The organism is Pseudoalteromonas sp. P1-7a (genome assembly GCF_001401855.1).
Classification (GTDB): Bacteria; Pseudomonadota; Gammaproteobacteria; order Enterobacterales; family Alteromonadaceae; genus Pseudoalteromonas.
In genome coordinates this window covers 1-106,032 of record NZ_LKDU01000013.1, presented here as the reverse complement: position 1 = coordinate 106,032, position 106,032 = coordinate 1, and the positions used below count along the sequence as shown (strand labels likewise).

The 106,032-nt window shown below is 40.3% G+C and carries 90 protein-coding genes and 1 tRNA gene; 63 read left to right on the top strand and 28 right to left on the bottom strand.

Going from position 1 to position 106,032, the window contains the following annotated elements:
* Positions 1 to 140 precede the first annotated feature (140 nt).
* From AN389_RS10440 to AN389_RS10335, 22 genes are all read left to right on the top strand, one after another.
* Positions 141 to 231, top strand: a tRNA-Ser gene (locus AN389_RS10440).
* 182 nt (positions 232 to 413) lie between these two features.
* Complete coding sequence (locus AN389_RS10435) at positions 414 to 1,259, top strand: LytTR family DNA-binding domain-containing protein (protein ID WP_055019762.1); 846 nt, start codon at positions 414 to 416, stop codon at positions 1,257 to 1,259.
* A 118-nt stretch (positions 1,260 to 1,377) separates the two neighbouring features.
* Entirely contained in the window at positions 1,378 to 2,205 is an 828-nt protein-coding gene (locus tag AN389_RS10430; RefSeq protein WP_055016016.1) for a CPBP family intramembrane glutamic endopeptidase, read from the top strand.
* A gap of 313 nt (positions 2,206 to 2,518) precedes the next feature.
* Positions 2,519 to 2,899 (top strand): hypothetical protein, encoded by a 381-nt coding sequence (locus AN389_RS10425; protein WP_055016015.1) that lies wholly within the window; start codon positions 2,519 to 2,521, stop codon positions 2,897 to 2,899.
* Between the two features lie 128 nt (positions 2,900 to 3,027).
* Complete coding sequence (locus tag AN389_RS10420; RefSeq protein ID WP_055016014.1) at positions 3,028 to 3,486, top strand: GAF domain-containing protein; 459 nt, start codon at positions 3,028 to 3,030, stop codon at positions 3,484 to 3,486.
* Positions 3,486 to 3,764, top strand: a complete 279-nt coding sequence (locus AN389_RS10415) for a hypothetical protein (RefSeq protein WP_055016013.1) — start codon at positions 3,486 to 3,488, stop codon at positions 3,762 to 3,764. The genes AN389_RS10420 and AN389_RS10415 overlap by 1 nt, the downstream gene beginning before the upstream one ends.
* Before the next feature lie 15 nt (positions 3,765 to 3,779).
* On the top strand, positions 3,780 to 4,418 hold the full coding sequence (gene proQ / locus AN389_RS10410; RefSeq protein ID WP_055016012.1) for an RNA chaperone ProQ: 639 nt from the start codon (positions 3,780 to 3,782) through the stop codon (positions 4,416 to 4,418).
* Positions 4,419 to 4,444: 26 nt separating this feature from the next.
* Positions 4,445 to 6,469 (top strand): carboxy terminal-processing peptidase, encoded by a 2,025-nt coding sequence (gene prc / locus AN389_RS10405; RefSeq protein ID WP_055016011.1) that lies wholly within the window; start codon positions 4,445 to 4,447, stop codon positions 6,467 to 6,469.
* Between the two features lie 183 nt (positions 6,470 to 6,652).
* Positions 6,653 to 8,113: a Na+/H+ antiporter NhaC gene (nhaC, locus tag AN389_RS10400; protein ID WP_171037636.1), complete on the top strand. Its 1,461-nt coding sequence runs from the start codon at positions 6,653 to 6,655 to the stop codon at positions 8,111 to 8,113.
* A gap of 43 nt (positions 8,114 to 8,156) precedes the next feature.
* Positions 8,157 to 10,751, top strand: a complete 2,595-nt coding sequence (pepN, locus tag AN389_RS10395) for an aminopeptidase N (RefSeq protein ID WP_055016009.1) — start codon at positions 8,157 to 8,159, stop codon at positions 10,749 to 10,751.
* Positions 10,752 to 10,973, top strand: coding sequence for a DUF2835 domain-containing protein (locus tag AN389_RS10390; protein WP_055017694.1), 222 nt, complete (start codon positions 10,752 to 10,754; stop codon positions 10,971 to 10,973).
* A gap of 250 nt (positions 10,974 to 11,223) precedes the next feature.
* Positions 11,224 to 13,317, top strand: a complete 2,094-nt coding sequence (locus AN389_RS10385) for a DUF1302 domain-containing protein (protein WP_055017693.1) — start codon at positions 11,224 to 11,226, stop codon at positions 13,315 to 13,317.
* A gap of 13 nt (positions 13,318 to 13,330) precedes the next feature.
* Entirely contained in the window at positions 13,331 to 14,695 is a 1,365-nt protein-coding gene (locus AN389_RS10380) for a DUF1329 domain-containing protein (RefSeq protein ID WP_055016006.1), read from the top strand.
* Positions 14,696 to 14,822: 127 nt separating this feature from the next.
* A complete protein-coding gene (locus AN389_RS10375; protein ID WP_055019761.1) occupies positions 14,823 to 15,818 on the top strand; it encodes a YCF48-related protein in 996 nt (331 codons plus the stop codon).
* Positions 15,818 to 18,139, top strand: a complete 2,322-nt coding sequence (locus tag AN389_RS10370) for an RND family transporter (RefSeq protein ID WP_055016004.1) — start codon at positions 15,818 to 15,820, stop codon at positions 18,137 to 18,139. The genes AN389_RS10375 and AN389_RS10370 overlap by 1 nt, the downstream gene beginning before the upstream one ends.
* A 213-nt stretch (positions 18,140 to 18,352) precedes the next feature.
* A complete protein-coding gene (locus AN389_RS10365; protein WP_055019760.1) occupies positions 18,353 to 23,194 on the top strand; it encodes an NAD-glutamate dehydrogenase in 4,842 nt (1,613 codons plus the stop codon).
* Between the two features lie 117 nt (positions 23,195 to 23,311).
* Positions 23,312 to 24,322, top strand: a complete 1,011-nt coding sequence (pyrD, locus tag AN389_RS10360; protein ID WP_055019759.1) for a quinone-dependent dihydroorotate dehydrogenase — start codon at positions 23,312 to 23,314, stop codon at positions 24,320 to 24,322.
* 130 nt (positions 24,323 to 24,452) lie between these two features.
* A complete protein-coding gene (locus AN389_RS10355; protein ID WP_055019758.1) occupies positions 24,453 to 24,983 on the top strand; it encodes a cell division protein ZapC in 531 nt (176 codons plus the stop codon).
* An 89-nt stretch (positions 24,984 to 25,072) separates the two neighbouring features.
* The gene (rlmKL, locus tag AN389_RS10350) at positions 25,073 to 27,190 is read left to right on the top strand and encodes a bifunctional 23S rRNA (guanine(2069)-N(7))-methyltransferase RlmK/23S rRNA (guanine(2445)-N(2))-methyltransferase RlmL (RefSeq protein ID WP_055019757.1); all 2,118 of its coding nucleotides are present in this window, start codon (positions 25,073 to 25,075) and stop codon (positions 27,188 to 27,190) included.
* Positions 27,183 to 27,419, top strand: coding sequence for a glutaredoxin family protein (locus AN389_RS10345; protein ID WP_055015999.1), 237 nt, complete (start codon positions 27,183 to 27,185; stop codon positions 27,417 to 27,419). The genes rlmKL and AN389_RS10345 overlap by 8 nt, the downstream gene beginning before the upstream one ends.
* A gap of 13 nt (positions 27,420 to 27,432) precedes the next feature.
* Positions 27,433 to 29,343, top strand: coding sequence for an ABC transporter ATP-binding protein (locus AN389_RS10340; protein ID WP_055017689.1), 1,911 nt, complete (start codon positions 27,433 to 27,435; stop codon positions 29,341 to 29,343).
* An 11-nt stretch (positions 29,344 to 29,354) separates the two neighbouring features.
* A complete protein-coding gene (locus AN389_RS10335) occupies positions 29,355 to 31,091 on the top strand; it encodes a DUF3466 family protein (RefSeq protein WP_055015997.1) in 1,737 nt (578 codons plus the stop codon).
* A 57-nt stretch (positions 31,092 to 31,148) separates the two neighbouring features.
* On the opposite strand, the gene AN389_RS10330 is transcribed toward AN389_RS10335, so the two are convergent.
* The gene (locus AN389_RS10330) at positions 31,149 to 31,655 is read right to left on the bottom strand and encodes a DUF2062 domain-containing protein (RefSeq protein WP_055016018.1); all 507 of its coding nucleotides are present in this window, start codon (positions 31,653 to 31,655) and stop codon (positions 31,149 to 31,151) included.
* On the opposite strand from AN389_RS10330, the gene AN389_RS10325 reads away from it, so the two are divergent.
* From AN389_RS10325 to tcdA, 7 genes are read left to right on the top strand one after another with little or no spacing between them, the layout of a single operon-like run.
* A complete protein-coding gene (locus AN389_RS10325) occupies positions 31,635 to 33,899 on the top strand; it encodes a DNA internalization-related competence protein ComEC/Rec2 (protein WP_055017688.1) in 2,265 nt (754 codons plus the stop codon). The genes AN389_RS10330 and AN389_RS10325 overlap by 21 nt on opposite strands.
* Before the next feature lie 60 nt (positions 33,900 to 33,959).
* Positions 33,960 to 35,705 (top strand): lipid A export permease/ATP-binding protein MsbA, encoded by a 1,746-nt coding sequence (gene msbA, locus AN389_RS10320; protein ID WP_055017687.1) that lies wholly within the window; start codon positions 33,960 to 33,962, stop codon positions 35,703 to 35,705.
* A complete protein-coding gene (lpxK, locus tag AN389_RS10315) occupies positions 35,702 to 36,682 on the top strand; it encodes a tetraacyldisaccharide 4'-kinase (RefSeq protein ID WP_055017686.1) in 981 nt (326 codons plus the stop codon). The genes msbA and lpxK overlap by 4 nt, the downstream gene beginning before the upstream one ends.
* Positions 36,672 to 36,869, top strand: coding sequence for a Trm112 family protein (locus tag AN389_RS10310; RefSeq protein WP_055015993.1), 198 nt, complete (start codon positions 36,672 to 36,674; stop codon positions 36,867 to 36,869). The genes lpxK and AN389_RS10310 overlap by 11 nt, the downstream gene beginning before the upstream one ends.
* Positions 36,857 to 37,618 carry a 3-deoxy-manno-octulosonate cytidylyltransferase gene (kdsB, locus tag AN389_RS10305; RefSeq protein ID WP_055017685.1) on the top strand — a complete coding sequence of 254 codons (762 nt, stop codon included), beginning with the start codon at positions 36,857 to 36,859 and terminating at the stop codon, positions 37,616 to 37,618. Before AN389_RS10310 ends, kdsB begins: the two co-directional genes overlap by 13 nt.
* 2 nt (positions 37,619 to 37,620) lie before the next feature.
* Complete coding sequence (locus tag AN389_RS10300; protein WP_055017684.1) at positions 37,621 to 38,292, top strand: TIGR01621 family pseudouridine synthase; 672 nt, start codon at positions 37,621 to 37,623, stop codon at positions 38,290 to 38,292.
* Positions 38,293 to 39,096, top strand: a complete 804-nt coding sequence (gene tcdA / locus AN389_RS10295) for a tRNA cyclic N6-threonylcarbamoyladenosine(37) synthase TcdA (RefSeq protein ID WP_055015990.1) — start codon at positions 38,293 to 38,295, stop codon at positions 39,094 to 39,096.
* A 1-nt stretch (position 39,097) separates the two neighbouring features.
* Here the strand turns inward: tcdA and AN389_RS10290 are convergent, their stop codons facing one another.
* The 3 genes from AN389_RS10290 to AN389_RS10280 form a co-directional block, all read right to left on the bottom strand.
* The gene (locus AN389_RS10290; protein ID WP_055019756.1) at positions 39,098 to 39,514 is read right to left on the bottom strand and encodes a SufE family protein; all 417 of its coding nucleotides are present in this window, start codon (positions 39,512 to 39,514) and stop codon (positions 39,098 to 39,100) included.
* Between the two features lie 13 nt (positions 39,515 to 39,527).
* Positions 39,528 to 40,754 (bottom strand): aminotransferase class V-fold PLP-dependent enzyme, encoded by a 1,227-nt coding sequence (locus AN389_RS10285; RefSeq protein ID WP_055019755.1) that lies wholly within the window; start codon positions 40,752 to 40,754, stop codon positions 39,528 to 39,530.
* 110 nt (positions 40,755 to 40,864) lie between these two features.
* Positions 40,865 to 42,151 carry a citrate synthase gene (locus tag AN389_RS10280; protein WP_055015987.1) on the bottom strand — a complete coding sequence of 429 codons (1,287 nt, stop codon included), beginning with the start codon at positions 42,149 to 42,151 and terminating at the stop codon, positions 40,865 to 40,867.
* A 416-nt stretch (positions 42,152 to 42,567) separates the two neighbouring features.
* On the opposite strand from AN389_RS10280, the gene sdhC reads away from it, so the two are divergent.
* The 8 genes from sdhC to sucD all read left to right on the top strand — a co-directional run bounded on the left by sdhC (position 42,568) and on the right by sucD (position 52,435).
* Positions 42,568 to 42,945 carry a succinate dehydrogenase, cytochrome b556 subunit gene (gene sdhC, locus AN389_RS10275; RefSeq protein ID WP_082429331.1) on the top strand — a complete coding sequence of 126 codons (378 nt, stop codon included), beginning with the start codon at positions 42,568 to 42,570 and terminating at the stop codon, positions 42,943 to 42,945.
* Complete coding sequence (gene sdhD / locus AN389_RS10270) at positions 42,936 to 43,283, top strand: succinate dehydrogenase, hydrophobic membrane anchor protein (protein WP_055015985.1); 348 nt, start codon at positions 42,936 to 42,938, stop codon at positions 43,281 to 43,283. Before sdhC ends, sdhD begins: the two co-directional genes overlap by 10 nt.
* Positions 43,284 to 45,056 carry a succinate dehydrogenase flavoprotein subunit gene (gene sdhA / locus AN389_RS10265; protein ID WP_055015984.1) on the top strand — a complete coding sequence of 591 codons (1,773 nt, stop codon included), beginning with the start codon at positions 43,284 to 43,286 and terminating at the stop codon, positions 45,054 to 45,056.
* Positions 45,057 to 45,066: 10 nt separating this feature from the next.
* Complete coding sequence (locus tag AN389_RS10260; protein ID WP_004586682.1) at positions 45,067 to 45,783, top strand: succinate dehydrogenase iron-sulfur subunit; 717 nt, start codon at positions 45,067 to 45,069, stop codon at positions 45,781 to 45,783.
* Between the two features lie 89 nt (positions 45,784 to 45,872).
* Positions 45,873 to 48,692: a 2-oxoglutarate dehydrogenase E1 component gene (sucA, locus tag AN389_RS10255; RefSeq protein WP_055015983.1), complete on the top strand. Its 2,820-nt coding sequence runs from the start codon at positions 45,873 to 45,875 to the stop codon at positions 48,690 to 48,692.
* Positions 48,693 to 48,695: 3 nt separating this feature from the next.
* The gene (gene odhB, locus AN389_RS10250; RefSeq protein ID WP_055015982.1) at positions 48,696 to 50,219 is read left to right on the top strand and encodes a 2-oxoglutarate dehydrogenase complex dihydrolipoyllysine-residue succinyltransferase; all 1,524 of its coding nucleotides are present in this window, start codon (positions 48,696 to 48,698) and stop codon (positions 50,217 to 50,219) included.
* Between the two features lie 177 nt (positions 50,220 to 50,396).
* Entirely contained in the window at positions 50,397 to 51,563 is a 1,167-nt protein-coding gene (gene sucC, locus AN389_RS10245; protein ID WP_004586679.1) for an ADP-forming succinate--CoA ligase subunit beta, read from the top strand.
* Positions 51,563 to 52,435 carry a succinate--CoA ligase subunit alpha gene (gene sucD, locus AN389_RS10240; protein WP_004586678.1) on the top strand — a complete coding sequence of 291 codons (873 nt, stop codon included), beginning with the start codon at positions 51,563 to 51,565 and terminating at the stop codon, positions 52,433 to 52,435. The genes sucC and sucD overlap by 1 nt, the downstream gene beginning before the upstream one ends.
* 63 nt (positions 52,436 to 52,498) lie before the next feature.
* Here the strand turns inward: sucD and AN389_RS10235 are convergent, their stop codons facing one another.
* Positions 52,499 to 53,569 carry a DUF3083 family protein gene (locus AN389_RS10235; RefSeq protein WP_055015981.1) on the bottom strand — a complete coding sequence of 357 codons (1,071 nt, stop codon included), beginning with the start codon at positions 53,567 to 53,569 and terminating at the stop codon, positions 52,499 to 52,501.
* A 208-nt stretch (positions 53,570 to 53,777) separates the two neighbouring features.
* On the opposite strand from AN389_RS10235, the gene glnS reads away from it, so the two are divergent.
* Positions 53,778 to 55,442: a glutamine--tRNA ligase gene (gene glnS, locus AN389_RS10230; RefSeq protein ID WP_055015980.1), complete on the top strand. Its 1,665-nt coding sequence runs from the start codon at positions 53,778 to 53,780 to the stop codon at positions 55,440 to 55,442.
* A gap of 130 nt (positions 55,443 to 55,572) precedes the next feature.
* On the opposite strand, the gene fur is transcribed toward glnS, so the two are convergent.
* From fur to AN389_RS10205, 5 genes are all read right to left on the bottom strand, one after another.
* Positions 55,573 to 56,016 (bottom strand): ferric iron uptake transcriptional regulator, encoded by a 444-nt coding sequence (gene fur / locus AN389_RS10225; RefSeq protein ID WP_055019754.1) that lies wholly within the window; start codon positions 56,014 to 56,016, stop codon positions 55,573 to 55,575.
* Positions 56,017 to 56,204: 188 nt separating this feature from the next.
* Positions 56,205 to 56,732, bottom strand: a complete 528-nt coding sequence (gene fldA / locus AN389_RS10220; protein WP_055015978.1) for a flavodoxin FldA — start codon at positions 56,730 to 56,732, stop codon at positions 56,205 to 56,207.
* A gap of 14 nt (positions 56,733 to 56,746) precedes the next feature.
* The gene (gene ybfE / locus AN389_RS10215; protein ID WP_004586673.1) at positions 56,747 to 57,025 is read right to left on the bottom strand and encodes a LexA regulated protein; all 279 of its coding nucleotides are present in this window, start codon (positions 57,023 to 57,025) and stop codon (positions 56,747 to 56,749) included.
* Between the two features lie 2 nt (positions 57,026 to 57,027).
* Entirely contained in the window at positions 57,028 to 57,249 is a 222-nt protein-coding gene (locus AN389_RS10210; RefSeq protein WP_004586672.1) for a DUF2788 domain-containing protein, read from the bottom strand.
* Positions 57,250 to 57,344: 95 nt separating this feature from the next.
* Entirely contained in the window at positions 57,345 to 58,112 is a 768-nt protein-coding gene (locus AN389_RS10205; protein WP_055015977.1) for an alpha/beta fold hydrolase, read from the bottom strand.
* A 352-nt stretch (positions 58,113 to 58,464) separates the two neighbouring features.
* On the opposite strand from AN389_RS10205, the gene seqA reads away from it, so the two are divergent.
* From seqA to AN389_RS10170, 7 genes are all read left to right on the top strand, one after another.
* Entirely contained in the window at positions 58,465 to 59,040 is a 576-nt protein-coding gene (seqA, locus tag AN389_RS10200) for a replication initiation negative regulator SeqA (RefSeq protein WP_055015976.1), read from the top strand.
* A 10-nt stretch (positions 59,041 to 59,050) separates the two neighbouring features.
* The gene (gene pgm, locus AN389_RS10195; protein WP_055019753.1) at positions 59,051 to 60,688 is read left to right on the top strand and encodes a phosphoglucomutase (alpha-D-glucose-1,6-bisphosphate-dependent); all 1,638 of its coding nucleotides are present in this window, start codon (positions 59,051 to 59,053) and stop codon (positions 60,686 to 60,688) included.
* Between the two features lie 79 nt (positions 60,689 to 60,767).
* Positions 60,768 to 61,820 (top strand): succinylglutamate desuccinylase, encoded by a 1,053-nt coding sequence (astE, locus tag AN389_RS10190; protein WP_055017678.1) that lies wholly within the window; start codon positions 60,768 to 60,770, stop codon positions 61,818 to 61,820.
* 265 nt (positions 61,821 to 62,085) lie between these two features.
* Positions 62,086 to 63,300 (top strand): thiamine pyrophosphate-dependent dehydrogenase E1 component subunit alpha, encoded by a 1,215-nt coding sequence (locus tag AN389_RS10185; protein WP_055017677.1) that lies wholly within the window; start codon positions 62,086 to 62,088, stop codon positions 63,298 to 63,300.
* The gene (locus tag AN389_RS10180; protein ID WP_055017676.1) at positions 63,300 to 64,277 is read left to right on the top strand and encodes an alpha-ketoacid dehydrogenase subunit beta; all 978 of its coding nucleotides are present in this window, start codon (positions 63,300 to 63,302) and stop codon (positions 64,275 to 64,277) included. The genes AN389_RS10185 and AN389_RS10180 overlap by 1 nt, the downstream gene beginning before the upstream one ends.
* A gap of 8 nt (positions 64,278 to 64,285) precedes the next feature.
* On the top strand, positions 64,286 to 65,872 hold the full coding sequence (locus tag AN389_RS10175; protein ID WP_055019752.1) for a dihydrolipoyllysine-residue acetyltransferase: 1,587 nt from the start codon (positions 64,286 to 64,288) through the stop codon (positions 65,870 to 65,872).
* A gap of 137 nt (positions 65,873 to 66,009) precedes the next feature.
* Positions 66,010 to 66,375: a DUF805 domain-containing protein gene (locus AN389_RS10170; RefSeq protein WP_055015970.1), complete on the top strand. Its 366-nt coding sequence runs from the start codon at positions 66,010 to 66,012 to the stop codon at positions 66,373 to 66,375.
* Between the two features lie 68 nt (positions 66,376 to 66,443).
* Here the strand turns inward: AN389_RS10170 and AN389_RS10165 are convergent, their stop codons facing one another.
* Together AN389_RS10165 and AN389_RS10160 are read right to left on the bottom strand one after the other, a co-directional pair.
* Positions 66,444 to 67,613, bottom strand: a complete 1,170-nt coding sequence (locus AN389_RS10165; protein ID WP_055017674.1) for a putative manganese transporter — start codon at positions 67,611 to 67,613, stop codon at positions 66,444 to 66,446.
* Positions 67,614 to 67,736: 123 nt separating this feature from the next.
* Positions 67,737 to 69,362: a M28 family metallopeptidase gene (locus AN389_RS10160; RefSeq protein ID WP_055019751.1), complete on the bottom strand. Its 1,626-nt coding sequence runs from the start codon at positions 69,360 to 69,362 to the stop codon at positions 67,737 to 67,739.
* Between the two features lie 113 nt (positions 69,363 to 69,475).
* On the opposite strand from AN389_RS10160, the gene AN389_RS10155 reads away from it, so the two are divergent.
* The 4 genes from AN389_RS10155 to AN389_RS10140 all read left to right on the top strand — a co-directional run bounded on the left by AN389_RS10155 (position 69,476) and on the right by AN389_RS10140 (position 75,616).
* On the top strand, positions 69,476 to 70,288 hold the full coding sequence (locus AN389_RS10155) for a DUF3025 domain-containing protein (protein WP_055017672.1): 813 nt from the start codon (positions 69,476 to 69,478) through the stop codon (positions 70,286 to 70,288).
* Entirely contained in the window at positions 70,285 to 71,073 is a 789-nt protein-coding gene (locus AN389_RS10150; RefSeq protein WP_055017671.1) for an ABC transporter ATP-binding protein, read from the top strand. Before AN389_RS10155 ends, AN389_RS10150 begins: the two co-directional genes overlap by 4 nt.
* Positions 71,066 to 72,274 carry an ABC transporter permease gene (locus AN389_RS10145; protein ID WP_055017670.1) on the top strand — a complete coding sequence of 403 codons (1,209 nt, stop codon included), beginning with the start codon at positions 71,066 to 71,068 and terminating at the stop codon, positions 72,272 to 72,274. The genes AN389_RS10150 and AN389_RS10145 overlap by 8 nt, the downstream gene beginning before the upstream one ends.
* A 288-nt stretch (positions 72,275 to 72,562) precedes the next feature.
* A complete protein-coding gene (locus AN389_RS10140) occupies positions 72,563 to 75,616 on the top strand; it encodes an ATP-binding protein (RefSeq protein WP_055019750.1) in 3,054 nt (1,017 codons plus the stop codon).
* 17 nt (positions 75,617 to 75,633) lie between these two features.
* Here the strand turns inward: AN389_RS10140 and AN389_RS10135 are convergent, their stop codons facing one another.
* From AN389_RS10135 to AN389_RS10110, 6 genes are all read right to left on the bottom strand, one after another.
* Positions 75,634 to 76,473: a UDP-2,3-diacylglucosamine diphosphatase gene (locus AN389_RS10135; protein WP_055019749.1), complete on the bottom strand. Its 840-nt coding sequence runs from the start codon at positions 76,471 to 76,473 to the stop codon at positions 75,634 to 75,636.
* Positions 76,474 to 76,704: 231 nt separating this feature from the next.
* Entirely contained in the window at positions 76,705 to 78,429 is a 1,725-nt protein-coding gene (locus tag AN389_RS10130; RefSeq protein WP_055019748.1) for a proline--tRNA ligase, read from the bottom strand.
* A gap of 90 nt (positions 78,430 to 78,519) precedes the next feature.
* A complete protein-coding gene (gene tsaA, locus AN389_RS10125) occupies positions 78,520 to 79,224 on the bottom strand; it encodes a tRNA (N6-threonylcarbamoyladenosine(37)-N6)-methyltransferase TrmO (RefSeq protein ID WP_055014851.1) in 705 nt (234 codons plus the stop codon).
* A gap of 191 nt (positions 79,225 to 79,415) precedes the next feature.
* Positions 79,416 to 79,985, bottom strand: a complete 570-nt coding sequence (locus tag AN389_RS10120; RefSeq protein WP_055019747.1) for an outer membrane beta-barrel protein — start codon at positions 79,983 to 79,985, stop codon at positions 79,416 to 79,418.
* A gap of 238 nt (positions 79,986 to 80,223) precedes the next feature.
* Positions 80,224 to 80,688 carry an acyl-CoA thioesterase gene (locus AN389_RS10115; RefSeq protein WP_055014849.1) on the bottom strand — a complete coding sequence of 155 codons (465 nt, stop codon included), beginning with the start codon at positions 80,686 to 80,688 and terminating at the stop codon, positions 80,224 to 80,226.
* Positions 80,689 to 80,821: 133 nt separating this feature from the next.
* Positions 80,822 to 82,468 carry an electron transfer flavoprotein-ubiquinone oxidoreductase gene (locus AN389_RS10110; protein WP_055019746.1) on the bottom strand — a complete coding sequence of 549 codons (1,647 nt, stop codon included), beginning with the start codon at positions 82,466 to 82,468 and terminating at the stop codon, positions 80,822 to 80,824.
* 206 nt (positions 82,469 to 82,674) lie between these two features.
* Here AN389_RS10110 and AN389_RS10105 point away from each other — a divergent pair, with 206 nt between their 5' ends.
* Together AN389_RS10105 and AN389_RS10100 are read left to right on the top strand one after the other, a co-directional pair.
* The gene (locus tag AN389_RS10105) at positions 82,675 to 83,424 is read left to right on the top strand and encodes an electron transfer flavoprotein subunit beta/FixA family protein (protein ID WP_055019745.1); all 750 of its coding nucleotides are present in this window, start codon (positions 82,675 to 82,677) and stop codon (positions 83,422 to 83,424) included.
* Positions 83,425 to 84,351, top strand: coding sequence for an electron transfer flavoprotein subunit alpha/FixB family protein (locus tag AN389_RS10100; protein ID WP_055014846.1), 927 nt, complete (start codon positions 83,425 to 83,427; stop codon positions 84,349 to 84,351).
* A 49-nt stretch (positions 84,352 to 84,400) separates the two neighbouring features.
* Here AN389_RS10100 and AN389_RS10095 read toward each other — a convergent pair whose 3' ends face one another.
* Positions 84,401 to 85,333, bottom strand: a complete 933-nt coding sequence (locus tag AN389_RS10095; protein ID WP_055014845.1) for a PstS family phosphate ABC transporter substrate-binding protein — start codon at positions 85,331 to 85,333, stop codon at positions 84,401 to 84,403.
* Between the two features lie 131 nt (positions 85,334 to 85,464).
* The gene (gene asnS, locus AN389_RS10090; RefSeq protein ID WP_055014844.1) at positions 85,465 to 86,862 is read right to left on the bottom strand and encodes an asparagine--tRNA ligase; all 1,398 of its coding nucleotides are present in this window, start codon (positions 86,860 to 86,862) and stop codon (positions 85,465 to 85,467) included.
* Positions 86,863 to 87,145: 283 nt separating this feature from the next.
* Here asnS and AN389_RS10085 point away from each other — a divergent pair, with 283 nt between their 5' ends.
* Complete coding sequence (locus tag AN389_RS10085; RefSeq protein ID WP_055014843.1) at positions 87,146 to 87,580, top strand: ATP-binding protein; 435 nt, start codon at positions 87,146 to 87,148, stop codon at positions 87,578 to 87,580.
* An 18-nt stretch (positions 87,581 to 87,598) separates the two neighbouring features.
* Here the strand turns inward: AN389_RS10085 and AN389_RS10080 are convergent, their stop codons facing one another.
* From AN389_RS10080 to bioA, 6 genes are all read right to left on the bottom strand, one after another.
* The gene (locus tag AN389_RS10080; protein WP_055019744.1) at positions 87,599 to 88,237 is read right to left on the bottom strand and encodes a Vat family streptogramin A O-acetyltransferase; all 639 of its coding nucleotides are present in this window, start codon (positions 88,235 to 88,237) and stop codon (positions 87,599 to 87,601) included.
* 18 nt (positions 88,238 to 88,255) lie between these two features.
* The gene (locus tag AN389_RS10075; protein ID WP_055014841.1) at positions 88,256 to 89,269 is read right to left on the bottom strand and encodes an ABC transporter ATP-binding protein; all 1,014 of its coding nucleotides are present in this window, start codon (positions 89,267 to 89,269) and stop codon (positions 88,256 to 88,258) included.
* A gap of 14 nt (positions 89,270 to 89,283) precedes the next feature.
* Positions 89,284 to 90,783, bottom strand: coding sequence for an iron ABC transporter permease (locus tag AN389_RS10070; protein WP_055017662.1), 1,500 nt, complete (start codon positions 90,781 to 90,783; stop codon positions 89,284 to 89,286).
* A complete protein-coding gene (locus tag AN389_RS10065) occupies positions 90,784 to 91,824 on the bottom strand; it encodes an extracellular solute-binding protein (RefSeq protein ID WP_055019743.1) in 1,041 nt (346 codons plus the stop codon).
* Positions 91,825 to 92,637, bottom strand: a complete 813-nt coding sequence (locus AN389_RS10060) for a hypothetical protein (RefSeq protein WP_055019742.1) — start codon at positions 92,635 to 92,637, stop codon at positions 91,825 to 91,827.
* 163 nt (positions 92,638 to 92,800) lie between these two features.
* Positions 92,801 to 94,102, bottom strand: a complete 1,302-nt coding sequence (bioA, locus tag AN389_RS10055; protein ID WP_055019741.1) for an adenosylmethionine--8-amino-7-oxononanoate transaminase — start codon at positions 94,100 to 94,102, stop codon at positions 92,801 to 92,803.
* Positions 94,103 to 94,194: 92 nt separating this feature from the next.
* Here bioA and bioB point away from each other — a divergent pair, with 92 nt between their 5' ends.
* The 6 genes from bioB (at position 94,195) to htpX (ending at position 100,789) form a co-directional block, all read left to right on the top strand.
* On the top strand, positions 94,195 to 95,235 hold the full coding sequence (bioB, locus tag AN389_RS10050) for a biotin synthase BioB (RefSeq protein WP_055017659.1): 1,041 nt from the start codon (positions 94,195 to 94,197) through the stop codon (positions 95,233 to 95,235).
* Between the two features lie 11 nt (positions 95,236 to 95,246).
* The gene (locus AN389_RS10045; protein WP_055019740.1) at positions 95,247 to 96,404 is read left to right on the top strand and encodes an 8-amino-7-oxononanoate synthase; all 1,158 of its coding nucleotides are present in this window, start codon (positions 95,247 to 95,249) and stop codon (positions 96,402 to 96,404) included.
* Complete coding sequence (locus AN389_RS10040; RefSeq protein WP_055019739.1) at positions 96,401 to 97,270, top strand: methyltransferase domain-containing protein; 870 nt, start codon at positions 96,401 to 96,403, stop codon at positions 97,268 to 97,270. The genes AN389_RS10045 and AN389_RS10040 overlap by 4 nt, the downstream gene beginning before the upstream one ends.
* 33 nt (positions 97,271 to 97,303) lie before the next feature.
* The gene (gene bioD, locus AN389_RS10035) at positions 97,304 to 97,987 is read left to right on the top strand and encodes a dethiobiotin synthase (protein WP_055019738.1); all 684 of its coding nucleotides are present in this window, start codon (positions 97,304 to 97,306) and stop codon (positions 97,985 to 97,987) included.
* A gap of 146 nt (positions 97,988 to 98,133) precedes the next feature.
* Complete coding sequence (locus tag AN389_RS10030) at positions 98,134 to 99,696, top strand: FAD-dependent oxidoreductase (protein ID WP_055019737.1); 1,563 nt, start codon at positions 98,134 to 98,136, stop codon at positions 99,694 to 99,696.
* 229 nt (positions 99,697 to 99,925) lie between these two features.
* Positions 99,926 to 100,789: a protease HtpX gene (gene htpX, locus AN389_RS10025; RefSeq protein WP_055019736.1), complete on the top strand. Its 864-nt coding sequence runs from the start codon at positions 99,926 to 99,928 to the stop codon at positions 100,787 to 100,789.
* Between the two features lie 80 nt (positions 100,790 to 100,869).
* Here the strand turns inward: htpX and gloA are convergent, their stop codons facing one another.
* Positions 100,870 to 101,397: a lactoylglutathione lyase gene (gene gloA / locus AN389_RS10020; protein WP_055019735.1), complete on the bottom strand. Its 528-nt coding sequence runs from the start codon at positions 101,395 to 101,397 to the stop codon at positions 100,870 to 100,872.
* Between the two features lie 108 nt (positions 101,398 to 101,505).
* Here gloA and AN389_RS10015 point away from each other — a divergent pair, with 108 nt between their 5' ends.
* Both AN389_RS10015 and AN389_RS10010 read left to right on the top strand, forming a co-directional pair.
* On the top strand, positions 101,506 to 101,946 hold the full coding sequence (locus AN389_RS10015) for a GNAT family N-acetyltransferase (protein ID WP_055019734.1): 441 nt from the start codon (positions 101,506 to 101,508) through the stop codon (positions 101,944 to 101,946).
* Positions 101,947 to 102,053: 107 nt separating this feature from the next.
* On the top strand, positions 102,054 to 102,563 hold the full coding sequence (locus AN389_RS10010) for a DUF421 domain-containing protein (protein WP_055019733.1): 510 nt from the start codon (positions 102,054 to 102,056) through the stop codon (positions 102,561 to 102,563).
* A gap of 71 nt (positions 102,564 to 102,634) precedes the next feature.
* On the opposite strand, the gene AN389_RS10005 is transcribed toward AN389_RS10010, so the two are convergent.
* Complete coding sequence (locus AN389_RS10005) at positions 102,635 to 103,255, bottom strand: trimeric intracellular cation channel family protein (protein ID WP_055019732.1); 621 nt, start codon at positions 103,253 to 103,255, stop codon at positions 102,635 to 102,637.
* A 416-nt stretch (positions 103,256 to 103,671) separates the two neighbouring features.
* Here AN389_RS10005 and AN389_RS10000 point away from each other — a divergent pair, with 416 nt between their 5' ends.
* The 3 genes from AN389_RS10000 to AN389_RS09985 all read left to right on the top strand — a co-directional run bounded on the left by AN389_RS10000 (position 103,672) and on the right by AN389_RS09985 (position 105,963).
* Entirely contained in the window at positions 103,672 to 104,280 is a 609-nt protein-coding gene (locus AN389_RS10000) for a cold shock domain-containing protein (RefSeq protein WP_055019731.1), read from the top strand.
* A 264-nt stretch (positions 104,281 to 104,544) separates the two neighbouring features.
* On the top strand, positions 104,545 to 105,267 hold the full coding sequence (locus AN389_RS09995; protein WP_055019730.1) for a hypothetical protein: 723 nt from the start codon (positions 104,545 to 104,547) through the stop codon (positions 105,265 to 105,267).
* 417 nt (positions 105,268 to 105,684) lie between these two features.
* Complete coding sequence (locus AN389_RS09985) at positions 105,685 to 105,963, top strand: IS3 family transposase (protein ID WP_055019728.1); 279 nt, start codon at positions 105,685 to 105,687, stop codon at positions 105,961 to 105,963.
* The last annotated feature ends 69 nt before the right edge of the window (positions 105,964 to 106,032 follow it).

The window sequence follows — 106,032 nt, the reverse complement described above, 5'->3', positions numbered from 1 at the left end:
GAGATGGCAGAGTGGTCGAATGCACCGGTCTTGAAAACCGGCATAGGTTTGTAGCCTATCTAGGGTTCAAATCCCTATCTCTCCACCACCTAATTACAATAACTATGAGTACACTCTTACTTGTAGTTTATAGCACTTTCGGAGAGATGGCAGAGTGGTCGAATGCACCGGTCTTGAAAACCGGCATGGGTTTGTAGCCCATCTAGGGTTCAAATCCCTATCTCTCCACCATTATATTAAAGCCCGCTTAAAGCGGGCTTTTTTGTATCTACGCTTTATTATCAGCTCACCTTTAGGTTTTCTCGCTTATTTCCCCGTTTCGGTTTGCTATTAGCGATTATTAATAGATCATTAATAGATTATTAACATATTAATATGCTACTTTTAGATTTTAAATTGGTAATTAAAATAGTATGTTGTGGCTCAAGGGTGATTTACATTCAAGAAAACTTATTGTTTATCGTGCAATGATGTTCTCGTTGGTAACGTTGTTTGTTTTATTCGTATTCCAACCTTTTGGTACAATTAACGATACATCGTCATATAAAATACTCAGGCTTTCAGGTTATGGTTTAGTCACTTTTGTTGCGTTACTATTATCGGGCTTTATCGAAATAGCGCTGTTACGTTATGATTTTTATAAGCTACTTCGTATTATGCTTATAAGCGGCTTTTATATTTTAATTTGTGCTTTATTTAACCACGCTTATTTTGTTGTGGCATTTTTAGGACAGTGGCATTGGCAAAATCAGATGCTGTTTATTGGCTATATATTTGCTATTGGCGTATTTCCGCTAATTTTTATGTATATGTTAAATCGCCATGTTAGTCAGCTTAATATTGATCAAACACCACAGCGGCAACAAATCAAGCAATGTGAAGCCCTTCCTTTAAAACTCGAGCAAATTACGTTAGTTGGCGATAATAAAAATGATGCAATCAGCATAGTTTTAGAGCGTGTTTTGTTTATAAAAGCGGCTGATAATTATTGCGAAATTAGTGTTTATGACGGACACGCAATACAGCAAACTCTACTGCGCATTTCTTTAACTCGCTTACTTAAACAGCTCTCTATTAATACTGCAATTATTAGGTGCCATCGCTCTTATGCAGTTAATGTTGCCTTTATTCACTCGTATAGTGGCAACGCTGGCGGCTTGCAATTAACGCTTAAAAACACACCCATGCCGGTTCCGGTATCGCGAAGCTACGTAGACAATATAAAAGCCGCTTTGTTACTCACCCCAAGTGCTTGTTAGTCAGCCCAAATACTTGTATTTGATACCTAAAAATGTTGTTAATCCCTAACAGTTCGTAGTTTTACGCTGGAGTAGGCATGCTTAAGTTGAACTAAAAATACAACTTAAGAAGGTTACTATGAACACTATTTTAAAATCACTGTTAGTGATAGCCACGTTTGTTTTTTGCCATTACATAATGAAAAGCTTTTGGGGTAGCGAATGGACGAAAATATTAACCCAGGCCGATGCGTCTACTGGGGTTTTATTTATCCCCGCTAAATACTTATTTTTATATGCTCCTTTATTAGTGATAACCACATTGCTATTTAAAAGAGATAACATGCTTGACGCAATTGGCCTTAACACCGAAGGCTTTAATAACTATACCTTTGCAGCTTTGCTCTGCTGTATACCTATGACACTTGGCTATGCATACTTGAGTAGTAATTTAAATTTATCTTTGTCTGGACTAATAACAGGCTCAATCTATGCTGGTTTTTTTGAAGAGCTAATATTTAGGGCGGCTTTATTTGGTGCTTTATACAGGTTTTGCCGCTGGGGGTTCATTCCCGCAGCGTTGACAAGCTCGGTAGTATTTGGAGTAGGGCACATGTACCAAGGTGGCGATGCCATTTCTGCACTAATGGCGGTAGCAGTAACCACTGTTGCAGGCACTTGGTTTGCGTGGCTTTATTGTGAGTGTGGTTATAAAATTTGGTTTCCTATGTGGATGCATATTTTTATGAATGCAGCTTATGGCATCTTTAGTATGTCGGGTGGTGCCGTGGGGGATTTGCACGGCAACGTTTATAAAGCCACTGCTATTGTATTAAGTATCGTGTACGTTGAAGCACTGATCCGCCGAGGGAAAAAACGTGAAGTCACTATGGCCTCATTATTTATTAATACATCAGCATCTACGCTTAATCCCCCGTTCAAACCGCAGATGACTGCCGAAGCCTAAATGCACAAATTAGCCATTCATTTAAGAACGCATTTATATTGCAACCTTAAGGCTATGTTTTTATTGAGGTTAGCGCCTGTAAGGTAGTGAGCTTTACGTTATGGGCGAATAAACAGCTAAAAGTAAGCGTGAGCTGCCAACAAAATAGGTGTCTGTTTTTAGTTAGCAAAACTATTCGTTAAAATGTCTAGTAACAGACGTTTAAAGAGTGCTTGTTTTCCCATCATAAATTACGACCATAGTCTCTGTTTCTAACCTTAAGAACTTGGTGCATGCTTAAGATAATGTTTGTAGTGTGTATTTAGGAACTTATATGAAACATCAACTAGCCAAAAGTGTCGCGCTTTCTTTATTATCCCCCGTTATAGTTGGTAGTACACTAGGTCTTTATTATGGACTTACTGTTAATGGTGATACCACTACCATTTTTCTGCAACTATTAATGAGCGCAATTGCGAACGCACATATTGTTGGTCTTACGATGGCTGCTTTTGTAGTGCCTGGTTATTTGCTTATGTTTAAGTATGCAAAAGTCAATTATTCAGGGGTACTAACCCTTGGGCTGCTGGGCGGCGCAATTTTTAGTTACTTACTAAGTGCGACATCAGGCGAGGTATTTTTAATTAATAGTATAATGGCTGCTTTTGCTGCGGGACTATTTTTATTTGGACTGCGTAAATCAGCAAAAAAATAATTGCAGAAATATTGACCAAGCGTGCTGAAAAACGGCGCTATTTCTGTTTTTTTACTTGTAAAAGGTTTCAATTTTTCACGACAAAGAGTACCTTTAGCTACTGTATGTTTAATAAGAAGTAGTTTGGTATGCAAAAGCACGATTTTTACCAGTCATTAGTTAAGCAAACTGAATCACTAATCGCTGGTGAATCTAATGTCATTGCTAATATGGCTAACGTAAGTGCGCTATTATTTACCTCTTTAGAAGATGTAAATTGGGCGGGCTTTTACTTTATGGATTCGCCGAGTGAATTAGTGCTTGGGCCTTTTCAAGGCAACCCTGCATGTATTCGTATTCCTGTTGGTAAAGGAGTGTGTGGTACGGCTGCAGCAACCCTAGAAACACAGTTAATTGAAGATGTGCATGCGTTTGAAGGTCATATAGCCTGTGACGCAGCGTCTAATTCTGAGATTGTTGTACCTATCATGAAAAATGATAAGATAGTTGCTGTTCTTGATATTGATAGCCCAACTATTGGTCGCTTTGATACTGATGACCAAGCTGGTTTAGAAGCATTAGTTAAATGCTTAGAGGCAAGCTTGTAATGAAAGATTTGCTAAATGTTCAAGACTACCTATTCGCAGTACAAGATGTAGGCGATTGGGAAGGGGATGAAGAACATGTAGCGGAAACGCTCAATGATTTGATTCACATAGCCTGGGATAAAATCCCAGATGATTTAGACTGTGAATCAATCGATGAAATAATAAATGGTATTTGGGAACACCTTCGAGGTGACTTGGCAGTACTAGAAGCTGACTTCGAAGAGTTAATTGACTGGGTAATACACTATGTTGATTCCTCCCTTGACGAAAAGATGTGAAAAATAGGTTCTAAAATGGAAACCACAAACAAGCTAAAAGATATTAATGAAGTGTTGGAATTTCTTTATCAAGAATTTCCACAATGTTTTAAACAAAAAGACGGTATTAAACCGCTTAAAGTCGGTATTTTTAAAGATATTGCCGAGCGTATCGAAGGGTCTGAAAAAGTAAGTAAGACACAAGTACGCCAAGCACTTAGAAAATACACGTCTAATTGGCGTTATTTAGAAGCTGTAACCAAGTCAGAGTTTCGTATTGACCTTGATGGTAATCAAGGTGAAAAAGTTGAGCAAGAGCACATTGACCACGCTCAAAAAGCACTAGAAGAAAGCCGTGCTAAAATGGCTAAACGCAAAAAACAACAGCGTCCACGCCAAGATTCAGACTCTAAATCTTTCAAGAAAAAGCCAGCCCACGCTAGCAAAAACAATGCTCCAGCTAACAAACCAGCTAAAGCAGCCCCTGCTAAACGTTCAGGAAAAGTTGAACCTTTACCTGCAAGTGAGGTCAAGGTTAATAACAAGGTTAAGGTAAAACTTGGCCAAGCACTTGTTAATGCAGTAATTACTGAAGTAAACAAAGACGAAGTTCATGTTGAATTAGTAACAGGCATGCAAGTTAAAACCAAAGCTGACAGCTTATACATTATTTAAGTTGTAAATAAATTAAGGAGTTGTGTATGAGTAAAAAGTTTACGCTCATTCCGTTAGTGGCTGCCCTGTTTTCGGGTTCTTTATTCGCTTCAGTTGAAGCGGCAAAACTTGAAGACTTGCCTGTACTTAAACAAGAAAGTCAACATGGCACTGCCAGCAAACGAGTGGCTAACTTATTTGCTCGTTCACACTATACACCGGTTCGATTTAACGATGCGCTTTCCAGTAAAGTGTATGATCGTTATATCGAATCCCTTGATTTCAACAAAAGCGTGTTTTTAGCAAGTGACATTGCAGCGTTTGAAAAATACCGCGACGATTTTGATAATGCGATTACCACGGGAAAACTTGGGTTTACGTTTGATATTTTTAACTTAAGCTTAAAACGCCGTTTTGAACGCTATGATTACTCTTTATCGTTACTAGATAAAGAAATGACGTTTGATAAAGACGATGAATACTTTTTCGATCGTGAAGATGCGGCATGGCCAGCATCGCAAGCAGAGCTTGATGAAATCTGGCGTGAACGTGTTAAATACGATGCCCTTCGTTTAAAAATGACAGGTAAAGATTGGGAAGGTATTAAGGACGTTCTTACCAAGCGTTACAAAAATGCACAAAAACGTTTAGTGCAAACAAATTCAGAAGATGCATTTCAAATTGTAATGAACTCGCTAGCGCGCAGTATCGAGGCACATACGTCGTACTTATCGCCGCGCCGCGCAGAACAATTTAAAATGGATATGGACTTAGAGCTTGAAGGCATTGGCGCCGTTTTAAGTCCGGATGAAGATTACACCGTTATTCGCAGCTTAGTACCGGGTGGTCCCGCCGATAAAACAGAGCAGCTAAAAGCTGACGACAAAATTATTGGTGTTGCTCAAGATCAAAAAGAGTTTGTTGATGTTATTGGTTGGCGTTTAGATGATGTCGTTGATCTAATCAAAGGCCCGAAAGGAACCAAGGTACGTTTACAGTATCTTAAAGGCTCTGATGCGCATGGCACGCCAAAAGTTGTTGAGATCACCCGTGATAAAATTCGCTTAGAAGACAGAGCGGCTAAATCTGAAGTATTTGAGGCCAGTTATTCAAATTTAACGTCAAAAATCGGTGTTATTGAGATCCCTGGTTTTTATAACAACCTTTCGAAAGACGTTAAAGTTGAATTAGCTAAACTCAAAGAAGAAAATGTAGACGGTATTATTATTGACTTGCGCCAAAATGGCGGTGGATCACTATATGAAGCTACGCAACTATCAGGCCTCTTTTTTGATCAAGGTCCGGTAGTACAAATTCATACGTTAAATAACCGTATTGAAGAGCAAAAAGATCGTGATGGCATTACCTATTACGATGGCCCACTAACTGTTTTAGTTGACCGCTACAGTGCTTCAGCCTCTGAAATTTTTGCCGCCGCAATGCAAGATTATGGCCGTGCAGTGATTATTGGCGAGCAAACCTTTGGTAAGGGAACGGTTCAACAACACAAAGGCTTAGGCCGTGCGTATGATTTATACGACAACGATTTAGGGAGTGTACAGTACACTATTGCTAAATTTTACCGTATAAATGGTGGCAGTACTCAGCACAAAGGAGTTATTCCTGATATTTCTTTCCCTTCGGCGATAGACCCAGCAGAATGGGGTGAGAGCAAGCAAGATAATGCATTACCTTGGGATAGCATAGTTCGAGCTAAGTACAAAAAGCAGGGTAATTTAACCCCTGTGATTAGTTATCTAGAGAAACAACACGAACTACGTATTAAAACAGAGCCCGAATTTGGTTATGTATTTGATGATATTGCTCGTTACAATGAAGAAAAAGACCGTAAAACTATTTCTTTAGTTGAAGCAGACCGTATTAAAGAAAAAGATGAAAATGAAGCACGTACTTTAGCGCGCACTAATGAGCGTTTAAAGCGTTTAGGTAAAGATCCGATTGAAAACCTAGATGATGTACCAGAGGTAATTGAAGAGTTAGACCCTTTCTTAGAAGAGGCAGCACTCATTACGCAAGACTATATTAACTTTGGCCGTATCGCTAAGAAATAAAATACGTGTATACCTCTTTTAAAAAGGCGCTTTTTGCGCCTTTTTTGTTACCTAAATTTTGCTAAATTGCTATAATCGCGAATCACTTAATTGAGTTACATTACTGTGGCTTAAAAAAAGCACTGATACGCTAAAAATAATAAATAAACACGCCCTTGTATGTGGTGTGCAGGAGTCACTATTTTGAAGCCTTTAGAAAAACCGATTAAACCCGCCTCGTTTTTTGATGCACTTATTCCTATCTCTGTTCTTATCTGCCTATTAGGCGCAGCGGTCTATTTATTTGGCGATAACTCGTCGTCAGGTCCCAACCAAATAGCGTTATTATTTGCCACTTTTGCGGCGGCACTAATAGGGCTTAAAAATGGCTATACGTGGAAAAAGCTTGAAGAAGCCATGATTGAAGGTATTACTTTATCATTGGGGGCAATTTTAATTTTATTGATGGTGGGTGCTTTAATTGGTACTTGGCTGTTGTCGGGCACCGTGCCAACTCTCATTTATTATGGCTTACAGGTTATTAACCCTAGTTGGTTTTATGCTGCCAGCTGTTTAATCTGTGGCATTGTTGCAATGAGTATTGGCAGCTCTTGGACTACAGCTGCCACCATAGGTGTTGCACTTTTAGGTGTTGCTACAGGCCTTGGATTAGACCAAACGGTGACGGCAGGGGCGGTTATTTCGGGAGCTTACTTTGGAGACAAACTTAGCCCACTTTCTGAAACGACTAATTTAGCGCCGGCTGTTGTAGGCGCTGATTTATTCGAACATATTCACCATATGCTATGGACGACTGTTCCTAGCTTTGTCATTGCACTGATCATTTTTATTTTTATGGGCTTTAATGCAACAGCTTCTAACGAAGCCGGCAGAATTGACGAAATTACGGTAATTTTAGAGCAAAGCTTTAATATTGGCTTTGAAATGTTAATTCCATTAATTGTGCTCCTAGTTTTAGCTATTAAAAAAATGCCGGCGTTTCCAGCTATTTCGATTGGCGCTGTAATTGGTGCTGTGTGGGCAATGCTGTTTCAGTCAGATTTAATCGCGACACAAATTGACCTGTCTCAAGGTGAGCTGGTTGGTTATTTTAAAATTATTTGGACGACTTTTTTCGATGGATTTAGTATCGATACGGGCGATGAAAAAATGGATTCATTGCTCAGTGGTGGTGGTATGGCAGGTATGTTAACCACAACTTGGTTGATCATGACGGCACTTATGTTTGGCGCCATAATGGAGAAAACCGGCTTACTGGATATTTTTGTTAAGAGTATTTTAAAAATAGCTAAAAGCACAGGTTCGCTTATTACATCAACCATCGCAACTTGTGTGGGTACAAACTTAATTGCAGCGGATCAATACATCGCTATTGTAGTCCCTGGTCGTATGTTTAAAGAAGAATATAAAAATCGAGGATTAAAACCGGTTAATTTATCGCGTACTTTAGAAGATGGCGGAACAATAACAAGCCCGTTAATTCCTTGGAATACGTGTGGTGCGTACATGCAAAGCGTTTTATTAATAAATCCATTTGACTATGCTTTGTATGCTTTCTTTAATTTAATTAACCCTTTCTTAGCTATTATTTATGCGTACGTAGGTATTAAAATTTTACGCATTGAACCTAAGCAACCTGCTTAAATCTTAATAGCCCCTTTTTTAAGGGGCTTTCGTGGGAGTAACTATGACTGTTTCGGCAAAGCCAAAAGCGCAATATCTAAAAGATTACACGGCGCCTAATTTTTCAATAGAACACACAGAACTCACTTTTGACTTACAACCCCTTAATACAAAAGTGACTGCGCTACTTACGCTTAAAAGAACAACTAATGAAAACTCTGCACTTGTTTTAGACGGTATAGACTTACAATTACTGGAACTACACGTAGACAATATTGCTTACACAAATTATAAGATTGAAGGTGAGCACTTAATCATTAATGATTTACCTCACACATGCCAGCTTAAAATAGTTACAGTAATTTCTCCTGAAACCAATACCTCTTTGGAAGGCTTGTATTTATCTGGTGGGGCGTATTGCACCCAATGTGAAGCGCAAGGTTTTAGAAAAATAACCTACTTTTTAGATCGCCCTGACGTGCTAAGTACCTATGATGTAACAATTATTGCAGATAAAAACTTTAGGCATTTACTATCAAATGGTAACCAAATTGACAGCGGCGAAACAGCTGATGGCCGCCATTTCGCTAAATGGCAAGACCCATTTAAAAAACCAAGTTACTTATTTGCATTAGTAGCGGGCGATTTTGATGTACTAAAAGACACCTACACTACAAAAAGCGGACGCGAAATTGAACTTGCGTTATTTGTTGATAAAGGCAATTTATCTAAAACGCCGCATGCAATTAGCTCATTAAAAAAAGCAATGCAATGGGATGAAGAGCGCTTTAACCTAGAATACGATTTAGACATATATATGATTGTAGCCGTGGATTTTTTCAATATGGGCGCAATGGAAAACAAAGGGCTAAATGTATTTAATAGTAAATGTGTATTGGCTAACCAAGAAACCGCAACGGATAAAGATTACCATACTATAGAGTCGATTGTTGGGCATGAGTATTTTCATAACTGGACAGGCAACCGCGTTACCTGCAGAGACTGGTTTCAATTATCGCTAAAAGAAGGGCTTACTGTATTTAGAGACCAAGAATTTAGTAGCGATTTAGGCTCACGTGCACTTAATCGCATTGATGCCGTTAAAGTAATGCGTACTCATCAATTTAGTGAAGATGCGGGGCCAATGGCGCACCCAATTCGCCCTGAAAAAGTTATCGAAATGAATAACTTTTATACCGTAACGGTATACGATAAAGGGGCTGAAGTTATCCGAATGATGCATACCCTGTTAGGTGAAGTTAACTTTCAAAAAGGGATGCAGCTTTACTTTGAGCGTCATGATGGCCAAGCGGTTACCTGTGATGACTTTGTTGCAGCAATGAGTGATGCTTCAGGCATAGACTTGACGCAATTTAAACGCTGGTATAGCCAATCAGGTACACCTCGTTTAAATGCCACACAGCACTATGATCACGATAAACAACTTTATACCCTAACAATTGAGCAATTAGCCCCGCTAAATCAGCCCGATAACAAGAGTTTACATATCCCGTTTGCTATCGAATTATTAGATGAAAACGGGCAAAGTATTGCGCTTACTTATCAAGGAGAAAAGCGCGGCCATGTGCTTAACGTTACGGCATCAACGCAAACATTTTACTTTGATCAGATCCCGACTCGCCCAGTGGCCGTTTTACTTGAAGATTTTTCTGCGCCGTGTATTTTAAGTCAGCAAAATTCAGAGCATGACTTACTGCACATAATGCGTTTTGCACGCAGCGACTTTTCGCGTTGGGACGCACAGCAACAGTTATTTATTAAGGCAGTTAAGCAGGGCGTTAATGCACCTGAACATGCCGCACTTAGTGATAACGTTATCAATGCATTACGTGTTTTAATTAGCGAGAAAAATGGTGATTTAGCATTAATTGCTGAACTGATTAAACTCCCAAGCTTTGACACGTTTGCTGCTGAGTTTGACACGATCCCTGTGGATGAAATTATCACTGTTACAAAACTGTTTGAACAGCAAATTGCTGAGCAATTATTTGATGAGCTTTTGGCATGTTACAGTTCGTTAGTTGATGATGGCAGTATTAATCCAGACGCGGTCGCTATAAGAGCACTCAAAGGCGTGTGTTTACATTATTTAGCTAAAATACCATCTGAGCAAGTCGACCACGTTATCAAAGAAGCCGCAGGCTCTTCGAATATGACCAACGTTTTAGCCTCACTGAGTGCGGTAGTAAAATCATCGCACCCATTAAGAAATGCGTTGTTAGATCATTTTGATAGCCAGTGGCGTCATGACGTTTTAGTAATGGATAAATGGTTTGCACTACAAGCTATGCAGTCTGGTGCTGATACTATTGAGAATATTAAAGCGCTCTATGAGCATCCTAGTTTTGACTTTTCAAACCCAAATAGAGTCCGTGCATTAGTAGGCAGCTTTAGTCATTTTAACACCGCGCAATTTCACCGAAAAGATGGTGAAGGTTACGCATTATTAGGGGACTTACTCATTAAGCTAAACGCGATTAATCCGCAAAATGCCTCTAGAATGTTAACGCCTTTCATGTCGTGGAAACGATTTGATCCAACACGTGCTCAAGCAATGAAAGCGCAATTGCAACGCTTAGCAAGCCTTGAAGGACTGAGTGCTGACTTATATGAGAAGGTTGAAAAAGCACTTAATTAAATGATTGAGTATTACTTTTACCTAAACTTGAGCTATAACAAATGCATGGATTACTATCATGGCCGTTATAGCTCTGTACAAGTGGTTGAGGACAATGGCAAAACGATACGTTTTGCCGCGTCACACCTACGCCCTTATATTTCATCTATTGGAATTAGAGGGCGCTTTAGACTTTTACTAACCTCTGAGAATAAATTTATTCGTCTCGAACGTATCGCCTAACCTACTGTTTTTATGTTATAGATACATAAAAATATTATCTTTTTGTTAATTTCAATTTGTTCTATTGTTAATTTACGTGTATAAAATATCTGGTATGACGTCTTACCAATACGTAAACGTCAGCTCAAAAAATATAATAATTGATTGAACGCGACCATTTGTAATTTTTTATAATCGCTTCTATCGTTAAGATTACACTAAAAACAATAACTTGATCACACATAATTACCCACGACAGGGGGGATACACAATGATAAGAAGATCGCTTTTTGTTAAAAACAAAATAGCTATAGGTTTAGCAGCCGCAAGCTTAGGTTTATCAGCAGCAGCGAATGCAGCAAATTTTGAGGTAGGGGGCTTTGATATCACCTTCGACTCAACTTTTTCCTATGGTCAAAGCGTCCGTGTTGAAGACAGAGATTTCGACATTATTGGCAAAAGCAATAATCCTGCATTTGATTGGACTGGGTATAATCCTTCATTAAATACAATTTATTCTTCTCAAGATGTTTGGGCTCAACCGGGCTCATACTCTAATAATGGCGATGCAGGTAATCTTAATTTTGATAGCGGTGATTCGTTTTCAAAATTGTTGAAAGGCACACACGACCTTTCAATTAATAAAGATAACTACGGCTTATTCACGCGTTTTATGTACTTTTACGATTTTGAGTTAATGGATGGTGATAGAGCCTACGTTAACCCAACCTCAGGACAAGGCGTAGATCCATGTGATGACGACGACACAAAAGAGCAAAGTTGTGCCGACATTCGTTTATTAGACGCTTACGTTTGGGCTAACTTTGATTTAAATGATGGCAATAATCCACTTTCAATTCGTTTAGGCCAACAAGTCGTTAACTGGGGTGAAAGTACGCTTATCTCTCATGGTATTAACGTAAACCCAGTTGACATTGACCGCTTAAAAGCACCGGGTGCTGAGCTTAAAGAAGCATTTATCCCAGTGGGTATGCTCTGGGCGTCATTAGGTATTACTGAAAATATTACCCTAGAAGGTTTTTACCAGTATCAATGGCATGAAACACGCCTGCCAGCTGCAGGTACTTATTTTTCTACCAATGACTTTGCGGCAGAAAACGGCTATCAACAAAATGTACAGTTAGGCTTTACCTCAAATCCTGATATTGATATGGCATTTTTAACTGATAGCCTTAACAACCTGTACTCTAACTTTGCACAGGTAGCGGCTGCACAGGGCATTGATCCTACAAGTGCTGAAGGTCAAGCTCTACTAGCAAATATGTATCTAGCGCATCCCACTAAAGTGGCGCTTAAAGGTAAAGGCGATAACGGTAAAACAGAGCCAGATGACGGCGGTCAATATGGTTTACGTTTAGGTGTATTTTTACCTGAGTGGAACGACACAGAGGTCGCTTTATATCATGTTAATTATCACAGTCGTCGTCCGCTTATTTCTGGTCGTGTATCGAACTTTTCACAAGCTGCAATTGCACAAGATTTAGCAATGATTGCAACAACCGAAATTACTGATGACAACGTAGCAGATCTCCTCGCGTTTTCTAAAGCCGAAAATGAATACCCAGAAGATATTAAACTTTACGGTTTAAGCTTTAATACGAGTATTGGTGAGACCGCATTTGCGGGTGAGTTTGCCTACCGTCAAGACGAGCCATTACAAATAGACGATGTAGAGCTACTTTACACCGCCATGCCTGAACAATTAGCACTGGCTGGCATTCGCCCAGACTTTGCGGGTATTTCGCAAATGAGTTTTGGGGATGCAGTTAGCTCAGTGGCTGCAGGTGAAGTTGCGCAAGGTTATATTGAACGCGACACATCACAAATTCAATTTACTGCAACACATTTATTTGGCCCGTCATTAGGTGCTGATAGTTGGGCTGTAGTAGGCGAAGTCGGCGCTGTTAAAATTCATGATATGCCTGATTACGACGAAATGCGTTTGAATGTGTCGGGTACAGGGCGAAGCGGTGTGATCACAGGCCCAGGCACTACTGACTACACAACATTACAACTAGGCCTTTCTAATGGCCCAGAAGAAAAGTCGTTTGCTACGGCCTCGTCTTGGGGTTACCGTCTAATTGCTAAAGGTGATTACTTTAACCTTTACAACGGTATTAACTTCTCTCCACGATTTGTATTTTCTCATGATGTAAACGGTAACACACCTGATCCTATGTTCTTGTTTATTGAAGACCGTAAATCGCTGGGTGTAACGATGAACTTTAATTACCAAAATGCATGGTCACTTGATGTGAGCTACAACTCATTTTGGGGTGGTGGCGATATCAATACTTTCTCAGATCGTGACTACGTTTCTTTCAATTTAAAATATTCTATTTAGGGGTAATATTAGTATGATTAAAAAACCTACCCTCATCGCTACCGCTTTGTGTAGCATGTTTTTAAGTTCAGCGGCAATGGCAAAAATGAGCGCTGAAGAAGTTGCACGTTTAGGACAAGACTTAACGCCGTTTGGCGCAGAAAAAGCAGCCAATGCTGATGGGTCTATTCCAGCGTGGAATGGCGGTATTACAACTGCACCAGAAGGTTACGAGCCTGGTATGCACCACATTGACCCTTACTCAGCGGACAAAGTGTTGTTTACTATTGATAAAACAAACCTTGATAAATACAAAGCTAACTTAAGCCCTGGTCAAATTGCTTTATTTGAAGCATACCCAGATACGTTTAAAATGCCTGTTTATGAAACGCGCCGCTCTGCCTCTTATCCACAGTTTGTATACGATGCAACAAAAGAGTTTGCTGCAACGGCTGAGCTTATTGAAGGTGGCAACGGAATAAAAAATACCGCAATTGGTATTCCATTTCCTATTCCTAAATCAGGCTTAGAGGCTATTTGGAATCACTTATTACGCTATCGTGGACAATCAATAGAGCGTTTTGGTGGACAAGCTGCACCCACCGCATCGGGTTCGTACAATTATGTGGGCTTTGATGAACAACTATTGGTTAAATATTCAGATCCTAAAGCGACGCCTGCAGAGCTTCAAGACTCAAACATTTTGTTTAAATTTAAACAAAAGGTGACAGAGCCTGCACGCCTTGCCGGTACAGCGCTACTTGTACACGAAACCATGGATCAAATTTTAACGCCTCGCCAAGCGTGGACTTATAATTCAGGTCAGCGTCGTGTTCGTCGTGCACCAAATGTTGCATATGACGCACCAGGTACAGCGGCAGATAGCTTACGTACTACCGATGATTTTGATATGTTTAATGGCTCACCTAACCGTTATAACTGGACGTTAAAAGGTAAGCAAGAGCTATATATTCCGTACAATAGCTACAAGTTACACAGTGATAAATTAGAGTACGATGATATATTAAAACCAGGGCACATTAACCCAGAACATACGCGTTATGAAAAGCACCGTGTATGGGTTGTTGAAGCTAACTTAAAAGATGATACCCGTCATATTTATAAAAAACGGGTGTTTTACATTGACGAAGATAGCTGGCAAGTACAAGTGACCGATATTTATGATAATCGCGACCAACTTTACCGCGTAGCAATGGCATATGGCTTAAACTACTACGAAGTACCTACGCAGTGGAGTACTTTAGAAGTGTATCATGATCTAAATTCGCGTCGTTACTTAGCTATTGGTTTAGATAACCAAGAAAAAATGTACGACTTTTCAGAGTCGTTTAACGATAATGAGTTTACTTCAAGCGCACTACGCCGTGAAGGTAGGTAACATCCTAATATGCAGCTAACAACCCGTTAGCTGCTTTTTTCTTTCTCATCGCGTTTGTCTATACGACACGCAGGGTTTTCCTCAGCAAACAGACAAACAATCCTTCAGTTCAAGGCGATTAAAATTTATGAAGTATTTGGTATATGCCAGCCTGATAATAAGCGGTGCGAGTGTTGCACAAGATGCACCTCAGTATGCTATTAGCGCAATAAACGCAAATAAAACCTTACTAACTGATATTACCCATACAGGTGCTAGTTTAGTAGCTGTTGGCAAGCACGGTACAGTAATTACAAGTAAAAATGCTGAGCAATGGCAGCAAGCGCAAACTGTACCTACGCAAGTTTTATTAACGGCTGTCGACTTTTCTAATGAAACCCATGGCTGGGCGTGTGGGCACGATGCCACAATAATTAACACCACTGATGGTGGGTTAAACTGGCAACTACAACAAGCAAAGCCAGAGCTTGATAAGCCGTGTTTAGATATTTACTTTGAGGATGACTCAAAGGGGTTTGCTGTGGGCGCTTATGGCATGTTTTATCAAACCAGTGATGGTGGCAAGCACTGGCAAAAACGCTTTTTAGACTCTTTACTTTTTAGTGAAGATAGAGAGTATTTGAATGATTTAAAAGAACATGACCCCGAAGGCTACGAAGCCGAAACAGCATCTATACTCCCTCACTTTAACCGAATTGAAAAAACAGACAGTGGTTTAATGTTAGTGGGTGAAATGGGGTTAATGGCCAAAAGCACTGATAATGGTCAAACGTGGCAACGCCTCGATGAAATTTACCCTGGTTCTTTTTTTGCGGTAGCCTCAGACTCTGATCAAGAAATAGTCGCAGGGCTTCGAGGAAATGTATTTGCCAAAAATAAAAATGAACAGCGATGGCAGCATTTTGAAAATGTTAAAACGGCCACGGTTAATAACATCATAAATTACAATAACGCGCATTGGTTATTATTGGCTAATAGTGGTGTGATCTTTCATTTAAAAGACGGCTTACTTACACATGAGCAACGCCCCGATGGGAAAGCTATTCTTGATGGGGTAATAATTAATAATAAATTGGTCATGGCAACAGAAGATGGCATTAAAGTGAAGGAGTTGAACCCTTAATGCATACGTTTTTAGACTTTTTAGAAAAAGCGGTGTTTAGACACCGTGCTATCATGTTAATCGCTTTTGCGCTAATAACATGTTTTTTAGGCTATAAAGCCACTCACATTGAATTAGACGCTTCGTTTAACAAAAATATACCGCTAAATCACGAATACATGAAAGTGTACACAAAGCATGAAAAACAATTTGGCGGCGCAAATAGCATTTTAATTTCGGTGTGTGATGACAGTGGCAACATTTTTAATCCCGAATTTTTCACCCAATTAAAAGCAGTACACGATCAACTGTATTTTATTCCTGGTGTAAACCGTCCATTAGTTAACTCTATTTTTGCGCCTAGTGCGCGTTTTGTCGAAGTGGTTGAAGATGGCTTTGCTGGCGGCCCCATTATTCCTGCAAACTTTAAAGCTGATCAAAAAGGCTTAGCGGTTGTAAAAGAAAACATTGAAAAAGCAAAAGTAGTAGGGCGAATGATTGCCAGCGATTACTCGTGTGCAATGGTGACCGCTCAACTACTTGAAACAGACCCTCAAACTCAGCAAAAACTAGATACTCTTGCATTTGCAGAAAAGTTAGAAACGCAAGTTAGAGAGCCTTTAAGTACAGATAAAGTCAGTATTCATATTATTGGATTTGCCAAAATGGCCGGCGATATCGCTCAAGGTGCAAAAGGGGTTGTACTGTTTTTTGCTATTGCCATTGGTTTTACCTTTATTATGGTATGGCTATTTTGTGGCAGTTTAAAGCTCACCATTTTACCTATAGCGTGTTCAATTATTGCCGTAATTTGGCAAATGGGTTTGTTGTCGAGTTTAGGTTTTGGGCTCGATCCTATGTCTATATTAGTACCGTTTTTAGTATTTGCGATTGGTGTAAGCCACGGTGTGCAGATGATAAACGCCATTGGTAAAAAAGTAGGCGAGGGCAAAAGTACCCGTATTTGCTGTCAGTCAAGCTTTAGAGCATTACTTGTACCCGGTGGTATTGCGCTACTTTCTGACACGGTGGGTTTTTTAACCCTACTTACTATTGATATTGGTATTATTCGTGAACTTGCTATAACAGCTAGTTTAGGTGTAGCAGTAATTATATTTACTAATCTGATTTTATTGCCTGTGTGGGCTTCGTATATGAATTTTGCCAATACTGTGCATATTCAATCTGGCGATTCGCAAAAGCCTAATATGCTAGATGCGATACGCGATTTACTGGTAAAAGCCACAAACCCTAAAACCGCAAAAATTATTATCGGGTTTACGCTAGTGTTATTTGCAATAGGTTACTGGCAAGCCGATAAAATGCGTATAGGTGATTTACATGCAGGTGCGCCTTCACTGCACCAAGATGCTCGCTACAATCAGGATACTTTTTTAATATCGGACAAATACACTATTTCATCAGATATATTAAAAGTGATAGTTGAGGCTTACCCTGCAGCGTGTACAGAGCACGATGTGATGGCGCGTATTAGCCGTTTTCAGTACAAGGTAGAAAATGTGCCAGGCGTGCAATCGGCTGTGAGCTTAAGCTCTGTGGCGCAATCGGTTAACGCAGGTTACAACGAAGGTAACTTAAAATGGCAAAGCTTACCGCGTAATTCAGCCAGCTTAGTACAATCAACTGCCCGTGTAGAAACAAGCACAGGCTTACTCAATGGCGATTGTTCAGTTATGCCAGTGATTATATTTTTAGATGATCACAAAGCAAATACAATCGATACCGTTATTCAACGTGTTAAGCAATTTGCGCAAGAAGAAGGCACAGATAAGTTAGCCTTTAAATTAGCCTCGGGTCCTGTTGGAGTAATGGCGGCAACAAACGAGTCTGTTTCTGCGGCGCAAATTCCGATGATGCTATACGTTTATGGCGCGGTTATCATTTTGTGTTTGTTAAGCTTTAAGAGCGTAAAAGCGACTATAGCAGTGGTATTACCACTTTATATCGTATCAACGCTAGCACAAGCGCTTATGGTGCAATTAGAAATTGGCTTAACGGTATCTACTTTACCTGTTATAGCTCTGGGTGTGGGTATTGGTGTTGACTACGGTATTTATATACTTTCGTCAATGATGGGCCAACTCAAGCAAAACGTGCCGCTGAGTGTGGCGTACCGTAATGCACTTGTTGAGCGTGGCAGCGCTGTTTTGTTTACGGGTATTACTCTGGCGATAGGTGTTAGTACGTGGATATTCTCTGATCTTAAGTTTCAGGTTGACATGGGAATACTACTTACCTTCATGTTTTTAGTAAATATGCTAGGTGCAGTGCTGTTATTGCCTGCAATTGGTAGTTTACTGTGGACCGACCAGAAAAAATAAAGTGAATAATTGTGCTCCTAAATGACCAGTAATGGTCATTTATATCTATATTTTGTGAATAGATGACCAAATAGCTGAAATGCTTAAAATGTTTTCATCGAAAAGGCTGTTTATTAGCGCTAAAAGGGTTAGAATTTAACTGACTCCACGCTAATAAATGGCTGTACAAATATTCTGCTTAACTAAAAGCAGTAATAGATTAAGGAACATACAATGACACGAAATGAAGGCCAAGCCTCGGTTATCCTAGATAATGTCTGTAAGCTTATCCAGAAAAAAGTTCACGCTGATAATGTGTTACTCGTTGAGAAATTCGCCAAAGCCTTGTACAGCAACATGTCTAAAGAGGATTTGGCAAATCGCAATGATAGTGACCTATACGGTGCTGCACTCAGCCTTTGGAATGCACTAGAAAAAAACACCACGGACGACGCAGTAATTCGCGTTTTCAATCCTGAAGTAGCAAAAGATGGCTGGCAGTCATCACATACAATTGTAGAAATTATTGCTAAAGATATGCCATTTTTAGTAGATTCTGTTCGTATGGCTATGACTCGTGAAAATATAGCTTCTCACTTATTACTTCACTGCCCACTAAAAATTCAGCGCGGTGATAACGCGAAAATCTCTGGCTTATCGAATTTAAAAGCAGAGCAAGAATCAACCTCGACTAAAACAGTATTCTTTATAGAGATTGACCGCCAAACTGATGCATCTGTTATTGCCTCTTTTAAAAAAGAACTCGAATCTGTATTGGTTGATGTTTCTATTGCAGTAGATGATTGGCAGCCAATTCGCGAAAAACTAGTCTCTGTTACTAAAGAAGTACCAAAACGTAAGCATAATAAAAACAAAAACGAAGTATCTGAAGCCGTAGAGTTTTTAGATTGGCTAGCTAAAGATAACTTTACGTTAATGGGCTATCGCGAGTACGAGCTTACCCCTGTACAAGGTGATTACCAGTTAAAAGGTAAAATGGACACAAGCCTTGGTTTGATGAAAAACTCAACTGATGAGCATACGCGTTTATTATCTGAATTACCTGAATTTGCGCGCCAAGAGGCCCTTAGTAGCAACTTACTAGTATTAACAAAAACGAACTCAGTATCGCGCGTTCATCGCCCAGCGTACATAGATTACGTAGGTATTAAACGCTTTGATGATGAAGGTAATGTGGTTGGTGAAGACCGGTTTATCGGTTTATTCTCATCAAGCTTTTATAACAACAGTGCAGCTGATGTGCCCGTTCTAAAAACTAAAATTAACCGCATTATGGATATGTGTGACTTTGCTAAAGGCACCCATGCATACAAAGCGGTACTTAATATTTTAGAAACTTACCCACGTGATGAATTAGTTCAAGCTCGCGAGAGCGAGTTACTTGAAGTTGCAATGGGTGTTTTACAAATACAAGAACGTGACATGTGTCGCTTATTTGTTCGCAAAGATGCCTACGGACGCTTCTTCTCTTGCATGGTGTATGTGCCACGTGAGCGATACAACACAGCGCTGCGCCGTGAAACACAAGATATTTTAGCTAACGCCTTTAATTCTGACGAAAAAGTCGAATTTACTACCTATTTCTCTGAGTCAACACTGGCGCGTACTCATTACACCGTTCGTGTGACAGATAACAATATCGAATATAACGTGAAAGACATCGAAAACAACTTAGTAGAAGCAGCCCGCACTTGGGAAGATAAACTTCAATCTGCACTGTTAGAGTCTGCAGGTGAAGCCCGCGGTAATGATCTAAATCGTAAATATTGCAACGCCTTTGCACGCTCTTACAAAGATGAAGTGCTTCCTAGTGCTGCGGTAGTTGATATTGAAAAGCTAGAGTTGCTAACTGACGAGAATAAGCTCGAAATGCTGTTTTATCGTCCGCAAGAAGAAGCTAACAGCAATATCGTACGCCTAAGCTTGTTCCATAAAGATGAGCCAATTCACTTATCTGATGTTATGCCAATGCTAGAAAACTTTGGTTTACGTGTTGTTGGTGAAACGCCATATTCTGTTAAAACAAGTGATGGTCGTATCAATTGGATCATGGACTTCTCTATGCTGATTGACAGCAAAGGAATGGCCGACTTTGATAAAATTTCCGCTCGTTTTCGCGCTGCATTAACTAATGTATGGGGCAACCGCCTTGAAAACGACGGCTTTAACCGGTTAGTATTAATGGGGGGGTTAACAGGTCGTGAAGCCTCTATATTACGTGCCTACGCAAAATACATGCGCCAAATTGGGGTTACCTTCTCGCAAACTTATATTGAGAGCACGTTTGCAAACTACCCGCATATTGCTGCGCAAATAGTTAACTTATTTGCTAAAAAATTCTCGGTTAAAAGCCCTGCAAGCCCTAAAACACTTGAGAAATTAAGTGCACAAATTTACTTAGAGCTTGAAAACGTAGCGAACCTTGATGATGACCGTATTATACGTTTATATGTAGATATGATTGTGGCAACACTGCGTACAAACTACTTCCAAAAAGATGAAACAGGTCAGTTTAAATCTTACGTGTCGTTTAAAGTACAGCCTAGCTTAATTCCTGATATGCCGCTTCCGCTGCCAGCATTTGAGATTTTTGTATACTCTCCGCGTGTAGAAGGGGTGCATTTACGTGGTGGTAAAGTTGCGCGTGGTGGTCTTCGTTGGTCAGACCGTCGTGAAGATTTCCGTACTGAGGTACTGGGCTTAGTAAAAGCTCAACAAGTTAAAAACACTGTAATTGTTCCTGTAGGTTCTAAAGGTGGTTTTGTATGTAAGCAACTACCAAGTGAACGCGAAGCTTTTATTAAAGAAGGTCAAGAGTGTTACAAAATTTTCATCCGTGGTTTATTAGACATTACCGATAACATTGAGCGAGGTGAAATTGTACCGCCAGCTAATGTAACTCGTCACGATGAAGACGACCCATACCTAGTAGTTGCAGCCGATAAAGGCACAGCTACCTTCTCTGATATTGCTAATGGTATTGCTAACGAATACAACTTCTGGCTAGGTGATGCGTTTGCATCAGGTGGTTCAGTAGGTTATGACCACAAGAAAATGGGCATAACAGCAAAAGGTGCATGGGAGTCTGTTAAACGTCACTTCCGTGAAATGGATATTGACTGTCAAACTACTGACTTCACTGTGGTTGCGATTGGTGATATGGCCGGCGATGTATTTGGTAACGGCATGCTATTGTCTAAGCACATTCGCTTGCAAGTTGCGTTTAACCACATGCATATATTTGTAGACCCAACACCAGATGCAGCAACGTCTTACCCAGAACGTGAGCGCTTGTTTAACCTGCCTCGTTCATCGTGGGAAGATTACAATAAAGATCTGATTTCAGCGGGTGGTGGGATTTTCTCGCGCGCAGCTAAGTCGATTTCTTTAAGCCCAGAAATGAAAAAAATGTTGGGCACTAAAAAAGCAAGCATGACACCGAACGAGTTAATCAAAGCCTCATTAATGATGGAATTTGATTTACTGTGGAACGGTGGTATTGGTACTTACATTAAAAATAGCCACGAAACAGACGCTGATGTAGGCGATCGGGCAAACGATGCGCTGCGCATAAACGGTAAAGACCTTGGCGCTAAAATTTTAGGTGAGGGTGGTAACTTAGGTGCAACCCAATTAGGGCGTATCGAGTTTGCAGCCAAAGGCGGGCGTGTAAATACCGACTTTATTGATAACGTAGGCGGTGTTGCGTGTTCAGATAACGAAGTAAATATTAAAATTTTACTTAACGGCTTAGTTTCAGAAGGTGATTTAACACGTAAACAACGTGATGAATTACTTTACTCTATGACCGACGAAGTGTCTGAGCTTGTACTTAAAGATTGTTACCGTCAAACACATACATTGTCGATTACACAGTCTAAAGGTGCATCAACGCTTAAAGAAAAGATCCGCTTTATTCATGCCCTTGAAAAAGAAGGTAACCTAAACCGTGCCATTGAGTTTTTACCAACTGATGAAGAGCTGGCAGAGCGCGCGGCAGCAGGAAAAGATCTAACACGTCCAGAGCTTTCAGTATTAGTTTCGTACGCAAAAATGGTGCTTAAAGAGTCGTTAGTAACAGATGAAATTACTGAAAACCCTTATTACCGTCAGCTACTAGTTAAGTCTTTCCCGCGTCCACTGCGTGAAAAATTTAACGACGCGATGGATAATCACCCACTGCGTAAAGAAATCATTGCGACAAAACTGGCGAACAATATCGTTAATGATATGGGCTTAAACTTCATGGTACGCATGAACGAAGAGACCGGTGCTAACGAAGCGGAAATCGCAATGTGTTATTCAATTGCGAGTGAGATTTTTGAAATGCGTGAAACCTGGTCATCAATCAGCGCGCTAGATAATAAAATCCCAGCTGCAGTTCAAACAGAAATGTTGTACCAACTACGTCGTACTGTTCGCCGTGCAACACGCTGGTTCTTACGTCATCGTAATAAATCACAAACAATTGAACAAGCAATCGAGTTCTTTGCACCCACGTTTAAAGATTTAAGCGAAAACTTAAATACGTACATGCAAGATAAAGAGCATGAATGCCTTGCGGGTAAGGCTAACGAGCTAGCAGAGAAAGGTGTGCCTAAGCAAATCGCTAAGCGTATTATTGACCTTTCTAGCCTGTTTTCTGTTATGGATATTGCTGAAATAGCGCATAATTCTGGCCGCAGCGTGGCGATGGTATCTAATACCTACTTTAAACTTGGCTCGCGTATGGGCTTACACTGGTTCTTAGACCAAATTACTAATCAGCCTGTCTCTAACCATTGGCAAGCACTAGCTCGAGCGTCGTACCGTGAAGAGCTTGATTGGCAACAACGTACACTTTCTCATGTTGTGCTAAACAGCTTTGAAGGTGACGAAAACGATGTTGATAATCAAATTGACCAGTGGATGGCAAGCCAAGATCTATTGTTACAGCGTTGGAAGCAAATGTTAGCTGAGTTTAAAACGTCACAAAGCCATGACTTTGCTAAGTTCTCAGTTGCACTGCGCGAATTGATGTTGTTAAGCCACAACTGTGATACTTCAGGAAAATAATTTAGCTTTAATGGGTTATTTATTCAGTAAATAATCAGTTAATTGTTAAAATTGTTATACAATACCTCAGCCTAGTCTGAGGTATTTTTTTGTCTGTAATTTTAAGAGGAACAATTCATGTTTTACGATCTAGCCCGCCGTTTTATGTTCACCCGAGATGCTGAATGGGCACATGAGTTTGCACTTAATAACTTACGCCGTTTTGCTCACACCCCTTTAAACGCAGCTTGGTCTCAACAATTACAAGATAAACCAGTCAACTTTTTAGGCCTTGAGTTTAAAAACCCTGTAGGTTTAGCTGCAGGTTTAGATAAAAACGCTGAATGTATTGATGCCTTTAGCCAAATGGGTTTTGGTTTTGTAGAAGTCGGCACAGTTACCCCGCGCCCGCAAGCAGGCAATGATAAGCCGCGTATTTTTAGGTTACCTCAGTCAAATGCCATTATTAACCGAATGGGCTTTAATAACAAAGGGGTTGATAATTTAGTTAATAACGTAAAAAATGCCAAATACACCGGTATTTTAGGTATTAATATTGGTAAAAATAAAGATACTCCAAATGAGCAAGGCAAAGACGACTACATTCATTGTATGCGTAAAGTGTTTGAGCATGCTTCGTATATTACTGTCAATATATCCTCTCCTAATACGCCAGGTCTGCGTGATTTACAATATGGCGCTGCACTTGATGATCTATTGCAAAGTTTAAAAAATGAGCAGCTCGATTTAATTGCCAAACATAATAAGCAAGTACCTATGCTGGTTAAAATAGCGCCAGATCTTGATGAAATACAAATTGAGCAGGTAAGCGAGTCACTTTTAAATAATAAAATTGATGGTGTTATTGCCACAAATACTACGCTTGAACGCAGTGCAGTAATGGGTCAGCAATACGCCGATGAGGCCGGTGGTTTATCTGGCAGCCCTGTAAGAGCGCGCTCTACGCAGGTAATTAGCGAACTGAAACGTTTAACACAAGGTAAATTTCCCATCATTGGTGTAGGCGGTATTGATGATGCGCAATCCGCTCAAGAAAAGTTAAATGCTGGGGCAAATTTAGTGCAGGTTTATACTGGGTTCATCTACAAAGGGCCACAATTGGTAAAATCGATCGTTGATTTCTTATAAGGATCAGTTATGTAAGCTTTTGATCGTTCAATAAATGTTCTAAACAAATGTTTTAAAAATGGTCAAAAGCCGTTATAATCTAATATTAATGTCTTAATTAAAAATAAATTTTTAAACAAGGAGGAGGCAAATGTTACAAGCAACAAAACAATGGCAGTGGATTGCATGTGCAAATAAAAACCGCTTACTACTTGATTTAAATGACGATATGCAATTATGCACACCGTATAAATTAAGACAGCTCACCGACTGTGTATTTGAAAACCCGCGTTTTAGCTTAGAAGATGCTGCTTTTTATGAGCAAGTATACAATTACTTAGATGGTTTTGAGCTGTATAAGCCTGCACAAATTTGCCAAATTGCGCTCAATGCCACTGCTGTAAAATTTCACTTAAAACCGGTACTGGCTAAAAGTTGGTTTTTTGAAGAGTACACTGGCAGCCAGCCAAGTACAGAAGCCATCGTTAAACTTACCTCAAAAGCACAAACTGGTGAGTTTTTAATTGTTGAACATTGCCCTGATGCGTCAATTTGCCTAAACCTTAATGAAACATTCAAACTTGATGATAATTTGTCTCTTGAGCAATTTGAAGTTATCCGCGTTTTAAACAACCGCGTTCACCCTCTATTACTTGAGCAATACCAGAGTAAATCAGCTTAGCAAATTTATAAATCGAGCTGCGTTTATCAAGTGTTTGTCAGCCAACCTATGTTATAATCCTGCGCAATTAGCTATTAAGGGTTATTACTTTGCAATTTATCGCACTTACTTCTATCGGAATCGAAAATTTACTTGTTGATGAACTAACAGAACTAGGCGCTGCCGTGTCTAAACAAACTGTGGGTTCTGTTCGCTTTGAGGCAGATTCAACATTGGCGCAAAAGGTTTGTCTATCAACTCGTTATGCAACACGTGTGCTGATGCTTATTGAAGAAAAAGAAGGCGTTAATGATAAAGATAGCCTGTATAAATTTGCTCGATTTCAGCCATGGCAAGAATGGTTTGGACCAACACAAACATTTGCTGTTGATTTTACTGGTACCAACGACGCTTTAAAAAATACCCAGTTCTCAGGCTTGGTAATTAAAGATGCAATTGTTGACTATTTTAATGATTTATACGAACAGCGCCCAAATGTGGATAAGCAAGATGCCAACGTGCGTGTTGTTGCGCGTTTAAACCGTCATGGTGTTGCTCTGTATATTGATTACTCGGGTCCTCGTTTATCTGAGCGTGGTTATCGCCAAGGCCAAGGTAAAGCCCCAATTAAAGAGCATTTAGCGGCAGCGATTATTAAACGCAGTGGTTGGCTTGAAAATGTAAATCAACCTTTATTTGATCCATGTTGTGGTGCCGGCACTATTTTAATAGAAGCGGCGGGCATGGCGCGTAACGAAGCACCTGGTTTATTTAGAGAAGGGTTTGCGTTTGAGCGTCTACCCAGTTTTAGAGCGGCTAAATTTAAACAACTGCGTGAGGAATTAATTGCACAAATTACCGATCCTAAATTGTGGTTAATTGGCCATGATTACGATGCGCAAGTTCTTGATAAAGCCATTGCCAATGCTGAGCGAGCAGAGCTGGGTAATGTTATTAAGTTTAAGCAAAGTGATGCGACTAAGCTTACCTCTGTCGCTAAATTACCTGGCGTGGTAATTTCTAACTTACCGTACGGTGAGCGTATTGGTTCTATGGCCGAGCTGGTAAATTTACACCGCAGCATGGGAGTGGGTTTTAAAAAGCACTTTAATCATTGGAAGCTTGCGTTACTAGGCATGGATGAAAGCCTATTTAAGCTGTTAAAACTGGTTAAACAAAAGCGTTATAAATTTAAAAATGGCCCATTAGATGTAGAACTAAATTTATATCAGTTAGATGATAAACAAGTATGCCTGACAAGTGACGACAAACCGGCGCTTAATTTTGAAGGCTCAATGTCGTTTGCTAATCGTCTAAAAAAGAATAAGCAGAGCCTCAAAAATTGGCTTAAACAAAACGAAGTACAAGCTTATCGCGTTTATGATGCTGATATTCCTGAGTACAACGTAGCGGTTGATATTTATGGCGACTCTGCTGTTATTTTTGAATACGCAGCGCCGAAAGAAATTGATGAAAAAACATCAGAAAAGCGTCTTCAAGATGTGATTAGCTTAACTGCACAGCAGCTAAACATTGCGCCTGAAAACATAGCCGTTAAAGTGCGTAAAAAACAAAAAGGGGAAGAGCAGTATACCCCAATGGCTAAACAAAACCGTACTATGGTGGTGGAAGAGTTTGGCGCTAAGTTTAAAGTAAACTTGTTTGATTACCTCGATACAGGGCTATTTTTAGACCATCGTTTAGCGCGTCGTTATATTCAGCAAAATGCAAAAGACAAACGCTTTTTAAACTTATTCGCCTACACAGGTACAGCCTCTGTGCACGCGGCACTCGGTGGTGCAAAAGCAATTACCACTGTTGATTTATCAAAAACCTACCTCAAGTGGGCCCAAGATAACTTTGCGTTAAATGATATTAGCAATACCCGTTACCGTTTTGAGCAGGCTGATTGTTTAAAATGGCTAGAATACGCTCAAGGCCAATACGATTTAATATTTTTAGATCCTCCAACGTTTTCTAATTCTAAACGAATGAAAGATGCGTTTGATGTGCAAACCGATCATATTAAATTACTTACTTGGGTTAAAAAAATCTTGAGCCCGTCGGGTACATTAATTTTTTCTAATAACAAACGTGGTTTTGTAATGGATGAAGTAGGTTTAATGGGCTTGGGGTTAAAAGCTGAAAATATTTCAGACAAAACGTTATCACCTGACTTCAAACGGAATAAAAAAATACACAACAGCTGGTTGATTACCCATGGCTAGTTTTGTTTTGTACCACACTGATGGCTGTCACTTATGTGAGCAAGCGGAGCAGGTTTTATTATCAGTTTTAGGTAATAAAAACACACTTCAATTAACCGATATTATGACTGATGAGCAATTATTAGCGCGTTTTCAGTTAAGTATTCCTGTATTTGAAAGCAAAACTGGCCAACTTTTGTATTGGCCGTTTGATGCACAAACAGTGCATGAATTTTTAGCGCAAGAATAAAAGAGCAGTATTTATGGATTTAATAAGAATACAAAAAGCGCAGTTAGCTTATGGCACCCACCCATTATTAGATAATGCCGATGCGGTTATTGAAAGTGGCGAGCGCGTCTGTATTGTAGGGCGAAACGGCGCAGGTAAATCAACACTTTTAAAAGTACTTGATGGCCAAGTAATTTTAGATGATGGCGAAATTAACCAATTAGGTGGCATTAAAATCTCTCGTTTAGAGCAAGATCCACCTAAAGGGGCAAACGGCTCAGTATTTGATTACGTAGCGCAAGGCATGCCTGATATAGCCAATTTATTAATTGATTATCATCATGTGAGCACGCAACTACAAACTGATTGTACCGACAAATTACTAAATAAACTTGAGCGATTATCTAACGAATTAGAAGCGTGTGACGGTTGGCGCTTTGATTCGCGAATTCAACTAGTATTAACGCGTTTAGAGCTTAGCCCAGATGCTAAGTTAGAATCATTATCGGGTGGGTGGTTGCGTAAAGTTGCTTTAGCTCGGGCATTAGTCAGCGAGCCTGATTTACTGTTGCTCGATGAGCCAACTAACCATTTAGATGTAGACAGCGTTAAATGGTTAGAGCAGTTTTTAAAAGAGTTTAAAGGCGGTATTGTATTTATATCCCATGACCGTGCGTTCATTCGTGCTGTTGCAACGCGTATTTTAGATTTAGACCGCGGTAAACTTATATCTTACCCTGGTGATTATGCAACCTACCTTGAACAAAAAGCGCACGATTTAAAAGTAGAAGAAACACAAAATGCGCTTTTTGATAAGCGTTTAGCTGAAGAAGAAGCATGGATCCGTCAAGGGGTTAAAGCGCGTCGTACACGCAACGAAGGCCGTGTACGTGAACTAAAACAGCTACGTGTTGAACGCAAAGCCCGTGTAGAGCAAGTAGGTAAAACTGATTTTAATATTGAAACGGCAGACAGATCAGGCAAGTTAGTATTTGAAGCAAAGCACTTGAATCATGCATTTAAAGATAAAGTGATTGCTGATGATTTCTCTACCCTTGTTATGCGGGGAGATCGCATTGGTTTAGTGGGCCCAAATGGTATTGGTAAAACAACACTACTCAAGCTGCTGTTTGGTGAGTTAGAAGCTGATAGTGGGCATGTTAAGCAAGGGGTGAACCTTGAATTTGCTTACTTTGACCAATACAGACAAAAGCTTGATGAAGAGGCTACTGTTCAAGATAACGTTGCCGAGGGTAAACAAGAGGTAATGATGGGCGGGCGCTCTCGTCATGTACTTGGTTACTTGCAAGACTTTTTATTTCCCCCGGCACGTGCGCGTACACCTGTAAAAGCACTCTCTGGTGGTGAAAAAAATAGGCTTTTACTCGCGAAATTATTTTTAAAACCATCCAATATTTTAGTACTCGATGAGCCAACCAATGATTTGGATATTGAAACATTAGAGTTACTCGAAGAAATTATTAATCAGTATCAAGGAACTGTGCTTATAGTAAGCCATGACCGTGAGTTTATTGATAATACATGTAGCAGTGTATGGGCGTTTGAAGGGGATGGTAAAATAACTGATATGGTGGGGGGGTATACCGATTACCAAGCTTATTTAAGTTATTTAGCCGAGCAAGAAAAACAGCATCAAGCACCAAAAAAAGACGTAAAACCTGCGCCTGTTTCTGTTAAAAAACCTGAAAACAAAAGTACTAAGCTTTCTTACAAATTAAAACTTGAATTAGAGCAGCTACCCAATAAAATGGAACAACTTGAAGCCGCTGTAGAAGCGCAGCAAGCTGTAGTGAGCGATCCTGACTTTTTCAAACAAGATAGTGACGTTACCACTAATGCATTGAACCATTTAGCAAAACTTGAGTCTGACCTTGAAGCCGCGTTTGAGCGCTGGGAAGAACTTGAAGAATTACAGAATCAGTAGTAAGGATTAAAATGAAATATAAATTACTCGCTGCCAGTATTTTAGCGACATTGAGTACATCTGCATTAAGTGCAACCTATGAATTAACAGAACTAGGTACTCTTGACGGCGCTAAACATTCTTACGTAACTGACGTAAGCGAAAGCGGGCACATTATTGGTACTGCCAACGGATTGTATAATTTACCAATCGATATAAGCTATATCGACTTTACCGAAAGCGTGATTGAAAATGCATACGACAGTGAAGAGTACAATTTTGAATTAAGTGATAAAGAAATCACGTTTACACTTGATGATATAGAAAATAACGATGCTGTTTTTAATAACGCCGATGCACATTCATTTATGGTCAGCTTTTTAGCTGGCAGACCCACTGATTTTGAATACCAAAAACTAAGTGCGGTAGTGGGTATTAAATTTGACGATGGCAATGTTACTGAGCAAGTTTTATTTGACGAAGAGTCGGTTGATTACGATGGTTTAACACGTTCTATTAGTAACTTTTATAACGCGGTAAGCGAAGATGGCGTGAGTGTTGGCTGGAGTGCAGCACCATACGATAAAGTTTCATTTACCCCAGATGGTGAAGATGAAGAAGAAACATGGTTTACTCATGACTTTATAGAACGCGGTATTGTTATTTCTGAAGATGGCACGCAAAAGGTTGAGCTAGTTCCTGATTTTGACGATTACGGCGGTACTAGCCGCGCTAACGATATTATAAAAACAAACGACGGCTATACGGTAGTTGGCTATGTTTCTACAGGTATTCCTGAAGATCGTCTTGATAATATTGAAGATAACTGTGATAACGAAGACGAACCAACCTCTACATGTGTACAATTATTAAATTCGAGTGTTACTACAGGCGTATTTGATGAGCGTGCGGTAAAGTGGGAGCTTGATGAAGCATTTAATATCACTTCTACTGAAATACTGGGCTTGGCCTTAACACCAGAAGATGATGACGATTTTGCCTTTACAAGCACTGCGCTTGCACTTAATAACAATGGCACAATTGTAGGCTCGTCTAACGCTCGCTACTATAAAAACGACGACACGATTTTAACAATGCCTGTGTATTTTAAAAATGGTGACGTGTTTAATTTTATAGACCAAGAAGACGATTGGCTTTCGGGTAAAGCACTTGCAGTAAACGACAACGATATAATTGTTGGTTATGCTTCAAAGCGTATTGAAACCACACTTCGTGATCAGTTTTTCTATCATGATATAAGTACGGGCAATACCGTTTTCCCTACTGGTTACTTTAATAGCTCAAGTGCTTATGGCAATGACATTAATAACCAAGGATATGTTGTTGGTGAAGGCGAAGTGGGTACATCTGAAAACAGCCGCCGTAAAGAAGCGTTTATCTATAAAATTGGTGACGATAAAATTACAAACCTAAACGATTTGCTCCCTTGTTACGAAGCAGATGGTGAAACAGACTACGCCTACACGATGGCAGAAGCCAAGGTTATTAATGAAGATAATGAAATCTTTGGTGTAGCTACTAAAACCGTTGAAAAGCGCGATACCTTTGGTAATGTAGAAACCGATATTGAAGGTAATATTGAGTACGAGAGTGTTGCTGTTGCAGTAAAACTTACACCTATTGATGGCGAAGTAGAAGACTGTGCCGCTATTGAAAAAGAGCTTTATGAAAGAAGCTCTGCAAGCTTCCCGTGGTATACACTACTGTTGTTACCGCTTGTTGGCTTACGAAGAGTATTTAGATTTTAGCTTAAGTCTGTTGATAAAAAACCAACTTATAAAAGTTGGTTTTTTTTCGTCTATAATTTACTGATTACGCGCAAGCCATGCTTTTCGTACAGAGCGGCGCCAAATAATATCAATACTAAAATAAGCAATAACAGAAGCGATAGAAGCGCAAACCAATGAGCCAATTAAAAATGCAGGGCCTATGGTAGAAAGACTTTCTAAAAACCATGCCCAACTGGCTTCAAATGCAAAATGCTGCTCTGGTTGGTTTAAAACGAGCGTACCTACAAGGTATGAGCCATAAAATATTGGCGGCATTGTTAGTGGATTGGTAAGCCATACTAATGCAACAGAAATAGGTAAGTTTACTCTAAAAACAATGGCTGCTGCGGCTGCTAAAACCATCTGAAAAGGAACAGGGATGAACGCAAAAAATAAACCTACTGCAAATGCGCCTCTTGCAGAGCGTCTGTTCAAATGCCATAGATTGGCGTCTTGTAATAGGCGGCCGAATATTCTAAGTGTTTTATGATGCCTAATTTTATTAGGATCAGGTAAAAATCGTTGAATCGTTTTCTTAGGCATTTCAAGCAACCATTTACTTCAGTGTGGATTAGTCTTGGATTTGTAATTGGCTGTATTTCAACCGTATTTTATTATCAAACCCTTGAGTTTACAGTCATCACAATATCTGTCCTTATTGCGAGCGCCTATTTTAAGCCGTTTTTAAATGTTTTGTTAGGGTTTATTTTAGCTATTTGCTGCATTGTTGTGCACTTTTACCTGTTTTATAGCTATAAGTTGCCAAATGTTGAAAATAACTACGCTTATCCAGCCACAATCTATGTCGATGAAGTCATCTCAGCAAAGCAACCCCAGTATATAAAAGCAACGTTATTAAAGCTTAATGGGGATGAAATACATAAATTTAAAGCGCCAAAAGCGATGTTAAGTGTCGATTCTGAGCAACTTATTAAGCACGGTGATACCTTTGATGCAGCAATAGCGTTGAAAGAATTTAGAACAATAAAAAATATCAACGTGTTTGATAACAACGTGCATGCATTTAAAAAACGCATACTATTCAAAGGGAAGGTACTGAATAAACAACTCAGTATTTTGCATGGGGCTTCTCCTTCAATAATTATTAAGTATAGAGAATTTTTAAAACGCACATTTCAAAAAACATCACTTAATTGGCTTTATTATGCGCTATTAAGTGGTGACAAGTCTCTTATGTCCTTTGAAAATAAGCAAACGATGCAAAGCTTAGGCTTGAGCCATTTATTAGCAATTTCAGGGTTACATATAGGGCTTATATTCAGCTGTTTTTATTTATTATGTAAGTACACAGTATACATTTTGAAAGTTAGAGTAGCACAGTCCATCAACTTAACATTTTTTTATAGTTTTACCGGTTGGTTAGCTGCATTTATTTATGTGTATTTAAGTGATTTTTTACTCTCAGCCACTCGCGCTTTTATAATGTTAACATGCGCTTGGGTGCTGTACTTTGTGGCTAAACAGCCATTAAGATGGCGAAGCATATTATATGCCCTAGTCGCGGTATTACTTATTAACCCCTTTAATGTTTTAAACCCCGGGTTATATTTTTCTTTTATTGCTGTTGCAATTATTTATCTAGTTATAAAACGACTTCCTAAAACGAAATATAATTGGCTTAGCGTACTATTGGCGCTGTGTATTATTCAGGTTGCTTTGTTTATTGCGCTTATGCCTATTACCCTTATTTATTTTAGTGGTGTGAGTATTGTAGGGCTTATTATTAACCTAGTAGCCATTCCATTATTGAGCGTAGTAATTATGCCATGTTTGCTGCTAATTACGATTATTAGCACGGTGGTAGATATAACGCCGGTTATAGTGTTGTTCGATAATATGCTGCGCATTTTACTTGATTATATGGATGCTATACCTTGGCAATACAGGTGGTTAGATATAGCGAAACCACGCACGCTGTATTTAATTGCGGCTTATATATTTATTTTAATAGCGTGGTTTAGCCCGTTTAAACGCTTGGCAATTATTCCCTTGTGTGTCGCATTGGTTGATTACATGTTTTTACCTAAACCGCTTTGGCAGTTACATGTGTTTGATGTGGGGCACGGGCTAATGACATTACTAGAAAAAGATAATCAAGCATTGGTTTATGACTTTGGGCCTAGCTACTTCAACCGATTTAGCCGTACATACAGTGTGTTAATTCCGTATTTAAAAGCCCACAATTTAACTGTTAGTGATTCCATAATAAGCCATCAAGATAATGACCATGCAGGAGGGGCTGCTCATTTTATTAAAGCAGGGTTTGGTGATAGCTTTAAACGGTTTCATCCACATGGCATTACCACGCGATGTAACTCTTTGGACTATAACTTTAATGACTTGCATATCAGTAGTTTTTCGAGTGATAAATATGATAATGAAAACGATAACTCCTGTGTGTTATTAGTTAAATCGCCACAACTTACGATGCTATTAACAGGTGACATTTCTAAAGCGCGTGAGCTGAGTCTTATTAAAACTCATTCATTGCAAGCCGATGTGGTTTTAAGCCCTCATCACGGTAGTGATACGTCTTCTAGCATGGAATTTATCGACCATGTTAATCCGCACACCGTTATTCATTCAACAGCCTTTGAAGGACAGTGGCAATTTCCCAGTGAAAGTGTAGTTTCACGCTACAAAGCAATAAATGCTAAACAATATGTGACTGCACGTGATGGGCAAATTACTGTGAGTATATATAAAGATGGCTTTGAAGTGACAACGGCTCGCAAACACGAAAGTTATTGGTTTATAGAAGATTGACGTTTAGTTTTGGCTGTTTGAAGGATACAATAAGGGCTGAAATTGTATAACGAGAGTAATATGAGTCAAAGTACTACACAAATCTATAAGCGGTTGATTTCTTACGTCGGTGATTATAAAAGCGTTGCCTTCGTTGCTATTATTGGAATGATCGGCTACTCAGGTATGGATGCTTTATTTATTCAATTAATGAAACCTTTTATTGATGAAGGCTTAAATCAACGAAATAACGAAGTGTTAGCTTATGCTCCTTTTGTAGTTATTGCGTTAGTTATAGGGCGTGGCCTGTTTAATTTTATGTCTTCTTATTGCTTAAGCTATGTAGGCTCGCAAGTAGTACGCGCTTTACGCCAGCAGTTATTTGAACACATATTACATTTGCCTGTGTCGTTTCATGATAAAAACTCTACAGGTGATTTAATTTCAAAAATCACCTTTGACACAGAACAAGTTCAGCAAGCAATTACTAAAGCATTACTAATTGTAGTACGTGAAGGCGCTTTTGTGGTTTTTTTACTTGGCGTTATGTTTTATACCAGCTGGAAGCTTTCACTGATATTTTTAGTGATCATTCCTTTAGTGGCAATTATTGTTACGTTTGTATCTAAACGTTTTCGCCATATTTCGAAGAACATACAGTCGGCCATGGGCCAGGTTACCCGAAGCTCTGAGCAAATGTTAAGTGGCCATAAGGTTATACATGGGTTTGGTGGCCAACAACAGGAAATCGACCAGTTTTCAAAAATCAATAATCATAATCGCCAGCAACGTATAAAAATGGATGCCACTAAAGCGTTAAGCGTGTCGGTCATTCAAGTACTAGCGGCCAGTGCAATGGCTGTTATTTTATGGGTTGTTTCTATGCCTTCAATGATAGATACGATAAGCTCCGGCGATTTTGTTGTACTTATTTCATCTATGATGATGCTTTTACGTCCGCTTAAACAATTAGCAAACGTGAACAGTGATATGCAGCGTGGTATTTCTGCAGCGCAAAGTATTTTTTTAGTTTTAGATGAAGAAATAGAAAAAGATAAAGGTACTTACAGCGTAGATAAAGTGAAGGGTGAAATTGAGGTTAAAAATGTGACCTTTAAATACCCCACTAAAGATGAAGCTGTTTTAAATAACCTATCAATAAGTATAAAGGCCGGTGAAAGCATCGCGCTTGTAGGGCGTTCAGGCTCGGGTAAGTCAACTATTTCTAATTTATTACCACGTTATTATGACTTAGAAGCACCCAGTGAAATTTTACTCGACGGCGTTGCGCTTGATAAATATAAACTGGCAGATTTACGCCGCCAGTTTGCTTTGGTATCTCAGCAAGTGGTGTTATTTAATGACACAATAGCCAACAATATTTGTTATGGACTAACCCGTAAAATAACACCGCAGCAGTTAGAAGAGGTGGTCAAACAAGCCCACGTATGGGAATTTGTTAAAGATTTACCTGAACAGCTCAATACCATGGTTGGTGAAAACGGGGTGATGCTCTCTGGTGGTCAACGTCAACGTATAGCAATTGCGCGTGCTATATTAAAAGATGCGCCTATTTTAATTTTAGATGAAGCAACATCAGCACTAGACACCGAGTCAGAAAAGCTCATTCAGCACGCACTAGACACGTTAATGCAAGATAAAACGTCGATTGTTATTGCGCATCGTTTATCAACAATTGAAAACAGCGACAAAATATACGTTATCGACGGCGGTCGGGTGATTGAAAGTGGTGATCACCAAAGTTTACTTGCCAAAGACGGCACGTATTCTGCGCTTTGCAAAATGCAATTTGGTGAACACGGGTGAGTAAAATCGAGCAAAGCTGGTATAAACCATTTGGTTTTATAACACTACTTTTATTGCCGTTAGCTGCACTTTTTTGGTTAATTGCCAGTATTAGAAAAGGGTTTTATCAATGTGGTATTGCTAAACCTTTTAAAGCTAAATCTAAAGTGATTGTGGTGGGCAATATAAGTGTAGGTGGAAATGGCAAAACCCCATTTGTATTATGGCTGTACGAATACTTGTCAGAGCAAGGCCTAAAAGTGGGTATTATTAGCCGTGGCTACGGCGGTAAAGTAAAAAGCTACCCGCTGGTGGTAGAGCGCGGTGTAACAAGTGCGCAAGCCGGTGATGAGCCAATACTTTTATTTAATCGTTTAAAGTGTCCTCTAGTTGTTGGGCCGGATAGAGAAGCCAATATTACATTATTAGAGCAGCAATTTTGTGTGGATGTCATTATTTCTGATGATGGTATGCAACATTATAAAATGGCGCGCGATATAGAGTGTTGCATTGTTGATAGCCAAAGGCAGTTTGGCAATGGCTTTGTTATGCCCGCAGGACCATTACGTGAAACAAAACACAGATTAAATAGCGTTGATTTAGTGATTGAAAATGGTGGGGGCGCACCACATAGCTACGTTTTAAAAACGAGTGGGCTTAGGCACGTTGCTGACAATACTCCAGTGAACAAAACAATTGAACAAGGCCATGCGGTTAGTGCTATTGGTAACCCGAAGCGTTTTGAAAATACACTAGAAGATCAAAATATTCAGCTGCTTTCAACGCATCATTTTAGAGATCACTATGCTTATAGCTTGGCTGATTTTACTCAATTTAATGACGACAACGTATTAATGACAGAAAAAGATGCGGTAAAATGTAGAGACTTTGCAAAAGATAATTGGTACTACCTACCTGTTAATGCAAAACCTACAGATGCTGTTATACATAAATTAGATTTATTATTAAAACAAAAAGGGATCCTCAATGGCCTTTGATACAAAATTACTTGAAATAATTGCTTGCCCTGTGTGTAAAGGAAAGCTTCGTTTTGATAAAGACAATGCAGAGCTTATCAGCACCGCAGCCAAACTTGCATACCCTGTACGCGACGATATACCAGTACTTTTAGAAAATGAAGCACGTGAGCTATCTCAAGATGAGGTTGATAAGTGGAATTCGTAGTTGTAATACCTGCACGTTACGCGTCTACCCGTTTACCTGGCAAACCATTAGCCGACATTTGCGGTAAGCCTATGATTCAACATGTGTATGAAAAAGCGTGTATGTCAGGTGCAAGTAAAGTGGTTATTGCAACCGATCATCAAAAAGTGTTTGATGCTGTTAAATCGTTCACAAATGATGTGCTCATGACGAGAGAAGATCATCAATCGGGTACTGAACGCTTGGCCGAGGTGGTTGACTTACTTAAGCTAGATGCTGAAACCGTGGTGGTAAATGTACAAGGTGATGAGCCATTACTTGCAAGCGAAAACGTATCTCAAGTTGCCACTTTACTTAATAATTCGAGCGCGCCAATGGCAACATTAAGTGTAGCCATTGAAGAACAAGATGAAGTATTTAATCCTAATGCAGTGAAAGTAGTTAGTGATATTAATAAAAATGCGTTGTACTTTTCACGTGCCAGTATTCCGTTTGACAGAAGCGCAATGTTAAATAACGACAGTGTGTTAGATATAACGCCTTTTCAACGTCATGTGGGTATATATGCTTATCGCGCGGGCTTCATTAAGCAGTATATTGAGCTAAGTGTATCGCCGCTTGAAGTACTTGAGTCGCTAGAGCAACTTAGGGTGTTATACCATGGTTACGCTATCAAAATTGAGCAGGCTAAAGTAACGCCACATGCTGGGGTTGATACGCCCGAGGATCTAGAAAAAGTGATTGCCTACCTAAAAGCTAAGCAAGCTTAATAATGGTAAAAAGAGAATTACCCATAGTGTTTAGCCACGCTGATTTTTACATATTTGAAAAACCAGCGGGGCTTAATTTTCACTCAGAAAGTGAAAAAGGGTTTGTGGTGTTAGCTGAGCAGCAAACGGGCGAAAAATTATTTGCTGTTCACCGCCTTGATAAAGTGACCTCTGGCCTTATTATTCTTAGTCGCAATAAAGAAGCCGCTGCTAAATTTACGTCTCTTTTTACTGAGCATGCAATAAACAAGTTTTATTTAGCAATAAGCAATACTAAACCTAAAAAAAAGCAAGGGTGGATAAAAGGTGATATGGCTAAGTCTCGTAGGGGCATGTTTAAGCTTTTACCGACCATGCAAAACCCAGCCATTACCCGCTTTTATTCTTTTAGTTATAAGCCGGGGTTTAGGGCGTATATATTAAAGCCATATTCGGGTAAAACTCACCAACTTAGAGTGGCATTAAAAAGTTTAGGGGCGCCAATTTTAGGCGATTCACTCTATAGCGGTAGCGCAGCTGAGAGAGCGTATCTTCATGCCTATGCGTTAAGTTTTGTATGGCATGGGGAGCAAATTAATTGCACTTTGCTGCCTGCTACGGGTGATGAGTACCAGCAATTAATTAATCAGCAAGAATTTCAAGCATGGCAATCGCCGTGGGAACTGGATTGGTAAATGAGCGAACAAGTAACAGATATTCGTTTTGGCGGAATTAAACGCCTATACGGTAACCAACAATTTGATTGGCTACAACAAGCCCATTTTTGTGTAGTGGGAATAGGCGGTGTAGGAAGTTGGACCGCCGAAGCTTTAGCACGTACAGGCGTGGGTAAGATCACTTTAATTGACTTAGATGATATTTGCGCGACGAACGTAAATAGGCAAATTCATGCGCTTAGCGGCAGTATTGGCCAAGCCAAAGTAGATGCAATGAAAAGTCGCTGCGAACTGATAAACCCAGAGTGTAAAGTAACTGTGATAGATGACTTTATTACTCTTGAAAATATTCGTGAGCATATTCAAGGTTTTGATTACGTTATTGACTGTATTGATGCAGTTAAGGAAAAAGCAGCGCTTATTGCTCATTGTAAGCGTAATAAAATGCCTATTATTACTACAGGCGGCGCGGGCGGGCAAACTGATCCTAGCCAAATAACATTTGGCGATGTGGCTAAAACCACGCAAGATCCGCTACTTGCTAAAGTGCGTTATATTTTACGCAAACAATATAATTTTAGTAACAACCCAAAACGCAAATTTAATATTGATTGTGTGTACTCAACTGAGCAACTAGTTTACCCAGGCAGTGATGGCAGTGTATGCCATGCTAAACAAAATGCCGATGGTACAATGAATATGGATTGTAATAACGGGTTTGGCTCGGTCACTATGATCACAGGAAGTTTTGGCTTTTTTGTAGCGGCTAAAGCGGTACGTAAATATTTAGATAAAAAACAGCGTTTACAACAAGCTCAATAGTTTAATTGAGCTTGTTTGCTGCCATGCTTTGAATTGCTTCTACCATGGCTTTTATTCCGTTCCCACGAGATGCACTAAGGTGTTTAATCAAGCCTAACTTTTCAAATTCGTCATACGCATTAATATTCACGACTTCTTCAGGTGTTAAGCCATTATAAAGCGCTAAAATAATCGCTAATAAGCCTTTTACAATGCGGGTGTCTGAATCGCCAATAACCACTAAACGATTCTCGCTATCGTCAAACTCCATAAACATCCACACTTTGCTCTCACACCCAGGAACAAGTGCGTCATCGGTTTTAAGTACATCCGCTAAAGCGGGAAGTGTTTTGCCCAAAAGCATTATTTCGCGATATTTTTGCTGCCAAGATTGCGCATGTTGTATAGGTTTAATTACGCTGTTAAACGTATTTGTCATGAGTTATCCTAAATTAGTCTAATAAATCAATCGATTCTTTCAAGGCATGGATGAAATTATCTACATCTTGATGAGTATTGTAAAATGCAAAGCTTGCTCTAACAGTGCCTGTTACCCCTAAATGATGCATTAATGGTTGCGTACAATGGTGACCGCTACGCACTGCAACGCCAAATCCGTCAAGCAAAGTTGCCAAATCGTAAGGGTGTTCAGTTTTATAATTGAAACTAAGGGTACCAATATTATTGTTTAAGTCACTATAGATAGTAACCCCATCAATTTTGCTTAGCTGTGTCGCTGCATAATTAAAAATTGTCCGCTCATAGCGCTGCAATTGTTGTATGTTTAGGGCTGATAAATAATCAATTGCTGCACTAAAGCCAATTACTCCGGCTATGTTTGGGGTGCCAGTCTCAAATTTTGCAGGAGCGTCTCGATAGGTGCTTTTTTCAAGGGTAACGGTATCAATCATCTCACCACCCGTTTGGTACGGGGTAAGCGCATTGAGTAATTCATAGCGTCCATATAAGCCCCCAACACCCGTAGGGCCAAGCATTTTATGCGCTGAGAAAACATAAAAATCGCACCCGAGCTGTTTTAAATTAGGGCGTAAATGCATAGCTCCTTGTGCGCCATCGACAACAACTAACGTGCCGACTGCTTTCGCTGCAGCTATTAGTGGAGCTAAATTGGTAATATTACCTAATGTGTTAGAGGCCTGGCTGATACATAGCACCTTTGCTTTAGTGTGTGTGATAAAGTCTATGCAGCGCGCTATATTAAACGTCGCGTTTTGCTCAAGGGGGAGTACAGATAGCGTTGCCCCCGTATTTTGCGTTAATACCTGCCAAGGAACGATATTAGCATGGTGCTCAAGTGGCGTAATTAATACCGTATCTTCGTGAGTAATTTGATTTTGTAGGCCATGAGCAAGTAAATTTAGTGCCTCTGTTGCACCTTTTGTCCAGACTATTTCATTAGCCTTTACGTTAAAGTAATCTGCTATTTTTAATCTTGCTGCTTCATACTGCTCAGTAGCGCGCTCGCTTAAGATGTGACGGCCTCTGTGAACGTTTGCGTTGCTTAAATTATAAAAACGAGTGGTTGCATCAATCACGCTTTGTGGCTTTTGCGACGTTGCGCCAGAGTCTAAATAAACTAAAGGGTTGCCATTAAGGGTTTGGTTTAAAGTAGGGAAGTCATTGCGGATTTTTGTTATATCAAACTCTTGAGAAGGCATGGCTATTCAACATCTATAAATTTAGGCAGGAATTGTAATCGGTTTCATAAAATTGACAAGCAAAGCGCACAAAAAAGGCCGCAAAAGCGGCCTTTTTTAACTAACTAAGTTTAGCGCTTGTCAGTTGATACGAAGTCACGTTGCGTGTAACCAGTATACATTTGACGAGGGCGGCTGATCTTATGGCCAGGTTGAGATAGCATCTCATCCCAGTGAGTGATCCAACCAACTGTACGTGCCATAGCAAAAATTACAGTGAACATGCTTGTTGGAATACCAATCGCTTTTAAGATAATACCTGAGTAGAAGTCAACGTTAGGGTAAAGTTTCTTCTCTACAAAGTATGGGTCTTCAAGGGCAATTTGTTCAAGCTTCATAGCGATATCAAGAAGTGGATCTTGAATGTTAAGCTCTGCTAAAACTTCATGACATGTTTGACGCATTACCGTAGCGCGTGGGTCGAAGTTTTTGTAAACACGGTGGCCAAAGCCCATAAGACGGAACGGGTCAGACTTATCTTTTGCTTTTGCAACGTACTCATCAATACGATCAACAGAGCCAATTTCTTCTAACATGTTTAAACATGCTTCGTTAGCACCGCCGTGAGCAGGACCCCAAAGAGACGCGATACCAGCAGCAATACAAGCATATGGGTTAGCGCCTGAAGAACCCGCTAAACGTACTGTTGACGTTGAAGCGTTTTGCTCGTGATCAGCATGAAGCATGAAGATTTTATCCATTGCTTTGGCTGTAACAGGGTTAACTTTGTATTCTTCAGCCGGTACAGAGAACATCATGTGTAAGAAGTTTTCTGCATAGCTTAAGTCGTTACGTGGGTAAACAAACGGTTGACCAATGTTTGTTTTGTACGCCATAGCTGCAATAGTTGGTAATTTAGCAACAAGTTTAATCGCGCTTGTTTTACGTTGGCTTGCATCAGTAATATCAAGATCTTCGTGGTAAAAAGAAGATAATGCACCTACTACACCACATAGCATGGCCATTGGGTGAGCATCGAAGCGGAAACCTTGGAAAAAGTTAGCAATTTTTTCATCAAGCATAGTGTTATGCGTGATTTCTTTTGCAAATGCATCGTATTGCGCCTGAGTTGGTAACTCACCGTTTAATAGTAAGTAACAAAGCTCGATGTAGTTAGAGTCTTCAGCTAATTGCTCAATTGGGTAACCACGGTGTAATAATACGCCTTTACCACCATCAATGTAGGTGATTGCAGATTCACAAGAGCCAGTCGACATGAAACCTGGGTCATAAGTAAAGTGACCATGTGAACCGAGCGTACGTACGTCGATTACATCTTGGCCAGCAGTGCCTTGATAAATTGGAAGTTCGATTGGATCTAGTCCATCAATATGAACTGTGGCTTTTTTATCTGCCATCTATGTATCTCCTATTAAGATATCTATTCTGATTTTTAGATTTTTAAAGTTCTGAAATCTTGTTTTAAGCACATCTTCGCATTTTAACGTGAAAGAGGGGGTTAAAGTCAATTTTTATAAACATTATGCACATATGTATAATAAATATTCGCCATCAATTAAATATTATACTATCGGCTAATTCGCAAACGTCTCTAACTAAACAAGAATTGTAAAACAACCTTTGGGTATATATACTATCGGAGGTTTTAAACCGCTTTGTATTTAGGTAAACATATTTTTACAGCGTAATTTTTGCAGATTTGTGAACTTTTGCTGTATTGACACGTTTACTTTGATAGTTCCACCAGAAATTTTGGTGGGTTTTAGAAAAACAAGTAGATGAGCTCCAATGTGAGCAAGATGGGCAAGTAACTGTGAAAAAGCAAAGACCTGTAAATCTAGATCTAACAACTATATCTATGCCGGCAACGGCTAAAGCATCAATTTTTCACCGCGTCACCGGTGTTGCATTATTTTTTGCTTTAACGTTTGTCATTTGGGCTTGGTCTGAGTCTCTTTCTTCAGCTGAAGGTTTTGAATTCGTCAAGGGTCTGTTTAGCGGATTCATTGCCAAATTCATAGCTTGGGGCACACTTTCTGTATTGGGTTATCACCTTATTGGTGGTATCCGTCACATCATTATGGATATGGGCCACTGGGAAGAACTTGAATCGGGTAACCTGAGCGCTAAAGTTGCAATGGCACTTGGCGTTGTATTTGCCGTACTGGCAGGGGTGTGGATATGGTCTTAAATCAAGCAACTCTTAAACGTGATGGTGTACAAGATTTCGTATCTTTACGTACCACGGCTCTAGTAATTACCGCATATGCGATTTTTATTATCGGCTATTTTTTAGCAATGCCAGAAGTCACTTTCGAAGCCTGGACAGGCCTATTCTCTAATCTTGCTATGAAGGGGTTTACGCTAATTACCCTAGTATGCATGATGGTTCATACCCGCATTGGCCTTTGGCAAGTTTTAACGGATTACGTTAAAAACGCTAAACTACGCGCTGTTTTAGGCTTTGTATTAAACCTGATGGCCGTTGCTTACGTAGCTATTGGTCTAATCGTTTTATGGGGTGTTTAAGTGAAATATTCTGTTCGTGAATTTGACGCCGTTGTAATTGGTGCAGGTGGTGCAGGTATGCGCGCCGCTCTTGCCATTACAGAATCAGGCAAAACGTGTGCGTTAATATCTAAAGTATTCCCAACACGCTCTCACACTGTATCTGCACAGGGTGGTATTACAGTAGCGCTAGGTAATTCGCACGAAGATAACTGGGAATGGCATATGTACGATACCGTTAAAGGTTCCGATTTTATCGGCGACCAAGACGCTATCGAATACATGTGTCAAACTGGCCCAGAAGCTATTACTGAATTAGAAAACATGGGTTTACCATTTTCGCGTTTTGAAAATGGCCGTGTTTACCAACGTCCTTTCGGTGGTCAATCGAAAAACTTTGGTGGTGAACAAGCTGCACGTACTGCAGCAGCAGCTGACCGTACTGGTCATGCTTTATTACACCTTCTATACCAACAAAACGTAAAAAACCAAACCAATGTATTCTCTGAATGGTATGCACTTGATTTAGTTAAAAACGATAACGGTGATGTAGTAGGTTGTACAGCAATTGAGATTGAAACAGGTGAAATCACTTTCTTCAAATCAAAAGCTGTTGTGCTTGCAACCGGCGGTGCTGGTCGTATTTTCGCATCGACAACGAATGCCCACATTAATACGGGTGATGGTGTTGGTATGGCAGCCCGCGCTGGCGTTGCTATGCAAGATATGGAAATGTGGCAATTCCACCCAACGGGTATAGCAGGTGCTGGTACACTTGTAACAGAAGGTTGTCGTGGTGAAGGGGGTTATCTTTTAAATAAAGATGGCGAACGCTTCATGGAACGTTATGCACCAAACGCAAAAGACTTAGCGTCTCGTGATGTAGTTGCACGTTCAATGATGACTGAAATCCGTGAAGGTCGTGGTTGTGATGGTCCATGGGGTCCACATATTAAGTTGAAACTTGACCACTTAGGTGAAGAGACACTTAATCTACGCCTACCAGGTGTTTGTGATCTTGCTAAAACATTCGCTCACGTTGACCCTGCTAAAGAGCCAATTCCGGTAATACCTACGTGTCATTACATGATGGGTGGTGTTCCAACTAACGTAAATGGTCAAGCGCTACAAATCGATGCCAATGGTAACGAAAAAGTAGTAGAAGGCTTGTTTGCAGTTGGTGAGATTGCCTGTGTATCTGTTCATGGTGCAAACCGCCTAGGTGGTAACTCATTACTTGATTTAGTTGTATTTGGTCGTGCTGCTGGTAACTTCTTAGGTAAATACCTAAACGAAGTTGAAATTACTAAAGCGCCTTCTGCATCTGACATAGATGCTTCGCTTGCTCGCTTTAATCGTTGGGAAAATTCAACGGCTGGTCAAGGTGAAGACCCAGTACAAATCAAAAAAGACTTACAACAATGTATGCAGCTTAACTTCTCGGTATTCCGTGAAGGTGACTCTATGGCGACAGGTCTTAAAGAGCTTAAAGAGATTCGTGAACGTCTACAACATGCGCGTCTTGATGATAAATCATCTGACTTTAATACGCAGCGTATCGAATGTCTTGAACTAGATAACCTTATGGAAACAGCATACTCAACTGCAGTTGCTGCAAACTTCCGTACTGAAAGCCGTGGTGCACACTCTCGCTTTGACTACCCAGATCGTGATGACGAAAACTGGTTATGTCACTCAGTATTCAATCCTGTTACGGATGAAATGAGCAAGCGTGAAGTAAACTACGCGCCTAAGACGCGTGAAGCGTTCCCACCTAAAGCACGTACCTACTAGGAGCGAGACGATGGCACAAGTACAATTTTCAGTTTATCGTTACAATCCGGACGTTGATAACGCACCTCGAATGCAAGAATACACTTTGCAAACAGAGGAAGGTCAGGACATGATGGTATTGGACGCACTTTTATTATTAAAAGAGCAAGATCCTACTTTATCATTCCGTCGCTCATGTCGTGAAGGCGTGTGTGGTTCTGATGGTGTTAACATGAATGGTAAAAATGGTTTAGCATGTATTACACCATTATCTACGCTGCAAAAAGGTGGCAAAGGTACTATTGTAATTCGTCCTTTACCTGGCTTACCTGTGGTACGTGACCTTGTTATTGACATGAGTCAGTTCTACACTCAGTACGAAAAAGTTAAACCATACCTAATTAACGATCAGCCAGCGGCTGGTGAACGTCTTCAATCTATTGAAGAACGTGATAAATTAGATGGGCTTTACGAGTGTATTTTATGTGCATGTTGTTCTACATCGTGTCCTTCGTTCTGGTGGAATCCAGACAAGTTCATTGGTCCAGCAGGCCTTCTTCATGCTTACCGTTTCTTGGCTGATAGCCGCGATACGGCAACTGAAGAGCGTTTAGCAGACTTAGACGATGCGTTCAGTGTGTTCCGTTGCCACAGTATCATGAACTGTGTTAGCGTTTGTCCTAAGGGTCTTAACCCGACCAAAGCAATTGGACAAATCAAATCTATGTTATTAAACCGCGCGGTTTAATCACTTAGTAACGTAAGATGGCTAATATTTTTATTAGCCATCTTGTTATAACAACTATTAATTTCTGCGCTAAAGAAAAGGGCTTATAAATGCACGAAGGTGTGATGAAGGCATGGCTAGAATCTTCACATTTAAACGGCGGCAACGTTGCTTATGTAGAAGAGCTTTATGAAGCGTATTTAGATGATGCGACTTCTGTGCCAGAAGAATGGCGAGAAGTGTTCGAACAATTACCAAAAGTAGATGGTGTGGATGTTGAAGTAAAGCATTCAGAAGTTCGTTCACAGTTTGCGGCGCTTGCTAAAAACAAGCATAGAGAGGTAGTGGTAGCTGAGGGTAGTGGCGGTGATCTTAAACAGGTCAAAGTACTACAACTTATTAATGCTTTCCGCTTTCGAGGACACCAAAATGCTAACCTAGATCCGCTAGGCATTTGGCAACGAGAGCGTGTTCGAGATTTAGAGCTAGAGTACCACGACTTATCTAAAGCTGATTTTGACCGCGAATTTAATGTAGGATCGTTTGCCGTAGGCCGCGATACTATGCCTTTAGGTGAACTATACCAAGCACTAAAAACTACTTATTGTGGTTCTATCGGTGCTGAGTATATGCACATCACATCAACAGAAGAAAAGCGTTGGTTACAACAGCGTTTAGAGTCTGTTCAATCACGACCTACTTTTTCTAAAGAAGAAAAATTGCGTATCCTTAAAGGATTAACCGCAGCAGATGGTCTTGAAAAATATTTAGGTGCAAAGTTCCCTGGTGCTAAACGTTTCTCACTTGAAGGTGGTGATGCGTTAGTTCCTATGCTTAAAGAACTTATTCACCGTGCTGGCGAAAGCGGGCAAAAAGAAGCTGTTATTGGTATGGCTCACCGCGGGCGTCTAAACGTACTAGTTAACGTGTTAGGTAAAAACCCATCTGAGTTGTTTGATGAGTTTGCTGGCAAACACAACGATACGTTAGGCTCGGGTGATGTTAAATACCATATGGGTTATTCTTCTGACTTTGCGACCAAAGGTGGCAATGTTCACATGGCGCTTGCGTTCAACCCATCTCACCTAGAAATTGTTAATCCTGTGGTTATGGGTTCTGTAAGAGCTCGTTTAGACCGCTTAGGTGACAGCTCAGGTAGTAAAGCATTACCAATTACCATCCACGGTGACTCGGCAATTACAGGCCAAGGTGTTGTACAAGAAACATTTAACTTGTCACAAACAAACGCCTTCTCATGTGGTGGTAGTATCCGTATAGTTGTAAATAACCAAGTTGGTTTTACAACCTCAAAACAAGATGACGTACGTTCTACTGATTATTGTACTGACATTGCAAAAATGGTTCAGTCGCCAATCTTCCACGTTAATTCTGATGATCCTGAAGCCGTTGCATTTGTTACTCAACTTGCACTTGATTTCAGAAATCAGTTTAAACGTGACGTAGTAATCGATTTAGTATGTTACCGCCGCCACGGCCATAACGAAGCTGATGAGCCTAATGCTACACAGCCTCTTATGTATCAAAAAATTAAAAAACATGCGGTACCTCGCCTTATCTACGCTGATCAACTTATTTCTGAAGGTTCATTCACAGAGAATGAGGTGAAAGCTTTAGCCGATGAATATCGTAACGGCTTAGATGAAGGTAACTGTGTTGTTGAAGAAATCCAGCCAGAGACTTCACACTCATCTGATTGGGCTAAGTATGTAGGACACGAGTGGAATGTTGACTACGACGCAAGCGTACCGGTAGACAAGCTAAAAGCACTTGGCGAACAAGTTGCGCAGTTCCCTGAAGAATATAAAGCACAGTCTCGTGTTAAAAAGATTTACGATGACCGTAAGCTTATGGCCAGTGGCGAAAAACCACTAGATTGGGGTATGGCAGAAACACTTGCATATGCAACAATTGCCTCTGAAGGCACTGATATTCGTCTAACGGGTCAAGATTCAGGCCGTGGAACTTTCTTCCACCGCCATGCTGTAGTTCATAGTCAATCAGATGGTTCAACGTACTTACCTCTTCAGCACTTAAGTGAAGAACAAGGTACGTTTGAAGTATACGATTCAGTATTATCTGAAGAAGCCGTGCTTGCTTTTGAGTATGGTTATGCAACAGCTGAACCTACTTCATTAGTACTTTGGGAAGCCCAATTTGGTGACTTTGCTAATGGTGCACAGGTAGTATTTGACCAATTCTTAAGTTCTGGCGAACAAAAGTGGGGGCGTTTATGTGGCCTAACGTGTTTACTGCCGCATGGCTACGAGGGACAAGGTCCAGAGCATAGCTCTGCACGTTTAGAGCGTTTTTTACAACTATGTGCTGATCACAACATGCAAGTGTGTGTTCCTTCAACACCTGCACAAGTTTACGCTATGCTTCGTCGTCAATCTGTAAGACCACTTCGTCGACCACTGATTGTAATGACACCAAAATCATTACTTCGTCATCCACTTGCGGTATCTTCGCTTGAAGAACTTTCACAGGGTGTATTCCATAATATGATCGACGAAATCGATGATATTAATCCTGAGAAAGTAGAGCGCGTGGTATTTTGTAGTGGTAAGGTTTATTACGAACTATTACAAGAGCGTCGTAAGCTTGAGCAAGACAACATTGCTATTGTACGTGTGGAGCAACTTTACCCGTTCCCACATGCAGAAATGGACACGATTATGGAGCGTTACCAGCACGTTACTGATTTTGTTTGGTGTCAAGAAGAGCCACAAAACCAAGGTGCTTGGTACTGTTCGCAACATCACTTTATTGATGCAATCCCACAAGGTGCTAAATTAACTTACGCGGGACGTAAGGCATCAGCATCTCCAGCGTGTGGTTACATGTCAGTACATACTAAAGAACAACAAGCGCTCGTTGCAGACGCGCTTACTATACAAAAGAAAGGATAAGCAATGAGCACAGAAATTAAAGTTCCTGTTCTTCCTGAGTCGGTTGCAGATGCTACCGTTGCTACATGGCATGTAAGTGTAGGCGACAAAGTAAGCCGTGACCAAAACTTAGTAGACATTGAAACAGATAAAGTGGTTTTAGAAGTGGTTGCACAAAACGATGGTGTAATTACTGAAATATCACAAGAAGAAGGTGCAACGGTACTTGGTGACCAAGTTATCGGTTTACTTGGTGATGCTGATGCAGCACCAGCAAGTGACAGTGCTCCGGCAAAAGAAGAAGCCGCACCTGAAAAATCAGAAGACGCGCCTGCGGCGCAATCAGCTCCAGCATCAGAAGGTAAAGAAGTGGACATTAAAGTACCTGTACTTCCAGAATCAGTTGCAGACGCAACAATTGCTACATGGCATGTACAACCAGGTGAGGCGGTAACTCGCGACCAAAACTTGGTAGATATTGAAACTGATAAAGTTGTTCTTGAAGTAGTAGCTCAAGAAGACGGTATCATGGGCGAGCAACTAAACGCAGAAGGCGATACTGTACTTGGTGAACAAGTTATTGGTAACGTTAAAGCGGGCGGTGCTCCAGCTGCACCTGCAGCTAAAGCAGAAGAAGCGCCGGCTGCAAGTGAGTCTAACGATAGCTCAGATGTGTTAACGCCTTCTGTACGTCGTTTAATTGCTGAAAAAGGTCTTGATGCGTCTAAAATTAAAGGCACAGGTAAAAATGGCCGCGTAACGAAAGAAGACGTTGATACTTTCTTAAAAGCGCCTGCTCCAGCGGCTAAGAAAGAAGATACTTCAGCACCAGCTGCACCTATGGGTGACCGTACACAAAAACGTGTACCAATGACGCGCTTACGTAAAACCATTGCTAATCGTTTATTAGAAGCGAAAAACTCGACAGCAATGTTAACTACTTTTAACGAAGTAAACATGAAACCTATTATGGACCTTCGTAAGCAGTACCAAGAAGTATTTGAAAAGCGTCACGGTATTCGTTTAGGCTTTATGTCTTTCTATGTGAAAGCAGTAACTGAAGCACTTAAACGCTTCCCTGAAGTAAATGCATCAATTGATGGCGATGATATTGTTTATCACAATTACTTTGATATCAGCATCGCTGTATCTACGCCACGTGGTTTGGTTACACCAGTACTTAAAGATTGTGACAAGCTGTCTGTTGCAGAAATCGAAAAAGGTATTCGTGAATTAGCCCTTAAAGGCCGTGACGGTAAACTAACACTTGACGATATGACAGGTGGTAACTTTACCATTACTAACGGTGGTGTATTTGGCTCGTTACTTTCTACGCCTATTATCAACTTACCACAGTCATCAATTTTGGGTATGCACAAAATCCAAGAGCGTCCTATGGCTGTAAATGGTAAAGTTGAAATTCTTCCAATGATGTATTTGGCACTATCTTACGATCACCGCCAAATCGATGGTAAAGAATCAGTTGGTTTCCTAGTGACTATTAAAGAGTTACTTGAAGATCCAACTCGCTTATTACTGGATGTTTAATCGAGTAGTATGAAATATAAGCTGTGAATGACAATTCACAGCTTTTTTTTTGCGCCTTTGGTCTTACTGGGGTTTTCATGTTAAGCCTTGGGATCTATACTAGGTGCGCAATTTGGGATAGCTGTTTATTTGCATAAATATTCAGCTCTTTTAGTATAAAAAATTGGATAAAGCATCATGAATTTGCATGAGTATCAGGCAAAACAACTTTTTGCCGAATATGGTTTACCAGTTTCTCAGGGTTTCGCTTGCGATACACCTGAAGAAGCTGCAGCAGCTGCCGAAAAAATTGGCGGTGATATGTGGGTTGTTAAAACTCAGGTTCACGCAGGTGGCCGTGGTAAAGCTGGCGGTGTTAAGCTAGTTAAAACAATCGAAGAAGTAAAAGAATTCGCTGCTAACTGGTTAGGTAAAAACTTAGTTACTTACCAAACAGACGAAAATGGTCAGCCTGTTGCTAAAATTTTAGTAGAAAGCTGTACAGATATCGCTAACGAATTGTACTTAGGTGCAGTTGTTGACCGTGCTTCTCGCAAAGTTGTTTTCATGGCGTCTACTGAAGGCGGTGTTGAAATTGAAACGGTTGCTGAAGAAACTCCAGAGCTTATCCACAAAGCAGAGATCGATCCATTAGTGGGTCCTCAAGCTTACCAAGCACGTGAGTTAGGTTTTAAACTGGGTCTTAACCCTACACAAATGAAGCAGTTCGTTAAGATCTTTATGGGTCTTGGCAACATGTTCAATGATTTTGATTTCGCACTTCTTGAAATCAACCCGTTAGTAATCACAGACGAAGGTAACCTTCACTGTCTTGACGGCAAAATCGGTATCGATGGAAATGCACTTTACCGTCAACCAAAAATCCGTGAAATGCACGATCCATCTCAAGAAGATGCTCGTGAAGCACACGCAGCAAGCTTCGAGCTTAACTACGTAGCACTAGACGGTAACGTAGGTTGTATGGTTAACGGTGCTGGCCTAGCGATGGGTACTATGGACATCGTAAACCTACACGGCGGCAAGCCAGCTAACTTCCTAGATGTTGGTGGCGGCGCAACTAAAGAGCGTGTTTCTGAAGCATTCAAAATCATCCTTTCTGACGATAACGTAAAAGCTGTTTTAGTTAACATCTTTGGTGGTATCGTACGTTGTGACATGATTGCTGAAGGTATCATTGGCGCAGTTAAAGAAGTAGGTGTAAACGTGCCTGTAGTTGTACGTTTAGAAGGTACTAACGCTGAACTAGGTCGTGACGTTCTTAAGAACTCAGGCCTTGATATCATCGCTGCTGAATCACTAACAGACGCTGCTGAGAAAGTTGTAGCTGCTGCGGAGGGCAAATAATGTCTGTATTAATCAATAAAGATACAAAAGTTATCTGTCAAGGTTTCACTGGTGGACAAGGTACTTTCCACTCTGAGCAAGCGCTTGAGTACGGTACACAAATGGTTGGTGGTGTAAGCCCAGGTAAAGGCGGTCAAACGCACCTTGGTCTTCCAGTATTCAACACAGTACGCGATGCAGTTAAAGAAACAGGCGCAACAGCGTCAGTGATCTACGTACCAGCACCGTTCTGTAAAGATGCAATCTTAGAAGCTATCGATGCGGGCATCGAGCTAATTGTTTGTATCACTGAAGGTATCCCAACACTCGACATGGTTGACGTTAAAGTTAAGCTTGATAACTCGGGTGTTCGTATGATCGGTCCTAACTGTCCAGGAGTTATCACTCCGGGCGAGACTAAAATTGGTATCATGCCTGGTCACATCCACAAACCTGGTAAAGTAGGTATTGTTTCTCGCTCTGGTACTTTAACGTACGAAGCAGTTAAACAAACTACAGACGCTGGTTTTGGTCAGTCTACGTGTGTTGGTATTGGTGGTGACCCAATCCCAGGTACTAACTTTATCGACGTGCTAGAAATGTTCGAAAAAGATCCACAAACTGAAGCAATCGTAATGATTGGTGAAATCGGTGGTACTGCAGAAGAAGAAGCTGCAGAGTACATTAAAGCTAACGTAACTAAGCCTGTTGTTTCTTACATTGCGGGTGTAACTGCACCTGAAGGTAAGCGTATGGGTCACGCTGGCGCAATCATCGCAGGCGGTAAAGGTACTGCTGATGAAAAATTTGCTGCACTAGAAGCTGCTGGCGTACAAACTGTACGTTCACTTGCTGATATTGGTAAAGCACTTAAAGAGAAAACAGGCTGGTAATCAGTTTGCTTAATCTTTAAAAAAGGCTCGCGAATGCGAGCCTTTTTGTTATTAGTTTAAAAATTAGTACGGGTAACTAATGTGTTGAAAAAATCTTACTGATAAATCTTGCCGTTCTTTATTTATTGCCAATTCTGAGCACATAGCGTGTATTGTTTTCTCTACTTGATTCATAAAGCGGCCATATCCCATTTCATGTTTATCTTTATGAGTGGCAACAATCACAAAATGTAGAGACTCGACTAACTTTTCAGCATTGAAAAAAATATGTATTTGCGTGGCTGTACCATTTACATCAAAACTTATTTTTTGTAATTCTGCATTCCCATCATTTTTATCTATTTGGCTATTTCGCACTATTGGCCTTGCACCATTGGCAACCATAGCACCGTGAGTTAAAGCGTATCGCTCACAGCAGTCTTTAAAAGATGTGGCAAAGTAATTGTAAAAATCAGTGTAGTTATTTTTATTTATTAAGCTTTGAAACTGCGTTTTAATGCCCCGAGAAACCTGTACAGAAAATGTTGCATAGGTCATTTCTGCATGCTCTGCGGGTATTTTACATTGGCGAGCTAAATAGCGAGGATACAGGCTTCTTAGCTTGTAGCCGTAACTTTGGTTGCAGCCTTTGTTCTTAGCAAACAAGTCATAGGTTAAATGTTGATGATCGCGAAGTTTAAACTGAGGTTGTTCAATAAATAATTGGGATTGTAAATTATCTAACACTTTTTGCACTTTGCTGTGAAACTGTGCCGAGCTTGCACGTAAATCATCACCAGTTGCTAAAAATAACAAGCGAATTTTTTTACTTTTACAAGTAGGGGTGTAGTGTAGTTTATGCGCTTCGTGGTAACGCGGGTTGTAAAAAAACAACATTTGCTTTGCTGTTTCTAATTGATACGACTCATCATGAAATCTCACAACGGGTAATTTGTCGTTAGCGAGTAGGTGTACATTATGCAGCTCGTATTCATCACAACTTGCGAATAGTTGTTTAGCAATACGGTTATAGCAACTATCAATGTTTGTAAAGCTAGTATAAAAGTCATCAGAGGGGGTAATTTCAGCGAGTAAATAGTGATTAGCGCGCGCATTTGTTGGAATATAAACTCTGTGTTGTGTAGAACTGGCCATTTTAGAATCCTTTTATGGTGCTTAAGTTTAGGTACTATAAATGGCTTTCATGACTCAAATATTGCGCTAAAACAAATTTAAGTAATAAACTAATGCAGCATTGCCATAATAACTAGAATAAAGGCGCATCTAGTGCTGTATGTTAGTGTTTGTTTTTGTAATAATGCATTAGTTTTGTTATCACGAATATTCAGAGGATCGCACTCCTATGGCGGAAATTGAGAATCGCCCAAGTAACTTTATAAGAACTCGAATTGATGAAGATTTAGCAAGTGGCAAACATGCAACTACGCATACACGTTTTCCACCTGAACCAAATGGCTTTTTACATATTGGCCATGCAAAATCAATTTGTTTGAATTTTGGCATTGCAAAAGATTACGATGGTTTATGTAACCTACGCTTTGATGATACAAATCCAGAAAAAGAAGATATTAACTACGTTAATTCAATCAAAGAAGACGTACAGTGGTTAGGCTTTAATTGGAGTGGCGAGATAAAATACTCGTCAAACTATTTTGATACTCTATACGGCTATGCAGTTGAGCTTATTGAAAAAGGCTTAGCGTATGTGTGTTTTTTAACTGCCGATCAAGCACGTGAGTATCGCGGTACGTTGAAAGAGCCAGGTAAAAACAGCCCATACAGAGACACTTCAGTAGAAGAAAACCTTGCATTATTTGAAAAAATGCGTGCGGGTGAATTCAAAGAAGGCGAGTGTGTCCTGCGCGCTAAGATTGATATGGCAAGCTCATTTATGGTGCTTCGCGATCCAATTATTTATCGCGTTCGTTTTGCTCACCACCATCAAACAGGTGACAAGTGGTGCATATACCCAATGTATGACTTTACGCACTGTATTTCTGATGCACTTGAGGGCATAACCCATTCATTGTGTACGCTTGAGTTTCAAGATAACCGCCGTTTATACGATTGGGTACTTGATAACATCAGCCTTGAATGCCACCCACAACAAATTGAGTTTTCGCGCTTAAATCTTGAATACACAATTATGTCTAAGCGTAAGCTAAACGATTTAGTTGTGAATAACTATGTAGAAGGGTGGGATGACCCACGTATGCCAACGATTGCTGGTTTACGTCGTCGTGGTTATACACCGGCTTCTATTCGTGAGTTTTGCTTACGTATAGGTGTGACTAAGCAAGAAAACATGGTTGAAATGGGCATGCTTGAAGCATGTATCCGTGAAGACTTAAATGAAAACGCACCACGGGCAATGGCAGTACTCGATCCCGTTAAAGTGGTAATAGAAAACTTTGACGCTGATAAAGTAGAAACATTGTCGGTAGCTAACCACCCTAATAAAGAAGAAATGGGTCGTCGTGAAGTACCGTTTACTCGTGAGCTTTACATCGAGCGTGAAGATTTCCGCGAAGAAGCAAATAATAAATTTAAACGCTTAGTACTCGATAAAGAAGTACGCTTACGTGGTGCTTATGTAATTAAAGCTCAGCGTGTAGAAAAAGACGAAAGTGGTGAAATTACCACTATTTACTGTACTTACGACAGCGAAACTTTAGGTAAAAACCCAAGTGATGGCCGAAAAGTAAAAGGGGTTATTCATTGGGTTTCAGCGCCTGAATCGGTTAATGCAGAAGTTAGATTGTATGACCGTTTATTTAATGTGCCAAACCCAGCTGCGGCTGAAGAGTTCGAATCAACATTAAACCCTGATTCGTTAGTTGTACTTGAAAATGCAAAACTAGAAGCGTCGCTTGCTAAAGCCGAACCAGCACAAGGTTTTCAGTTTGAGCGTACCGGCTATTTCTCACGTGATACTAAGTCAGAACATTTAGTATTCAACCAAACGGTTGGCCTTAGAGATTCTTGGGCTAAAATCGAGAAGCAGTAACGCTATAAAATACCAATTTGCATAATATATCATTATTGCAAATTGGTGTTTAACATAGTTTAAATGCTTAATTTAGAACATAAAAAAACCTGCAATTGCAGGTTTTTTTATAATTCATTAAGCGTTGTTGTTAGCTATTTGAATCGCTAAATGCTTTGCACGCTACTTTATCCTTACACTCACCGTATAGGTATAAAGAGTGGTTCGTCAACGTGATGCCGTTTTCTTCGGCTATTTCTAACTGACGACGCTCAATTAAGTCATCTTCAAATTCAACAACCTTACCACACTTCAAACACACAAGGTGGTCGTGGTGAGTGCTGCCAGAAAGTTCGAATACTGATTTTCCGCCTTCAAAATGGTGACGGCTTACAATACCTGCGTCGTCAAATTGGTTTAGTACGCGGTAAACAGTCGCAAGACCAATTTCTTCACCTAAATCTAATAGAATTTTGTATACATCTTCAGCGCTGATGTGTTGGTTATCTGGAGATTGTAAAATTTCTAAGATTTTAATACGCGGTAAAGTTACTTTTAGACCGGCTTTTTTAAGTTCCAAGTTATGATCAGTCATTAAATCTGTCTCAAATTTGTTTGGTTATACTAGACATCTCTTACAGATGCACACGACACATTAGCAATAACAAGGATAACGCGCCTAAGCACTGAGTGCAAAGAACAATTGATCAATTTTGCTATTAAATCTAAAGTCGCTAACTGTTTGATAAATATTTAAACAGTTAGCGATAAAAAGGGGGGAGGTTAGTCTGCTAGTTCGCTTAAGCACATTTCGTCATACACTTGCGCGCACCATGCTTTAACACGTTGCTCTGTCAGTTCTGGTTGGCGGTCTTCATCAATGCCTAAACCTACAAAATGGGTGTCATCGGCCATGCCTTTAGATGCTTCGAAATCGTATCCTTCAGTTGACCAATGTCCAACAACAATAGCGCCACGCTCGGTGACGATATCGTTAATCATTCCCATAGCATCTAAGAAGTATTCAGCGTAGTCTTCTTGGTCGCCACAGCCAAAAATAGCCACTAGCTTACCTTCAAAGTCTATCTCTTCAAGTTCAGGGAAAAAATCATCCCAATCACATTGTGCTTCACCGTAGTACCAAGTAGGAATACCAAATAAGATTAAATCGAACTCTGCAATCTCTTCTTTAGAGCTTTTTGCAATGTCGTGAACAGCCACTAGCTTTTTACCCAATTCTTTTTGGATCATTTTTGCTACGTGCTCTGTATTACCTGTGTCACTTCCGAAAAAAATGCCTACACTTGCCATGGACTTCAAACCTTTTATCTATCAATAGCCAATCTTTCTTGTAAAATTGTTTCAATCAGCGCACTACGGCTAATATTTTGTGCATCCGCCATATCACTCAGTGCCTGATATAACTGTGATGAAACTTTAAATTCTACACGCTTTAAACCACGTGCTTTATCTCGTTTTATTTGATTACGTTTATTAACCTTTAACTGCATATCCCTTGGTAAAGGGTTTGTTTTCGGCCTACCAGGGCGCTTTTCGTATTCAAATAAATCGGGAGTTGTTCTATCTGTTTCTGACTTCGCCATGCCTAACCTACACCTGCACCTTGCCAAAAAACTTGTATAAGCCCTTTCGCAATAAAGCCAGAACAACCTAAAAAGAGGACGCCCCATACAATGTAGCGACCAAACTTAGGTACATTACCACTATTAAGTACGTCTTTAATTGCCAAGCCGATGAATACAAAAATACCGGCTAAGCCAAAGTACAACCCTAGGGTATCAAATTCGTTAATAAACTGACTGACCATCAACGTATAACCTTTAAATTAAACGGCGCGTACTATAGCATATAAATATGCATTAATTTAGTACGGATAACCAAAAACACATGATTAAAATTGCATTAAAGCCCTGTTAAAAAGTCATTTATTGCTTTATTAACCGCAACAGGTTTTTGTGCATGAAGCCAATGTCCTGCACCGTGTATAATTTTTGCTCGAGTATTTTTAAAGCGCTTTGTTATTTCATCGCGGTATTCTGGCAGTATATAATCAGAGTCATTCCCTTTGATAAATAAAGTATCGCACAAACAAGAATTATTTTCATTAACATTGGCAGTGATTGTCGAATATTTTTTATCAAGTACATCTAAATTAAAACGCCAGCGGTACTCACCATCTTCGTTTTTAACCAAGCTTTTTAACAAAAATTGCCTAACACCTAGCTCATTTATGTACTCGCTCATAATTGCATCGGCTTGTTTTCTATCAGTAATATGACTGGTTGCTACGTCTTTAAGTGCGCTAATAATTTGTGTGTGGCGGGCAGGGTAACTCACAGGGGCTATATCAAGTACCACCAGTTTATTTACTTTTTGGCTATGCATTAGCGCCACTTCCATTGCCACTTTACCGCCCATTGAGTGGCCAATCAGGTGCGCATTATTAATATTTAATGCGTTCATCAGCTCAACAATATCCGCCGCCATTGCAGGGTAGTTCATTTCTTCGCTATGCGGTGACGCGCCATGGTTACGTAAGTCCACATTAGTTACCCTAAAGTGCTCGCTTAATGGTTTTGCAATCACATTTAGGTTTTCTAAAGACCCAAATAAACCATGAATAATCACTACATCAGGGCCTTCACCATATTGTTTATAGTTTAAAAGCATGACCGTCTCCTCAAATTTTGGCTTAGTTTGCCGAGCATTGCTTTAAAAAGCAAAAAATATAGCGGCTAACTTTGCTGTACGCGTTTTTAAACGACAGAAAGTTTATTTTTACGCCACTTTTGCTATTTAGAGATATCAGCCCAAAGCGGTTTATAAATAAACAAAGTAAACACTTTAAATTTTTAGTGACTGACTATTTACTACATTGGGTTTATGAAAAAATAAACAACACACTTTAATTTTCGCGCTTAACGGATATATTTATGCGAGTGCTTGTTGTAACTCGCATTTATATTTGGTTTGGGTATAATCACGGGGAAAGAAAAATGTGGCCCGTAATGACAGGAACAACATGAAACAAATCGACATAGACGACGAGTTATATCAGTATATTGCTAGTAATACACAAAGTATTGGCGAAAGCGCATCCACTATTTTACGTCGTTTATTAAATCTAAACGGCACTGACAACACGACCGTTGCTAACAACAATCAAAACAACCAAACAACGACTCAAGCCCCACTTGATGACACGCCAGCTAACGACGACAGCCAAGAGCAAGAGGTTGTCACACCCGTGAAGCAAACAAACGCTAATGTATTTAATATCTTAAATAAAGAAGAACTAGCAATGCAAAAAGGGGTTGTCGGTAGGTTTTTATTTATTTTAAGTGCTTTTTATAGAACACATAAAAAAGAATTTAGTGCTGTGCTTGATATAAAAGGGCGTGACCGCGTTTACTTTGCCACCAGCAAAGAAGACTTAATTAATAGTGGCAGTAGTATGAATCCTAAAAATATTACTGACAGTGAGTACTGGGTTATGACGAATTCAAATACAACACGTAAAAAAATGATGCTACACGAGGTTGCACTGTGCTTAGGTTATTCAGCAGAGCAAGCAGAAGAAATTCGCGATTACTTGTAAGGAAATAAACATGGCTATTCATTCAGGTGCTGGGAAATCTGCGCCACAATCATCTTTAGTTAACGTACCAAAATTGGTATCGGCTTATTACTTAAATGAGCCAGATTTAGAACAAAACCCAGCGCATTGTGTTGCTTTTGGTACGTCGGGTCACCGTGGTTGCTCTTACGATGTTAAGTTTAACGAATCTCATATTTTAGCCATTACACAAGCTATTTGTGACTACAGAAAGCAAAATGATATTTTTGGTCCGCTTTTTTTAGGTAAAGATACACATGCATTAAGTGAAGCTGCTTTTAACTCTGCCATAGAAGTATTAGTCGCTAATGAGGTGCAAGTAATCACCCAGCAAAATCATGATTACACTCCGACCCCTGTTATTAGCCATGCGATTGTTTGCCATAACAAATTAAACCCTAACGAATTAGCCGACGGTATTGTGGTAACGCCTTCACATAACCCGCCTGAAGACGGTGGCTTTAAATACAATCCACCAAACGGCGGCCCAGCTGATACCGATGTAACTAAATGGATTGAAGATAGAGCAAATCAATTGCTATTAGAAGATTTAGTCGAAGTTGAGCTATTTCCATTTGCTAAAGCATCTCGCTCTGGCTTTATTAAATACGAAGACTTAATGACGCCATACATTAACGACTTAGAAAATATTGTTAATTTGAAAGCTGTTAGCGATGCGGATATTAAAGTGGGTATTGACCCGCTTGGTGGCTCTGGTATTAACTTTTGGCCGCTAATAGCGCAAAAATATAATTTAGATTTAACCGTAGTAAACGACAGTGTTGACCCGCGTTTTGCATTTATGCCCCTTGATAAAGACGGCAAAATCCGTATGGATTGTTCATCACCGTATTCAATGGCAAATTTAATTAAGTTAAAAGACGACTTTGATATTGCCATAGGCAATGACCCAGATTATGACCGCCACGGTATTGTTACGCCAGATGGATTAATGAACCCTAATCATTTTTTAGCTGTAGCGATTGATTATTTACTAAAGCACCGCGACTGGGACAGCAGTGTAGAAATTGGTAAAACGCTGGTTTCCAGCTCTATGATTGACCGTGTTGTTGCTCGCAATGAGCGCAAAGTTAAAGAAGTACCGGTTGGCTTTAAGTGGTTTGTAGATGGCTTGAATAAAGGCAAACTTGCTTTTGGTGGCGAAGAAAGTGCTGGCGCTGCATTTTTGCGTTTCGATGGTAGCGTGTGGTGTACCGACAAAGACGGCTTTATTATGGGTTTACTTGCAGCTGAAATACTAGCTGTGACGGGTAAAACACCATCAGCGCTTTATAAAGAGTTAGAGCAAGAATTTGGCTCTCCGCTATACAAGCGTTTAGATGCCCCTGCTAGCAGTGAACAAAAGTCACGCTTAAAAGCGCTTAGTGCAAGTGATGTAAAAGCGGATACGCTGGCTGGCGAACCTATTTTACAAAAACTGACGCATGCTCCAGGTAATGATGAAGCGATCGGCGGCTTAAAAGTAGTGACTGAAAATGGCTGGTTCGCAGCACGCCCTTCAGGAACTGAGGATATTTATAAAATATACCTTGAGTCGTTCAAAGGTGAAGAACACTTGGCGCTACTGGAAAAAGAAGCTAAACAATTAGTTGATTCTGTGATCAGCTAAAACAAGTAAAACTAGTTTAAAACGGCTGATTTATTCAGCCGTTTTTGTTTGTATCTCTCACATTAGAAAAGGGCTTATCATGTTAGCCAAACCAGATTATTTAAATGATTTAAAAAATACCGGTGATTTTTTAACGCTTAGTCGTAATAATGAATGGCATATAGAGCCAAGTGAATTTACGTTAGAGAATGGCACAGGCGTTACTGTTCACGATACAGGTGTTATTGAGTTTCAACCAAAGGTTACAACGACAAAAGATATAGTACTGTCAAGTGCGGTACATGGTAACGAAACCGCACCCATAGAAATATGTGACGATTTAATAAAAACAATAATAAAAGGTGAGCTTGAATTAAATCAGCGTGTGCTCTTTATTTTTGGTAATCCAAAATCAATAAATATTGGCCTGCGTTTTGTAGAAGAAAACTTAAATCGTTTGTTTAACGGGCACCACACTGTTGAAGGTGTGCCAATGAATGACGAGCGCAAACGTGCGGCAAAACTAGAACAATATGTAACTGACTTCTTTTCACGTGGTCAGCAAGGCAGTGCACGATACCACTATGATTTGCATACTGCTATTCGTGGCTCAAAAAATGAGAAATTTGCTGTGTATCCATATCTTCATGGTAAACCATGGAAAAAATCGCAGTTACAATTTTTACTTAGCTGCGGCGTTAATACCGTATTGATGATGAAATCGCCTGCAACCACATTTAGTTATTATTCTTCGTATGTGCACGGCGCAGATTCATTTACGGTTGAATTAGGTCAAGTTAAACCGTTTGGTGAAAACGACATGGCTCGCTTTGCAAAAACCAAGCAAACACTAACTGCATTAATTAGTCAAAAAGAGGTGCAATACCCGCATTTTAATGCAAGTGACTTTGAGTTGTTTGCTGTGCATCGTACCATTAATAGAACCCAGGAAGATTTTAGCTTTCCTTTTTCAGACGATGCAGAAAATTTCACTGGGTTTGCTAAAGGTGAGTTGCTAGCAACAGACGGCGATACTCCTTATTATGCCGATGTTGAAGGGGAAGCGATTATCTTTCCAAATGCAAACGTTGCGCTCGGGCAAAGGGCATTGCTTACCGTTACTCCTATGCAAGTAGATAGTAATTTCGTCTAATAAAACTCATCAGACCACTTTTCTTATATGTTTAACTGTATGTTTTTATTGGTTTAATAAATGCGTACAGTTAACTTTCCAGCTTTTAAATCGTATTTTACTTTTGTTTCGTCTTACACGTGTTGAATAACAGCTTACGTTAACGTAAGGTGGTGGCAGCTTTAATTAAATACAGCGCAGATGCTGCAAAGTTTATTCGCAAGCCTCACCCATAACAAAAACTTAAAAGGGGTGCTGTATCACAGACAACAAGAGAAGGTAGGTTATGAGTAACCCAAATAACGTATCGCTGAATATTAACCACGACCTCGAGTTTATAGACGGTCATGCGCTAACTATTCCAACCCTTAGTATTTTAACTGAGGACGGCGACATTCATCCTAGTGCTACCGCACCGACTATTTCTAAACACACAGCACTTAAACTTTATGAAACAATGCGTTTTATTCGCTTACTTGATGAGCGTATGCAAGGCGCGCAGCGCCAAGGCCGCGTGAGTTTTTACATGCAGTGTTTAGGCGAAGAGGCTGCTGTTACAGCGTCTGCTGCTGCACTTGACCAAAACGACATGATTATGGCGCAATACCGCGAACAAGCAGCTTTGCATTACCGCGGGTTTACGCTTGATCAATTTATGAATCAGATGTTTTCTAATGAATTAGATTTAGGAAAAGGGCGCCAAATGCCGATTCATTATGGTTCAAAAGAATTAAATTATATGACCATATCATCGCCTCTCGGTACGCAAATCCCTCAAGCGACAGGGTATGCCTATGGTCAAAAAGTAAAACACATTGACGCAAAAACCGGCGAGCTTGCAAGCACCATAGATAATGTAACGATATGTTACTTTGGTGAAGGCGCTGCCTCTGAAGGTGACTTTCATGCGGGGTTAAATATGGCTGCGGTGCACAAAGCCCCTGTGATATTTTTTGCACGAAATAATGGTTATGCTATTTCAACGCCTGCTGATGAGCAATTTAAAGGTGATGGCATAGCCTCTCGAGGCGTGGGCTATGGTATTAAAACCATACGTGTTGACGGCTCAGATGCATTAGCTGTGTTTGCAGCAACACAAAAGGCTCGCGACATTGCAGCAACGCAAGGTGAGCCGGTATTAATTGAGTCAATAGCGTATAGATTGGGTGCTCATTCTACCTCAGATGATCCAAGTGGTTACCGCTCAAAAGATGAAGAAGCCACACATAAAGTTTGCCCAATAGATAAATTTAAAAAATGGTTAATTAAACAAGATTGGTTAAATGAAGAGGACGATGCTAAGGCCAAAGAGGTTATTCGAGAAGATATTTTAGCCGCCCTAAAACGTGCTGAAAAAGTGCAAAAGCCAGCACTTGAAGAGCTTATATCAGATGTTTACGATACGCCAATTCCTTCGCTTACTCGCCAATATAATGATTTAAAAGCACATATAAAGCAACACCCAGACGCGTACCCAGTCACTGCAGGGAGAATTAAGTAATGGCTAAAATGAACATGCTACACGCAATTAACTCTGCACTTGATATCACTATGAATGAGCACCCTCAGGCGTGTATTTTTGGTGAAGATGTTGGCTATTTTGGGGGGGTTTTTAGAGCGACCTCAGGTTTGCAAGAAAAGTACGGTAAACACCGCGTATTTAACACCCCGCTTACAGAGCAAGGTATTTTAGGTTTTGCCAATGGCTTAGCCGCGTTTGGAGCGCCTGCACTTGCTGAAATACAATTTGCTGATTATATTTTCCCGGCATTTGACCAAATAGTGAATGAGTCTGCCAAATTTAGATACCGTAGTGGTAATGAATTTAATGTGGGCAATTTAACGATTCGCACACCGTATGGTGGCGGTATAGCGGGGGGCTTATATCACTCACAATCACCAGAGGCCTACTTTGCCCATACGCCAGGGCTAAAAATAGTGGTACCGCGTAACCCTTACCAAGCAAAAGGGTTACTACGCGCTTGCATTAAAGACGATAACCCCGTTATTTTCTTCGAGCCTAAACGCTTATACCGCGCTTCTACCGGCGAAGTACCAGAGGATGATTACAGCATTGAGCTTGGTAAAGCCGAAGTAGTACAAGAAGGCACAGATATCACCGTGCTTGCGTGGGGTGCGCAAATGGAAATTGTTGAAAACGCAGCAAAACAAGCCAATGAACAAGGTATTAGTTGTGAGGTGATTGACCTTAGAAGCATATTACCGTGGGATGTTGAGACAATTGCGAAGTCGGTCACTAAAACAGGGCGTTTAGTGATAAGCCACGAAGCGCCTATTACCAATGGTTTTGGCGCCGAAATTGCGGCGACTATTCAGCAAGAATGCTTTTTACACCTAGAGTCACCCATTATGCGGGTTTGTGGTTTAGATACACCTTATCCACTTGCGCTTGAAAAAGAATATGTACCTGATGCGCTAAAAGTAATGGCCGCAATTAAACAATCAATGGATTTTTAGGGGATACCATGGCTAAAGATTTTATATTACCCGATATTGGTGAAGGCATTGTTGAGTGCGAAGTGGTTGAGTGGCTAATACAAGAGGGTGACACAGTAAAAGAAGATCAACCCATTTGTGATGTAATGACAGACAAAGCACTCGTACAAATACCGGCTGTGCACGATGGCGTAATCACTAAACTGTATTATCAAAAAGGGGAAATAGCGCAGGTTCATGCCCCCTTGTTTGCTATGGATGTAGCTGGCGAAAGCCAAAGCGAGGAAACTCCCACAGATGAAGTAAAAAATACACAAAGTGATACCTCATCCTCAGCACAATTAGAAGATTTTATCCTACCGGATATTGGTGAAGGCATTGTTGAGTGTGAAATTGTCGATTGGCTGGTAGCTGAAGGCGATGAAATACAAGAAGATCAGGCTGTGTGTGATGTTATGACCGATAAAGCGCTGGTACAAATTCCTGCTAAATATACAGGTACAGTGAAAAAGCTTTACTATCAAAAAGGTGAAATTGCTCAAGTACACAGCCCGCTATTTCAAATGAGCATAGCTGGCAGTTCAGCAAAACCAAATGTTGATGTAAACGAAGCCGTTGTAAAAGCTCAAAGCAAAGCGGCAGATAAAGCTGTGGCAAAGCCACAAACAGCAGCAAATAAAATTGTTAATAAAAAAGCGGTTGCCTCACCTGCTGTAAGGCGAAAAGCACGCGAGTTAGATGTTGATTTAACATGCGTGCCGGGCAGCGGAAAAAATGGCCGTATTTATAAACAAGACATAGAAGAATTTATTAAAGGTGAGGTCCCTAACACAATAGATACATCAGCACTTAGCGGCGCTAGTTCTAAAAATAGTGTGACACAAAGCACAGAACCAAAAACACAAAGCGGGGGTATGCGTACAGAGCCAATTAAAGGCATTAAAGCGGCTATGGCAAAGCAAATGATGGCCTCGGTCTCTACAATCCCGCATTTTACTTTTAGTGACGAGATAGACTTGACGCAATTAATTGCCCTGCGAGCCAGCTTAAAAGAGCAGTATAAAGCGCAAGGCATAAAGCTCACTATGATGCCATTTTTTATCAAAGCGTTATCGCTTGCGATGAAAGAGTACCCATTGCTTAATTCTAAAGTAAATGATGACTGCACTGAGCTTACCTACTATGACGAACACAATATTGGGGTAGCGGTGGACTCCAAGGTGGGTTTATTAGTCCCTAACATTAAATCGTGCCAATCTAAGAGTATTGTTGACGTTGCAAACAGCCTAACTCGCTTAACTGATGCTGCACGCGAAGGGCGCGTATCTCCCGATGACCTAAAAGGGGGCACCATTAGCATTTCAAATATTGGTGCAATTGGTGGCACTATTGCGACCCCAATCATTAACAAGCCCGAGGTTGCAATTGTTGCCCTAGGAAAGTTACAACACTTACCGCGTTTTGATGAAAGCGGCGAAGTTGTAAGCAGAGCGATTATGCAAGTAAGTTGGTCGGGCGATCACCGTGTTATTGATGGCGGTACAATTGCGCGCTTCAATAATTTGTGGAAGTCGTATTTAGAAAACCCATCTGTAATGATGATGGCAATGAGCTAAAATTAGCCTCGTAAAAAACCAGCAATTTGCTGGTTTTTTGTTTTAAAACGCTGTGTTTTTAATTAAGATACAATTGTTACTAAAAAGTAACAGCTAAAACCCGCTAGGGAATATAAAACTAACACTAAGGAATTTTTATGGAACATTATATGAACGCACTGCGTAGCTACGCAGATTTTTCAGGACGTAATCGTCGCAAAGCTTACTGGATGTTTGTATTGTTTAATACTATCTTTTCAATCATCTGCAATGTGATTGATAGCGCACTAGGTACTATGTTTATTGGCTCTATTTATAGTTTAGCGCTATTAATACCAGGTTTGAGCGCTGGCGCACGCCGTTTACACGATACTGGCCGTTCTGGCTGGTGGCAGCTACTTTGGTTAGTGCCAATTATTGGTTGGATTGTTTTAATTGTGTTCCTTGCGCAAGACTCACATGAAGGTGAGAATGATTTTGGTCCAAATCCTAAAGAGTTATCGGCTGAACCTGCTTCGGTATAAATAACACGCGAGTATTAAAAAAGCTCAGCAATTGCTGAGCTTTTTTGTACTTATGATTTTTAAAACTGTTAACTTAAAAAGTAGAGCCCGTAACCAACAACTAAAGCAGGTATAGAGGTATACAAGGTAGCAATTACAGCCGCTTTTGGTGCCATTGCAATTGCCGGAAATAGTGCATCGCCATCGTTTGAAATTGCATTAGCAGCTAATGCACTAAAAGGAATAATGCCTTGTATATAAAGTGTGGTAACAATTATTTGTGGTCCACAACCTGGTAAAAAACCAATGATGACTGCAATCAACGGTGCTAAATAGGCGTAGTGCATAAACCACGTTTTTAAATCAAGGCCTACTACACTGACTAATATTTCAAACAGCATGAACGAAGCAACCACCCATGCAGTAACAAAATGCGTATCTTGAAGTACTTTTATAAGCTTTGAAGGCGGATTACATTCATCCTCCTCTGAGGTGATCTCTTTATAGGTTTCACCTTTAGAAGAGTAGGCCCAAATAACAACCGTAAACAGGGCCATTGCTGCACCAAATAAGCTAATTCCGGTGCTGGTATACTGACCAAATTGGCTAAAATCAACATTAAATGCAATTAAAAGCGCAATGATTAAACTTGGAATAATGGCAAACATCCACACAGGTTTGCTTACTTTTATTATTTTTGTAGGCAAAACTTTTACTTGGTGTTTTTGCTCTTGTGCGCTTGGGCGTAAAAAATCAGGTGTATGAATTGCATTGACTATTAACCCACATAGTGTGCCTACCACTAAACCTATAGCCATTATTGTTAAACCTTCAGTAGGGCGCGTAGCAAGCAGTAAAAAAGCAGCATCACCCATTGTAGCGGTAAGTACTGCAACAATGGCCCCGAAACTTGCTTGGCCTTTAGTATATTGAGTCACCACAATAATAGCACCACCACAGCCAGGTAAAGCGCCAAGGACGGATGCAAACAATACCTCAAGTGGTTTAGATTTAGCGCTTAAGTAGCTCATTTCTAACTGAGGGATATGTTCTATTGCGTAGTAGTAAATAAGTAACGTAGCTGCTACAAATACACTAACTTGAAAAAACGCATCACTGAGTGCAGTAATGGTTATTTCGCGAAGGCTAGGTACAGCTAAACATACCAATAAAAAAAGTGGTAGGAGTAAGCGTTTATTTTGGCTAACAAACCGTTTGGAAGCTGGCGTAATAAATCCTATTTGAGAGAGTAAAATCATAAGTGTGCCCCAGTTTTATTTTATCTAGGACACACTGTATAATTTTTGCAAATGATAATCAATATCATTTGCATCTATTTAAATCGATGGCTCAGTTTGAGTTTATCGATTACGGGCTATTTGCTATTTACGTTGAAATTCTGAGTTTTCGTACCATAACGGCCATTGTGCTTGCTCTGATATATCAAAGCCTACTTTATAAAACAGCTGTAAGTCTTGCACCGCACCAGATAAATCCCACTCGTCGCGGTATCTATCACATGGCTGATGGTAACATCCACGTAGAACTAAACTCATACGCTTTCGGTAATTGGCTGTATCTTCATCAGCGGCAATTGTACCGCCGCCTGCATACATAGCCGGAATACCCATGTTTGCAAATGCAAAGTGATCAGAGCGGTAATAACCACCTGATGATGGTTTAGGGTCGCCAGCTATGGTTCTACCTTGCTCTTTTGCGGCTTTTGCTAGCAGGTCGTCCATTTGCGATTTACCTAAACCAACGACGTTCATGTCTTTTACTTTACCTAATAAGTTTAGGCTATCCATGTTTATATTGGCGACAGTTTTATCAGCCGCAATAACTGGGTTTGCAGCGTAGTATTTAGAGCCAAGTAAGCCTTGCTCTTCAGCCGTAACAGCTAAAAAAGTCATTGAGCGAGTAGGGTGCTTTGGCAACTTAGTAAATGCCTCTGCTACTTCAATTAGCCCTGCGGTACCTGTGGCGTTATCGTGTGCACCATTATAAATTTGATCGCCTTTACGGGTTGTATCTGTTCCTAAGTGATCCCAATGCGCTGAATAAATAACATGCTCATCTGCTTTCTCGCTACCCGGTAGCGTGGCGATAAAATTATACGATACTGACTTTTTAATTGTGTTTTTTACATTAACCGTTGCAGTTAAATCGCCCATATCAACGTTATAAGCACCTTTAGCAGCATTGGCCTTAGCAGTCTCAAAATCAAGGCCAGCCTTAGTAAATAGCTCTTTTGCTACATCACTAGTTACCCAACCTTCAACGGCAACGCGGTCCATATTGTTGTTTTCTTTTTGAAAGCCAAACTGCTCTCCACTCCACGAGTTTTCAACTACCGACCATGGGTAAGATGCAGGTGCTGTTTCATGAATGATAATTGCACCTGCGGCGCCTTGACGACTCGCTTCTTCGTACTTATAGGTCCAACGTCCGTAATAGGTCATTGCATCACCCGTAAATAGCGCAGGATCTTTAGTAGCAAAACCTGGGTCGTTAACAAGCATAACAACAGTTTTGCCTTTTACGTCTAGGCCTTCGTAATCGTTCCAGTTATATTCGGGGGCGTTTACACCGTAACCAACAAATACAAGCTCTGAATTTTCTATGCCTTCTTGTTCACTGATACGGCTACTGCCCATAACCATATCTTTTTTATATTGATAGTCTTTACCACCAATACTTAATACCATGTCTGAATCTGCTTCTAACGAAACAAGCGGTACTTCTTGCAAAAAGCTATCGCCATTACCGGGTTCATACCCTAATGCTTTAAATTGTGTTGTTAAGTAATCTAAAGTTAGTTTTTCGCCTTCAGATGATGGGGCTCTGCCGCCAAATTTGTCAGATGCAAGTACCTTAATATGGGCCGCAAGTTCATCTTCTTTAATACTGTTGTAACCATTTGTTACATCGGTAGGTGTAATACTTGTTGTTGCACAGCCAGCTACAACAGCGCCAGCAATTAGTGTGAGAGAGAAATATCGTTTCATAGTAGCTCTATTCTTGTTCTAAGATGAGATTAGTATATTAACTTCTATTAATTAGAACCAGTTTTTGCGGTAAACTGCCCGCAAATTAACAGGATAAATTGTTAAAGGTATAAATGAAGCGCTTTACTCCGCCCGAGCAATGGCAAGTTAGTAGTTTAAAAAGCGGTGCGTTTGAGCACTTACGAACACTGTTTAATATTGATAAACAAACTGATTGGCCATGCCCTGATTGGTTTGCCCCATATTTAAAAGCCATTAATGCAAATAACCTCCCAATAAGGTTTGAAGACGATGCAACCATAGATTTTGGTGAGCGCTATTATGAACAAGTTATTTTTGAAACCGGCATAGTCCCAACCCGAACTAAAAATTGGCACGATTTGTTTGGTGGGTTTATTTGGTGCTTGTTTCCAAAAACAAAGGCACTTATAAATCAGCGACACGTAGAAGAAATAGCGCAACACGGTTTAAAACAGCGTACTAAGCATCGCAATGCTCTTACCTTGTTTGACGAATGTGGTGTGGTGCTTGCCATTAGTGAGTCTAAGTGGCAAGCACTTTTAACAGAGCACCAATGGAAAACTGCATTTGTTACGCACCGAGATGAGTGGAGCAAAACAATAAAACCATTTATGTTTGGACATGCTAATTATGAAATGATGACAAAGCCATATATAGGACTCACGGGTAAAGCACTATTTGTATGTGTACCTGATGAAATATTTTGTAAAGATTTAGTTACTCAATATCAGTACCTAGACCAATTACTTTATGAGAAGATAAAAATAGAGCATTGCTTAGCCGATAATAAACAGCTTTCTCCATTGCCATTATTAGGTGTACCAGGATGGCATGACGCAAATGTAAATGAATCGTTCTATGATAATACCGACTACTTTAGAGCTAAACGAAGGATACGAAAATGATAGAAGTCGCAGGGCTTAAAAAAAAGTTTAAGTTAACCAAGGATCATAAGAAAAATAAAGTTGATGATATAGACCCCCGTGAAGATAAAGATTTTTTTCATTCAGTGAGAGGTGTCAGCTTTCAATGCGCAAAAGGCGAAGTATTAGGCTTACTTGGCCCTAATGGCGCAGGAAAGACCACTACCTTACGCATGCTCTCAACTGCACTTAAGCCTGATGAAGGTGCAATCACTGTTGCCGGCAATGACATAATTAAAAAGCCGTTAGTAGGGCGTAAATCAATAGGTTTTTTATCAGGCTCGACGGGCTTATATGGACGTCTGACTGTTAAAGAAAATATTGAATACTTTGCAAAACTTCATCGCATGAACAAAGAGCAAATAGCGGCGCGTTGTGAAGAGCTTTTTACTTTGCTCGACATGCATAAATTTATTGATAAACGTGCAGAAAACTTATCTACCGGCATGAAGCAAAAAGCCAATATTGCTCGCGCTGTGGTACACCACCCAGAGGTAGTGGTACTCGATGAGCCAACAACAGGCCTCGACATCATGACAACACAAACAGTGATTAACTTTATTAAAGGGTTAAAGGTGCAAGGCACGCCTGTTATTTTTTCAACGCACCATTTAGATGAAGTCGCACTTTTATGTGACCGCGTAGCGGTAATTAATGAAGGAATTAGCTGCTTTGATGGCACGCTTGCTGAATTTAAACAAAAAGGCAACAGTGAAGAGCTAAACCAAGCGTTTATGAATATATTAACGGAGAAGCATGATGTTTGAAGTGTTTAAAAAGGAATTAAAAGAACTCCTACGCGACAAAAAAACCCTGTTATTTGTAGTGGCACTGCCTGTTGCCGTATTTCCACTCTTGTTTGCTGTTATGGCTTTCATTAGCTCTCAAGCTGCATTAGACGCTGAACAAGAAGTACATACCTACGCGATTATTAATGGCGAATACGCCCCAGAATTTACCGAAAACGTGTTTTACCATAAAAGCTTTGAGCTTTATAAAGGGTCTAGAACCTTTAACAACATTGAAGAGCTAAAAGCGGGTGTTATTGATGGTGAGATTGATATGGGTATTTATTTACCAGCCAACGCTAAGCAATCTTTAGATCAATTTGAACAAAGTAAATGGCAAGTAGTATTCAATGATGCTAAGTCTATAAACTTTTTATTCCAGCGTGTAAAAGAGCTGGCTAAAGAATACAGCGATGTGCTGCAAAGCGAAAAATTAGAAAGCTTTGGTATTGATAAAAAGGCCCACACAGCTTTACTTACTCCTATTGAAGTTGTGAAAGTTGACACCGCAGACAAACGAGAAAACCTAGGTGAAAAGCTCGGCGGATTTTTACCTTATTTACTTATACCTTTAGTTTTGATGGGGGCAACGTACCCAGCAATTGATTTAGGTGCAGGTGAAAAAGAGCGCGGCACATTAGAGACTTTACTGCTTACACCCATAACGCGTACAGAGTTGGTATTGGGCAAATTTATCACTTTATTAACCACCTCAATTGCATCTACCACAATAACAGTGTTGAGTATGGGCGGGTGGATAGCCGTAGCCCTTGCATTTGCAGACCTTGAAGTAATTAAAACAGCGTTTAGTTCACTTGCGGTAAGTGACTTATTGATGATTTTTGTTCTGTTATTACCCATTGCAGCAATATTTTCAGCCCTTGCTTTGGCTATATCAATATATGCACGCACCTTTAAAGAAGCACAAAATTATATGGCTCCTTTAAGCATGGGGGTGTTTTTTCCTATTATTGTTTCTATCATGCCGAATATGGAACTTACAGCCAAAACAGCATTTATACCTGTCACTAACGTAGCACTGGCTATAAAAGAAATAGTAAAAGGCACAGTTGATTACACCTTAGTAGGCTTAATCTTTTTAGCAACGGCATTAATTGCCGGGGCATTACTTGCCTTTTGTGTTAAGTGGTTTAACCGCGAAGATGTATTGTTTAGGTAATTAAATATTTTTGGAAGCGGGCAGGGTTTTTATCTTGCCCGTTTGTGTATTTTTATAAATGTAATTTTTAGCGCGTTTATTATTAAAGGGCTCTTATTTGTGTGTTTTTTTGTCTTTAATTCATCTTAAATTAATGCTGCAACTTAATAGTAATACTAAGTGATTAATTTAGAGTATTTGTTCGAATTTTAATTACGTATTTTTAAATAACTAATTATTTTTACTTCTATTTTTTATTAAATAATCCTCTATAATCTAAGCTAGAAAATAGTGAGGAGTAAGGGTTCAATGCTAAAAAGGAATGTATTTATAACAGCAGCAAGAGGTAATAAATTATTACTTGTTGCTATTATTGTTTTTTTAGTTATTGCATTGCCTTCAGCGTATGTGTTTGAAAAAAAAGTGCGTGCGGAAATATACAGCGATGCGCACAATGAGCTTAGTCGTGAGCTTGAAACAAAAGCGGCGTCTTTAAAAAATCATTTAAACGACAGTATTACCGCTATTCGCTTTTTAAACGCGACTCCACCCATTCAAGGTATTTCTAGAGCAACCGACAATCAATTAATTGACCCACTTTTACAGACCCCCATTGCTGTATGGCAAGACCGCCTTGCGGATATTTTTAGCGGGTTTATGCGTACAGACGATTCTATTTTGCAAGCACGATACATTATGCTGGCAGAAAACGGCCAAGAAATAGTACGTGTTGATCGCATGCTAGGAGATATAAATAGACTTGAGGGCGCGCAATTACAAAAAAAAGGGGGGCGAGATTATGTACTTAAAGCCAGTATGCTTGATGAAAAAAGCGTGTATATATCGCCAATTAATTACAATCGTGAAAACGGTGAAATACAAAAGCCCTTTGTAAGCACATACCGTGTAGCTAAACCTGTTTTTGATAACTTAAAGCAAGTATTTGCTATTTTGGTGACAAATTATTCTGCCGATAAATTGTTTGAAAGTTTAACTTTTGAACTCCCTCCTGGGGTTAATATTTACCTGCTTAACAATGAAAGCGAGTTTTTATACCATCCAAACCCTGATTTACGTTTTGGTTTTGAATTTAACCAAGGCAAAACGTGGGGTGATGAATTTAGCCCTTCACAAAACATGAATTTACACGAAACCTTGTTAATAGGTGATATACCAAAGCAGTATTTTTTAAATAAACGAGTAAGTTTTGAAGGCGATGTTGCCATGCTGCCTTTAGAGCTTGCGGTTTCTATTGATTCAAAAACGTTACTTGAACGCGTTGCAAAAAGGCGAGAAAGCTTTATTGCTATAATTGCTTCATTTTTTACCATATTTATAATTATTACGTTATTGTACCAGCGTTATATTAACCGCAAGCTGCTGATAAACTCTTTGACAGAGCAAAATAATAAAGTAATTGAAAATTCACTCGATGCCATTTTTACCATAGACAATGATGAAACTATTATTCATTGTAACCAAACCGCTAAAAAGGTATTTGCAACTAGGCTCGGTAATGACAACATCCGCTTTAATGACTTATTTATCCTTGCAGATGAAGACAAAGACTGTATTAGAGAAACCATTGAGCAGGGTTCTAAAATGCCATTTGAAGCGGTGTATACTGATGATGGCAAAAAAGAATATTATTCAATTACGCTTACCAGTGTATTTGATGTATTTAGCAATCGTTATCAAGTTGCTGCTATTTTACGTAATATTAGCTCGTTAAAGTACATTCAATCACAGTTACAGGGGCTCAATAGCACGTTAGAACTTAAGGTAACTCAGCGTACTGTAGAGCTAGAGCGAGCAATTGATCAGGCACTAGCTGCAAGCCAAGCAAAAAGTGACTTTGTCGCTAATATTTCCCACGAAATACGTACCCCTATGAACGGCGTTTTAGGCATGCTTGAAATGCTAAAAGAAGACAGCCTCTCTGAGCAACAACAGCATTATTTAAAATTGGCTAATAACAGCGCTCACTCGTTAATGAATTTAATTAACGATATTTTAGACTTTTCTAAAATTGAAGCGGGTAAGTTAGATATTGATAATCACTCGTTTGACGTAATCTCGGTTTGCAGCGATATGATTAATTCGATTGCACTTCAAGGTCAGCGTAAAGGGTTAGAGGTGTTTTTAAATACCCAAAATGTTATTGATAGAATGGTTATCGGAGATAGCCACCGACTTAAGCAAATTTTAATTAATTTAATCAATAATGCGTTTAAGTTTACGCATAAAGGCGAAGTAAGTTTAACCCTAAACTCTAAATACATTACCGACAGTAAAATTTTAATGAGCTTTATAATTAAAGACACTGGTATTGGTATTGCTCCTGAAAACATAGATAAACTCTTTGATGTGTTTACTCAAGAGGATTCAAGCACGACGCGCCATTTTGGTGGTACGGGGTTAGGGTTATCTATTTGTAAAAAGCTGGCACAGTTAATGGGTGGCAATATCACTGTGAACAGTGAGAAAGGAGTAGGCAGCACATTTGTTGCAACGGTAGAATTACATGTGGCGCAACAGAAAAAACTTAATACGGGTATTGAGCTTGCAAAAGAGGTAAGCGTGGCAGCACTTATTGCACGTGATAACGTATTTAAAAATGTGTGTGGTTTACTAACCCAAACCTGTAAAATTCTGCCAAGCCGCATTACACGACTCGACTATTTTAGCGAGCACAGTGAGTTTGACGCCGATTTACTGATTATTGATGACGAGCACCCGCAAGTTAATGCGCTAATAAGCTATTGCGAAAAGGCAGATAAAAAATACGTGCTTATATTGCGAGACATGGTGGTTAATAAACAATCTAAAAAAGTGTTTCCTGAGCATAGCCACATTTTGCACAAACCGCTTACGCAAGATCAATTTACTTATAAGCTTGGCAGTATTTTTGGCGCTAATAGTGAGTTTGTTTTAACCGCACCCAAACAACCAAATGACTTGGAGCCAGAGCCGGAGTTATCGCGGTATCATGTATTATTGGTTGATGACAACATGATCAATATTGAGGTAGCTAAAGCCATTTTAAAACGCACTGGTATAAAAATTACCTGTGCCAATGATGGCATAGAAGCGCTCTCTGCACTTAAATTTAATCAAGAGCAACCGTTTGACTTAATTTTAATGGACTGCCAAATGCCTAACCTAGATGGCTACGATACCACCAGTGAGATAAGAAATGCTAAAGCGGGGGTTGAGTATATTAGTATCCCAATTATTGCTATGACCGCAAGTGCTATGGAAGGCGATAGAGAACGCTGTATCACCGCTGGCATGAATGATTATATTACCAAGCCAATAAAGCCTAAAACGCTTAAAAATAGGCTATTAACCTGGTTAAACTAAATTGGCTAAGTCAGCAGTTACGCTGCTGACTTATTTGGTTTGGTATCAGTTTGAATAGGTTTAACTATGCTGGTTACATCGGCTGTATCAAGTACTTTTTGCGTATCAGACCAATGCAACAGCGCTATTTTTCCGTTTGGTTGCTCAACTAATGCGGTACAGCTTTCAACCCAATCACCATCATTACAGTACACTATGCCATCTACCACTTTAATTTTAGGGTGGTGGATGTGTCCGCAAATAATGCCATCGACCTTTTGTTTTTTTGCCTCATGAATAGCGGCATCTTCAAAAGCAGAAATGGCTTCACGGGCTTTATGTACGCGTGCTTTTATCCACGCAGCAAGCGAATAGTAGTTACCGCCAAACACTTTACGAACGCGGTTAGTCCAACGATTTAAAAACAGTAGCAAGTCGTAACCTGCATCGCCTGCAATACTAATTAGCTTGTTGTAGCGGGTTGCCGAGTCAAAATCATCACCGTGTAGCAGCAAAAAGCGCTTATTGGCTTTAGTTGTGTGAATAAACTGCTGGTGGACTTCTACACCAAATAAAGTTTGATTTATGTAGTGGCGAAAGGTCTCGTCGTGATTGCCAGGTATATATATTACACGGGTGCCGTCAAGGGCTTTTTGTTGAATGCAACTAAGCACTTGGTAATGGGATGGGTGCCAATAAAAGTGCCGTTTCATCGACCATAAATCAACAATATCACCCACTAAATAAAGCGTATCGCACTCAATTGCGTTTAAAAAATCTAATAAATAGTCGGCTCTACAGTCTTTATAGCCTAAGTGTACATCCGATATCCAAACGGCTGGATAATGCTGCTTTTTGCGCTGTTGATTGTTTGTCATGCCCGTCATCCATAGTGTAATAATTAAACACTGTAGATAAATCTAATGACACTTATGAGACACTTTAGCGAAGCCTCCATGACAATTATCTTATGCCAAGCAATTAAAAGTTTATTGTGTTAGAAGAGGCGATTAGCCGAGCGGCTCTTATATACATTACGATTAAAGGCATATAAAAAAAAGGCCGCATGTTTAAATGCGGCCTCGTAGTGTGCTTAAGCGTAGATGTTATTAACCTTTAACAGCCGCTTTGATAGTCTCAATTGCGGTGTCTAAATCAACCATTAACTTTTCACCGGTGCGGCGATTTTTAAGCTCAACCTTGTTTTTATCAAGATTACGCTCACCAATAACTAAAGTATAAGGTACACCCATTAATTCCATGTCGTTAAACATAACGCCTGGGCGCTCTTTACGGTCATCAAATAAAACATCGAGGCCGGCATCTTTCAAACCTTGATATAGATTATTAGCAATATCAGGAATACGATGCGACTTATGCATGTTCATTGGCACTATCGCTAAATCAAATGGGGCGATAGATTGTGGCCAAATGATACCGTAATCATCATTATTTTGCTCAATAGCCGCTGCTACAATGCGCGATACACCAATACCGTAACAACCCATCGTCATTACTTGGTTTTTACCCGACTCGCTCAGTACGCCTGCTTTCATGGCTTCTGAGTACTTAGTACCCAGTTGGAAAATATGGCCAACTTCAATACCGCGTTTAATTTGTAAAGAGCCTTGTCCACACGGGCTTGGATCGCCTTCAACAATGTTACGAATATCAGCAACTTGATATTCTTTAACATCGCGATCCCAGTTAATTCCGCTAAAGTGCTCGTCATCTTTATTAGCACCAGCTACAAAATCAGCCATTACGTTAGCAGTTCTATCAACGATAATAGGCATTGTTAAGCCCACAGGGCCAAGTGACCCAGGCTTTGCGCCAACGGCAGCAACTATGTCGGCCTCAGTTGCCATTTCTAGCGGTGAATCAACCAGTGGGTGCTTTTCTGCTTTTAATTCGTTTAACTCATGATCGCCACGCAGTACGAGAGCAACTAAACCACGTTGACCATTTTCATCTGGTGCTCCGTACACAATTAATGTTTTAACGCCGCGGTGTGGTTTAACACCGTAGTGCTTTTTAAGCTCGCTAATTGTTTTAGCATTCGGTGTAGGAAACGCTTTAAGCTCTTTAGAAGGCTCAGGACGACTTTGAGTTGGTGCTAGCGCTTCTGCTTTTTCAATGTTAGCTGCATAATCGCTTGCATCACTAAAGGCAATTGCATCTTCACCCGATTCAGCAAGTACATGGAACTCATGCGACAAGCTACCACCAATAGAGCCTGTATCAGCAAGCACAGGGCGGTACTCTAAGTCTAAACGTTCAAAAATATTGCAGTATGCTTTATGCATAACTTGATAGGTTTCGTCTAAACACGCTTCACTTAAGTGAAATGAATAGGCGTCTTTCATCGTAAATTCACGCGCACGCATTACACCAAAACGAGGGCGTCTTTCATCACGTACTTTAGTTTGTACTTGGTACAAAGTAACAGGCAGTTGTTTGTAACTGCTAATTTCTTTGCGAACAAAATCGGTGATCACTTCTTCATGAGTAGGACCAAGCGCAAATTCACGATTATGACGGTCATTAAATCGTACCAGCTCAGGGCCAAATTGTTCCCAACGGCCAGACTCTTGCCATAAATCGGCAGGTTGAATTACCGGCATAAGCATCTCTATTGCACCGGCTTTATCCATTTCTTCACGAACAATATTTTCTACTTTACGAAGTACGCGTAAACCAGAGGGCAACCAAGTATATAAACCCGAAGCGACGCGACGGATCATACCGGCTCTAAGCATTAATTGATGCGAAATAATTTCAGCATCTGATGGCGTTTCTTTAAGTGTTGCGAGTATATATTGACTGGTACGCATGATTTTTCCGAAATTAAGTAATATGTTCTTTTTAATAGGGCGCTAAGTTTACCAGCGCTTGCTTTTACACTAAAGCGCTAACTGCACTTTTTAGGTATTTTCTATACTTGTTACTAAGTTATGCTCGCCGTTGACTTGCCAGCGTATATTATAATTATACAGTGTCATGCCATAACTTTGCTCGCCTTGTTTTTGTTTTTTATAAGCTGGGCGTGGGTCTTGTTTTAGTACATTAGCAATAAAATCTTTAAGCTCAGGGTAGTGTGTTTGTGTCGCAATAAAGTCAATTGCCTCGGGTGTAAACTCAACGCTCATTTGTGTTTCTGGGCGGGTATCGGCAAAGCCTGCACTGGCGTCGTGCATTGCATCTGAATACGGTAAATAAGGCTTTATATCCACAATAGGCGTGCCATCGAGTAAATCTATACCAGCAAGCAGTAAACTAAGTTGGCCATTTTTATACTCTACACCTTCAAGTTTTACAGCACTCATACCAATAGCGTTGGGTCTAAACGTAGCACGGGTTGCAAATACCCCTTTACGCTCATTTCCGCCTAATCGTGGAGGGCGCACCATCGCAGAGTAGCCTTTATCAGCAGTTTCATGAAATCTAAACAATAACCAAATGTGGCTAAATTCTTCAATACCACGCACAAACTCTTCGCGGTTAAACTCAGTGGTAAAAATAAGTTTGGCTTTTGCTTGAGGTACTAAACGGGGTTGTCTAGGTATTGCAAACTTTTGTTTATAGGGAGACTGAATGTGACCAACTGCCGAAATGCTATATTCGCTCATAATGCTTATTTATTTAAAAAATAGGGGAGTATTCTACCTCTATTTATGAGTTATAGCAGTACAGTTAGTGAGTAATATTTTAGACCGTATGGTTTATATGCATCCAAAACAAAGATTAAGGTGGCGGGTAAACATGGGTTAATTAAAAAAGGTGAGCACATGGCCCACCCTTAACTTTAATTTAATTACTATTAAAACATGTATTGAATTGACACTGATGCTACGTCCATTTCTGGGTCAATGTCATCATCTAATTCGTAACGTTCGTATTCTAAACGCATTTGAACATTGCTAGAAAACGCGTATTGAATACCTGCACCGTAAAATACGTCGCCGCCGTCTTGTGAGGCTGAAATGCTACCAACAGGAAGCTCTTGCTCTACATCTGCATCCCATTCAAACCAACCACCTTTAGCATATACCGAAAAGCTTTCAGAAAGCGGTGCCGCTAAAGTGGCTGCTAATGATACACCATCAACTTCCGCTTTACTGTCAATGTCACTTACTTCATCAAAGTTTTGATAAGCCAATTCAAGGCCAAAGTGTTCATTAAACTGTGTACCAATGTACCCTTTAAGCATTTGTGCATCGTCGTCAAATTCAGTGTCATTTTCGCTGTCTTCAAATTCAAATGAGTATTGACCATAGCCTACACCTGTATAAATGCGAGGAGAATCAAAATCCGTAATATCAGCGTGTGCTGCAGAGTTAAAACCCAGTGTTGCTAAAGCAATTGCAGAAAGAGAAAGTGTTTTAATCATTGTATAGCTCCTTTAAAAAATAATATATGTTTGACCAACTTATCAAACGACAATTAGATATTTGCAGCGAGCATGCCAACAACAATAATTGATTGCAAAATAGCCGTAAAAAGGACATTTACGGCTAATATAGGTTGTTTTTGTATTTTTTATAAGCAGAGTGAACTTTTTTGAATTTTTGTTTTCTAAATAAAGCTTGTACCTTTTACACGGTTTTTGTGAGTTTTACATTGTACGTTTATACTTTATGAAGCAAGTTTTCTGTCTCTATCGCAATCTGCTTCATCTTAATTGCATAGTTTTCTAATTTTTTATCTTCATCTGTTACTGCTTTAAATGCAGGAACCTCTACTGGGTAACCTGTTTCGTCCATAGCTACAAAGCTAATAACACAGTGGTTAGTTTCAACCATGTTTTGTGTTTTAGGATCGCCACAGCGAACTTGAATAAATATTTGCATGCTGGTTGAGCCTGTATGCGCTATTTTGGCTTCTACCTCTACAATTTGACCTACAAGGATAGGGCGTCTAAATTTAACCCCAGCTACAGAAACAGTCACACAGTAATGACCACTCCATCCGGCAGCACAGGCATAGCCCGCTTGGTCAATCCATTTCATGACCACACCACCGTGGACCTTTCCACCAAAATTTACATCGGTTGGCTCTGCTAAAAAACGAAATACAACATTTGACGACGGCATATTAAACTCTCACTTTGTTAAACTTAATTAAGAGCATAACGTAAAAAAGGGGCCGAAGCCCCTGCAATTTAGGATAGGTTTATAATTTATATGTAAAAGAGGCGTTTTTTATACGCCTTTATGCATAAAATAGTTACATATTTGGGTAGTTAGGGCCGCCAGCGCCTTCGGGTGTAACCCAGGTAATATTTTGGCTAGGATCTTTAATGTCGCAGGTTTTACAATGCACACAGTTTTGTGCGTTGATGACAAATTGGTTTTCGCCTTCTATTTTTTGCACTTCATATACACCAGCCGGACAATAACGCTGTGCGGGTTCATCAAATTTAACTAAGTTAACTGAGATAGGAATTGAGTCATCTTTTAATTTTAAGTGGCACGGCTGCGATTCTTCATGGTTAGTGTTTGATAAAAATACGCTAGAGAGTTTATCAAAGCTAATTTGTCCATCTGGCTTAGGGTAGTTAATGTTAGGGCTGTTAGCTGCATCTTTAAGCGTGTCGTAATCGGGCGTGTTATCTTTAAAGGTAAAGGGCAGAGCACCTTTGAATATGTTTTGATCTAGGGTGTTGTACGCACCTCCAACAAATTTACCCAATGTATGCATCGCAGGGCCAAAATTGCGAGATTGGTATAGCTCTTTATAAGCCCATGAATTTTCAAACGCGTTTTTGTATTCAGCTAAATCTGTATTGGCGTGGCCCATGTTGAGTGCATTAAAAATAACTTCTGCCGCCACCATTCCCGACTTCATTGCAGTATGATTACCCTTGATTTTGGCAAAATTGAGTGTACCTGCATCGCAACCTATTAATAGTCCACCTGCAAAATGCATTTTTGGTAATGAATAAAGGCCGCCTTTGGCAATAGCGCGAGCACCATAAGCAATACGTTCACCCCCTTCAAGGGTGTGTTTAAACACAGGGTGGTGTTTCATTCGTTGGAACTCATCAAATGGACTTAGGTGAGGGTTCGCGTAATTTAAGTCAACAATTAAACCTACAACCACCTGATTGTTTTCACAATGGTACATAAATGAGCCGCCATTAGTATCGCCACACAGTGGCCAGCCCGTACCATGAACGACTTTGCCTTGTTGGTGTTTGCTTGCATCAATTTGCCATATTTCTTTAAAGCCTAAGCCATAGTGTTGTGGCGAAGCTTCTTTATCAAGCGCAAACTCATTGATAAGTTGTTTCCCTAAATGGCCGCGACAACCCTCAGCAAATATCGTGTATTTCGCACGAAGCTCCATACCTGGCATATAGCCATCTTTTTCATTGCCATCTTTATCAACACCCATGTCACCTGTGATAATCCCTTTGACAATATCTTGCTCAATAATTAAAGAGTGAGCACTAAAGCCTGGGAATATCTCAACGCCTAAGTTTTCGGCTTGCTCTGCAAGCCACCTGCACACATTCCCCATCGATACAATGTAATTGCCTTCATTATGAAATGTTTTAGGGGTCGCAAAGCGAGGGAGAGCGGTGGCTTTCTCACTGTTATTAAACCAATAAATTTCATCGTGGGAGACTTGCGTTGTAATAGGCGCATCAAGTTCTTGCCAGTTTGGTAAAAGCTCGTCTAAGGCTTTAGTTTCAAATACCGCCCCTGAAAGAATATGCGCGCCTACTTCGGAGCCTTTTTCTACTACACAAATACTCAGCTCTTGTTGTTTTTCTTGAGCTAATTGCGCGAGTTTAATGGCACTGGCAAGACCTGCTGGGCCCGCGCCTACGATAACTACATCAAATTCCATGGTTTCACGTTCGACCATAATAACCTCTTAATCAATGACGGGCTTAGCTAAATTAGATAAGCAATGCAGCCTTTTTAATACTTGCACATTAAATGTTACAGGCTGTGAATACTTTAAGGTTATTTTAGGTTGACGTTTACGTCAACAGGAAGTAGTCTGAATTCATAAAATAAATAGGTTGACGTAAACGTTAGCTTGTAGGTTTAAATATAGATGGAGTTCCTATGAAAGTTCTCGTTCCAATAAAAAGAGTGATCGATTACAACGTTAAAGCACGCGTAAAGGCTGATAACAGTGACGTTGACTTAGCAAATGTAAAAATGGCAATGAACCCATTTTGTGAAATTGCTATAGAAGAAGCGATTCGATTAAAAGAAGCGGGTACAGCCACTGAGGTTATCGCAGTAACAATTGGTGCAAAAGCTGCACAAGAGCAGCTACGCACTGCACTTGCATTAGGTGCAGATAAAGCCATTCACATCGAAACGGATGAAAAACTAGAGTCATTGCACATCGCTAAATTATTAGCAAAATTAGTGGAGCAAGAGGCTCCTGAGTTGGTTATCCTTGGCAAGCAATCTATTGATTCAGACAACAATCAAACAGGCCAAATGTTAGCGGCTTTAACTAAGCGCAGCCAAGGTACATTTGCCTCTAAAGTAGATATAAACGGTAATACAGTTAATGTTACCCGAGAAGTAGATGGTGGCTTACAAACGGTTGCTCTGAAACTGCCTGCTATTGTAACTACCGATTTGCGCTTAAACGAGCCGCGCTATGCATCGCTGCCTAATATCATGAAAGCGAAGCGCAAACCTCTCGATGTCATAGCAGCAGATTCGTTAGGTGTTGACTTAACACCGCGCGTAGAATTAATAAAAGTAGAAGAGCCGGCTAAGCGCAGTGGGGGCATTATTGTTGAAGATGTTGTCCAACTAGTTGAAAAACTTAAAACAGAGGCAAAGGTGATTTAAATGAAAACACTTGTAATTGCAGAGCACGATAACGGTGCACTAAAACCAGAAACCTCAAAAACAATAAATGCGGCAAGTAAATTAGGTTTTGATATAGATGTGCTTATAGCAGGGACAAACCTAGGCGCAATGAGTGAGAAAGCGGCCTGTATTGAAGGGGTTACTAATGTATTGACCTCTGACAATACCCTTTATGAGCATCAATTAGCTGAAAATATGGCTGAACTTGTTTTAAGCATAGCCGATGACTATACACATATTGTTGCCAGTGCAACGACCACCGGCAAAAACTTTATGCCACGCGTGGCCGCTCTTTTGGATGTGGCGCAAATCTCAGAAATAATTGAAGTGGTAGATAGCGAAACTTTTAAACGTCCAATTTACGCTGGTAATGCCATTGCCACGGTTAAGTCGCTAGATAACAAAAAAGTAATCACCGTACGTGCGAGCAGCTTTGACTTACAAAACGAACAATCACCTGCCAATATTAGTGCATTGGAAGCTGCGAATGATGTACAACTAAGTGACTTTGTAAGCGTTGAGCAAACTGAGTCGGAACGTCCTGAGCTTACAGCTGCAGAAGTGGTTATTTCTGGTGGTCGCGGTATGCAAAACGGTGAAAATTTCGCGTTATTAAACGGTATTGCCGATAAGTTAGGTGCAGCTATTGGTGCATCACGCGCAGCCGTTGATGCAGGCTTTGTACCTAATGATATGCAAGTGGGGCAAACAGGTAAAATTGTTGCCCCTAACTTATATATTGCAGTCGGTATTAGTGGTGCTATTCAGCACTTAGCAGGTATGAAAGATTCAAAAGTCATTGTTGCAATAAACAAAGACCCAGACGCGCCAATATTTCAGGTAGCAGATTACGGTCTAGTTGCTGATTTATTTGATGTATTACCGCAGCTTGAAAACGCGCTTTAAACACATTCTGGTTGTAAAGCCGCGGTGAACTTAGGTTCCTGCGGCTTTTTTATTCCACCTCAACCATAGAGTAATGATGTGCTGACAAAGTATCTAAAACACGTTTATTTTTTAATAAATTAAGCAACAAATCGGTTTGCTCTACAGAGCGGCTAGATTGGCTATTTACTAATAAAATAAGGGGGCGAACAAACGTATATTCACCGTTTTTAATGGTTTCATCGGAAACGTCAACGCCATTGATGCCCAGTAAATTTATTTTATTAATTTTTTTAGACCCCTGTAGTTGAGATACAGCGCCATAAGAGTCAAAGGCAATAGCATTAGGCATACGTTGTACTATGCCAAGCGCTTGATTAAATTCGTCGTACATTTGTACTTCAGTTTTTGGAAATAAACCGCGGTTACCGGTTTGCTTTAATTTAATAGTATTGGCATTTGGTACGCGCATAAACGTTAGGTTTAAAAATTCTAACAAAATATCAAATGTGCCATGATTATAGGCCTTACTAAAAAGTAAAATTTTGTTATCTCTTTGTGTCTCTGGTACATAATCTGGGTTAACTTCTTGCCATGTTTTATATTTACCCGCATAAATATTACTAAGCTGCTCAATGCTTAGCGAGTTGATATTATTTTTCTTGTTAGTGAAAAAGACCAACGCATCTTGCGCAATAATAATTTGGCGAACGTGAGGGTATTTTTCTTGTTCGGCGTTGGTTAAATAACGCGAAGACGTGCCAATATCTATAATGTTCTCCGCTATGGCTTTAATGCCTTTAGTACTTCCCATAGAGCGAATTTGCATGGCGGTATTGGTTTGTTTTTCAAAGGTAGGTTTGATTAAATGCAAAAGGTGTGTAACCGAAGAGGAGCCACCAATAAGTAACGGTTTGTGTTGTGGATCAATATTGGAAACGGATGTTGCTATGTTTGATGAAGAAAGCAGTACGGTAGCTGCTAAAATAAGGTTTTTTATCATGCTATTAGTCCGATAACGAATTCGTTATAAAACTATAGCTCAAAATTTATAAATCTCTAATTTATAAACAGTATCTTAAACAGGCATTAAAAAGCCAGCAAAAAAGCTGGCTTTTAAATCAATTAACTTGACTAGTAGGTCGCGCTACCTTTAGTACGAGGGAAGGCAATTACATCACGTACGTTGCCCATACCTGTTACATAGGCAACCAGGCGTTCAAAACCTAAACCAAAGCCAGAGTGTGGCACGCTACCGTATTTACGTAAATCGCGGTACCAGCTGTAGTCTTCTTTGTTTAAGCCCATTTCATCTAAACGCGCATCAAGCACATCAAGGCGCTCTTCACGTTGTGAACCACCAATAATTTCACCAATGCCAGGTGCTACAACGTCCATAGCGGCAACGGTTTTACCGTCTTCGTTTTGGCGCATGTAAAACGCTTTAATATCGCGCGGGTAGTTTTTAATAACAACCGGTGCTTTAAAGTGCTCTTCTGCTAAGTAGCGCTCGTGCTCTGATTGTAAATCTACACCCCATTCAACTGCGTATTCAAACTTTTTACCACATGACTTAAGTATTTCTACGGCATCAGTGTAATCAACTTGCGCGAAGTCTTTTTCTACAAACTCTTCTAAACGGCTAATCGCTGTTTTTTCGATACGCTGAGCAAAAAACTCCATATCATCACGGCGCTCTTCTAGTACCGCTTTAAATACATACTTAAGCATGTTTTCAGCAAGTTTTGCAATGTCTTCTAAATCAGCAAATGCAACTTCAGGCTCAACCATCCAAAACTCAGCCAAGTGGCGAGATGTGTTTGAGTTTTCTGCGCGGAACGTAGGACCAAATGTGTAAATTTTTGACATAGCCGATGCGTATGTTTCACCATTTAATTGGCCAGATACCGTTAAAAAGGCTTCTTTACCAAAAAAGTCTTCGCTGTAATCAACATCGCCTTTATCAGTGCGCGGCAAGTTTTGCATATCTAGCGTTGAAACGCGGAACATTTCACCTGCACCTTCACAGTCACTTGCTGTGATGATTGGTGTGCTGATCCAGTAAAAACCTTGCTCGTGGTAAAAACGGTGAATAGCTTGTGCTAAACAGTTACGTACACGTGTTACTGCGCCAATCATGTTTGTGCGAGGGCGAAGGTGAGCGTGCTCACGTAAATACTCAATGCTGTGGCGTTTAGCCGACATAGGGTATGAATCAGGGTTTTCTACCCAACCTAACACAGTGACAGAATTAGCTTGAATTTCAAAAGACTGTCCTTTACCTGCAGATTGTACTAACACACCAGTAACCGACACAGAACAACCGGCTGTTAAGCTAGTAACTTCATCATAATTATTTAGTGAATTAGGAACTACCGCTTGTATAGGATCAAAACACGAACCGTCATGAACGGCTAAAAATGATATTCCTGCTTTTGAATCGCGGCGTGTACGGATCCAGCCTTTTACTGTTACTTGGCTGTCTACCGCAACATTGCCTTTTAATAGCTCTGAAATCGCTAAATGGCTCATCTTCACTCCAATGATATAAGTTGCCTAACTGTATAATATTAACTACTCAACGCAGCGGTTAAATTTAGTGCGTTGAACTTGAACCGTGTATCTTACCTAGTTAAATAAAATAAAAAAACTATTGTGAGCAACTCTTTAAAAGTTTTTATGCATGTGGGTTACTTTTACAGCGTTTTTTGCTTTAAATTACCACTATTATTATTTGGTACTCTTAAATTTACTGATTTTGTGGCATTATTAAAGTATTCGTATAAACGTTTACCATTACCCAAAAATGGATGCTATGAAACAAGTTTTTATTTTAAGAGGGCTACCAGGAAGTGGTAAGTCTTACTATGCCCAAACCCTAGCAGATGAGCTAGGTGGAGTAGATTCAAGCCAGTATTTGATTTGTTCAACCGATGATTACTTCGTTAATGAGCAAGGTGAATACCACTTTGATAAATTTAAATTACCGCAATACCATAACTTAAATTTAGCGCGCTTTATAAATGCGTTAGCGCAAAATATTCCGCTTGTCATTGTTGATAACACCAATATAAAAAAATGGGAGTTTATTGCGTACTCTCAAGCAGCCCATGCACTTGGCTACCAAGTAAAAGAAGTGATTGTAGGTGAGGTTAAAGATAAATCTATGCAACACTTATACGCCAAGCGCAATACGCATAATGTGCCCTTAAAAACTATTAGCAAAATGGCGTATATGTTTGAATGGTAGGTGAGTGTTACTTATGGATTATTTAAGCTTTATTAAAGCGCTTAAATCACACTGAGTAATGGCATCTAGATGAGCAGTGATTTTTTCATTGCTCCAATCCCACCAAGCTATATCTAATAAGGTGCTTATAGTGTTGCCATCAAACCTAGTTTTAATTACTTTTGCTGGGTTACCACCTACCACACTATAAGCAGGTACATCACAGGTCACCACCGATTTACTTGCAATGATAGAGCCACTGCCAATATTAACCCCCGGCATTATGGTTGCGTCATAACCAATCCATACATCGTGACCAATAACTGTATTGCCTTTAAAGGGTAACTCGCCAGCTTGTGGGGCCGATTTTTCCCAGCCGTTGCCAAATATAAAAAATGGATAAGTAGAAAACCCCGCTGTTTGATGATTAGCGCCGTTCATTATAAAGGTTACGTTTTTAGCTATGGCGCAAAATTTCCCAATAATGAGGCGATCCCCAATAAAATCGAAATGGTAAAGAACATTTTTTTCGAAGTTTTCAGGGCCATCAGGATCGTCATAATAGGTATAATCACCCACAACTATATTAGGCGAGGTAATAAAGTTTTTTAAAAAGCCTACCTGAGGAAAGCCCTCAACAGGGGCTGGGTTATTTGGATTAGGACCCTGTTTAGGCATAGCTACCTCATCGTTTAATTATTGTCTTTTATACACAGCCAGCGGGTGAGTAGTCACAATTGAAACATGAACGCTGTCGCCGGGGTTGACCACAACCTCGTGGCTGACACGGCTAGTAACGAGCGTGTTACAACTTAATTTAACCGCACATAAACGACTGCCACCTTCAAAGCGTACCCAAACAACTTCACCGTTAGGTTGATTTAAGTTTTGGATAAGCTGTACATCATCGGGACGCAGTAATACATCTACATCGCCACTATCACAGTCTACACCTTGGCCAGGTGCTACACCAATGCTGGTGGTTGCTTGGCCATTTTCAAACTGCCCAGCAATAAAGCTTGCCTCACCTAAAAAGCGTGCCACAAAGCGGTTGTTTGGCATGCTAAAACATTGTTCAGGGCTATCGAGTTGCTGTATTTTACCGTTTTGTAATACACCCACACGATCACCTACAGAAAGCGCTTCTTCTTGGTCATGAGTAACCCACACTGCAGGCACACCAGCTTCTTTAAGGGCATTTCTAATATCCCAGCGCAGCATATCTTTTAATGCGGCATCGAGGTTAGAAAGTGGCTCATCAAGCAACACAAAATCAGGCTGGTGGGCAAGTGTACGGGCAAGTGCCACACGCTGTTTTTGACCACCAGAGAGGGTGGCTGGTTTTTTTGCTCTAAAGTCATTTAGACCAAGTAGTTTAATCCAGTGATCCGCAATGGCAGTGTTTTTTAATCTAAAACAAATGTTTTGCTCAACGGTTAAATGAGGGAACAACGCAAAATCTTGAAATACCATGCCCACACTGCGTTTTTCAGGAGGCACATTGAGGGTGGGCGTTGCTCGCCACTTACCTACGTTTATTTCACCCTCACTGATAGGGATAAGCCCTGCAAGTGCTTGCAATATTGTACTTTTACCACAACCCGTAGGGCCCACTAGCATGAGAATTTCATTGTCACCTAACGATATATTTAAATCGCTTACAACACGGTTACTGCCGTAATCTATAGACAACTGGCTTACAGATAGCATTTGTATTTAAATCCTCAATGTTCGAGTTGGTTACGTTTTTCGCCAGACATCATAATAGCTAAGCCACAAGCAGAAATCACCACTAACAATAAACCGGGAATGGCAGCACGGCCAAAATATCCGGCTTCGTAGACCCGCCATAAATAAGTTGAAAGGGTTTCAAACCCGGTAGGGCCTAGCAATAGTGTTGCTTCAAGTTCGCGCATTGACTCTAAAAACACTAATGCAGCGCCGGCAATAATTCCACGCATTGTTAATGGTAAGGTAATGCGAGTAAAGGCTTCACGTGGGCTTGCACCGAGTACGCGTGCCGATTTAATTAAGCTTTGATCTAAATGTTCTGTGCTAGTGCGAACAGAGCCTACGGCAAGTGGTAAAAACCTAAGCATATAAGCGATAATTAAAAGCGCTAACGTTTGGTATAAAAATGGCAGCTGTAAACCACCATAAACAAGGGCGGTGCCCATTACAATACCGGGAATACCAAAACCAAAGTAGGTAACACGCTCCATAATTCTACCGGCCTTTCCGCTTAAAGCAGCATGAGCTACAGGAATAGCCACAATAACTGCCACTATGGCGGCAATCGCTGAGGCATAGGCTGAATTCCACGCTATGCTAAAGTCAAAATTGCTGTAACCATCACGCGCTAACCAAACAAAAAATATTGCCAGCGGTAAACCAATAGCGAGTAATAAAATAGGGCCAAAGGTAGCAATCATCGCAGTTACTTGCCATTTAGAGGGAAACAAAACAAGTGGACGACCGTGGCGCTCAGAGGCGGTTTTTATTTGTGACTCTATTAATAGTAAAAAGCCCACAATTACCATTAATTGTAACGACAACATAGCAGCACGCCCTAACGCAAACGCATTGTATTCTACGTAAATTACCCGAGTGAAGGTATCTAAGCGCATCATGGCAGGAGTACCAAAATCCGAAAGGGTATAAAGCGCTACTAATAACGAGCCTGCTGCAATACCATTTACCACACGAGGTAAAATCACTTTAAACACACTTTGTGTCATCGACATACCCAAAGTACGCGCTGCGTTTACCATGCTGGCATCTAAACTAAGTAAAGATGAGCGTGTGGTCATCATTACAAAAGGAAATGTATATAAGGTCATTACAATGGCTGCACCACTTAACCCGTACATGGGTGGGGTTTCAAAGCCAAGTAGATTATTTATTTCACCGCCTGGGCCAAACGCAGCATATAAAGTAAATGCGCCAATATAACTTGGAATAGCCAATGGCGCGGCAAAAATTACCAGCCATATTTTCTTAAAAGGCAAATGCACATATGCACTAATAAAAGCCAGTGGCACCCCAATTAGAATTGAACCTAATACGGTCAATCCCATTAGCGATAACGTATTGCCCAGTATTTTTAAGTTATGACTGTCAAAAAGGGTACTGGTGTCGCTAGCAAGGGTAATTAAAATATAAACAGGGGTAATCGTAATGAGCGCTGCAAGCAGCGCCATTGGGTAAGAAGCAGGTATTCGCATTTATAAAACGCCGTTGTTGCGCATCAAGTTGATGGTAGGGCGTAAATCCGCAAGTTGCGTTAAATCAACTTTTGGTGGAGATATATCACTTAGCGATGGTAAACCTTGAGGTTGAGTAATACCATTAACCAGCGGTATTTCGTAAGCTTCGCGGGTTAAATAACCTTGCACTTCTTCGCTTAGTAAATATCGCATAAAGTTGGTTGCAAGCGGGTCATCGTTTAGCGTTAGTATGCCAGAGGCATTGACTAAACAACCTGCATCTTGCTCGGTAAAGGCTAAATCTAGTTTAGCATCGGGTTTACCTGATTTTAGACGTAATGTGTAATAGTGATTAGCAAAGCCAATATCTACTTCGCCCCGTTCAACCGCCATAACAACACCGAGTTCACCGGCGTAGGTTTTAGCGCGCTTTTTAACTTTTTTAAGCCATTTAGCCGTTTTATCATCGCCTTCTAAAATACGCATAGCGGTTACAAACGATTGAAACGAAGCATAAGCAGGGGCCCAACCAATTGATAAATCGCTATCTGCAATGTCCATTATGCTTGTAGGAATTTGATCTTTAGTTAAGCGCGACGTGTTATACGGTAATGTACGTATACGGCCAGTTACAGGCGCCCATTGATCGTATCTAAATTGAGGCTGTAATTGCGCAGATAAATCACTAGGCAGCGGCTTTGCAAGGCCTGCATCAGTCACTAGGCCTATAGCGCCTGAGTCTACTGCCCAAAACAAATCGGCTCTACGTACGCCTGCTTTGGCTTCTGCTACTATGGTATTGGCAAGCGCAGCGGTTGGACCTCGGCGAATAGCTAAATTAAAATCGGGATTTTTTTTCTGAATCGCTTGTAATACATTTTCATACAAACCACCTTCACCACGGCCAAGGTATAAGGTTAAATCACCTTTAAGCTTTGGTAAATTATCAACAGACACTGGGTTTGCTATATCGGCAGCTAGTGCGCGAGAAAGGGGCAGTGGCATAGCGCCAACAACCCCTAACGCAGCTAGGCCTTGTATAAAGGTCCTACGCTTCACTTAAAAAACATCCTTACGCGACTTCTCCGCTTTTTCAATTAGCGTTTTAGCGCGGTCTAATTTAGTGTGCATATCACTTACCACGTCACGTACTTCATCAACGCTTTTAGCGCTTTTAATAGTTTGTGGAAGTGTTACGTTAAAATCTTTTTCCAGTACTTCTACTAGTTTTGCATCTTGTTCAATAAGCGTACCTTCTACGCCTTCAAACAGGTGTAAATACGTATCGTGAACAATTTCAGTGGCTTCTTCGTTTAAGCGCTCTGCAAACTTAGCAACAACACGGTCAAGCTTATGCTTGATTTCGTCAATTGTGGCACTTTGGGTCATGCCTTCTGTTGCAGTGGCTTTAACTGTTTCAAGTAAGCCATTTTGCTGGAATTTTGCGGCAAGCTTAACAGCACCAAGACCTTGCCACAAGGCTATGTTCATGGCTTTTTGCTGTTTGCGCACTTCTTGGGCAGGCTTGTTGTTATCAATAGCCATTTTTACGCCATAAATTCCTTGCCAAATAGAGGCGTACACGGGTACGTAGTTAGTTTCAATAGCACTATGAAACTTAACCGACTCCCAATACTCAATTAAATCATCACTTTTAACTGCTTTAGCACCGTTTTTGCTGTAGTCAGTTACCATGGTGTCGACTTTACCAACCATCCATTCAACTTCTTCTGAATAGTCTTTAATGTTTTCTTGTAAGTGGTTTACGTGCTCACCAATTGGGCCGTTAGCTAGCACAGGCTGTGTAGCAAAAGCAGAAGCTAACAATAGGCTTGCACCTAGTGTTTTTACAGATTTAGAAAGGTGTTTCATAGTAGAGAGTCCGAAAAGGTAATTGTAAATGATAGACATTATCATATCCGTAATATTTACTAAAATCAATATAACTAATACGCTAATAAAAAGCTCAAAACCTGAGCAAAATTAATACCTAACAGGCAAATGATGGCTCTGCTTCTTAGGTATAATTTAACGCTTAGCAGTAATGCTTACCAGCAATAGCTTTGTAAATAGCATCGCATAGGGTTTTTATACTGGCTGAGTCGCTAATATACGGGGGCATTAGATAAATAAGTTTGCCAAACGGGCGAATCCATACGCCTTGCTCAACAAAGTAAGCTTGAATTTTTGCAACATCCACACTCCCAGCAACATCAGTTAGCTCTACAACGCCTATAGCACCTAAAGTACGTACATTGGCTACAGCATCTAATTCATTACACTTATTAAGTTGTTGTAGTTGCGTATTTATATCGCTAATGCGTTGCTGCCAGTTTTGCGCTAGGAGCAAATCTATACTGGCGCACGCCACTGCACAGGCAAGGGGGTTCCCCATAAAAGTAGGTCCGTGCATCAAAACGCCGGCCTCCCCCTCGCTAATACCTGTGGCTATTTTATTACTGGTAAGCGTAGCTGAGAGGGTCATTGAGCCTCCGGTAAGTGCTTTACCTATACACATAATATCGGGTTCGATATTAGCGTGCTCTACAGCAAATAATTTACCTGTGCGGCCAAACCCAGTGGCTATTTCATCGCAAATCAGTAAAACATTATATTGCGTGCATAATTTACGAACGCAGGCCAAATACGCGGGGTGATAAAAGTTCATGCCTCCGGCATTTTGTACAATAGGCTCAATTATAAAAGCGGCTACCTCGTGGTGGTGCGCTTTAAAGTAGCGCTCTAGCGTTTGTGCTTCTGCTTGGTCAAAATCGCCATCAAATTTACTTACAGGGGCAGGTACAAACACATGATCAGGTAAAAAACCTTTATACAAACTGTGCATAGAATTAACCGGATCGCACACGCTCATAGCGGCAAACGTATCGCCATGGTAACCCTTATACGGCGTCATTAACTTTTGCTTGCTGGTAATGCCTTGGCTTAGCCAATATTGCAGCGCCATTTTTATGGCTACTTCTACACTAACCGAACCACTATCGGCTAAAAATACTTTAGTTAAACTGGGTGGGGTAATTGTAATAAGCCTTTTACACAGCTCTACCGCGCTGTTATGGGTAATGCCGCCAAACATCACATGGCTCATACTATTAATTTGTTCAATCATGGCGTTATTTAATACTGGGTGATTATAGCCATGAATTGCGCTCCACCATGAGGCCATGCCATCAATGAGTTGCTCGCCGGTTTCTAGGTAAATTATATTGTGTTTGGCATGAGTAACAGGGTACACAGGGATAGGCTGTGTCATAGATGTGTAGGGGTGCCAAATGTGATCACGATCAAAATCTAGGTCAATCGATTGTTTTTTATTCATGTGTAAACTTTGGGGTGGTGAGTTTCGTTGACAATGGTACTTCAAGACGTAGACTAATCCAACATCACCACTGAGAAAAATAAGAGACTACTATGGAACATGCACCTGTTCGCCACGATTGGACCCACGCAGAAGTAAAAGCATTATTTGAAATGCCATTTAACGACTTATTGTTTAAAGCGGCCTCGGTTCATCGCGCTAATTTTAATCCTAACGAAGTACAAATATCTACTTTACTATCTATTAAAACAGGCGCTTGCCCAGAAGACTGTAAATATTGTCCACAATCGGGGCATTATAAAACCGACTTAGAGCGCGAGCGCTTAATCGAAGTAGAAAAAGTGGTAGAACAAGCACGCCTAGCTAAACAAAAAGGCGCGACGCGTTTTTGTATGGGCGCAGCCTGGTCAGATCCAAAAGACAGAGACATGCCCTATATTTCCAAAATGGTAAAAGAAGTAAAAGAACTCGGCCTAGAAACTTGTATGACCCTTGGTAAACTTACCAACGAAAAAGCACATGAACTAAGTAATGCAGGCCTTGATTATTACAACCATAACCTCGACACCTCGCCTGAATATTACGAACAAATTATATCGACCCGTACCTTTGAAGACAGATTAAATACCATAGATCACGTTCGTGATGCCGGCATGAAAGTATGTTCAGGTGGTATTGTAGGGATGGGCGAGCAACCTGCAGACCGATACGGTTTATTAATGCAATTGGCAAATTTACCACAGCAACCAGAAAGCGTACCTATTAATATGCTGGTAAAAGTAAAAGGCACACCGCTTGAAAACGTAGACGATTTAGATCATTTTGAATTTATACGCACCATAGCAACTGCCCGTATTATGATGCCACACAGCTACGTGCGTTTATCGGCAGGGCGCAGCGCCATGAACGAGCAAATGCAGTCGATGTGTTTTTTTGCAGGTGCTAACTCAATATTTTATGGTGATAAGCTATTAACAACAGAAAACCCAGAGGCCGATGCCGACATGAAGCTTATTAAAAAGTTAGGCATGAACCCAGAAAAACACCAAGACTACTCAGACGAAGCCGTTGCCGCATCACTTTCATCGCAAGTAGCTGATAAAGCGACGTCTGAACTATTCTACGAAGCGTAAGCCTAGCCTTTATGCCATTTGAATTTATAAATACGCATATTCAAGCGCGCCAGCAAGATGCGTTATTACGCAAACGCCATGTGGTGCAACGCGCTACAGCACGTACCATTACGGTAAATAACGCAACTTACCTTAACTTTGCCAGTAATGATTACTTAGGCTTTGGTGATTGCAGTATAAAGCTTGAGCAAAACAACCTACTTGGTAGCCACAGCTCTCCCTTAGTTACTGGCTATCAGGCGCAGCAACAAGAGTTAGAGCAATACTTATGTAGCGCACTTGGCTACGAAGCTGGCATGGTGTTTAACTCGGGGTTTAGTGCAAATAGCAGTGTAATTAAAGCGCTGTTTAGTGATAAAAATGCTGCACAAAACAGTGCAATTTTTCAAGATAAGCTAAACCACGCCAGTTTAATTGATGGTGCAATGCACTCAAATGCCGCACTAGTGCGCTTTAATCATAACGATTTAAAACACTTACGTTCGCGGCTCGAAAAATCAAAAGCACACAATAAGCTGATTATTAGCGAGGGGGTGTTTTCGATGGATGGCGACACCGCCCCCATAAAAGAGCTGCTTGCTTTAGCTAAAGAGCACAATGCTTGGCTTATGATTGATGATGCACATGGTTTTGGCGCATTAGGTAAAACCGGTTTAGGTAGCTGCGAGGCATTGTTGGATGAGGGCTTAGCACTGCCTGAAATACTGGTTATTACCTTTGGAAAAGCGGTGGCAAGTAGCGGGGCCTGTGTACTTTCAAATAACCAATTAATTAATTACATGCTGCAGTTTAATCGCGACTACACCTATTCAACGGCTATGTCGCCACTTATGGCAGCCCTTACGCTTACGCGCTTGCAAGCCATAAAGCGCGCAGATACTAAACGCCAGCAGCTTAGTAGTAACATTGCTTTTTTTAAGCAGCTTTGTAAACACCACGCTATTGCTGTAATGGACTCAGACACTGCTATTCAGCCCATTGTACTTGGCTGCGCCGAGCAAACCTTGCACGCAGCGCAAAAGCTTAAACAGCAGGGTATTTGGTTAACGGCTATTCGCCCGCCTACTGTTGCGCATAATACCGCGCGGTTACGTGTTACTTTAACTGCAGCGCATACCCATGCAGATATAACTACACTTGTTGAGCACTTAAAAGGCGCAATAGCATGATTGCGCAGGCCTTAACTGATAACCACAGTGCGCAAACTGTAAATAAAAAGCCGGCGCTTTCAGCTATAAATGCTGAGCAAGTTTGCCCTCATTCAGCCCTTAAAAAGGGGGCAAGTAATAAGTTCTCTAAAGCAGCTGAGCAATACAACAGCCATGCAAATGTACAAAAACAGGCATCAAACGACCTATTTAAATTAATAAACAACCAGCCACACAACCAAAATAAATTATGTGTTGATTTAGGGGCTGGTCCGCTGGTTAATACTGCACGGCTAAACAATCAATACGGCCAAGTAATCGCCATAGATTTAAGCTTAAACATGCTTAAAAGTTCGCTATTAACCACGGCGAAAATTTGCGCCGATATGGATAACCTGCCGCTTCAAGCCAACAGTATTGACGTTGTATTTAGTAACTTTGCAGTGCAATGGTCGGCCAATTTTGAAAAATTAATGCAGGCGCTTTATAAAAGCTTAAAGCCTGGCGGGCAGGCTTATATAAGCACAGTGGTTGCGGGCTCGCTTAATGAAATAAAAACAGCGTTTGCAGCGCTTGATAACCGCAGCCATATAAATACCTTTAATACACATGCTTATATAAACCAGTTGGTCCAAAAAGCGGGGTTTAGTATTAATAGCTCACAAAAAGTAATTTATACCGATTGTTATTCAAGCCCGTTAAAAGCCATTAAATCTATTAAAGCCATTGGTGCTACAACGCAAAACCATGCTAACTCACGCCAAGGGCTATTAACTAAGTCGGCTTTGCAACGGGTGTGCAATGCGTATCCGCTTTTAAACAATCAAGCGTGTGTATCTTACCATGTGGTATTGTTATCTTTAAAAAAACCGATTACAAATACGTAAGTAGCACACGTTAAAATTGATCAAGGCAGTAAAATGAAAGAATTTTTTATTACCGGTACCGACACCGACGCCGGAAAAACCCACGTTACTAGTTTGCTGTTAAAGCTACTCGCCCAACATAAAAAAAACGCAATTGGTTTTAAACCACTTGCCGCAGGCTGCGAAATGGCGTTTGAGCAGCTAGTAAACGCCGATGCACTTATGCTAATGGAAAGCGCCACTGTAAGTGCCAAATACGATGTAATAAATCCGTTTGCCTTTGCACCACCTATTGCACCGCATATAGCAGCAGAGCAAGTAGGGGTCACTATTACGCTTGATAAATTAAGCACAGCGTACGCAACCCTTAAACAACAAGGAGCCGATTATCACCTAACCGAAGGCGCGGGTGGTTGGGCACTACCAATTAATAACACCGATTATTTATACGATTGGGTTAAAGCTGAGCAACTTCCGGTAATTTTAGTCGTAGGCATGAAACTAGGCTGCTTAAACCATGCCTTACTTACCGCTGCCCATATGCAAAGTTTAGGCATAAACTGTGTAGGCTGGATTGCCAACCAAGTAGAGCCAAATATGGACGAGTATCAAGCTAACCTTGATTCGTTAAAAGCACGCTTGCCATTTCCTATTTTGGCTATAAGCCCATACAGCGAGCAAACCCCTAAACTACAAATATACAAAACCTTACTTAATACCCTCAGTATACAGGGCTAATTTTGGCTGCTTTGCGTTTTTAAATGCAAAGCAGTTTTTTATATTAAATACATGAGCTTATTAATTGTATTTACGCCTTGAATTTACCTACTTTAGTACACATATTAAAGGTTCCAGCTTTTGTTACTAAGGAAATAACCCGCTATATGACGCACCCATATATTAAACGCTATGCTCAAAACACACAGGTCACGGCAGAGCCGCAAGTACCGCAAAGTACTCAGCCTAAAACCCGTGTGGGCATTTTAGGTGGCGGCACAGCGGGAGCAACAATAGCTATACGTTTGGCTGCGCTTGGTATTCAAACCACTATTTTTGAGAAAAAAAAGTCACTAATAGATGGCCCGCCCATGTGTCATTTACATGCGGGCGGTAACTTATACCGTGAAATACCAGACGAAGACTGCATAGACTTACTCAAACAATGTATTGATATTTTACGCCTATACCCCTACACCATAGACGTGCGCCCAACCGTGTTTGCAGTACCAACACGCGATGACGATTCACCCGACGATTTACTGCCACGTTTAGACAAAATTACCAACGCATATAAAGAACTCGTTGAACAAGATTGCAATAACAAGGTGCTTGGCGAACCTGATAATTACTATCAGTTGTATGGCCATGAGCAAATGATAGCGCTGAGTAAAAAAGAGCAAGTTGCACAGCCTAAAACGCTTGATGAATGGATGATCCCCGTAGCTAAGCACTTAAACTTAAACAAAGTAAAATACCCGCTAATTGTTGCTCAAGAATACGGCTGGAATATTTTTAGGTTATCGGCCAGTGCGCAACTGGCCCTTGCTCAGTACGAACACGCGAACGTACTTACCAGTACTGAGGTTAAGCAAGTTAGCCAAGTTGAGCAAAACAGTGCTGGCAGCCAAATGCCAAAATGGAAAATTGAATACCAAAACAACCAAAGCAGTACAACCCAAACAGTAGAGGTAGATTACCTTATAAACGCCTGTGGCTTTCAAACTGGTGTTGTTGATGACATGGTCGGCGTAAAGCCCAAGCGTATGGTCGAATTTAAAGCCTCATACATTACGCACTGGCAAGGGGCAGGCGGGCAAATACCCGAAATTATTATTTATGGTAATCGGGGTACACCCGAGGGCATGGCACAACTAACGCCTTATCCTAATGGCTTTTATCAAATTCATGGTATGACCAACTCAATTACCTTGTTTAACGATGGCCTAGCCGATACTACTGAGCAAACGGCGCAGCCACAACTGCCTGATAAATATTTAAATTATATTAATAATGGGTGGGATCAGCAGGTATTAAAAGCACGTAGTCAAAAAGCCATTGATTATGTAGCCGAGTTTGTACCAGCATTTAAAAGTGCCAATACACAAAACAATGCCTTGTTTGGTGGCCAGCAAATCCCTGGCGAAGACGACACTTTGCGCGTAGCAGATGTTAGTTTATATTCGCATATTAGCTATGCACGTGCCGAAAACGTAAAAGCGTCATCAACTTTAATTGCTGCCGACGAAATAGTCGCCGAATTTACAAAACTTGGTTTACTAAGCGATGATGAACACATTAATGCACATCGCACTCATCATCAGTGGACCTACCTTGAGCAGCATAACCATGAAGATATCACTAAGGTTGCTAAATTATTAGCAACAGAGCGTGGTTTTCCAACCGATATGGCAACCATTAACAATTGTATTAAAACCACCCGCAACTAGTTATTTTTAATGGCATAACGAGGTTTCAATATCGTGTTATGCCGCACTTTCCCTCTTTTTAAAGCCTCTTTAAAAATTTATTCATAAACCCAAAAATAACCCTTGCGTTATGACATAGTTTGTCACAGAATAGCCTCAACGCTATGACATAGTGTGTCATAGCGTAATGATTGCTTTAACCTAATTTAATTTTATGTTCGGTGATCAAACCTATTTTTGTGAGGACAATATGAAACGTATATTTTTGTTTTTATTAACTAACCTAGCGGTTATGTTGGTATTAGGTGTCGTGCTTTCAATAATAATGAGCGCGCTGGGTTTAAGCCATCGTAGCCTTGGCGGAATATTACTTATAGCCTCAGTATTTGGCTTTGGTGGCTCGTTTATTTCGTTATTTATGTCTAAGTGGATTGCTAAAAAATCAACGGGCGCACAAGTAATTACTCAACCGCGCAATGAAACCGAGCACTGGCTTGTACAAACCGTATCAGCACAAGCTAAAAAAGCAGGTATAAACATGCCTGAAGTAGCTATTTACGAGAGCCCAGAAATGAATGCCTTTGCAACCGGCCCAAGTAAAAACAACTCGCTGGTGGCGGTAAGCACAGGTTTATTACATAACATGAATCAAGACCAAGCCGAAGCCGTACTTGCCCACGAGGTCTCGCACGTTGCTAATGGCGACATGGTAACGCTTACGCTAATACAAGGCGTGGTAAATACCTTTGTAATATTTGCCGCAAAAGTACTGGCAGGCATAGTTGATAACTTTTTAAATGGCGATGAAGAAGAGGGCGGTAGCAGCTGGTCTTACTTTTTATTCGATATGTTATTCCAAGTTGTATTTGGTGTTCTGGCAAGCATAGTGGTAGCAAGTTACAGCCGTAAACGCGAATTTGCTGCCGACAGTGGCGCCGCTAAATTGGTAGGTGCAGACAAAATGCGTTCTGCCCTTGAGCGATTAAAGCAAAACCACCCGTCGCAATTACAAGGCTCAATGATGGCCTTTGGTATTGCAAGTGGAAAAGGGATGGCTGAGCTGTTTTCATCTCACCCACCACTTGATGCGCGAATAGACGCACTACGTAAATAAGTAACCCTTATTTAAAACACAAAAGCCAGCTTAATAGCTGGCTTTTTAGTATGTGCTGACTGGTTTATCAAGCGTTCAGGTTATTTACCAAAAATAATATCGGTAATGCCCTCAGGTGAAAGTATTTCTATCCAGTAGCCGTCGGGGTCTTTTATAAATGCTAAGCCCTTCATTGAGCCATCATCTGGCTTTTTAACAAACTCTACATCGTACTTTGCAAAGCGCTCGCTGGCTGCGTATACATCGGGTACGCTAATACCAATATGGCCAAAGCCCTTAGGCTCTTGGTTGCCACTGTGGTAACCCTCAAAGCTATCGTCGTCTTCTGTGCCCCAGTTATGAGTAAGCTCAATGAGTGCAGGGCGACCAAATACCCATTTAGCTTTGGTTTTGTCATCACCTTGCGGCTGTTTTGACTCGTAGCCTAAAAAGTACAGCGTAAACTTCATTTCAGGAAAGTCATACTTACCTAATAGCTTCATACCTAATACATTTTGATAGAATTCGAGCGACGGTTTGGGATCTTTAATACGCAACATAGTTTGTTGCATCACATAGCCTTTAGTGGCTTGTTCAATTTGCTCTGGCGATTCGTTATAGCTAGACATGGTAATCCTTTGTATAAATTAAGAAGCGAAAATAGAGATATAATGCTTAAATTATTATAATCAACCGTCGTTTAAATTACATAGCGCAATTTTAAAATAAGGAAGTACATGGCCATCACAATAAGCACGGGCACATTTAAGGATATAACCGCTGTAAGTAAACATATTCCCGAACTTTTAACCACTATTGATAACCAAGCTTTGGATAGTCGCTTAAATAATAAAAAAGCACTTATATTAGTGGCCTATCATGAAAATGAATTAGTCGGTTTTAAAATTGGCTATGAACAATCAACTACGCAATTTTACAGCTGGCTTGGTGGCGTACATTTTAAATACCGAAGGCTGGGTATAGCTAAAAAGCTACTTATTCAGCAGGAGCAATGGGCCGCTGAGCAAGGCTATACCCATATACACGTAAAATCGATGAACCGGTTTCCTCAAATGCTTACTATGTTAATCACAAATGGCTATCACATAGCTGGCTATGTCGATAAACACAGTACGATGCTCAGTAAAATTAAGTTTTTAAAACAATTAGCAAAATAAAATAAAGCGCTTTATTCATCGTTATTTAACTAAGTGCCCTGTAGGGTTTAAATAACTATTGCAGGAACTACTTACACAAAGTAAATATCGCATATAAAGGAGTGACTATGTTTTTTGATGATATGCAGGGCTTAATACGCGTACTTATTATTGGCGTGTTGGGTTATATCGCGCTGGTATTTTGGCTGCGTATATCGGGTAAGCGTACGCTTTCTAAATGGAATGTGTTTGATTTTATTGTCACTATTGCGCTGGGTTCTATTTTAGCCTCGGTGATCATTACAAAAAGCGTTGCGCTGCTAGAGGGCATGCTCGCGTTTATTGTGTTAATAGGGCTGCAATATTTTATTACGTGGCTAAGTGTACGCTCATCTACATTTGCTTCGCTTATAAAAGCAGAGCCTACGCTGTTACTAAGTGAGGGTGAATACTGCACGGCGGCTCTTAAATCGCAGCGGGTAACAAAATCAGAAATTCGCGCGGCGATTCGTGGCGCGGGTATTTTAGCCATAGAAGATGTAGCCGCCGTGGTGCTAGAAACCGATGGCAGTTTTAGTGTACTAAAGCAAAATAAAAGCGGGTTAAAAACGGCGCTGAGTGATGTAAGCGAGCAATAAAGTAAGGCGCTAGTACTTATATTAAATAAGGCAGGTTTAATACCTGCCTTATTTTGTAGTAAAGCGTATTTTTATTTAGCGTGCTGCTCTAACAAACTAAAGGTAGGTAGACGCCATTTAAAACGTATTGATGCCATACGTATTAAGTAGCCTGCAACAAGGCTTACAATAATGCTGATGTTGTCATCAATATTGTAATGGTGCAGTGCCAAGTATAAGCAGGCAACCAGTAACGATACACTCGCGTAAAGCTCGTTATGTAATACAAGCGGCGCTTGGCGGCATATTAAATCTCGCAGTAATCCACCAAATACACCGGTTACAACCGCAGCCACTGCACAAATACCATAATGCAGACCCATATTTAGCCCAACTTGGCAGCCAATAATACTAAACGCCGCAAGGCCCAGCGCATCTAAGCGCATAAAAATGCCTTTAAATTTAACCACCCACTTAGCCAGCCACGTAGTGATAATACCGGCAATACAGGTAATTAATAAATACTCCGGGTGCTGAACCCAGGTAAGGGGGTAATTGCCAAGTAATATATCTCGTACGCTACCACCACCAATGGCTGTTGCACTTGCAACTAGTACAACGCCAAACCAATCCATTTTCATTCGCCCAGCGCTAAGTGCGCCGGTCATGGCTTCTGCGGTAATACCAATAATATAAACAACGGTTAGTAGCATGCGATTATCACTTAAAATCTGAGCGTAAAAATAAGGTGTGAATTGTATAGATAAATTAAGTAAATAACGAATGAAAAATCACACTAAAAACGCTTAATTCAGATAGAAATAACTAATAACAAAACCGTGTGTAAACAAGCTGTTAAGCTAGTGGGGTGGCAAAAGTTAGCAGTAGAATAATAAAGGACAAATGGCCGTAATGTATAAAATAAAACAGGCTATTTTTTTCTGGTTTTTTATAGCTTAAAGCACGGTATTTTCCCTATACGGTTAGGTGTTTTACCAACTAATTGACGCATTTAAATTAACCTAGTATGAATATTTGGTTGCATCGTCCTAATTTAGGAACGTATACTAACAAGCGTTAACTTAAATGGAATTTGCGTAATCGCAGCTTAATCAGCACAGGTAAATACATGAACAAAGGATTGTTAAAAGCGTGGAATGACGAAAAGGGCTTTGGTTTTATTAAATCAGACACCCAAGCGCACGACACCTTTATACACATTTCAGCACTCAAACACATGAGCCGCAAGCCAAAAGTGGGCGACACTATTTATTTTGAAGTGGCTACACAGCCCGATGGTAAATCAAAAGCCGTTAATTGCCGCATAGAAGGCGTCGCTGCACTTAAAATCACGCCTAAAAAATCAAACCATCATCGGGTTGCTAAATCTAATTTTACTGATAGTTTTTTAGGCAAAGTCGCCTCAATTAGTATTATCGCTGTACTTGGTTTTGTCGCATTTAATAAATACAGCCATTATAAAAGTAACGAGCAATTTAATAACCACACACCTGTTATTACTAACGCCGATTTAGCCACGTTTGATGAGCAATACCCTAAAATTGTGATTCCTCAAAGCTCACAAAACTTTACTTGCGATGGCAGGCAGCACTGTAGCCAAATGACTTCACGTGCAGAGGCTGTGTTTTTTATTAATAACTGCCCGAACACAAAAATGGATGGTGATGGCGATGGAAAACCTTGCGAGAACGATACAAGGTTTAAAAATGAATGGTAATTTGATAAACCGTTTAGTTATAGGTTGGGATGAAAAAATAGAATTAATTGCTGTGTATAGGAACAGTAATTTGAGTTTTGTCCCATAACATTATTAAAAGTTGTTTTGGGGTTAAATAACAAAGGTCATTGGATAACTCTTGTAGCTAGTTGTTACTAATAGAGTTATTTAGCGTAAATATCGAACAATGTAATATGCGCCGTTTTGGGGTGTTATAAACCACCAAAGTGGGGTTCAATAAGCTGTTAACTGTACAGGGATAACATGAATCTATCTGATATTATAAATATTGTAGCTGCAATAATAATTTCGATTGGAGGGGCTGGAGGAATAATCTTTGGTTTTAGTTCTTGGCTTGGTAAAATTTGGGCCAATCGCCTATTAGAGCAACAAAAAAATGAAAATATGACTGCTTTAGAGCAACATAAAAATGATCTTGCACAAGGCTTAGAGTCATTCAAAAACTCATTAGCAAAAGAAAAAGACAGCGAAATTGAAAAGTTAAAAAACGAATTAAGTTTAATCTCCACTAAGTTTCAAACAGAACACAGCATGCTTTTTACTCAGCGCGTTGAAATATTAAAAACGGTTTATGAAAGCCTAATGGAAATTCAAAGGCAAGCCTCTAATTCCTTGTGGTTTATTACTGCTTCTAGGAATCCTCAAGATATTCGATCTAATGCACAAAAATATTATGACGATATAATGGATTCAGGTCATTACTTTAGAAAATCAAGAATATTTTTAGAGCCTGATTTGTGCAATAAAATTGAAAATGTATTCAGCGAAGTAGGACATACCGCAGCACAATTCTTAGCTACTTTACGTGTGTATGAGGATCACGAAATAAGTGAAACAGATACAATACGTGATGATTCTTGGGAAAAAGTAAAATTACTAGTAAATCCAGCAATTGAAGAAGTAGAAAATGAGTTTAGAAACATAATGTTAGCGCACGCAAGTACAGTTAACAAGTCATTCAAGTAGGACTAAAAACCGTTGGCCATTGCTCGTGCCTCGCTGATTTTGGCCAACAATTTTTAGCCTCTTAATGAGGCGTTAGCAGGCCAGGAGAGATATGAGTAATTCCAATCCATTTTCAGATAGGTTACGAGGGCCTCTTAACGAGACTACAAGGAAAGCTCGTAGGAACTTACTCGCCGCTGCAGTAGTCGGCGTTGTAATCGCCAAAGTTGGCCTGGTTTCTACAAAAATATCGGCATTTGGTGTTGATTTCACATCTGCAAATCAAGAATCTCTCTTACTACTATTGGCGTGCGCTATTGTTTGCTTCGGAGTCACGTTTGTTGTCTATCTGTACTCATAATTAATCGCATGGTGGACTTCCCATAGTTTGCTAGACACCCACTAAGTTACATTGTAACTTCTAATAAGAGGTGTTTTATGAGCAAAGGCAAACGTTATACCCAAGAGTTTAAAGAAGCGGCTGTTAAACAAATTACTGAGCGTGGATATTCAGTTGCTGAAGTCGCTGAACGATTAGATATTTGTACCAAAACGTTATATCACTGGCGGAGCCAATTATCAGATAAACCTAAATCCGTTCAATCATTCGATGAAAAACTGAAGATCGCCAAATTAGAGGCTGAGTTAAAACGTGTCACGGAGGAACGAGACATTTTAAAAAAGGCCGCAAGGTACTTTGCCAGCAACCCCGAGTAAAGTACGGCTTCATTCGTGATCACCAAGATGAATTTTCTATTACGACGATGTGCCGCCTTTTTAAGCTGC

Bases quoted from the DNA above. Each gene is read 5' to 3' on its own strand.
- AN389_RS10435 (WP_055019762.1), top strand. From the start codon at position 414: ATGTTGTGGCTCAAGGGTGATTTACATTCAAGAAAACTTATTGTTTAT.
- glnS (WP_055015980.1), top strand. From the start codon at position 53,778: ATGGCGGAAATTGAGAATCGCCCAAGTAACTTTATAAGAACTCGAATT.
- AN389_RS10130 (WP_055019748.1), bottom strand. From the start codon at position 78,429: ATGCGTACCAGTCAATATATACTCGCAACACTTAAAGAAACGCCATCA.
- asnS (WP_055014844.1), bottom strand. From the start codon at position 86,862: ATGAGCCATTTAGCGATTTCAGAGCTATTAAAAGGCAATGTTGCGGTA.
- AN389_RS10005 (WP_055019732.1), bottom strand. From the start codon at position 103,255: ATGCTACTAACCGTTGTTTATATTATTGGTATTACCGCAGAAGCCATG.
- AN389_RS10030 (WP_055019737.1), top strand. From the start codon at position 98,134: ATGACGCACCCATATATTAAACGCTATGCTCAAAACACACAGGTCACG.
- AN389_RS10110 (WP_055019746.1), bottom strand. From the start codon at position 82,468: ATGGTCGAACGTGAAACCATGGAATTTGATGTAGTTATCGTAGGCGCG.
- prc (WP_055016011.1), top strand. From the start codon at position 4,445: ATGAGTAAAAAGTTTACGCTCATTCCGTTAGTGGCTGCCCTGTTTTCG.
- AN389_RS10075 (WP_055014841.1), bottom strand. From the start codon at position 89,269: ATGCTATCTGTAAGCCAGTTGTCTATAGATTACGGCAGTAACCGTGTT.
- AN389_RS10000 (WP_055019731.1), top strand. From the start codon at position 103,672: ATGAACAAAGGATTGTTAAAAGCGTGGAATGACGAAAAGGGCTTTGGT.
- AN389_RS10415 (WP_055016013.1), top strand. From the start codon at position 3,486: ATGAAAGATTTGCTAAATGTTCAAGACTACCTATTCGCAGTACAAGAT.
- AN389_RS09985 (WP_055019728.1), top strand. From the start codon at position 105,685: ATGAGCAAAGGCAAACGTTATACCCAAGAGTTTAAAGAAGCGGCTGTT.
- AN389_RS10080 (WP_055019744.1), bottom strand. From the start codon at position 88,237: ATGCCTAAACAGGGTCCTAATCCAAATAACCCAGCCCCTGTTGAGGGC.
- AN389_RS10235 (WP_055015981.1), bottom strand. From the start codon at position 53,569: ATGGCCAGTTCTACACAACACAGAGTTTATATTCCAACAAATGCGCGC.
- AN389_RS10205 (WP_055015977.1), bottom strand. From the start codon at position 58,112: ATGCTTTTAAACTATAAACAATATGGTGAAGGCCCTGATGTAGTGATT.
- pepN (WP_055016009.1), top strand. From the start codon at position 8,157: ATGACTGTTTCGGCAAAGCCAAAAGCGCAATATCTAAAAGATTACACG.
- msbA (WP_055017687.1), top strand. From the start codon at position 33,960: ATGAGTCAAAGTACTACACAAATCTATAAGCGGTTGATTTCTTACGTC.
- AN389_RS10135 (WP_055019749.1), bottom strand. From the start codon at position 76,473: ATGACAAACAATCAACAGCGCAAAAAGCAGCATTATCCAGCCGTTTGG.
- AN389_RS10100 (WP_055014846.1), top strand. From the start codon at position 83,425: ATGAAAACACTTGTAATTGCAGAGCACGATAACGGTGCACTAAAACCA.
- AN389_RS10385 (WP_055017693.1), top strand. From the start codon at position 11,224: ATGATAAGAAGATCGCTTTTTGTTAAAAACAAAATAGCTATAGGTTTA.
- AN389_RS10340 (WP_055017689.1), top strand. From the start codon at position 27,433: ATGGATTTAATAAGAATACAAAAAGCGCAGTTAGCTTATGGCACCCAC.
- htpX (WP_055019736.1), top strand. From the start codon at position 99,926: ATGAAACGTATATTTTTGTTTTTATTAACTAACCTAGCGGTTATGTTG.
- AN389_RS10145 (WP_055017670.1), top strand. From the start codon at position 71,066: ATGTTTGAAGTGTTTAAAAAGGAATTAAAAGAACTCCTACGCGACAAA.
- AN389_RS10040 (WP_055019739.1), top strand. From the start codon at position 96,401: ATGATTGCGCAGGCCTTAACTGATAACCACAGTGCGCAAACTGTAAAT.
- AN389_RS10380 (WP_055016006.1), top strand. From the start codon at position 13,331: ATGATTAAAAAACCTACCCTCATCGCTACCGCTTTGTGTAGCATGTTT.
- AN389_RS10085 (WP_055014843.1), top strand. From the start codon at position 87,146: ATGAAACAAGTTTTTATTTTAAGAGGGCTACCAGGAAGTGGTAAGTCT.
- AN389_RS10180 (WP_055017676.1), top strand. From the start codon at position 63,300: ATGGCTAAAATGAACATGCTACACGCAATTAACTCTGCACTTGATATC.
- ybfE (WP_004586673.1), bottom strand. From the start codon at position 57,025: ATGGCGAAGTCAGAAACAGATAGAACAACTCCCGATTTATTTGAATAC.
- AN389_RS10160 (WP_055019751.1), bottom strand. From the start codon at position 69,362: ATGAAACGATATTTCTCTCTCACACTAATTGCTGGCGCTGTTGTAGCT.
- fur (WP_055019754.1), bottom strand. From the start codon at position 56,016: ATGACTGATCATAACTTGGAACTTAAAAAAGCCGGTCTAAAAGTAACT.
- AN389_RS10115 (WP_055014849.1), bottom strand. From the start codon at position 80,688: ATGCCGTCGTCAAATGTTGTATTTCGTTTTTTAGCAGAGCCAACCGAT.
- AN389_RS10170 (WP_055015970.1), top strand. From the start codon at position 66,010: ATGGAACATTATATGAACGCACTGCGTAGCTACGCAGATTTTTCAGGA.
- AN389_RS09995 (WP_055019730.1), top strand. From the start codon at position 104,545: ATGAATCTATCTGATATTATAAATATTGTAGCTGCAATAATAATTTCG.
- AN389_RS10365 (WP_055019760.1), top strand. From the start codon at position 18,353: ATGACACGAAATGAAGGCCAAGCCTCGGTTATCCTAGATAATGTCTGT.
- AN389_RS10010 (WP_055019733.1), top strand. From the start codon at position 102,054: ATGTTTTTTGATGATATGCAGGGCTTAATACGCGTACTTATTATTGGC.
- sucC (WP_004586679.1), top strand. From the start codon at position 50,397: ATGAATTTGCATGAGTATCAGGCAAAACAACTTTTTGCCGAATATGGT.
- AN389_RS10290 (WP_055019756.1), bottom strand. From the start codon at position 39,514: ATGACAAATACGTTTAACAGCGTAATTAAACCTATACAACATGCGCAA.
- AN389_RS10140 (WP_055019750.1), top strand. From the start codon at position 72,563: ATGCTAAAAAGGAATGTATTTATAACAGCAGCAAGAGGTAATAAATTA.
- AN389_RS10390 (WP_055017694.1), top strand. From the start codon at position 10,752: ATGATTGAGTATTACTTTTACCTAAACTTGAGCTATAACAAATGCATG.
- AN389_RS10155 (WP_055017672.1), top strand. From the start codon at position 69,476: ATGAAGCGCTTTACTCCGCCCGAGCAATGGCAAGTTAGTAGTTTAAAA.
- AN389_RS10280 (WP_055015987.1), bottom strand. From the start codon at position 42,151: ATGGCAGATAAAAAAGCCACAGTTCATATTGATGGACTAGATCCAATC.
- AN389_RS10045 (WP_055019740.1), top strand. From the start codon at position 95,247: ATGCCATTTGAATTTATAAATACGCATATTCAAGCGCGCCAGCAAGAT.
- AN389_RS10070 (WP_055017662.1), bottom strand. From the start codon at position 90,783: ATGCGAATACCTGCTTCTTACCCAATGGCGCTGCTTGCAGCGCTCATT.
- AN389_RS10285 (WP_055019755.1), bottom strand. From the start codon at position 40,754: ATGCCTTCTCAAGAGTTTGATATAACAAAAATCCGCAATGACTTCCCT.
- proQ (WP_055016012.1), top strand. From the start codon at position 3,780: ATGGAAACCACAAACAAGCTAAAAGATATTAATGAAGTGTTGGAATTT.
- AN389_RS10095 (WP_055014845.1), bottom strand. From the start codon at position 85,333: ATGATAAAAAACCTTATTTTAGCAGCTACCGTACTGCTTTCTTCATCA.
- astE (WP_055017678.1), top strand. From the start codon at position 60,768: ATGTTAGCCAAACCAGATTATTTAAATGATTTAAAAAATACCGGTGAT.
- AN389_RS10260 (WP_004586682.1), top strand. From the start codon at position 45,067: ATGGCACAAGTACAATTTTCAGTTTATCGTTACAATCCGGACGTTGAT.
- AN389_RS10375 (WP_055019761.1), top strand. From the start codon at position 14,823: ATGAAGTATTTGGTATATGCCAGCCTGATAATAAGCGGTGCGAGTGTT.
- pgm (WP_055019753.1), top strand. From the start codon at position 59,051: ATGGCTATTCATTCAGGTGCTGGGAAATCTGCGCCACAATCATCTTTA.
- AN389_RS10165 (WP_055017674.1), bottom strand. From the start codon at position 67,613: ATGATTTTACTCTCTCAAATAGGATTTATTACGCCAGCTTCCAAACGG.
- sucA (WP_055015983.1), top strand. From the start codon at position 45,873: ATGCACGAAGGTGTGATGAAGGCATGGCTAGAATCTTCACATTTAAAC.
- AN389_RS10300 (WP_055017684.1), top strand. From the start codon at position 37,621: ATGGTAAAAAGAGAATTACCCATAGTGTTTAGCCACGCTGATTTTTAC.
- bioA (WP_055019741.1), bottom strand. From the start codon at position 94,102: ATGAATAAAAAACAATCGATTGACCTAGATTTTGATCGTGATCACATT.
- tcdA (WP_055015990.1), top strand. From the start codon at position 38,293: ATGAGCGAACAAGTAACAGATATTCGTTTTGGCGGAATTAAACGCCTA.
- AN389_RS10355 (WP_055019758.1), top strand. From the start codon at position 24,453: ATGTTACAAGCAACAAAACAATGGCAGTGGATTGCATGTGCAAATAAA.
- AN389_RS10310 (WP_055015993.1), top strand. From the start codon at position 36,672: ATGGCCTTTGATACAAAATTACTTGAAATAATTGCTTGCCCTGTGTGT.
- odhB (WP_055015982.1), top strand. From the start codon at position 48,696: ATGAGCACAGAAATTAAAGTTCCTGTTCTTCCTGAGTCGGTTGCAGAT.
- AN389_RS10015 (WP_055019734.1), top strand. From the start codon at position 101,506: ATGGCCATCACAATAAGCACGGGCACATTTAAGGATATAACCGCTGTA.
- sdhD (WP_055015985.1), top strand. From the start codon at position 42,936: ATGGTCTTAAATCAAGCAACTCTTAAACGTGATGGTGTACAAGATTTC.
- seqA (WP_055015976.1), top strand. From the start codon at position 58,465: ATGAAACAAATCGACATAGACGACGAGTTATATCAGTATATTGCTAGT.
- sucD (WP_004586678.1), top strand. From the start codon at position 51,563: ATGTCTGTATTAATCAATAAAGATACAAAAGTTATCTGTCAAGGTTTC.
- AN389_RS10175 (WP_055019752.1), top strand. From the start codon at position 64,286: ATGGCTAAAGATTTTATATTACCCGATATTGGTGAAGGCATTGTTGAG.
- AN389_RS10150 (WP_055017671.1), top strand. From the start codon at position 70,285: ATGATAGAAGTCGCAGGGCTTAAAAAAAAGTTTAAGTTAACCAAGGAT.
- AN389_RS10060 (WP_055019742.1), bottom strand. From the start codon at position 92,637: ATGAAACACCTTTCTAAATCTGTAAAAACACTAGGTGCAAGCCTATTG.
- gloA (WP_055019735.1), bottom strand. From the start codon at position 101,397: ATGTCTAGCTATAACGAATCGCCAGAGCAAATTGAACAAGCCACTAAA.
- AN389_RS10425 (WP_055016015.1), top strand. From the start codon at position 2,519: ATGAAACATCAACTAGCCAAAAGTGTCGCGCTTTCTTTATTATCCCCC.
- bioB (WP_055017659.1), top strand. From the start codon at position 94,195: ATGGAACATGCACCTGTTCGCCACGATTGGACCCACGCAGAAGTAAAA.
- AN389_RS10210 (WP_004586672.1), bottom strand. From the start codon at position 57,249: ATGGTCAGTCAGTTTATTAACGAATTTGATACCCTAGGGTTGTACTTT.
- AN389_RS10430 (WP_055016016.1), top strand. From the start codon at position 1,378: ATGAACACTATTTTAAAATCACTGTTAGTGATAGCCACGTTTGTTTTT.
- pyrD (WP_055019759.1), top strand. From the start codon at position 23,312: ATGTTTTACGATCTAGCCCGCCGTTTTATGTTCACCCGAGATGCTGAA.
- AN389_RS10420 (WP_055016014.1), top strand. From the start codon at position 3,028: ATGCAAAAGCACGATTTTTACCAGTCATTAGTTAAGCAAACTGAATCA.
- AN389_RS10105 (WP_055019745.1), top strand. From the start codon at position 82,675: ATGAAAGTTCTCGTTCCAATAAAAAGAGTGATCGATTACAACGTTAAA.
- AN389_RS10330 (WP_055016018.1), bottom strand. From the start codon at position 31,655: ATGCCTAAGAAAACGATTCAACGATTTTTACCTGATCCTAATAAAATT.
- AN389_RS10370 (WP_055016004.1), top strand. From the start codon at position 15,818: ATGCATACGTTTTTAGACTTTTTAGAAAAAGCGGTGTTTAGACACCGT.
- tsaA (WP_055014851.1), bottom strand. From the start codon at position 79,224: ATGAGCGAATATAGCATTTCGGCAGTTGGTCACATTCAGTCTCCCTAT.
- AN389_RS10345 (WP_055015999.1), top strand. From the start codon at position 27,183: ATGGCTAGTTTTGTTTTGTACCACACTGATGGCTGTCACTTATGTGAG.
- bioD (WP_055019738.1), top strand. From the start codon at position 97,304: ATGAAAGAATTTTTTATTACCGGTACCGACACCGACGCCGGAAAAACC.
- AN389_RS10120 (WP_055019747.1), bottom strand. From the start codon at position 79,985: ATGATTAAAACACTTTCTCTTTCTGCAATTGCTTTAGCAACACTGGGT.
- AN389_RS10335 (WP_055015997.1), top strand. From the start codon at position 29,355: ATGAAATATAAATTACTCGCTGCCAGTATTTTAGCGACATTGAGTACA.
- fldA (WP_055015978.1), bottom strand. From the start codon at position 56,732: ATGGCAAGTGTAGGCATTTTTTTCGGAAGTGACACAGGTAATACAGAG.
- AN389_RS10185 (WP_055017677.1), top strand. From the start codon at position 62,086: ATGAGTAACCCAAATAACGTATCGCTGAATATTAACCACGACCTCGAG.